The organism is Actinoplanes lobatus (assembly GCF_014205215.1).
Taxonomy (GTDB): domain Bacteria; phylum Actinomycetota; class Actinomycetes; order Mycobacteriales; family Micromonosporaceae; genus Actinoplanes; species Actinoplanes lobatus.
Window position 1 is genome coordinate 2907918 of sequence record NZ_JACHNC010000001.1, and the last position, 115343, is coordinate 3023260.

The following is a 115343-nucleotide window of genomic DNA, read 5'->3' on the forward strand; positions in this document are numbered from 1 at the left end:
GCGTGGGCCGAACCCACCCGCGGTTCCGGCCGCGATCAGCACAGTTGATCGCTGCCCTGGCCACTGAGGTAGGCGTCGGACACCCATCCGTAGACGGTGCCGTAGCGGACGTAGCTCCAGGTGTCCGTGTCGTAGTAGCCGATGACGCGGTCACCGGCGGTCCAGCAGTGCAGCGCCACCGAGGCCCCGTTCGGGATCGCGCCGGTCATCGCCTTGGCGCAGGCGGTGTGCGGTCCGGTGCGGATGTTCAGGCCGGTGGAGGTGCCGACCACGGTGTCGGAGCCGTCGTCGAGATTCGAGTGGCTGTGCGAGCAGCTCGCGGACGCGGGCGCGGGGGTGAGCCCGACGATCGCGGCGACGGGCAGAAGAGCGGTCACGACGGCGGCGGCGAAGCCTCGCGAGACACGGAACGTGTGGGGACGCACGATCATCCTCCCAGGGGGCCGAGGCCGATCTTCGATTGAAGATCACCTGTTTCTCGGCACGCTATTCACCGTCACTCTCGATCCACTGTCGAATCACTCTCGGCGAGGGGTGGGCGGGTTTTCGTGCGCGACCACTTACGCACGTCGCCCGGTGGGGCTCGCGTTCTGGACGCGCAGCGGCCAGCGAGACGCGCCGGGTCCTCGGCGGGAGCAGCGGTCTGTACCACCCACCCCGATGCGACAGCCTGATTTTGATCTTCAGGTGGGGATGCGGTAGCCGCGCTTGACGACGGTCTGGACCACGCCGGGGAGGGCGAGGCCGGCGCGGAGGCGGGCGACGGCCATCTCGACCGCGTGTTCGTCGGCGCCGCGGGGGAGGGCCTGGAGGAGGGCGGCGCGGGACAGGACGCGGCCGGGGGAGCCGGCCAGGGCGCGCAGCACCGCCATCGGGGCGGGGGCCAGGGGGCGCAGCTCGCCGTCGACGATGGCGGCGTGGCCGCGCAGGGTGAGGGAGTGGCCGGAGACCTGGAGCGTGACGGCGCGTTTGGGCAGCTCGTCGACGATGGTGCGGACCAGCGAGTTCAGGCGGGCGCGGCCGGGAACGGCCACCGGGATGCCGTGCCGGCGCAGCGGGGCCGAGGTGACCGGGCCCACGCAGGCGGCCAGGACGTCGTCGCGGAGAGCGTCCAGGAGGGCGTCGGCGCCGGTGCCGGCGGCGCGCAGCACGGCCTGGACGGCGGCGGCCGAGGTGAACGTCACGGCGTCGACCAGACGGGCGATGATCAGATCGACCAGGCGGTGCAGCGGCGCCGGGTCGGTGGGCGGCGCCCAGCGGTAGACCGGCAGCTCGATGACGTGGGCGCCGGCCGACACCAGGGCCTCGGTGTACTCCGGCTGGCTCTCGCCGTGCAGCTGCATGGCCACCGTCCGGCCGTCGATGCCGCGCGCGGTCAGATGCTCGACGACCTCCTCGTAGCCCTCGCCGTCCGGTGACCAGTCGTCGCGCAGGCCGGCGGACCGGACCGCGGCCTTGGCCTTCGGGCCGCGGGCGACCAGGTAGGCGCCGGACAACACGGCGTGCAGCGGCTCGGCCAGACCCCAGCCCTCGGCGGCCTCCAGCCAGCCGCGCATGCCGATACCGGTGTTGACCAGCACGATGTCGGGTGGACTGTCCAGACAGGCACGGGTGGCGGCGCGCAGCTCGGCGTCGTCGGAGATGGGGACGATGCGCAGCGCGGGAGCCACCACGACGCGGGCGCCACGCGCCTCCAGCAGGGTGGACAACTCGTCCTTACGGCGGTCCGCGGTCACGCCGACGGTGTAGCCGGACAGCGACGCGGCCGGCTCCGCCAGTGCGGCAGCCGTCAGCACCGCCCGCCGGGCGCCCGGGGTGCGGTCGATCATCCGATCCCCGGGCCGAGAAGTCGCGGCGTGGCCGAACGGTCCACCGAAGGGCACGCTCGAAGCCCGCCGTCCTCAGCGTCGACCCGCTCCCATGCCACGCTTGCGGTCCTCGCCGTACCTCCGTCCGGGGCACGCCGCGACTCCTCCTCGCCGAACCGGGCAACCGGTCCGGTGAACACCGTCAGGTCCGTCCTCAACCCTGACGGTGGTCTCACCATGGTGCGCCCGCGAGCGCGGCTTCGGCCACTGCCGGGCCGCGTCGTCGTGAGGTCCGCACCGTTGGCCATGACCGAAGCGTGCCGGGGGCGAATTTCGGCAGAGCGTCCCGTTTGTTTCAGGCCTGCTAAGTCGGTGGCGGTGGGATACGCCACCCGCCTCGGGCGTGTCCGGAGCGCGGAGTATGCTTGCTCTGCTTGGGGTTCCACAGGGCTGAGTGTCTGCAACTAGGATGCTCGCCGGTTCGCTGGTGCCCTGAACACCGCCTGTTTTGACCGCTCGCCGCGTAGCCGGGTATTGTTGCCTGCTGTTGTGCGACTGTTGCGAGTGGTCCCTGTGCGGGGTCGCTTGACGCATCTGTTCGATGCGACCAGTGCGCGCCCCCAGACCGACGACGAGACAAGGTAATTCTGTGCGTACGTACAGCCCGAAGCCGGGTGAGATCGAGCGTCAGTGGCACATTATCGACGCTTCTGACGTCGTTCTGGGCCGCCTGGCTACCCACACGGCCAACCTCCTGCGCGGTAAGCACAAGCCGACGTTCGCCCCGCATGTCGACACCGGCGACTTCGTGGTGATCATCAACGCCGGCAAGGTTGCGCTTACCGGTAACAAGCGTCAGACCAAGGTCGCCTACCGGCACTCCGGCTACCCCGGTGGTCTGAAGCAGGTCGGCTACGAAGAGCTCCTGACCAAGCGTCCGGAGAAGGCGATCGAGCTGGCCGTCAAGGGCATGCTCCCGCACAACAAGCTCGCGCGGCAGATCATCAAGAAGCTGAAGGTCTACCCGGGCGCCGAGCACCCGCACGCCGCTCAGCAGCCCCAGCCGTTCGAAATCAAGCAGATCGCGCAGTGAGCGCGGGAGAAGGCAGCAGCATGTCCGACATCATCGAGCCCGAGGTCGTCGAGACCGTCGAGGAGCCCGCTGAGACGGTCGTCGTCGTTGAGACGGCCGCGCCGGCCCCGGTCCGCGCCCCGCGCCCCGGTGACCGTCCGGTTCAGACCGTCGGCCGCCGCAAGGAGGCCATCGTCCGGGTGCGTCTCGTGCCCGGCACCGGCAAGATCACCTGCAACGGCCGTGACCTGGAAAACTACTTCCCCAGCAAGGTGAACCAGCAGCTCATCCGTGAGCCGCTCGTCACCGCCGAGCGCGCCGAGCAGTTCGACGTGATCGCCAACCTGCGTGGCGGCGGCATCACCGGCCAGGCCGGTGCTCTGCGTCTCGCCATCGCGCGGGCCCTGATCACCGTCGAGCCCGACGACCGCCCGGCCCTGAAGAAGGCCGGCTTCCTGACCCGTGACGCCCGGGTCAAGGAGAGCAAGAAGTACGGTCTCAAGAAGGCCCGTAAGGCCCCGCAGTACTCGAAGCGCTGATTTTTTCACGCCTCGTCTGAATCGACGGCCGAGTTCGTCCCCCATTCGGGGGACGAACTCGGCCGTCGATGTTTCTCACCCTCCCCCCTCCTCAACTAGCCGTTCCGGTACTCCTGGTCAGCCGATCGCTGATGCAGGCTTGAGGCCACGTTTACCGGCGAAAGGAAGCCGCCATGGGGCGACTCTTCGGCACTGACGGCGTTCGCGGTCTCGCGAACGGCGATCTGCTCACCCCCGAACTGGCACTCGCGGTCGCGGTCGCGGCCGCCCGGGTGCTGGTCGAGACGGACAGCAGCCACCAGCCGCTCGCCATCGTGGGCCGTGACCCCCGGGCCAGCGGCGAGATGCTGGAAGCCGCTGTCGTCGCGGGGCTGACGAGTGCCGGGGCCAACGTGGTGCGGGTCGGCGTGCTGCCCACCCCGGCGGTCGCGTACCTCGTCGGGCAGACCAACGCCGACCTCGGTGTGATGCTGTCCGCCTCGCACAACCCCATGCCGGACAACGGCATCAAGCTGTTCGCGGCCGGTGGCACCAAGCTCCCCGACCAGCTCGAAGAGGCCATCGAGAAGGCGATCGAGGACGGGCACGGGCTGATCGGCCGTCCCACCGGCGCCGGCATCGGCCGGGTCCACGACCTGCTGGACGGGGCCGAGCACTACATCAAGCACCTGGTCGACTCGATCCCGCACCGGCTGGACGGCGTCAAGGTCGTGGTGGACTGCGCGAACGGGGCGGCCAGCGAGGCCGGGCCGGTGGCGTACCGGGAGGCGGGGGCCGAGGTCATCGCCATCCACGCCGAGCCGGACGGGCTCAACATCAACGAGGAGTGCGGCTCCACCCACCTCGACAAGGTCATCGAGGCGGTGCTGCGCGAGGGCGCCGACCTCGGCCTGGCACACGACGGCGACGCCGACCGCTGCCTGGCCGTCACCGCCACCGGTGAGGTCGTCGACGGGGACCAGATCATGGCCATCCTGGCGCTGGCCATGCGCGACAACGGCACCCTCACCGACGACACCCTGGTCGCCACCGTGATGAGCAACCTGGGTCTGCGGATCGCCATGAAGCAGGCCGGCATCAAGCTGCTGGAGACCAAGGTCGGCGACCGGTACGTGCTGGAGGAGCTGCAGAACGGCGACCTGGCCCTCGGCGGCGAACAGTCCGGCCACATCGTGATGCCGGCCTTCGCCACCACCGGCGACGGCGTGCTCACCGGCCTGCACCTGATGGCGCAGATCGCCGGCTCGGGCAAGTCGCTGGCCGACCTGGCGGCGGTCGTGCACAAGCTGCCCCAGGTGCTGATCAACGTGCGCGTCGGGGACCGGGACGCGGGCGCCTCCGCACCGACCGTGCAGGCGGCGGTGGCCCTCGCCGAGAACGAGCTGGGCGAGACCGGCCGGGTGCTGCTGCGCCCGTCCGGCACCGAGCTCCTGGTCCGGGTCATGGTGGAGGCCGCCACCGAGGAGACCGCCCGGACGGTCGCCGAGCGGATCGCCGACGAGGTACGGGCGGCCAGCCCGGAGGCCTAGCCCTTGAGCCTGCGAACCGCCTCGTCGATCACCTCGGGGCGTTTGCAGAAGGCGAAACGGATGAGGTGCCGGCCCGCTTCCCGATGGTCGTAGAAGACCTGGGTCGGCACCGCAACCACCCCGCTGCGGCCGGGTAGGGCACGGCAGAACTCGATGCCGTCCTCCCCGCCCAGCGGGCGGATGTCGGCGGTCACGAAATAGGTGCCCTCGGACGGCAGCACGGCCAGGCCCGCATCGGACAGCCCGGCGACCAGACGGTCCCGCCGGTCCCGCAGGCCGGCCGTGAAATCGGTGAAGTAGGAGTCCGGGAGGTTCAGCGCCACAGCCACCGCCGGTTGCAGCGGCGCCCCGTTGACGAACGTCAGGAACTGCTTGACGCGCAGCATCGCGGAGACCAGGCGGGCCGGGCCGGTGGCCCAGCCGACCTTCCACCCGGTGCAGGAGAAGGTCTTGCCGGCCGAGGAGATCCGCAGGGTCCGCTCGAGCATGCCGGGCAGGGTGGCGAGCGGGACGTGCGGCGCCGCGGCGTCCGGGAAGACGAGATGCTCGTAGACCTCGTCGGTGACCGCGAACACGTCGTGCTCCCGGCACAGGCCGGCGACCAGCTCCAGCTCGGCCGGGGTGAACACCTTGCCGGTCGGGTTGTGCGGCGAGTTCAGCAGCACCAGGCGGGTCCGGGGACCGAACGCCCCGCGCAGTTCATCGGGGTCGAACTCATACCGCCCCTCCGGGCCGGGACGCAGCGTGACCGGGCGGCGGACCGCGCCGGCCAGGGTGATCGAGGCGGCGTACGAGTCGTAGTACGGCTCGAAGCACACCACCTCGTCGCCCGGCTCGCAGAGCGCCAGGATCGCCGCCGCGATCGCCTCGGTGGCGCCCGCCGTGACGGCGACCTCGCCGTCCGGATCCCGGGTCAGGCCCCAGAACCGCTGCTCGTGGGCGGCGATGGCGGACCGCAGCACCGGGATGCCGGCGAGCGGAGGGTACTGATTGGCGCCGCCGGCCAGGGCCTCGGCGGCCGCGGCCAGCATCTCCGCGGGGCCGTCGGTGTCCGGGAAGCCCTGGCCCAGGTTGACCGCGCCGGTACGGGCGGCCAGCGCCGACATCTCGGTGAAGATCGTCGTGCCGAACGGGCGCATCCGTGCGACCAGCGGGTCGGACGTCAATTGATCACCAGCTTGTAGCAGCTCGCGGTGGCCAGGCCGCCCTGTGCGCTCTGCTTCACGATCTCCTCACCGTCCACGGTGGCCCGGCAGCCGATGTCCCCGGTGCCGGTGTTGGTGCGCACGGCGACCACGGAGATCAGCGAGGTGCCCTTCATGGTGGTGGAGATCGTCCACGGCAGCTTGGCGTTCGCCACCCGCTTCGGGGCCTGGCCGAGCTGGTCGACGTAGAGGATCTCGGCCGGGCCGTCGCCGGTCACCTCGTAGGTGACCTTGATCTCCCGGCCCTCGCCGATGCCCGGCAGCTCGGTCGGGAGGTCGGTGGGCAGGCCGGGCAGCTCCGGGAATTCGGTCGGCAGGCCGGGGAAGTCCGGGGTGTCCTCGGGCAGGGTGGGCAGCGTCGGGTCGATGATCGGCGCGGCCAGTTCCTCGGCCTTGTCGGCGGCGCGCTGCACCAGGATCACCGCGGTGGTCACCACGCCGCCGCAGAGAAGCAGGGTGACGGCCAGGATGAGAGCGATCAGCGGGGCGCTGCTGCGCCGCGGCCCGGGCGGGCCGGGCGCCGGGTAACCGGCCGGTGGGTAGCCATCCGGCGGGTAACCACCCGGCGGGTAACCACCCGGCGGGTAACCGGCCGGCGGGTAACCACCCGGTGGGTAGTCGCCCGGTGGGTAGCCGCCGCTCGTCGGCGCCTGCGGAGGGTAGGCGCCGGTCGGGTCCGGGTAGGTGCTCGCCGGGTCCGGGTAGGCGCCGTAGTCCGGTGGCCGACCGGGTGGGGCGTAGTTGACCGGCGGGAACTCCGACGTCGGCGGATAGTCCTCCGGTTGCGCCGGTTGTGGGGGTTGAGCATGCCCGGGCGTGAACTGAGGCGGTCGGGGCGGTTGTCGGGGTTCGCTCGGATCGCTCATCTTTCCTCCCGGTCAGGGCACCGCTCCCGACGGTACGCCAGGACCGCACGTCCAGATCACTCACCCGTAAGGACACCGATTCCCACCCTAGAGTTCCGATCAAGTGCCATGCTCATAACTGCGGGTACCGAGCATGACGTTTGAGCGAAAGTCGGCTAGGCTGCCTCCCCATGTGTGGGATCGTGGGTTACGTAGGCAATCGACCGGCGCTGAGCATCGTCATCGACGGGCTCCGGCGCCTTGAGTACCGCGGGTACGACTCGGCCGGTGTGGCCATCATCGACAGCGAACTGGTCAAGACCGAGAAGAAGGCGGGCAAGCTCGCCAACCTGGAGAAGGCGCTCGCCGAGCGCTCCGGCGACGGCATCGAGGCCGGCACCACCGGTATCGGCCACACCCGCTGGGCCACCCACGGCGGCCCGACCGACCGCAACGCCCACCCCCACATGTCCGCCGACGGCCGGGTCGCCGTCATCCACAACGGCATCATCGAGAACTTCGCCCGTCTGCGCGCCGAGCTCGAGGCGACCGGTGTGGAGTTCCTCAGTGACACCGACACCGAGTGCGCGGCCCACCTGCTCGCCGCCGAGATGCGCGCGCTGCGCGAGGCCGGTGGCGTGGACGGGCCGGCCCTGCTCGCCGAGGGCATGCGCCTCGTCGTCCGCCGTCTGGAGGGCGCCTTCACGCTGCTCGCCGTCGACGTCGACGTGCCGGACGCGGTGGTCGCCGCCCGGCGCAACTCGCCGCTCGTGGTCGGCCGCGGCAACGGGGAGAACTTCCTGGCCAGCGACGTGTCGGCCTTCATCGAACACACCCGTGAGGCGATCGAGCTGGGCCAGGACCAGGTCGTCCTGATCACCCCGGCGGGCATCGAGATCACCGACTTCGACGGGGCGCCGGCCATCGGCAAGGAGTTCCACATCGACTGGGACGCCTCCGCCGCCGAGAAGGGCGGTTACGACTACTTCATGCTCAAGGAGATCGCCGAGCAGCCGCAGGCGATCGCCGACACCCTGCTCGGGCGGCTCTCCGAGCGCGGCGAGATCATCCTGGACGAGGTGCGCCTCACCGACCAGGACCTGCGTGACGTGGACAAGGTCTTCATCGTCGCCTGCGGCACCTCCTTCCACGCCGGCATGATCGCCAAGTACGCCATCGAGCACTGGGTCCGCATCCCCTGCGAGGTGGAGCTGGCCAGCGAGTTCCGTTACCGGGACCCGATCCTGGACCGGTCCACCCTGGTGATCGTGATCAGCCAGTCCGGCGAGACGATGGACACCCTCATGGCGCTGCGGCACGCCAAGGAGCAGAAGGCCCGCGTCCTGGCGATCTGCAACACCAACGGCTCGACCATCCCGCGGGAGTCGGACGCCGTCCTCTACACCCACGGCGGCCCGGAGATCGCGGTCGCCTCCACCAAGGCCTTCCTCACCCAGCTCGCCGCCTGTTACCTGATCGGGCTGCACCTGGCCCAGATCCGCGGAGTCATGTACGCCGACGAGGTCGCCGCGGTCGTCGAGAAGCTGCGCCAGACGCCGGACGGCATGCGCACCCTGCTCGACCGGATGGAGGAGGTCCGGGAGCTGGCCCGTGACCTGCGGACCGCCTCGACGATCCTGTTCATCGGCCGGCACGTCGGCTTCCCGGTGGCACTGGAGGGCGCGCTCAAGCTCAAGGAGCTCGCCTACATGCACGCCGAGGGCTTCGCCGCCGGTGAGCTCAAGCACGGCCCGATCGCGCTGATCGACGAGGGCACCCCGGTGGTCTGCGTGGTCCCGTCGCCGGCCGGGCGCGGGGTCATCCGCGACAAGGTGGTCTCGAACATCCAGGAGGTGCGGGCCCGCGGCGCCCGGACCATCGTGATCGCCGAGGAGGGCGACGAGGACGTCCGTGCCTTCGCCGACCATCTCATCCCGGTCCCGCACACGCCGACGCTGCTCGCCCCGCTGATGACCACGATCCCGCTGCAGATCCTCGCGTGCGAGATCGCGACGGCCCGGGGCAACGACGTGGACCAGCCGCGGAACCTGGCCAAGTCGGTCACCGTCGAGTAGTCCGCCGCTCACGGTTCCTCTCCGAGTGCTCACGGCCTCTCTCCGAGTGCTCACGGTCTCTCTCCGAGGGTCAGCCGGGCCAGCGCGTCCAGCGCGGGCCGGCCCGGCTCCCAGTAACCGAGGTGACCGGCGTCGGCCTGGCTGGCGAAGACCCGGCCACCGAAACCGGTGTCGACCGGGCTCCGGCCGAACCACAGGTCGTGCGAGCGGTCCGGCAACCCGAGGTCCGGGATCAGCAGCTCGCGCGGGGAGACCGCCGCGTACTGGATCACATCGGTGCGGGATGTCGTGGACCAGATCTGATCGGCGGGCACCCGCAGATCGGCGGCCGAGTCCACGCCGACGCCCGGTGAACCGACGAAGACCAACCGGTCGGCGGCCAGCCCCTCGGTGGCCGCCGCCGTGCCGACCACGAGCGAGCCGTAACTGTGCCCCAGCAGGGTCTGATGCGCGGGCGGGCCGTCGTGGGTGACCCGCAGGCTCTCCTGGAAACGGCGCAGGCCCGCCGAGCCGTCGACGGCCTGCCGTGCTGAGAACGCCTCGTGCAGGAAGTCCGGAGCGTCGTAGCCCAGCCACAGCACGGCGCTCGTGCTCCGGCCGGGGTTCAGCTCACCGGCCCGCACGGCCACCCGCTCGGCCCGGGTCAGCTCGCCGCCGAGCGATGCCAGATCCGACGTCATGCCGGGCACGTGGGTGAGGATGTGCGACGCCCGGTCCGGGTCGCCGAGCGCCACCACCGCGCTGCCGTCGCCGTCCAGACCCAGCGACACCAGGTAGGCGCGCGGGCCGGAGTCGTCCGCCAACCGGGCCCGCAGCCGGTCGAGGCCCTCCCCACGCCGGTCGTCCAGGAGAAGCCGGTTGGCGATGTCCCGGTCGGCGACCGGGATCCCGTCGGCGCCCGCGAACGCGTCCGGATCGGTGACCAGCAACCAGTTCCGCTCGGCCGGGGTCCAGCCGTCCCACCAGCGCCGCGCCTCGGCCGGGGTGGCGGTGCAGGCCGGGAACGACGTGGCCACGGGGGTGGGCGGCACGTCGGCGAACCCGGCCAGCCGGGCCGCGGCGGACGCGTCGGCCTCCGCCGCCACCTCCAGCGCGGTCGCCAGGTCGGCGGCCACCGACCGGACGGCGGCCTGCTCGGTGGGGCGGCCCCGGACCGTACCGGAATCGTCGATCGACAGGCCGGCTCGTCGCGCACCGGCCCGCGCCCGGTCGAGCAGCGCGCGGGCTCGGCCGAGGGCCGCGGCGAACTCGCTGAGCGCCTGATCGGCCCGCCAGCAGAGCACCCGGAACAGCGCCAGCCGGCGGCGCAGGCCGTCGATTCTCGTGACGGCGGCCGCGGTGGCCGTGCCCGACCAGGAGGCCCGGAGCCGGGCCGGGATCCGGCCCAGGTCGGCGCCGAGGACGCCGGCCACTGTCGCCCAGCGGCGCCAGGCGAGCGCGGTGGCCAGCCAACGGGACGGATCGGTGACCCGCAACCGGGCATACGTGATCGCCGGCCCGCTCATCGGGTCTGCCGGAATCGGGTGGCGGCGCGGTCGTCGGACTCCGCATAGGCCTCGGCGGACGCCCGGATCCGCGCCGCCGTGTCACCGACATCCGTGCCGAGCAGGCCGAGCATGCGCCCGGCGGCGTCGGCGGCCAGAGTGGCGGCGCCGGTGGTGGCCCAGCACGGTGACGGGTCGGGATCGGGGACCGGACCGGCGGCGCCGGTCACCCGGGCGGCCAGATCGTCCACCGTAGCGGCGTCGCGGCGCAGGCTCTCGGTGTCGACCTCGAGATCGGGATTCATCGGGCAACCTCCAAGCGGGACAGCGGGAATGCGCCGACGTTAGAGGCCGATGGAGATCACCGGGGCGGCCTGTGGACAAGCTGTCCACAGGGCTTTCCGTCGTGCCGGGGTCCTGGTAGAGGCCTGGGATGTCACCCGCGGCACCGCTAGGGTGACCGTTGTGATCGTGTCTGTCGGCATCGACGTCGTCCTGGTGGACCGCTTCGCCCGTGCGCTGGAGCGGACCCCGCTTCTCGGACACCGGCTCTTCACCGAGCCCGAGCGGCTGACCTCCTCCGGGAACCCGCGGTCCCCCGAGTCGCTGGCCGCCCGGTTCGCGGCCAAGGAGGCCGTCGCCAAGGCGCTCGGGGCGCCGGCCGGCCTGCGCTGGCACGACTGCGAGATCGTCACCGATCCGGACGGGCGGCCGTGGTTGACCGTCTCCGGTACGGTCGCCGCCGCGGCGACCGAGCGGGGCATCGCCCGATGGCACCTGTCGCTGTCACACGACGGCGGCATCGCGTCCGCGATGGTGGTGGCCGAAGCCGGAGCTTGATCAGGAGGACACATGCGGCAGGCATGGCGGGTGACCGATGTGCGGGCGGCCGAGAAGACGCTGATGGCGACGCTGCCCGAGGGCACGTTGATGCAGCGGGCGGCGGCCGGGCTGGCCCGGCGGTGCGCCCTCCTGCTGGAGGAGACCGGCGGGGTCTACGGCGCCCGGGTGCTGCTGCTGGTCGGCAGCGGCGACAACGGCGGGGACGCTCTCTACGCCGGCGCCGTCCTGGCCCGGCGCGGCGCCCAGGTCCGTGCGCTGCTGCTCACCCCGGAGCGGGTGCATCTGGCCGGGCTGACCGCGCTGCGCCAGGCCGGTGGGTTCACCACCCGTGACCTGCCCACCCGTGCCGACCTGATCCTGGACGGCATCGTCGGGATCGGGTCGAGAGGCGGTCTGCGTTCCCAGGCCGCGGCGATCGCGCGCGGCCTCGGAGCGCTTCGCGGGCGTACGGGCGACCGCGCGCTCGTGGTGGCGGTGGACGTGCCGAGCGGGGTGGCCGTGGACACCGGCGACGTGCCCGGCGAAGCGGTGACCGCCGACGTCACGGTCACCTTCGGGTGCCTCAAACCGGCCCACGTGCTCGGCCCGGCCGCGATCCGCTGCGGTCACGTGGATCTCGTGGACATCGGCCTCGGCCCGGTTCTGCAGGCCGACCCGGCGGTCCGGGTGCCGGAGGCCGCCGACATCGCCGCCTGGTGGCCCGGCTCCGGCCCGGCCTCGGACAAGTACACCCGTGGCGTGGTGGGCCTGGCGACCGGCTCGGTCAAGTACCCGGGCGCGGCTCTGCTCTCCACGGCGGGCGCCCTGGCCGGCCCGACCGGGATGGTGCGGTACGCGGGCTCCGCCTACTACGACGTGGTCCGCGCACACCCGACGGTGGTCGCCTCCCGCAAGGTGGCCGACGCGGGCCGGGTGCAGGCGTGGGTCTGCGGCTCGGGGCTGGGCACCGGCGACGAGGCGCGTACCGAACTGCGCAGTGTGCTGGCCACCCCGCTGCCGGTGCTGCTCGACGCGGACGCGATCACCCTGTTGGTCGGGGGCGAGCACGCCGAGGACCTGCGCCGGGACGCCCCGCTGGTGATCACCCCGCACGACGGCGAGTTCAAGCGGCTGGCCGGGGAGGCGCCCGGCGCGGACCGGGCCGGGGCGGCCGCCCGGCTGGCCGCGTGGACCAATGCCGTGGTGCTGCTCAAGGGCGACCGGACGATCGTCGCCACCCCGGCGGGGGAGATCTGGGCGAATCCCACCGGCAGCCCGGCGCTGGCCACCGCCGGCACCGGGGACGTGCTGGCGGGGCTGCTCGGTTCGCTGCTGGCGGCCGGTCTGCCGGCGGTCCGGGCCGCGGTCATGGCGGCCTACGTGCACGGCCTCGCCGGGCGCCGGGCCGCCGAGGACGGACCCGTCACGGCCTCGGACGTGGCGTCCGCCCTGCGGCCGGTTCTCGTCGATCTCCTGGGCTGACCGCAGGAAACTGTCATACGCCTCAGTAGGGTGGATGACATGTGGCAGGCCGAAGTCCGCGTCGATCTGGACGCGATCCGGGACAATGTCGCGTCGCTGTGCGCGCGCACCTCCGCCGAGGTGCTGGTGGCGGTCAAGGCGGACGGCTACGGGCACGGCATGGTGCCGGCCGCCCGGGCCGCGCTCGCCGGCGGCGCCACCTGGCTCGGTGTCGCCACCCTCGACGAGGCGCTGACGTTGCGCCGGGCGGGCGTCGAGACGCCCGTCCTGGCCTGGCTGCTCACCCCCGGGCTCGACCTGCACGAGGGGGTCGGGGCCGGGGTCGACCTGAGCGCCGCGACCACGGCCATGCTCGGCGAGCTGGTGGCCGCCGCCCGCCGGGCCGGCCGCCCGGCCCGGGTGCACCTCAAACTCGACACCGGCCTGGCCCGGGGCGGCGCGGTTCCCGCCGAGTGGGCGGCGCTGTTCGAGGCGGCCGCCAAGGCACAGGCCGGTGGCGACATCGAGGCGGTCGGGGTGTGGAGCCACCTCGCCTGTGCCGACGAGCCCGGCCACGAGTCGGTCGACCGGCAGCTCGCCGCCTTCCGCGACGGCCTGGCCCTGGCCGAGACCTTCGGGATCAGCCCCCGCTACCGGCACATCGCCAACTCGGCCGGCACGCTGACCCGGCCGGACGCGCACTTCGACCTGGTCCGGGTCGGGATCGCGGCGTACGGTCTGTCGCCCGTCGCCGGGAAGACGTACGGTCTGCGTCCCGCCATGACGGCCCGTGCCCGGGTGATGCTGACCAAGCGGGTGCCGGCCGGTCAGGGCGTGTCGTACGGGCTGACCTACACGACGTCCCGGGAGACCACCCTGGCCGTGGTCCCGCTGGGCTACGGCGACGGGGTGCCCCGCCACGCGTCCAGCTCCGGCCCGGTCCGGGTGGGCGGCGTCACAGCACGGATCGCCGGGCGGGTCTGCATGGATCAGGTGGTGGTGGACGTGGGCGATGAGCCGGTGGCCGCCGGTGACGTGGCGGTCCTGTTCGGGCCGGGCGACGACGGCGAGCCGACGGCCGACGACTGGGCCGCCGCGACCGGCACGATCAACTACGAGATCGTCACCCGGTTCGGCAGCAGCCGGATCCCACGGCACTACGACGGGGAGGTCGCTCCGTGAAGCGGTCGAAGGTCGCCAAACGGGCGGGCATATTCGGGGCCGCGGTCGGTGTGGCCGCGGCCGGTCTGGCCACGGCCTTCGCTGTGGAGCGGGCGCTGGTGCGGCGGTCGGTCAACGCGCCCGGCGACCCCTATGTCGACGAGCCGTTCGGTGACCAGCCGCACGACCGGTCACTGACGGTCACCGCGGCCGACGGCACCGACCTGCACGTGGAGATCATCGAGCCGGCGGGCGCGAGGACCGAGCCGACGATCGTCTTCGTCCACGGGTTCGCGCTGGACATGGGCACCTTCTACTTCCAGCGCAAGGAGCTGGCCGTGCGCGGCACGCACCGGCTGGTCTTCTACGACCAGCCCGGCCACGGCCGGTCCAGCAAACTCAAATCGGGGACGTACGATCTGGCCGCCCTGGGGCGCTCGCTGGCCGCGGTGCTGGAGGCGACCGTGCCCGAGGGGCAGATCATCCTGGTCGGCCACTCGATGGGCGGGATGACCATCATGGCGTTCGCCGAGCAGTTCCCGGCCTGGTTCGGCAACCGGGTCACCGGCGTGGTGCTGATCTCCACCTCGGCCGGCCTGTTCGACAAGGCCAAGCTCGGCATCACCAACGTGGTGGCCCGGGTCAGCGCCCCGTTCTTCCCGCTGTGGGACAAGGCGGCCCAGCTCGGCGGCGGCACCATCGACCGGGCCAGGGTGGCCTCCTCCGACCTGGCCTGGCTGCTCACCCGGCGGTACGGGTTCGGTGAGACCAGGCCCAGCCCGTCGCTGGTCACCTTCGTCGAGAGCATGAATTCGAAGACGTCGGTGGAGACGCTCACCAAATACCTGCAGACTCTCTACACGCACAACCGGATCCCGGCGCTGTCCGCGTTGCGCGGCGTCCCGGTGCTGGTCGTGGTGGGGGACCGGGACTATCTGACCCCGGTCACCCACTCCGAGGAGATCATCGAGAACCTGCCCGAGGCCGAGCTGCTCACCATCGAGAACAGCGGCCATGTGGTGATGCTGGAGAAGGCCGACCAGGTCAACGCCGCGCTGATCCCGTTCCTGGAGAAACTCACGTGAAGCTGAAGACGGTCGACGACACCCGTGCGTTCGGGCGGCGGCTGGCCGGCCTGCTGCGGCCCGGTGACCTGGTGCTGCTTACCGGCCCGCTGGGCGCCGGTAAGACGGCCCTGGCCCAGGGGATCGGCGCCGGCCTGGGCGTGGAGGGGCCGATCACCTCGCCGACGTTCGTGATCGCGCGGGTGCATCGTGGCCCGGTGCCGCTGGTGCACGCCGACGCGTACCGGCTGGGCGACCGGCCGGACCCGCGCGCCGAGATCGACGACCTCGACCTGGACGCCTCGGCCGACGACGCGGTGACCGTCGTCGAGTGGGGCGTCGGCCTGGTGGAACAGCTCAACGACGAATACCTGCAGGTCCGTCTGGACCGGATGGACGACGACACCCGCATTGTCGAGTTGTCGCCGCACGGCGGCGACTGGGCACACCGACTGGAGAGCATGTGAACCTGACCGAGCTGCTGCCCGCCGAGTGGCGTGCCGAGCTGACCCCCCACCTCGACGACGCCGCGACCACCGCTCTGGGGCAGTGGGTGGCGGAGGAGTATGCGACGCAGACCGTCTACCCACCGGTGGAGGACCTGTTCGCGGCGTACCGGCTGTGTCCCCCGGAGCAGACCCGGGTGCTGATCCTGGGCCAGGATCCCTACCACGGGCCCGGGCAGGCGCACGGTCTCAGCTTCAGCGTGCGTGACGGGGTCCGCCGGCCGCCGTCGCTGAGCAACATCTTCAAGGAGCTCAACGAGGACCTCAACGTGCCCAAGCCGGCGGGCGGCGACCTGACCGGGTGGGCCCGGCAGGGTGTGCTGCTGCTCAACGCGGTTCTGACGGTCCGGGCGGGCAAGGCCGGATCGCACGGCAACAAGGGCTGGGAGGCGTTCACCGACGCCACCATCAAGGCCCTCGACGAGCGTGACGAGCGGATCATCTTCATGCTCTGGGGCAGCTATGCGAAGAAGAAGGCGGCGCTGGTCACCAACCCGGTGCACGCGATCCTGGAAGCCGGCCACCCGAGCCCGCTGAACCGGGTCGGGTTCCTCGGCAGCCGTCCGTTCAGCGCGGCCAACAAGGCGCTGGCCGACGGCGGACGGCCGGTCATCGACTGGGACCCGCGGGCCACCGTCTAGGGTCACCCTGTGCTGGTACTGGCTCTGGACACCGCAACCCCCGCCTCGACGGCCGCGCTCGTCGAGGTGACCGTGGACGGTCTGACCGGGGTGGCGGAGCGGCGCACCGTCGATCCGCGCGCCCACGGGGAGCGGCTCGCCCCGGAGATCGCCGCCGTGCTCGCCGACGCCGGGCTCCGGCCGCGGGATGTCACCGCGATCGTGGCCGGTGTCGGGCCGGGGCCCTTCACCGGGCTGCGCGTCGGGCTGGCCACGGCGGCGAGCATGGGGCAGGCGCTGGGCATCCCGACGTACGCGGTGTGCTCGCTGGACGCCCTGGGGCGCTCGGCCGGACCCGGCCGGGTGCTGATCGCCACCGACGCCCGGCGCCGCGAGGTGTATTTCGCGACGTACGCGGACGGTGAGCGGGTGACCGGGCCGGAGGTGGCCAAGCCGGCCGACGTGGCCGCCCTGGTGCACGGCGCCACCGGTGGCTCGCTGCCGGCCGGGGTGCTGGTCGGCGCCGAGGAGGCGGGCGGCGGCACGTCGATGGCCGGGCTGGTCGACCGGGCGGCCGGTGAGGGCGCCCTGAAGTACGGGGACGTGTTCGGCGTGCCGGTCGAGGAGCACCTGCTCTACCCGCCGGGGGCGGCGCTGGTCGCGCTCGCGGCCGAGCGGATCCGGGCGGGCGCGCCGGGCGAGGCGCTGACGCCGCTCTACCTGCGCCGGCCGGACGCGGTGGAGCCGAGCGCCCGCAAGGCGGTGCTCACCTGATGAGCGCCGACCTTCCGGTGGCCGGCCAGGTGAAGACGGGCGCGGACCATGTGATCGAGCGCTTCCGCTGGTGGCACATCGACGAGGTGATGCCGATCGAGGAGGACCTCTTCGGCCCGGAGAAGTGGTCTCCCGCCATGTTCTGGAACGAGCTGGCCACCCGCCAGTTCTACCTGGTCGCCACGGAGGCGGACGGTGCGGTGGCCGGCTATGCCGGACTGTCCGTCGTGGACGAGCACGAGTCCTGGGTGCAGAACATCGCGGTCCGCCGGGACGCGCAACGGCGGGGCATCGGCCGCGGGTTGCTGGAGGCGCTGCTCGCCGAGGCGGCCCGGCGCGGGGCCCGCAAGACGCTGCTCGAGGTGGCCGTGGACAACGCGGCCGCGCAGCGGCTCTACGCCGAGTACGACTTCGAGCCCGTCGGGATCCGGCGCGGCTACTACCAACCCAGCAACACGGACGCCCTGGTGATGATGCGCGATGCGTGACGAACCCCTGGTCCTCGGGATCGAGACCTCCTGCGACGAGACGGGTGTCGGCATCGTGCGCGGGCACACCCTGCTCGCCGACGCGCTGGCCTCCAGCGTGGACCAGCATGCCCGCTTCGGTGGGGTGGTGCCGGAGGTGGCCAGCCGGGCGCACCTGGAGGCGCTGGTCCCGACCATGCAGCGGGCCCTCGACGAGGCCGGGGTGACCCTCGCCGACATCGACGCGATCGCCGTCACCAGCGGCCCCGGCCTGGCCGGCGCGCTGCTGGTCGGGGTGGCCGCGGCGAAGGGGTACGCGCTCGCCGCCGAGAAGCCGATCTACGGCGTGAACCACCTGGCCGCGCACGTGGCGGTGGACACCCTGGAGCACGGCCCGCTGCCCGAGCCGGCGGTGGCGATGCTGGTGTCCGGCGGCCACTCCTCGCTGCTGCTGGTCGACGACCTGACCGCGGGCGTGACGCCGCTCGGGGCGACCATCGACGACGCGGCGGGGGAGGCCTTCGACAAGGTGGCCCGGCTGCTGGGCCTGGGCTTCCCGGGCGGGCCGATCATCGACCGGGCGGCCCGCGAGGGCGATCCGGCGTCGATCGCGTTCCCGCGGGGGCTGACCGCCGCGAAGGATCTGGCGGCGCACCGGTTCGACTTCTCCTTCTCCGGGCTCAAGACGGCCGTGGCACGCTGGGTGGAGAGCCGGGAGCGGGCCGGTGAGCCGGTGCCGGTGGCGGACGTCTCGGCGAGCTTCCAGGAGGCGGTCTGTGACGTGCTCACCGCCAAGGCGATCGACGCCTGCCGGGCCAACGGGGTGGGCACCCTGGTCATCGGCGGTGGGGTGGCGGCCAATTCGCGACTGCGCGTGCTCGCTGAGGAACGCGCCGCGAAGCACGGGATCGCGGTCCGCGTACCCCGTCCGGGTTTGTGCACCGACAACGGCGCGATGGTCGCGGCACTCGGCTCGCATCTGGTGATGGCCGGCGTCGCCCCGAGCCGCCTGGACCTGCCCGCGGATTCCGCGATGAGTTTGACCGCGGTGAGTGTGCCGGGGTAGGAAGCGTTCATGATCGCGCGGATGTGGGAGGTGCGGGCCTCGCGTAGTGGCTTCGACGAGCTGCTGGCCTGGGTCTGCGACACGGCGGTGCCTGCTCTGGAGGTACTGCCACAACATGTGTCGAGTGACGTCTATTCGTCCACCGATCATCGCATCGTCGTCATCACCAAATGGCGCAATACCCCGGAGAGCCTGCTGACGCCGCCGGAGAAGCTGGTGGCGCGCGCTCCGCACGTCTGGGATTTCACTCCCGTCGATCGCTGACCCTCGCCGTCGGCGCGTCGCGGCCCTTACCGTCGGGTCCTGATGCGAAGACTGCCCGTCACCGATCCCGGCACACCCGACTCCCGGTCCGCCACTCGATATCTGTTCTGGCTGGTCCGGCGCTCCCGGCTGACGGTCGCGGCGGCGGCCCTGCTGGCGATCGCCTGGATGGGCTGTCAGGCTCTGGTGCCCGCCCTGGTGGGCCGGGCCGTCGACGCCGCCGTGACGCGCGACGCCGCGGCCCTGCTGGCCTGGGCGCTGCTGCTGCTCGGCGTCGGCGTGGTGCAGGCGCTGACCGGTATCACCCGGCACCGGTTCGCGGTGGCCAACTGGCTGGCCGCAGCCTTCCGGACCGTGCAGGTGGTGGTCCGGCAGGCGAACCGGCTCGGCTCCACCCTGCCGCGACGGCTGGACGCGGGCGAGGTGGTCGCGATCGGCACCTCGGACATCACCCACATCGGCGGCGCCGTCGACATCACCTCACGCGGCGCCGGTTCGCTGCTGGCCGTGGTCACGATCACCGTGGTGCTGCTGCGCACGTCGGTGCCGCTGGGCCTGATCGTGCTGGTCGGGGTGCCGCTGCTGATGATCGTGGTGGGCCTGCTGATCCGGCCGCTGCACCGGCGGCAGAAGGCGTACCGGGAGAGCCAGGGCCGTCTGACCGGCCGGGCCGCGGACCTGGTCGGCGGGCTGCGGGTGCTGCGCGGCGTGGGCGGGGAGTCGGCCGTGGCGGCGCGCTACCGCGCCGAGTCACAGGCGCTGCGCGCGGCGGGGGTACGCACGGCGCGCGTCGAATCGCTGCTGGAGGCGGCCCAGGTGCTGCTGCCCGGGGCGTTCCTGGTGCTGGTCACCTGGCTGGGCGCCCGGTTCGCGGCGGACGGGCGGATCACCGTGGGGCAGTTGGTGTCGTTCTACGCGTACGCCGCCTTCCTGGTCGCCCCGCTGCGTCAGCTCACCGACGTGCTGGACAAGATGACCCGGGGCCACGTGTCGAGCCGCCGGGTGGTGGCCGTGCTCCAGGTGGTGGGCGACCTGCCGGATCCACCGGAGCCGGTCCCGCTGCCCCCGGGTGAGCTGGCCGATTCCGGGTCGGGGGTGCGGATCCCGCGGGGCCGGCTGACCGCGATCGTGGCGTCCACGCCGGCCGACGCGGCCCGGATCGCCGACCGGCTCGGCCGGTACACCGACGGCGCCACGATGGACGGTGTGCCGCTGTCGGCCGTGGCCCTGGCCGAGGTGCGGGACCGGATCCTGGTCGTCGACAACGACGCCCGCCTCTTCTCCGGCCGGCTCGGTTCCGATCTGGACCCGGACGGTCGCGGTGGCGTCGCCCAGGCGCTCGCGGCCGCCGCCGCCACCGACATCGTCGACGCGCTGCCGAACGCCCTGGACACCGTGATCGCCGACCGCGGCCGCTCCTTCTCCGGCGGCCAGCAGCAGCGGCTGCGCCTGGCCCGCGCGCTGATCGCCGACCCCGAGGTGCTGATCCTGGTGGAGCCGACGAACGCCGTCGACGCGCACACCGAGGCCCGCATCGCCGAGCGGCTGCGCGCCGCCCGCAGCGGCCGGACCACCGTGGTGTGCACGTCCAGCCCGCTGGTGCTGAGCCGCACCGATCACGTCTGCTACGTCGAGGACGGCCGGCTGGTGGCCGCCGGCCGGCACCGGGACCTGCTCCGCGGTGAACCCGGCTACGCCCGGATGGTGCTGCGCGAGGAGAAGCAGTGACCCGCCTGCTCCCGGTGGCGAGCGCCGTGCAGGCCCGCCGGTACGCCCGCGACCTGATCCGCCGTTACCCGGCCATGTTCCGTGCCACGGTCGGCCTGCACGCGGCCGCCGCCCTGGCCGGGCTGGCCGGCCCGCGACTGCTCGGCGACATGGTGCAGGGCATCCACGACGGCGTGCCGCTGGACCGGCTGGACCGCCTGGCCCTGATGATCGGCGGATTCGTGCTGGTCCAGTCGGTGCTGATCCGGTTCGCCCATCTGGCCTCGGCCCGGCTGGGGGAGCGGGTGCTGGCCCGGCTGCGGGAGGAGTTCGTGACCCGGGTGCTGGGCCTGCCGCTGTCCACGGTGGAGGCGGCCGGCCCCGGTGATCTGCTGACCCGCACCACCCGGGATGTCGACGCACTGTCCAAATGCGTCCGTTTCGCGGTGCCGGAGACCCTGATCGCGCTGATCACCCTGATCCTCGTGGTGGCGGCGCTGTTGCTGGTCAGCCCGGTGTTCGCGGTGCCGCTGCTGATCGGGGTGCCGATCATGACGGTGGGCACCCGGTGGTACCTGCGGCACGCCCCGCGCGGCTATCTCCGGCAGAACGCCGCCTACTCGGACGTGACCGAAGGGCTCACCGAGACGGTCGAGGGTGCCCGGACGGTCGAGGCCATGCGACGGCAGCGGCAGCGGGCCGGGCGCACCGACGCGGACCTGCGGCGGTCGTGGCGGGCCGAGCGGTACACGCTGCGTCTGCGGACCGTGTGGTGGCCGGTCATCGAGATCAGCTACGTGCTGCCGATGGTGCTCACCCTGCTCGCCGGAGGCCTGCTCTACCTGCACGATGCGGTGACCCTGGGTGAGCTGACCGCCGCGGTGGTCTACGTGCAGCAACTGGTCGATCCGCTGGACCGGCTGGTCGGCTGGCTGGACGAGCTGGAGGTGGGCGGGGCCGCCCTGGCCCGGTTGCTGGGCGTGACCGCCGGGCCGCAGCCGCAGCCGGCCGGGACCGCCGCACCGGACGGGACCCGGGTCGAGTTGTGCGGCGTCCGGTTCGGCTACGAGCCGGGCCGGGAGGTGCTGCACGGCGTCGACCTGGTCCTGGAACCGGGCGAGCGGCTCGCCGTCGTCGGCGTCTCCGGCGCCGGCAAGTCCACCCTGGGCCGCCTGCTCGCCGGCGTGTACCAGCCCACCTCGGGCACCATCACGGTGGGCGGGATGCCGCTGGCCGCACTGCCGCCGGACCGGCTGCGTGCCGAGGTCGCGCTGGTCACCCAGGAGCACCATGTCTTCGTGGGCACGCTCCGCGACAACGTCGCGATGGTGCGTCCCGGCGTCCAGGAGGGCGAGGTACGGGCAGCGCTCACCGCCGTACAGGCCCTGCACTGGGCGGACGCGCTGCCGGACGGGCTGGACACGGTCGTCGGCGCCGGCGGGCATCCGCTCTCCCCGGCCCAGGCGCAGCAGGTGGCGCTGGCCCGGCTGGTGATCGCCGACCCGCACACCCTGGTGCTCGACGAGGCCACCGCGATGCTGGATCCGCGGGCCGCCCGGGATCTGGAGCGCTCGCTGGCCGCGGTGGTCAGCGGGCGGACCGTGGTGGCCATCGCGCACCGGCTCTTCTCGGCGCACGACGCGGACCGGGTCGCCGTCGTGGAGGACGGGCGGATCACCGAGCTGGGGCCGCACGACGAGCTGGTGGCGGCGGGCGGGGCCTACGCGGCGCTGTGGCGGTCCTGGCAGGGCGGCACCGAGCCGGCCGAGATCTCCGAGCACGCGTAGTCCGTACCCCGGAAAGGAAAAGGGCGCGCCCCGGAGAGCGCGCCCTTCACACCGAAGCTTGACCCGGTCAGAAGCCCGGACCGTGCTGGTGGCCGTGCCCGTGACCGTGGCTGTGGCCGTGCCCGCCACCGGCGGCCGGAGCCGCCTCGGCCGGCTTCTCCACCACGAGGCTCTCGGTGGTCAGCAGGAGACCGGCGATCGAGACGGCGTTGGAGACCGCGTTGCGGGTCACCTTCACCGGGTCGATGATGCCGGCCGCGGCCAGATCGACGTACTCGTCGGTGGCCGCGTTGAGGCCGTGGCCCCAGCCCAGCTCGTCGACCTTGCCCACCACGACGTAGCCGTCGTGGCCGGCGTTCTGCGCGATCCAGCGCAGCGGCTCGACCAGCGACTTGCGGACGATGCCGACGCCGAGCGCCTCCTCGCCGCTGAGGCCCAGGTTGCCCTCGAGCTCCTTGGCGACCTGCGCGAGAGCGGCGCCGCCGCCCGGGACGGTGCCCTCCTCGACGGCCGCCTTGGTCGCCGCGATGGCGTCCTCGATGCGGTGCTTGCGCTCCTTCATCTCGACCTCGGTGGCCGCGCCGACCTTGATCACCGCGATGCCGCCGGAGAGCTTGGCCAGCCGCTCCGCGAGCTTCTCACGGTCCCAGTCGGAGTCGGACGCCTCGATCTCCTTGCGGATCTGCGCGACCCGGTCGGCGACGTCGGACGAGTTGCCGCCGCCGTCGACGATCGTGGTGTTCTCCTTGTCGACGACGATCCGCCGGGCGCTGCCCAGCGACTCGATGCCGACCTGGTCGAGTTTGTAGCCCAGCTCGGGGGCGATCAGCTCGCCACCGGTGGCGATCGCCAGGTCCTGGAGGATCGCCTTGCGGCGGTCACCGAAACCGGGCGCCTTCACCGCGGCGACCTTGATGGTCTTGCGCAGCGAGTTGACCACCAGGGTGGACAGGGCCTGGCCCTCGACGTCCTCCGCGACGATCAGCAGCGGCTTGCCGGTCTGGAGAACCTTCTCCAGCAGCGGAAGCAGCTCCTCGATGCTGGAGATCTTCTGGGTGGTGATGAGGATGTGCGCGTCCTCCAGCACCGCCTCCTGCGACTCGGCGTCGGTCACGAAGTTCGGCGAGATGAAGCCCTTGTCGAACTGGAGACCCTCGGTCACCTCGAGCTCGGTCTGCAGCGCCGAGCCCTCCTCGACGGTGATCACACCGTCGCGGCCGACCCGGTCCATCGCGTCGGCGATCAGCTTGCCGATGTTCGCGTCCTGCGCCGAGATGGTGGCGACGTTGGCGATCGCCTTGTGGTCGGCGACCTCGACGGCCTTGGCCAGCAGCGCCTTGGACACGGCCTCGGCGGCCTGGTCCATGCCCCGCTTGAGGCCGATCGGGTTGGCGCCCGCGGTCACGTTGCGCAGGCCCTCGCGGACCAGCGCCTGCGCGAGAACGGTCGCCGTGGTGGTCCCGTCACCGGCGACGTCGTTGGTCTTGGTCGCCACCTCCTTGACGAGCTGCGCGCCGAGGTTCTCGTACGGGTCGGTGAGCTCGATCTCCTTGGCGATGGTCACGCCGTCGTTGGTGATCGTGGGAGCGCCGAACTTCTTGTCCAGGACGACGTTGCGTCCGCGCGGCCCGAGGGTGACCTTGACCGTGTCGGCGAGCGTGTTGACGCCGTGCTCCAGGAGGTGCCGGGCGTCGTCAGAGAAGCTGAGGATCTTCGCCATGTATTGGTCCCTTCACGCACGGGCGCCCTGCCCCGAGAATCGGAACAGGGCGCCTGCACAGACGGTTAGGTCTTACTTCTCGATGACCGCGAGGACGTCGCGGGCGGAGAGCACCAGGTACTCCTCGCCGGCGTACTTGACCTCGGTGCCGCCGTACTTCGAGTAGAGAACAACGTCGCCGACCTTGACGTCGAGCGGGACGCGGTTGCCCTTGTCGTCGATCCGGCCGGGGCCGACGGCGAGGACGGTGCCCTCCTGGGGCTTCTCCTTGGCGGTGTCGGGGATCACGATGCCGGAGGCGGTCGTGGTCTCAGCCTCGTTCGCCTGGACCACGATGCGGTCCTCGAGCGGCTTGATCGCAACCTTGGTCGCGGTAGTCACGGGCATACCCTCCTGGGTACAGGTTTCGCCGGCCTTGAACCAGGCCGGTCAATGCCTCATGCCACCGGGCGGGGCCGTCGTCGCGGGTGCCGGTCCGCCTGGTGCCTAACCGCACGGACGGGCCGGGCGGCTGGCACCCTCATGGTGAGAGTGCTAACCGGAGACTATGCCGGAACTAGCACTCCGTCAACCAGAGTGCCAACCTGTCACGCCAGGGAGAATGCCTTACGTGACACCTGAGTTGTTGCAACTGTTGCGGACCCCGGAGGGGTCGAAAGCCCTGGCCGTGGCGGCCGAGGTGACCGGCGGTGAGCCGCTCGCCGCGGCCTCGGCCATGCGGGCCCGGGGCTTCGGCGCGGAACTCGCCGCGGCCGCCTTGACCCAGGCTAGTTTGCGTGAGCGCGCCGCAGGCAAGTTCGGCGCGGACGCCGCCGCGATGTTCTTCACCCGGGCCGGGCTGGAGCAGGCGACACGCTCGGCCGTCGCGGACCGGCGGGCGGCGCGGCTCGCCGCCGCCGGCGTCGGGACCCTCGCCGATCTGGGGTGCGGGCTGGGCTCCGACGCGCTGGCGGCGGCCCGGCACGGCATCTCCGTGTACGCCGTGGACGCCGACCCGCTGACCGCCGCCCTGGCCGCCGCGAACGCCGAGGCCGCCGGGCTGTCCGGCCGGATCACCGTGGAGTGTGCGGACGCCACCACGGTCGAGGTCGAGCGGTACGACGCGGTCTTCGCCGACCCGGCCCGCCGTCAGGCCGGTCGCGGCCGGGTGTTCGACCCGAAGGCCTACTCGCCGCCGTGGGACTTCATCGCCGGCCTGCCCGTACGGGTGCCCCGCACGGTGCTGAAACTGGCGCCCGGCATCGACCACGGCCTGCTGCCGCCGGGCGCCGAGGGGGAGTGGGTCAGTGTCGGCGGCAACCTGGTCGAGGCGGCCTTCTGGTGCGGCCCGCTGGCGTCCGCGCAGCGCCGGGCCACCCTGATCAACGGCTCCGAGGTGACCGGACTGACCGGCTCGGGCCTGGAACGGGCGCCGGTCGGCCCGGTCGGCGCCTGGATCTACGACCTCGACCCGGCGGTGATCCGCTCGCACCTGGTGGCCGAGTTCGCCGCGAGCGTGGGCGGGTGGCTGGCCGACCCGGAGATCGCCTACGTCTACACCGACGAGCCGGTGGACACGCCGTTCGCCCGCCGCCTCGGGGTGACCGACGTGCTGCCGTTCTCGCTCAAACGGCTGCGGGCGCTGCTGCGCGAGCGTGGCGTCGGGGTGCTGGAGATCCGCAAGCGGGGCTCTGCGCTGGTGCCCGACCAGTTGCGCAAGGATCTCAAGCTGTCCGGTCCGAACACGGCGGGCCTGCTGCTGACCCGGGTGGACGGGGCTCCCACGGCGCTCCTGACAACAACGGCGTAACAGGTCGGAATCGGACGTGCGCGGAGATCGGCCGCGGTAGTACCGTGCCGCGCATGGTCAAGAAAGCGGCCGGCACGCCGGCCACCGCCTTGCTCACCGCGGAGCGGGTGGCGCACACCCTGCATCCGTACGACGTGTCGCCGGACGCCCCGCAGTACGGGGCGCTGGTGGCGCAGGCTCTCGGGGTCGAGCCGCACCGGCTGTTCAAGACTCTGGTGGCCGAGGTGGACGGCCGGCTCGTGGTCGGGGTGGTGCCGGTGACCGGCGATCTCGACCTGAAGGCGCTGGCGTCCGCGGCCGGCGGCAAGCGCGCGATCCTGGCCGACCGGGCCGCCGCCGAGCGCAGCAGTGGGTATGTGCGGGGCGGGATCAGCCCGCTCGGCCAGCGCAAGCTATTGCCCACCGTGATCGATGACTCGGCAACCGGACTGGAGACCATGTACGTCTCGGCCGGCCGCCGTGGGTTGCAGGTGGCGTTGGCGCCCGTCGACCTCATCCGCCTGACTGGTGCGACGGTCGCCCCGATCCGAGCGGCCGGATCCTAGTACCGGCTGTTCTTCGTGGTGTGGTTCGCGGTCGGCGAAAAAACTAACCTAGCGTTACGGCATGCCGATCTCGGGGGACTTCGGGGGGCTGGACGGTTGCCCTGGTGGCACGGGCGTGTTGCCGGATTGTTATCCCTCGTTACGAGATAGACGGCCGTTGCGGCTTGTGTTCTCGGCCACGTTGGGAATACGTTGCCGGGCACAACAAACCGGTTCCTAATCCATCGGCGCTACTCAGAGACACGGTGCTCCCAGGTGCCACGTCTCTGCAAATCCGACACAAGGCCCCGGATTTACCCCCCGAAAGGAAATAAGGGATGCGTAAGGGACTGTTCGCCCTTGCCGCGGTCGGCCTGATGGCCGGCAGCATGGCCGCTTGCGGCACCGACGACGGCGGCGACACCGGCACCGGCACCAGCAGCTCCGCGGGCAAGGTCGGTGTGATCCTGCCCGACACCAAGAGCTCGGCTCGCTGGGCGACCGCCGACCTCAAGTACCTGACCGAGGCGTTCAAGGCGGCCGGTGTCGAGGCCGACATCCAGAACGCCGAGGGTGACAAGACCCGGTTCACCACGATCGCCGACGGCATGATCGCCAGCGGCGTCAAGGTCCTGGTCATCGTCAACCTGGACTCCGGCACCGGCAAGGCCGTCCTGGAGAAGGCGAAGACCGCGGGTATCGCGACCATCGACTACGACCGCCTCACCCTCGGCGGCGGCGCGAACTACTACGTGTCGTTCGACAACACCGAGGTCGGCAAGCTCCAGGGCCAGGGCCTGGTGGACTGCCTCACCGAGAAGAAGGCGGCCAAGCCGGTCGTGGCCTACCTCAACGGTTCGCCGACCGACAACAACGCCACCCTGTTCAAGCAGGGCTACGACTCGGTGATCAAGCCGAAGTTCGACGCCGGCGACTACGTCAAGGGCCCGGACCAGGACGTTCCGGACTGGGACAACGCTCAGGGCGGCACGATCTTCGAGCAGATGCTGACCCAGAACAAGGCGATCGCCGGTGTCCTGGCCGCCAACGACGGCCTCGGCAACGCCGCGATCCAGGTGCTCAAGCGGAACAAGCTGAACGGCAAGGTCCCGGTGACCGGCCAGGACGCCACCGTTCAGGGTCTGCAGAACATCCTCGCCGGCGACCAGTGCATGACGGTCTACAAGGCGATCAAGAAGGAGGCCGACGCGGCCGCCGAGCTGGCGATCGCCCTGGCCAAGCAGGAGACCCCGAGCACCGCCACCAAGACGGTCGTCGACCCGGAGACCAAGGCGGAGGTCAAGTCCGTCCTGCTCGCCCCGCAGTCGATCACCGCTGCCAACGTGAAGGACGTCGTCGCTGACGGCTTCGTCACGAAGGAAGAGCTCTGCACCGCCGACTTCGCCGAGGCCTGCACCAAGGCCGGCATCTGAGTCTCGGCTGACCACCGAAAGCCGGACACCAACGGCTGAAGGCCGGCGCCGCCCGTGCTCGCGCGGGCGGCGCCGGAGTCGGTTCTACAGAACCTTCCCGTAGTCGGCCCCGCCACGACGAAGTGGCGCAGCCCACGACGAACCCGGTCACCGAACGAAGGAGAACCATCAGTGGCCGCGACACCCCTCCTGGAGCTGCGCGGGATCGACAAGAGCTTCGGTCCCGTCCAAGTCCTCCACGACGTCGGTCTGAGCGTCTACCCGGGCGAGGTAACCGCCCTGGTCGGCGACAACGGCGCCGGAAAGTCCACGCTGGTCAAGTGCGTCAGCGGCATCTACAGCATCGACGCGGGCACGGTCACCTTCGACGGCCGGGAGGTGTCGGTCCACAGCCCCCGGGACGCCGCCGCCCTCGGCATCGAGGTCGTCTACCAGGACCTCGCGCTCTGCGACAACCTGGACATCGTCCAGAACATGTTCCTCGGCCGGGAGAAGAGGCGCGGCATCGTCCTCGACGAGGCGACCATGGAGGAGATGGCCGGCGAGACGCTGCGCAGCCTCTCCGTCCGGACCGTGAAGTCGCTGCGCCAGCTCGTCTCCAGCCTCTCCGGCGGCCAGCGGCAGACCGTGGCGATCGCCAAGGCGGTGCTCTGGAACAGCCGGGTCGTCATCCTCGACGAGCCGACCGCCGCCCTCGGTGTGGCGCAGACCGCCCAGGTTCTCGAGCTGGTCCGCCGGCTCGCCGACAACGGCCTCGGTGTGGTGCTGATCTCGCACAACATGAACGACGTCTTCGCGGTCTCCGACCGGATCGCCGCTCTCTACCTGGGCCGGATGGCCGCCCAGGTGAAGGCCGCCGATGTGACCCACTCCCAGGTCGTCGAGCTGATCACCGGCGGCCGCAGCGGCAACCTCGGCCTGCCCCCGGAGCGGCCCTCCGACTTCATCGACATCACGCCGGGAGAGGTCAAGAAGTGACCACCACGACTGAGACGGCCGGTGGCATCCAGGTCGTCAAGCCCACCGTCGCGAGCCACATCCGGGACTACTTCGCCCGGGTCCGTGGCGGCGACCTCGGCACCCTCCCGGCCGTCCTCGGCCTGCTGGTCCTGGTGCTGATCTTCGGCCTGTCCCGGGCCGAGACGTTCCTCAGCGCGCTCAACTTCGCGAACCTGTTCAACCAGAGCGCCCAGATCGTCTTCATCGCCATGGGCCTGGTCTTCGTGCTCCTGCTCGGCGAGATCGACCTCTCCGCCGGTTTCGCCAGCGGCGTCTGCGGCGCGGTCATGGCGATCCTGCTGACCACCCACGGCCTGCCCTGGTACGTGGCGATCCCGGCGGCCATGGTCACCGGCATCGTCATCGGCCTGGTGCTCGGTGTGCTGGTCGCGAAGCTCGGCATCCCGTCCTTCGTGGTCACGCTGGCCGCCTTCCTCGGCTTCCAGGGCGTCCTGCTGACCCTGCTCGAGGGCGGCAAGAACATCTCGATCACCGACGAGTTCGTCAAGTCGCTGAACAACGGCACCCTCTCGGTACGCGACAGCTGGCTCTTCGCGATCATCGGCGTGCTCGGCTTCGCCGCGGCGCAGCTGATCCGCTGGCGGGGCCGGGTCTCCCGCAACCTGGTCGCCGAGCCGCTCGGCATCGTGGTGGCCCGGATCGCCGGGGTCGCGGTGCTGGCCTTCTCCGCCACCTACGTGCTCACCCTGGAGCGGGCGGTCAACAAGGCGATCACCTCGCTCAAGGGCACGCCGATCGTCGTACCGCTCATCGTGGTCTTCCTGGTGATCTGGACCTTCGTCCTGGCCCGCACCACCTACGGCCGGCACGTCTACGCGGTCGGCGGCAACACCGAGGCGGCCCGCCGGGCCGGCATCCCGGTCGACCGCATCCGCATCTCGGTCTTCGTGATCTGCTCGTTCATGGCATCGATCGGCGGAATCCTGGTCGTCAGCCGGCAGAGTTCCGTCGACCCGAACACCGGTGGCAGTAACATCCTGCTCTACTCGGTCGGTGCGGCGGTCATCGGCGGCACCAGTCTCTTCGGCGGCAAGGGCAAGGTCATCTATGCGGTCATCGGTGGTGCCGTGATCATCGTCATCGAGAACGGCATGACCCTGCTCGGCCTCAACTCCGGCGTGAAGTTCATCTTCACCGGCCTCGTGCTGCTGGCGGCGGCGAGCGTCGACGCCCTGGCCCGGCGCAGAGCATCCGCAACGGGCAGTTGATGATGCGGGATCCCGTGCGGGGGACGGGACGCTGATGCGGGCCGGGCCCAGCCAGGAAGACGTACGCCGGCACAACCTCGGGACGCTGCTGCGTTACGTGCACATGCACGGCGCCACGTCCCGGGCGGAACTCACCACCCGGCTCGGCCTCAACCGCAGCACCATCGGAGCCCTCACCGCCGAGCTGATCGGCGCGGGCCTGGTCAGCGAGGCGGCGCCCCGCGAGACCGGCCGGGCCGGGCGACCCTCACTGGTCGTCCGGCCCGAGTCGGGACGGGTGTACGCCTACGCGCTCAGCATCGAGGTCGACCGCCTGCGCGCCGCCCGGATCGGGCTCGGCGGCCGGATCCTCGAGCAGTACGAGGCCGAGCGCCCACCCGGGATGACCGCCCCCGAGGCGGTCCGCCCGCTCTCCCACTTCGTGGCCACCATGCGCTCCGGGGCTCCCGACGACGGCCGCTGCGTGGGCACCGGCCTCGCGGTCGCCGGCATGGTCCGCCGCGAGGACGGCATGGTCCGCCTCGCCCCCACCATCGGCTGGGTGGAGGAGCCGGTCGGCGCGACCGTCCGCTCCGAGCTCGGCGAGTTCGGCAGGCTGACGGTCGGCAACCACGCCGACGTGTGCGCGCTCGCCGAGCACGCGCGCGGGGCCGCGGTCGGTTCGGACAACGTCATCTATCTGTACGGGGACGTCGGCGTCGGCGCCGGGATCGTGGCCGGTGGACGCCGGGTCACCGGGCACGGCGGGTACGGCGGCGAAGTCGGTCACATGGTCGTCAACCCGTACGGGCGGCCGTGCAGCTGCGGCTCCCGCGGCTGCTGGGAGACCGAGATCGGCGAGCACGCCCTGCTCCGCCTCGCCGGGCGCGACGACCGGAGCGGCCGGGACGCGGTCCTCGCCGTGGTGGACGCCGCGATGCGCGGGGACAGCCAGGCCCAGCACGCGCTGCGGCAGGTCGGCGACTGGGTCGGGTTCGGCGTCGGCAACCTGGTCAACATCTTCAACCCCGAGGTGGTCATCTTCGGGGGCACGCTGCGGGACGTCTACCTGGGCGCCGCGGCCCAGATCCGCAGCCGGCTCAACGCGGTGGGACTGCCCGCCTGCCGGGAGCACGTCCGGTTGCGCACCCCGGAACTGGGCACCGACGCGGCCCTGATCGGGGCGGCCGAACTGGCCTTCGACCACCTGCTCGACGACCCTCTCGTGTCCTGAGTAGCCGATCACCCGGAGTCCGCCGGTGATCGCGGGAGATCTATGCTGCCCGCCATGCTCCCGCGTCAATCGAATCTGGACCCGGCGGCCGCGTACCCGAAGATCACCGCCCTGCGGGCCGCGCTGGACGCCGGGGACTGGCCGGCCTGCCGGGAGCTGCTCGACGCCGCCGAACAGGCGGAACGCACCTACCTGACAGCGGCCGTCGCCGACGTGGACGGCCTGGAGGACTTCCTGCGCGGCGTGCTGCGCGGCGACCCGGGCGACGGTACGGCCGGCGCGCTGCTGGGCCAGTATCTGATCGAGGCGGCCTGGCGGATCCGGACCAGGGCCCGGGCCGAGCACGTGAGCCGGGAGCGGTTCGTGGCGTTCCGGGCCGGGCTCGCCGAGGCCGAGCGGGTGCTCGTCGACGCCGCCGCCCGTAGCCCGCGGGATCCGGCGATCTGGACCGCCCGGCTGGTCACCGCCCGCGGTCTGCGGCTCGGTCTGTCCGAGATCCGCCGACGTTACGGCCGGCTCGCCGAGATCGATCCGCACCACCTGCCCGGCCAGCAGCAGATGCTGCAGAGTCTTTGCGCCAAGTGGTACGGGGACGCCGCGCTGACGTACGAGTTCGCGAAGGAGGCGGCCGCCGCCGCGCCCGCCGGAGCACCGAGCCCGGTCCTGCTGGCGGAGGCCTACATCGAGCACTCCGAGGTGGTCACCGACGTCGACCGGGTGCGGGCCGAGTTGCGTGAGGCCGCCATGCGCTCGGTGTGGCACCCGGACTTCCGGCGCACCCACGGTTGGGTCCGGACGATGAGCACGTTCGCGATGGCCTTCGTCCTCCTCGACGATCATCCGGCCGCGGCCTCCCTCTTCGACGCGCTGGGCGGGCTGGGCTCCCGGTGGCCATGGGAGTACCTCGGCGATCCGGCCGCGACGATCGAGAAGTTCCGGGCACGGGCGGGAGGTAACACGTGATCAAGCGGTTGGAGGTCGACGGAGTTCCGGCGGTCCTGGCCCCGACGAGTGGGCCGATCCACGCCGGCCTGGTCTTCCGGGTCGGCACGGCCGACGAGCCACTGGCCCGGCGCGGCCTCACCCGGCTCGTCGAGCACCTCGTCACCGACGGGCTGGGCACCGACGGGCGGCAGCTCGGGGCCACCGGCACCGAACATACCTACTTCCACATGCAGGGGCCGGCGGCCGACGTCGCCGAGTTCCTCACCGGCGTGTGCGCGGCGCTGCGGAACCCGTCGACGGCCCGGCTCGCCACGGTTCGGCAGCTGGTCCAGGGCGCGCCGCCGGACCGTGACCCGCTGCCGATGTGGCGGCACGGCGCCCGCGGCTTCGGCGTGGTCAGCTATCCCGAGTGGGCCCTTCCCGGGATCACCTCCGACGACGTCCAGGAGTGGATCGCCCGCTACTTCACCCGGGAGAACGCCGCACTCTGGGTGGCCGGGGAGGAGATCCCGGAGGGACTGGTCCTGGACCTGCCGTCCGGTGAGCGGCGGCCCGCGCCGACCGTCACCACCGAGCTGCCGGTCACCCCGGCCTTCTTCGCCCGCGACGGCGGGACCGTCGCCTGGGACACCGTGGTCCGCCGGGAGGCCCGGGCCGCGGTCTTCGCCACCGTGCTGGAACGCCGGATGATGAGCGACCTGCGCCGCCGCGACGGCATCTCCTACCAGCCCCACACCGAGTACGTCCCGCGCGCCGACGGCACCGCCCGGATCATCGCGGTCGCCGACGCGCTGCCGGAGAAGCAGGAGGCGGCGCTCGGCGGGCTGATCGACGTGCTCGCCGCGATGCGGGCCGGGCAGATCGACCCGGACGAGGTGGCGACCGTGGTCAAGCTGACCTGCGAAGGGCTGCGCGACTCCGAGCAGCGCGGGGCCCGGCTGCCCGGGCAGGCGTTCAACCTGCTCTCCGGGCGTGAGGTGCAGACCCTGGAGGAGGCGCTGGCCGAGGTGCGGGCGGTCACCGTCGCGGACGTGACCGAGGTGGCGGCCGCCGCGTACGACGCCGGCCTGCTGATGACCCCACCCGGGAGCAGCGCCGACTGGGCCGGGTACACCGCCGCCCCCGAGATGTCGGAGGCCGCGCTCCCCGGCCGTGTGCACCGCGGGCGCAAGGACCGCGGGCTGCGCCTGATCAGCGGGGACGAGGGGATCAGCGTGACCGGGTACGGCCAGATCGCGTCGGTCCGCTGGGACGAGTGCGCGCTGCTGCTCGCCTGGCCGGACGGCGGGCGGCGGATGATCGGCCCGGACGCGGTGACGGCCCGGATCGAGCCGACCCTCTACCGGGGCGCCGACCGGGTGGTACGGGAGATCGACGCCCGGATCCCGGCCCGCCTGCGGATCGACATGCCACCCCGGGACCGGGCCGCGATCCCGCAGCCGGAGGCCCCGCAGCACGAGCCACGGCCGCCCAACGGGGTCGAGCGGATGGTGATCCGGGCGATCCGCCGGGTCCGGGGACGCTGAACGGGCCCGGCGCGAGGCAGGATGGTCATGTGAGGGCATCGGTACGCGCCGGACTGGCCGGGATCGCGGCGGCCGCCGCCGCGCTCGGCGTCGCCGAGCTGGTCGCGGCCGCGACCGGGTCACGGTCCGCGCCGCTGGTCGCGGTCGGCGGCGTGGTGGTCGACCACGTTCCGGCGCCGGTCAAGGACTTCGGCATCGCGGTCTTCGGGACACACGACAAGACGGCACTGCTCATCGGTACGGGTCTGCTGCTCGCCGGGTACGCCTACGGTGTCGGAGTGCTGGGCCGGCGGCGGTGGGCGCTCGCGGTCGGCGGGATCGCGCTGTTCGGGGCGGTGGGCGCGGCGGCGGCGCTGACCCGCCCCGGGGCCGGACCTGGCGCGGTGCTCCCGGCCCTGGCCGGCGCGGCCGTGGTGGTCCTGGTCCTGCACCACCTGCTGCGCCTGTCCCGGGCCGTCGAGCCGGCCGCGGTGGGTGCGACCGAGCCGGTGAGTGGGCAGCCCCGCCCGGCGGCGGGCGACGGCCCGGACCACGACGGCGCCGGCGCCGGCACGGCGGGACACGTCGTTGCGGCCGGGGACACGCGAACCCCGTACGAGATCGAAAGAAGCCGCCGCCGATTCGTCCGTGATCTGGGGATCGTGGGTGTGATCGCGGCGGCCGGAGGCGTCGGCGGGCGGCTGCTCACCTCGAGGCGCGCGGTGAGCGCGGCCCGGCAGTCGATCGCGCTCCCGGCGCCGGTGGAGCCCGCCCCGGCTCCGCCCGCGGGAGTGCAGGCGCCCGGCGCGGCGCCCTGGGTCACGCCGAACCGGACCTTCTACCGGATCGACACCGCCCTGGTCACCCCGCAGGTCGACCCGGCCACCTGGGAGTTGCGGATTCACGGGATGGTGCGCAATCCGATCACCGTCACCTACGCCGACCTGCTGCGCCGTCCGATGATCGAGCGCTACCTGACGATCGCCTGCGTGTCGAACGAGGTGGGTGGCGACCTGATCGGCAACGCGCTCTGGCTCGGCACCCCGATCAAGGCCTTGCTGGACGAGGCGGACCCGCTGCCCGAGGCCGATCAGGTGGTGCAGCGGTCGGTGGACGGCTGGACCTGCGGCACACCGACCGCGGTGCTGCGGGACGGGCGGGACGCGCTGCTGGCGATCGGGATGAACGGCGAGGCGCTGCCGGTCGGGCACGGCTTCCCGGTCCGGATGATCGTTCCCGGACTGTACGGCTACGTGTCCGCCTGCAAGTGGATCACCGAGATCGAACTGACCAGGTTCGCCGACTTCGACGCCTACTGGGTTCCCCGGGGCTGGTCGGCGCAGGCGCCGGTGAAGACGCAGTCGCGAATCGACACCCCGCGTGACGGCGCCTCGCGTTCGGCCGGCCCGGTCACGGTGGGCGGCGTCGCATGGGCGACACATCGCGGCATCGCGAAGGTCGAGGTGCAGGTCGACGACGGGGAGTGGCGGACCGCCACGCTGGCCGGGGCGCCCTCCGCGGACACCTGGCGGCAGTGGAGCCTCACCTGGGACGCCTCCGCCGGACGGCACACCTTACGGGTACGCGCGACCGATCTCGATGGGGTGACTCAGACATCGGAGGAGGCCCCTCCGGCACCCGATGGGGCGACCGGCTGGCACCAGGTGACAGTCGAGATCGGGTAGTTGAAAGCCGCACTTTCGGTCCGACTCGGGAAAGCAAGTCGCTCATACGGTGGCTTGCATGTCCACCAATGCGGTTGAAGAACCGCTGAACCACTCGACACGGTCCTCCGCGGAGGACCGTGCCGGAAGCCGTGTGGTGATGCCGCGCTCCGGGCGGCGTCAGGCCGCCGGTGCCTGCCGTTGCGCGGGTACCGCCGTTTTGTGGGGCCGTCCGAGGCGCGCTTCGAGCCGGGTCAGGTCGACCCGTCCGTGACGATCGGCAAGGTCCTCCCAGCCGACCGCGAGCAGCCGCAGCCGCTCCGATTCGCTGAAACCTCCCCAGACACCGTACGGCTCGCGAACGGCGAGGGCGTGCGCGGCGCACTCCGCCCGGACCGGGCACGGGCCGCACATCGTCTTGGCCTCTGCCTCGCGACGACTGCGGGACGACCCGCGCTCGCCGTCGGGGTGGAAGAACTGTGCGCTGTCCCGGCCCCGGCAGAGCCCGAGTCTCTGCCAATCCCACAGATCGGCGATGGGCCCGGGCAGTCTGCGAACGTTCGACATCAACACCCTCCTCCCGCGCGGCACCGCGGAGCGTTCGTCGTGAGGGGCCTGACTCAGGCCTTTCGCGGGTGTACCCCGGCTATCGCCGGCTCACACGCAACATGTCGATGTCTTCGCGAGCGGTATGGCAAAGGGGTGGCAAGTCATACCTTTCTTTCCCGTTTTTTCCATCTAAAGCGCGTAATGCTGCGGCCCTCGCGTGATCTCCTCTGAGAGAGAAGGAGGATCACTGTGCGTACCGTCCTCGTGTGCGTCCGAACCCCGCTGGCGGCCCAGACCGTCGCGTCCACCGCGGCCCGGCTCGGCATGACCGGCGTCGTCCGGACCGCGGTCAGCGAGACCGAGGCCATGATCCGACTGGCGGAACGGCCCGCCGAAGTGGTCCTGGCCGACACTGCCGTGACCCGGCCCGACAGCGTCGGTTTCACCCGGCGTGTACTTGCCCGCGCCCCCCAGGCACAAGTGGTGCTCTTCGGTGCCGAAGACCCGCGGGTGGCGGCGGCGGCCGTCGCCGCCGGAGCCCGGGGCGTCATCCGCGGCGTCGAGCACGACCTGGTCAGCGTCGTCGCGAAAGCGCTGCTCCTGCTCCTGCTACCGGTACGCCCGCAGGGCATGCCGATCAACGGTTCGAACGCGCAGCCGGCCACGGTGGCCGGCGGCGTCCGCAACACCAACTCGCCCGGCGCGCGGGGGCAGTATCAGCAGGGGCCCGGCGGCATCGGCGTGCACAACGCGGCGGCGGTGCCGGCCATGCTGGGCCCCAATGCGCCGATGGTTCCGTCACAGCGTGGCGACGCCCCGATCGATCCGGCTACCGGCCGGCCGATGGTGGCGTGGCCCGGCAACGAGGCGGGTGTCGGGATGACCGACGCGCAGCCCGCCGGTCGGCGGCTCACGCTCACCGAGCGTGAGTTGCAGGTGCTACGGGGGATGGCGGACGGGAAGAGCAACGCCGAGATCGGCCGGGAACTCTTCGTCTCGGAGGACACCGTCAAAACGCACGCCAGGCGGCTGTTCCGCAAGCTCGGCGCCCGGGACCGAGCACACGCGGTCGCGGCAGGCTTCCGAGCCGGCTTGGTCGCTTAGCTAGCTGGCTCCGCTTCGCTTCGCGGCAAAACGCCTTGTAACCGGTGACGAGGCAGGTGATTTCCCGCCGCCAGCAAACCCCGCTGGCGTCGGCAAATCACTTGCCTCGTCACCGGCGGCATTTTGCGGGTCGTTCCGTGGCTACGACCTCGCGGAAACTAGGGGGTATCGGGTAACGCTCGGGGCCTAACTCTCGTCGTCCGTGCCTTCTGTCAGGGTGTCGTGGACGCCGTCGGCGTATCCACGCGCATACTCCCAGGTGACGTAGTGGTCGGGGTCCGGATCGTAGGCGGGCTCGTGCACCCGCGGACGGCCGCTGCTCAGCAGATGACGCAGATTGCCGCGCAGCAGGTCCCAGTCGAAGTAGTGCGGCTCGTGGCAGTCCTCGCACTCGATCACCAGCCCGCGGATGCCCGTCGGACTGAGCAGCGCCTGGTAGATCTCCAGGTCGGAGAGGTCCTCCAGGACATCCTGCCGCTCGTCCTCGGTCAGCGGTTCGGACTCGGCGTCCTCGCTGAGGTCGTCGAGACCGGCGGCCGGGTCGGTCGGGTCGCCGTTGAACGGGTCGATCGGCTCATCTTGCACCCTCATACCGTACTCACCTCCCGCGTGTGTGTGCTGGCCCGCACGTTCTGTCCGCCGCCAGGGTGCCCCGCCCAGGATGGGTAGGATGATGAACTCCGCCTCTTCTCTAGGGATGATTTGTGGAAACTGACAGCGCTCGTACCGTTCCTCTCGGTCTGACCTTCGACGACGTGCTGCTGCAGCCCGGCGAATCGGACGTCGTGCCAAGCCGGGTCAACACCGTTACGCGCCTGACCAGAAACGTCGAGCTGTCGATCCCGCTGCTCTCCGCGGGCATGGACACCGTCACCGAGGCGCGGATGGCGATCGCCATGGCCCGTCAGGGCGGCATCGGCGTGCTGCACCGCAATCTCTCCGTGGAGGACCAGGCCGCCCAGGTCGACCTGGTGAAGCGCTCCGAGTCCGGCATGATCACCCACCCGATCACCTGCGGGCCGGACGACACGCTCCGCCAGGTGGACGCGCTCTGCGGCCGCTACCGGATCTCCGGCGCCCCGGTGGTCGACGCCGAGGGCGTGCTCGTCGGCATAGTGACCAACCGGGACATGCGGTTCGTCAGCGACTTCGACGCCAAGGTGCGCGACGTGATGACGAAGGCGCCGCTGATCACCGCCCCGGTCGGGGTGAGCAAGGACGAGGCGCTGGCCCTGCTGGCCCGCCACAAGGTGGAGAAGCTGCCGCTGGTCGACGAGGGCGGTCACCTGCGCGGGCTGATCACCGTGAAGGACTTCACCAAGAGCGAGCAGTACCCGAACGCCGCCAAGGACCCGCAGGGCCGGCTCCGGGTGGCTGCCGCCGTCGGCGTGGGCGACGACTCGTACAAGCGGGCCCGTGCCCTGATCGACGCCGGCGTGGACGTGGTCATCGTCGACACCGCGCACGGTCACCAGCGTGCTGTGCTGGAGATGGTCGCCCGGCTGAAGAAGGACACCACGATCGACATCGTGGGTGGCAACGTCGCGACGTACGCGGGCGCCAAGGCGCTGGTCGAGGCGGGCGCCGACGCCGTGAAGGTCGGTGTCGGGCCGGGCGCGATCTGCACCACCCGGATCGTCGCGGGCGTGGGCGTGCCGCAGATAACGGCGATCATGGAGGCCTCCCGGGCCTGCCGTCCGGCCGGCGTCCCGGTCATCGGCGACGGCGGTATCCAGTACAGCGGCGACATCGCCAAGGCGATCGTGGCCGGCGCCAGCACCGTGATGCTGGGCAGCCTGCTGGCCGGCTCGGAGGAGAGCCCCGGCGAGCTGATCTTCGTGAACGGCAAGCAGTTCAAGTCGTACCGGGGGATGGGCTCGCTCGGCGCCATGCAGTCCCGCGGTCAGGCCAAGTCGTACTCGAAGGACCGTTACTTCCAGCAGGATGTGAACGAGGACAAGCTGGTTCCCGAGGGCGTCGAGGGTCAGGTGCCCTATCGTGGTCCTCTGTCCAGGGTGGCGCACCAGCTCATCGGCGGGCTGCGCGCGGCCATGGGCTACGTGGGCGCGGAGACCATCCCCGACCTGCAGGAGCGGGGACAGCTCATCCGGATCACGGCGGCCGGGCTCAAGGAGAGCCACCCGCACGACATCCAGATGACGGTCGAAGCTCCCAACTACCACTCCCGCTAGAGCCCTCCAACCACCCCGCCCGCCACCCGTAACAAGGAAATGAAGGCATCCGAGCCATGCGTGACGTAGTGGAGATCGGCCTGGGCAAGACCGCGCAGCGCGGCTACCACCTGGACGACATCGCCATCGTTCCGAGCCGTCGCACCCGCGACGTGGACGACGTGTCGACCGAGTGGAAGCTCGATGCGTACCCCTTCAAGATCCCCTGCGTCGCGCACCCGTCGGACGCCACCCAGAGCCCGGACTCGGTGATCGCCCTGGGCCGCCTCGGCGGCCTGGGCGTGCTCAACGCCGAGGGCCTGTGGACCCGCTACGAGGACCCCTCCAAGATCCTCGAAGAGCTGGCCTCGCTGGACGAGGACGCCGACGCCACCAAGCGGCTCCAGGAGGTCTACTCCGAGCCGATCAAGCCGGAGCTGATCGGCGCCCGGGTCCGGCAGATCCGCGAGGGCGGCGTCACCGTGGCCGTCCGGGTGTCGCCGCAGCACACCCTGGCGCTCGCCCCGGTGATACTGGACGCGGGCGTGGACCTGCTGGTCATCCAGGGCACCCTGGTCTCGGCCGAGCACGTCTCCACCACCGACGAGCCGCTGAACCTCAAGGAGTTCATCGCCGACCTGGACCTGCCGGTCATCGTCGGCGGCTGCACCGACTACAAGACGGCCCTGCACCTGATGCGGACCGGCGCGGCCGGTGTCATCGTCGGTGTCGGCGCCGACGAGTGGTCCACGACGGACACCGTGCTCGGCATCCGGGTGCCGATGGCCACCGCGATCGCCGACGCCGCGGCCGCCCGCCGCGACTACCTGGACGAGACCGGTGGGCGGTACGTGCACCTCATCGCCGACGGCGGCCTCGCCACCTCCGGCGACATCGCCAAGGCGATCGGCTGCGGCGCCGACGCGGTCATGCTGGGCGAGCCGCTGTCTCTCGCCGAGGGCGCCCCGGCCGGCGGCGCCTGGTGGCACTCGGCCGCCAGCCACCCTGCCCTGCCGCGCGGTGGGTTCTGCATCGCCGGCGAGCCCGACGGCACCCTCGAAGAGGTCCTGTACGGCCCGGCCAACCGCCCGGACGGCCAGCTCAACCTCTTCGGCGGCCTGCGGCGCGCGATGGCGAAGTGCGGCTACCGCGACGTCAAGGAGTTCCAGAAGGTGGCCCTGGTCCTCGACCGGGCCTGATTGCTCCGCTTCGCTCCGCGGCAAAACGCTGGGCCTGATGGCTCCGCTTCGCTCCGCGGCAAAACGCTGGGCCTGATGGCTCCGCTTCGCTCCGCGGCAAAACGCCTTGTAACCGGTGTCGAGGCAGGTGATTTCCCGCCGCCAGCAAAACCCGCTGGCGTCGGCAAATCACTTGCCTCGACACCGGCGGCGTTTTGCGGGTATGTCTAGTGCACCGCAGTAGGGGTGGGTGACCGTTCTCCCGTACGAAATCTAGGGCTTCGGGGGTTTGGTCTTGCCGTTGAGCCAGGCCTCGAAGAAGGCGTCCAGGTCCTTGCCGGAGGCGGTCTCGGCGGCCTCGATGAACTGCTCGGTGGTGACGTTGCCGTCGCGGTGGTCGGCGGGCCAGGACTTGAGCAGTTTGAAGAAGGCCTCGTCGCCGATCGTCTTGCGCAGCGCGTGGACGGTCATGCCGCCGCGCTCGTAGACGGCGTCGCCGAAGATACGGCGCGGGCCGGGGTCGCCGGGGGTCTCGGTCCAGTCGAAGGAGCGGTAGGCCTCGTCGAAGATCTCCTGCGCGGTCTGTCCGCCCGTGTGCTCCGACCACAGCGCCTCGGCATAGGTGGCGAAGCCCTCGTTGAGCCAGATGTCCTGCCAGCGGCTGAGCGCCACGCTGTCGCCGAACCACTGGTGGGCCAGCTCGTGCGCGATCACGCCGGTGTTCTGGCCGGAGGCGAAGAAGGTGTTGCCGTAGACCGGGCGGGCCTGCGTTTCCAGGGCGTAGCGGATCTCGTCCTCGTCGACCACCACGCCACCGTTGGCCCGGAACGGGTACGGCCCGAACTGTGTCTCCAGGAAGTCGGTGATCTCGCCGGTCCGGGCCAGCGACTTGGCGGCCGGGCCGTCGGCGGGCAGCGACTCGGGAATCGCCGTGATCATGGGTCGTCCGGCGTGCGTGCCGGTGGTGATCCGGTACTGCCCGATCACGACGGTGGCGAGATAGCTGGCCATCGGCGACTCCTCGGACCAGCGCCAGGTGGTCCAGCCGTCCACAGTGTCCTTGTTGCCGGCCAGTCCGTTGCTGAGCACCTCGACACCGTCCGGCACGGTCATCGCCAGTTTGAAGGTCGCCTTGTCGGACGGGTGGTCGTTGACCGGGAACCAGGTGCTCGCCGACTCCGGCTGACCCAGGGCGATCGCGCCGTCCTTGCCCACGCGCAGCCAGCCGCCCGCGCCGAGGATCTCGTTCTCCAGCTGCTTCGGCACGCCGCCGTAGCTGACCACGGTGGTGAAGGCGCGGCCCTTCGGGATGCCGGCGGCCGGGGTGACCACCAGCTCGTTGCCCGCGGCGGCCACGGTGGCCGGGGTGCCGTCCACCAGGACGGTGGTGGCTTTCAGGTGTGCCAGGTCCAGATTGAACCGGGACAGGTCCTGCGTGGCGGTGGCCGTGATGGTGGCCGTGCCGTCCAGCTTGCCGGCCGCCGGGTCGTAGCGCAGCGCCAGGTCGTAGCCGCCGACGTCGTAGCCCCCGTTGCCGTAGGTCGGGAAGTACGGATCGCCGGCGCCGACCGCGCCCGGCCCGAAGCTGACGGCCGGGGACGCCGACCGGGCCGCCTCCGGCTCGCGCTCGCCGCCGGTGCACCCGGACAGCAGCAACAGGAGGATCAGCCCGCCGGCCCGTCGTTTCATGGCCTGAAGGTTACGACCATTACCTGTCGACCAGTTTGGGGTGTGCCTTCAGATAGGCGACGTGGTTGCCCTTGGCGAGTGCCGTCAGGAAGCCCCGGCCCTCGGCTTTGAGCTGCTCACCCAGGTATCCGCTGCCGCTGCCGACGCCGCCGCCGGGAAGCGACACGGTGGTGATGTCCTGAGCGGTGAGGTTCCGGAGGGCGTACGCGTACTCGAACGGCGTACGGCCACCCACGTAGACCAGCGCCTCGCCGAGCGCGTTGATCAGCCCGCCCAGTTTCGCCGGATCCTCCATGCCCTGCGTCATCGCCTTGGTGAGGATCGCCTCGACGAGCTGCCGGTGGTGCCGCTGGCGGTCGTAGTCCCCGTTGGGCAGCCCGTAGCGCTGCCGGGCGTAGTCGAGTGCCTGCCAGCCGACCAGGTGCCGGTTGCCGGGCAGGTAGGTGGCCTGCGGCCCGCTGTAGTCGCTGCCGGATTGCTTCCGCATCGTGCCGTCCGGCCGGCGGTGCCGGGATTTCACCTTCTGGTCGACCACCAGGTCGATGCCGCCGAGTTTGTCGACCAGCTTGTCGAGGCCGCGGAAATTGAGGATCGCGCCGCCCTGGAAGGTCTTGATCCCGGTGTACGCGCTGAGACTCTTGGTGAGCAGTTCGTAACCCTGCTCCACGCTTTTCTTCTTCGAGCCCGGGATGCGCGAACCGCGGCTCATCGCTTCGGTGATCTTGTATTTGCCGCCCCGGAAACCGGATTTCTTGTACGCCGGCATCTGGACCCGGAGATCACGTGGCAGGGAATACAGGTAGGCCGACTGGAGGTCTGCCTCCACGTGCAGCAGCATGATCGTGTCGGCGTGCGGCTCGTAGCCGGGGATGCTCAGCCGGGTGTCGACGCCGATCAGCACCAGGTCGAGCGGCCCCTTGATGTCGGCGCCGGGGGACGGCGACGGCGGCGCCGACGGGGTGCTCACCGTGGGCACGGCGCTCGCGGAGGGGGCGGCGGACGGCGCCGCGGCCGGCTCGGCGGGGCCCCGGCTGACCGCGATGGCGACGCCCACTCCGGCGACCAGCGCGAGTCCGGTGCCGGCCACGATCGACCAGGTGATCTTGCTGTTCCGCATAGCGCGAACAGTAAATGAGATCACGGCGGTGCTCAATGCCACGTGGGTATTGCCAAATTTAAGATCACCGGTAGGCTTGCGCGGCCGATTCGTCGATCGACGAATCGACTCATGGGGAGGCCGTCCGAGTATGAAATCCACTCACCGGCGCGTCGTCGTCGGTCTGGCTGCCGCTGCCCTTCTCGCGGGCGCCAGCTTTGCTCCCACCGCCAACGCCTCGGTCACCGGTTCCAGTCGTGAACTCCCGGTCCGCCTGGTCGTGGGCCTGCGCGCCGGTGTCGACACCGACGTCGACCTGCCCAGCCTGAGCCGCCTCGGCCTGGCTGGCGCCGACGCCAAGGGCTCGATGGCCCGCAGCCTGCTCGGCGAGATCCGGGCCAAGTCCATCGAGGTGCCGAAGGCTCAGGCCGTCGCCGTCACGGCCGCGCTCAAGCTCGACCCCAACGTCTCGTACGTCCAGGTCGACGCGCTGGCCCAGAAGTTGGACGTGACGCCGAACGACCCGTACTTCACCGCCGGCCGGCAGCCCGAGCTGGGGCAGCTGCGGGTGCCCACCGCGTGGGACACCACCACCGGCGAGGAGGTGACGGTCGCGGTCCTGGACACCGGTGTGACCGCCACCGGCGACCTGGCCGGCAAGGTGCTGTCCGGCTACGACTTCTACAACCGGGACAGCAACGCGTCCGACGACGAGGGACACGGCACGATCGTCTCCTCGCTGATCGCCGGCACGCCCAACAACGGGGCGGGCATCGCGGGCGTCTGCGCCAAGTGCAAGATCCTGCCGGTCAAGGTGCTCAGCAGCCAGGGCAGCGGCAGTTACGCGCAGATCGCGCAGGGCATCATCTACGCGGTCAAGCGGGGCGCGAAGATCATCAACATGTCGCTCGGCGGCAGCCAGTCGACGGCCGTCCTCCAGGACGCCGTGGCCTGGGCCAACGGGCAGGGCGTCCTGGTCGTCGCGGCGGCCGGCAACGACGGCCGCAACATCAAGAGCTACCCCGCGGCGTACGCGGACGTGCTCGCGGTCGGCGCCACCGACACCCGGACCGGCGGCACCGCCCGGGCCGAGTTCTCCAGCTACGGCAGCAGCTGGGTGGACGTCTCGGCGCCCGGCATCACCGCGGGCATGCAGCGCAACGGCACGTACTGCTGGGACGACCGCAGCTCGTGCTGGCTGACCATCCGGGACAGCTCCGGCAACCTGATCTACGACGACTACGAGATCCAGGGCACCTCGTTCTCCTCGCCGCTGGTCGCCGGGGTGGCCGCCCTGGTCAAGTCGAAGAACCCGAACTACAGCGGGTGGGGCCTGCAGCGGGCGATCACCAGCTCGGCCCGGCCGAACGGCAGCTGGAACTACTACGGTCTGGTGGACGCGGCCGCCGCGCTGACCAAGGGCACCGACACCAAGCCGCCGACCGGCACCGGCACCAGCCCGGCGCAGAACGCCAAGGTCCACGGCGATGTGGCGATCACCCCGCTCGGCCTGAAGGACGACTGGTCCGGCATCCGGTCCGTCGACCTCTTCGTCGACGGCAAGTTCCACAGCTGGGACTACACCGCCCCGTTCGCCCCGGTACTGAAGACGGCCGGCCGCAACGGCGCGGTCAAGGTGCAGCTGCGGGTGCACGACAAGGCCGGCAACAGCACCTGGCTGCCGGCCCGGACGCTCGTCGCGGACAACGTGCTCCCGGCCGTGTCGGTCACCAAGGCCCCGGCGAACAAGGCCAAGGTCAAGGGCACCGTCAAGGTGTACGTGAAGGCCGCCGACAAGTCCGGGATCAGCAAGGTCCAGCTGCTGGTCAACGGCAAGGTGGTGGCGACCGACACGACGGCCGGCTACGTGCTGTCGTTCAAGGTCGCGAGCCAGAAGAAGACGATGAAGGTCCGGGTCCGGGCGTACGACAAGGCCGGCAACGTGCGGTACACCACGATTCGCACCTACTACCGAGCCTGACGAGGCCGGGGTGCTCAGCCGGTGAGTAAACTCGCCGGGTGAGTACCCCGCGTCCCGTTCTCGTCGTCGACTTCGGCGCCCAGTACGCTCAGTTGATCGCCCGCCGGGTCCGCGAGGCCCGTGTCTACTCCGAGATCGTCCCGCACTCGATGCCGGTGGCCGAGATGCTGGCGAAGAACCCCGCCGCGATCATCCTGTCCGGCGGCCCGTCCAGCGTCTACGAGCCCGGTGCTCCCACGCTCGACGCCGGCCTGTTCGATCATGATGTGCCGGTCTTCGGCATCTGCTACGGCTTCCAGGCGATGGCCCAGGCCCTCGGCGGCACGGTCGCGCACACCGGCTCCCGGGAGTACGGGCGGACCCTCCTGGAGTCGAGCGGCGGCACCCTCCTCCGCGACCTCCCCGCCGACCTGCCGGTCTGGATGAGCCACGGTGACAGCGTCGCGGTCGCCCCGTCCGGCTTCGCGGTCACCGCCTCCACCCCGGGCGCTCCCGTCGCCGCCTTCGAGGACCTGACCTCGAGGCGCGCCGGTGTCCAGTTCCACCCCGAGGTGGCGCACACCGAGCAGGGCCAGGAGATGCTCAAGCGCTTCCTGTACGACATCGCCGGCATTTCGCCTACCTGGACGCCGGACAACATCATCGAGGAGCAGGTCGCCCGGATCCGCTCGATCGTCGGCGACAAGCAGGTCATCTGCGGGCTCTCCGGCGGTGTCGACTCGGCGGTCGCCGCGGCGCTGGTCCAGCGCGCGATCGGGGACCAGCTCACCTGCGTCTTCGTCGACCATGGGCTGCTGCGGGCGGGTGAGGCGGCGCAGGTCGAGAAGGACTACGTCGCAGCGACCAATGTCCGACTTGTCGTGAAGAATGTCGAAGAACAGTTCCTTTCACACCTGAAGGGCGTGGAGGACCCGGAGCAAAAGCGCAAGATCATCGGACGCGAATTCATTCGTACGTTCGAGGCCGCGGCCCGTGAGCTCGACGCCGAGCGGCACATCGAGTTCCTGGTCCAGGGCACGCTCTACCCGGACGTGGTGGAGTCCGGCGGTGGCACCGGCACCGCCAACATCAAGTCGCACCACAACGTCGGCGGACTTCCGGACGACCTCCAGTTCGCGCTGATCGAGCCACTGCGCACCCTGTTCAAGGACGAGGTGCGGGCCATCGGCAAGGAGCTCGGCCTGCCCGACGAGATCGTCCAGCGGCACCCGTTCCCCGGCCCCGGCCTGGCGATCCGGATCATCGGCGCGATCGACCGGGAGCGTCTCGACATCCTGCGGGCGGCCGACCTGATCGCCCGCGAGGAACTGGCCGCCTCCGGGCTGGACCGGGAGGTCTGGCAGTTCCCGGTGGTGCTGCTCGCCGACGTGCGCAGCGTGGGTGTGCAGGGCGACGGGCGGACGTACGGGCACCCCGTGGTGCTGCGGCCGGTCTCCTCGGAGGACGCCATGACCGCCGACTGGTCCCGCCTGCCGTACGACCTGATCGCCAAGATCTCGAACCGGATCACCAACGAGGTTCGCGAGGTCAACCGGGTGGTGCTGGACGTGACGAGCAAGCCCCCGGGCACCATTGAGTGGGAGTGACGGACAGTAGTGGATCAATCGCCCAGGGCGGCGTAAGCCGCCCTGAGCTGCGATTACACACCGCTATCCCACTGTCAGGAAGTTGACAAAAGTTCTTGAGAGGTCACATATTCCGGGCAGAATGCCGCCCGTGACCCCCGCACTGGAACCGCTCCGCAGGATCGCCGCCTACGCCGTCGCCCGCGACGGCGAGGGCCGCGTCCTTCTGGTCCGGGCCTCGTCCAAATCCGGCACCCCCGGAGTGTGGTCGTTGCCCGGCGGCGCCGTCGACCACGGCGAAGATCCCAACCACACCGTCGTCCGCGAGACCGCGGCGGAGACCGGCCTGTCCGTCGCCGTCACCGGGCTCCACGACGTGCTCGCCGACATGCGCTCGATGCCGCACCGAGGCGTCACCATCCACACCGACCGGCTGGTCTACACGGTCTCGGTCCGTGGGGGCAACCTGATCGACCGGGTCGGCCACCCCACCGACCTGGCCCGGTGGCACACCCTGGACGAGGCGGAGAAGCTCAAGCTACGGCCCTTCACCGCGGCCGCCCTCGGGCTCTCCACCGACTCCGGTGACCTGCGGCCCGAGGAGGCGCCGGTCTTCCCGTCCTTCTACGCGTACGAGGGGCCGGACGGGCTGCACCGGGCGCAGCGGTTCGCGGCCTACGCGATCGCCACCGACCCGTACGAGAACCTGCTGCTCACCCGGATCTCCGAGGGCTACCCGGGAGCCGGCTGCTGGCACCTGCCCGGCGGCGGCACCGACTACGGCGAACAGCCCGGCACCGCCCTGATCCGCGAACTCGTCGAGGAGACCGGTCAGGAGGGCCGCCTCGTCTCGCTGCTCGGCGTGGCCAGCCACCGCGACGCCGCCTCCCTCGGCCCGGAGGGCTACCCGATCGACTGGCATGGTGTCCGCGCCTTCTACCGGGTCGTCGTCGACCAGCCGACCGAGGTGACCATCCACGACGTCGGCGGCTCCACCTGCGAGGCGCGCTGGATGCCGCTCAAGGAGGTCGCCGAACTGGCCCACGACCAGCTCACCGAGGTGACCGCCGATGCCTTGCGGGCGGCGCGGCTAATCTAGGCGCGGTGAAGCTCAGGAGAAGGGCCGCGGCGTACGCGGTGTGCCGGAACGCGGACGGGCGGGTGCTGCTCACCCGCGGCTCGGAGGAGTCCGCCTTCCCCGGCGTCTGGTCCCTGCCCGGCGGCGGCATCGACCACGGCGAGCACCCGGACGACACGGTGGTCCGGGAGTTCGGCGAGGAGACCGGCCTGCGGGTGCGGGTCACCGGGCTGCGCGCCGTGCTCGCCGACCTGGCCCGGCTTCCCGACGACTCGGTCGAGCACACCGACCGGATCGTCTACGACGTCGAGGTGACCGGCGGCGACCTGACCCCCGAGGCGGCCGGCACCACCGACGCCGCCGAGTGGCTCACCCCGGCCGAGGTGGCGGCGCGCCCGCTGCTGCCCTTCACGGCCGGCATCCTCGGCGTGAGTTTCGAGGCCGCCGAGGTCGAGGTGCCCGCCGGCGAGCCCGAGCGCACCGGCCGGGTGCAGCGCTTCGGAGCGTACGCCCTGGCCAGCGACCCGGCCGGGCGGATCCTGCTGACCCGGATCGCGGACGGCTACCCCGGCGCCGGGCTGTGGCACCTGGCCGGCGGCGGCACCGACTTCGGCGAGACCCCGGAGCGCGCGGTCGCCCGGGAACTGTACGAGGAGACCTCCCAGCGGGGCCGGATCGCCGGTCTGGTGGACGTCTCGCACCGGTACGATCCGGCCGCGCTCGGCCCCGAGGGGGTGCCGCTCGACTGGCACGTGATCCGTGTCGTCTACCGGGTCACCGTCGACCGGCCGACCGCCGCCGAGGTCACCGAAGCGGCCGGCGGATCCACCGCCGCCGCGGCCTGGTTCAGGCTCGACGAGCTCGACGGACTGCCGCTCACCGAGCTGACCCGGGATGCACTGGGGCGCACGGGCTAAAATCGTCACACGGAAGGTCGATGAGTTGTCCGTCGCTCCACGCGAGGGATCCAACGGGCAGCTCTCGTCGTTGCACTCCAGGATCGTTCGCCCTCTCGCCAATGCCGTCCGGCTGTGCGATGGTGTAACCCGCAATTTCGCCGGGCTCGCGACAACCCGGCGGGACAACCGAACTCCATGGAGGAAGCACGTGCCGAGTACCCCTTGGCGCCGGCGTCGTACGACGGATAGTCCCCGTCCCGCCGGGCGTCGTTGGGCTGGCCGGCTGCGCCGCGGCGGGACTCTCGCGCGGCAAGCCCTGTTGGTTCGGGTGGGCCGCCGTTCCGCCGAGACCGGTCGGGCCGCCACCGCGACCCGGGCCGAGGTGCTGCACATCGGTTCCGATTCGGTGCGGACCATCACCATTCCCGCACCGGGGGTTCCTGTGGAGTTGTCCGTTGCCGGGGCCGACCCGGCACCGGCTTCCATCCCCTTGCTGCCGGGCGAGCGCACCATGTCCCGCCGTGCGAGCTTCGCGCTCGTGAACGCCTGCACCCTGTCCAGCCTCGGCCTCGGCCTGCTGGCGATCTTCCTGGCCATGGACGGCAAGGTGCAGATCGCCGCCGCCTGCCTGGTGGCGTGCGTGGTGTTCGACGGTCTGGACGGCGCTCTCGCCCGCAAGCTCGGCGTCGCCAGCCCGTTCGGCGCGCAGATGGACTCGCTGGCCGACATGTGCTCGTTCGGCCTGGCCGCGCCGGTCGTGGTCTACGCGTCGCTCGCCGACGAGGTGCCGCAGGCCGCCGCCGCGATCGCGACCGCCCTGGTGGCCGGTTGCGCCGCGATCCGGCTGGCCCGGTTCAACGTCTCGCCGAAGGACGGCCGCTTCTTCTGCGGCGTGCCCACCACGATGGCCGCCGCGGTCCTCGCGCTCACCGTGCTGATCGGCCTGCCGCTGCCCGGCATGGTGCAGCTGACCGGCGTGACGCTGCTGGCCTTCGCGATGGTCTCCAGCTTCCCGTACGCGAAGCTCGCCCGCCTGCTGAAGCTGCCGCCGTGGCTGTGGCTGCTCCCGATCGTCGGCGCCCTGCTCCAGCCGCGCATGACGTTCGTCCTGATCGTCGCCACCTACCTGGTCAGTGGCCCGATCCTCTGGATGCGCGCCAAGCGCGTCTGACCGACCGACAGAAAGGGCCGCCTCCCGTCCGGGAGGCGGCCCTTTCTTCGTGTTCGGCTGGTTCTCAGGCGTTGGTGAAGCGGGCGATCACGGTGGCGCCGCCGACGACCCGCTCGCCGACGGAGACCAGGGCCTCCGCGCGGTCGGCGGGAAGGTAGACGTCGGTGCGGGAGCCGAAACGGATGAGGCCGTAGCGCTCACCCTTGGCCAGCAGCGTGCCGACCGGTGCGCGCTGCACGATGCGGCGGGCGATCAGGCCGGTCCGCTGCGCCACCACGACGGTGCCCTGGTCGGTGTCGAGGACCGTGTAGGCGGCCACGTTGTGCTCGGCCGCCGCGGTCGCGGCGTTGGCGTAGCCGCCCTCCTCGACGAAGTAGTCGGCCACCCGGCCGGCCACCGGCGCACGGTTGACGTGCACGTCGAAGACCGACAGGAACACCGCGATCCGGAGGAACTCGCCCGGGCCGAAGCGCTCGTCGCGCAGCCGCTCGACCGAGAGCACCTTGCCGTCCGCGGAGGAGATGATCGCCGACGGGTCGGTCGGGACGTCCCGCTCGGGATCGCGGAAGAAGGCCGCCACCGGGGCCGCGGCGAGCGCCGGCAGCAGCCAGAGCTTCGACTTCGGCCGGGCGCGACGGGCCAGCACGGCCAGGCCGAGCGCGATGCCGGCCGCGGCGACGCCGTTGGAGTCGATGTGCATCGTCCGGGTCAGCGGGACGCTCGACGTCCGGTACGCCGGGGCCAGGCCGGCCGCCGTCGACACCTCGGCCGGGCTGAACCGGAGCTTGTGCACCCGCAGCGGCGGCTGGTTGCGGACCACCAGGTCGGAGCCGACGCCGAAGAGCGCGCCCTGGCGGAAGAGCTCCGCCGCGGCGCCGGCGGTGCGGCCCGGGCCGGCCGGCACGGCGACCGAGAGGACGGCCCCGTCGGACAGGTACTTGCCGAGTTGGTCGATCAGGGCGCGGGTCTCGTCGGCGGTGCCGGTCAGCGGCTCACCGACGATCACCACGTCGGCCGGCTGGGCCTCGGCGAGGGATTCGACGATCTTCACCCGATCGGCGACCCAGCTGCCGAGACCGGAGATGTGGCCGCGGAGCAGATCACTGCTGCTGTCGCGGCCGGGGACCAGGGTGAGGGTGTCGCCGGGCAGCAGCGCCTCGACAGCGGCGGCCACCACGGCCGAGGCGTGGTCGGCGCCGACCAGCAGCGCGGACGTGGCCGCGTTCTGCCGGGCGAACTCGGCGGTCAGGGCGCGGGCGGCCCGGGCACCCACGCCGGGAACGGGAGTGACGGACACGGTCGGAAACGCGGTCATTCAGCGAGCATATTGCCCCGCCCACCGGTCGCTGACCGATGGGCGGGGCGGAGGGCTCAACCGGCCGGGTGCTCGCGCTCGAACTTCCGGGCCGGATCGTCGAGCAGTTCGCGGACGATCGAGGCGTGCATCTCCGGCGGCAGATCGCCGGGAACCTCGACCGTGGCCGGCGCGGCAGTCGCGGCCACCGGCTCGGGCTGCGGCTCGCGGCGGCCGGAGCGGATCGCGCCGAGCAGGCCGACCACCCCGAAGAAGATCAGTCCGCCGGCCACGATCCAGCCCATCGGGGGCAGGTTGACCGTGAGCACCTGGGACACGGCCCACCAGAAGGCGACCGCCAGGAAGATCAGGCCGAAGGTCAGGGACACCCCGTCCATCCGGTGCGGTCTCATGCCGCCACCTCCGCTTCGCTCCGGTGTCGCCATGAGGGATGAGCTGTGCCTGATGATTCGCTCGCAAGCTCGCTCATCGAATGACCTCCAGGTTTCCGGCCTCGACGCGGACGTCGAGTTGCAGGGTGCCACCGCCGGCGCCGTCCGCGCCCAGGTCGTCGGCCTGGCGGGTGCTGCTGTCGTTGTACTCCTCGCCGAACAGGACCACCCGTCCGCCGTCGACGCCCGCGGTCACCGAGGCGTCCACGGTCGGCGGGAGCAGGATCCGGAGCTGGCCGAGCTTCATGCTGGCGGTGACCGCCTGGGTCTGCCCGGTGAAGTCGACCGAGCGCAGGTCCAGGGTCACGTTGCCGACGTCGAACGAGTACTCGTCGGCGACCGCGGCGAGGCTCGTCGGGCGGTAGACGCTGGGCGTCCAGTCACGGCCGAACCGCTCCAGCCCGCTGGACGCGGCGAGCGCGAAGGTGAGCACCAGGGCCAGCGCGATCAGGCCCCGGGCCCGGCCGAACCAGGCGCCGACGATCAGACCGAGCGCGGTGGTCGTCAGGGCCGCCGCGAAGTAGGCGGAGATGGCCACGTCGACGCCGCTCATGTCGATCGCGGCGATCAGGCCGGTCACCATGACGACCGCGAAGAACGTCAGCCGGCCCAGGATCGAGCGTTCCCGCGGCGGCTTCGGCGGCATCGGCGGGCGCGGTGGCATCGGCGGCACCGGCGGGGGAGCGGTGGGCGGGCCGGCGAACGGGCCGTGCGGCGCGAACGGCGGACGGAACCCGGTGGTGGGGCCCGCCTTGCTCACCGGTTCGCCGGCCGGCTCGGCCGCGGGCGGCGCCACGAACGCCATCGTCGGTTCCTCCGTGGCCGGCGGCGGGGCGTCCGGTGGTGGTGGCGCGGCGGCCTGGAACGGAGTCGCACCACCCCTTTTGATCAGCAGGAACGCGCCCAGGACCACGGCCGCCGCGAGCAGGCTGGCCCGTGCGCCGGAGTTGACGATGAAGGCGAAGGTCAGCAGAGCGGCGCCGCCGAGCAGCACCACCGACAGCGGCGCCATCCCGGAACGGCCCTTGCCCAGCAGCGACTCGACCGGGGAGGAGGTGTCACCCTCGGACGGGATGATCAGCCAGCCGATCAGGTAGAGCAGCACACCGGTGCCGCTGAGCACGCCGAGCACGCCGAGCAGCACCCGCCACAGGACCGGGTCGGTGTTGGTGGCCCGGGCCAGAGCGCCGCAGACGCCGGCCACGTAGCGGCCGTTGCGGGGGCGGACGAGCTGCTGGCGGGACCAGGCCGCGGAGGCCGCGGCGACCCACGGCGGCACGTTGGAGCCGGGCGGGAAGCCCTCGGGCTGGTCGGAAGGTGCCTGGTCACCCTTGGGACCGGCACCGGGCGCTTCATCGTTCATGTCTCGATCCTGGTCCGCCGCCCGCCCGAGCCGCCTCCGGAGACGACCCTGAGGCCACCCTGAGATATCCGGCCCGGATGCCGGGGAACTTCCCCGTGGCCCGCGCGTACGTCACGTGTGACGATCGGAGGGTGACTATCCCCGCCCCGCCGCAACCCCGCCGGCTGTACCGGCCGCGTGACCAGCGCATCGTCGCTGGGGTCGCGGCCGGGCTGTCCCGTCATCTCGGCGTGCCGGTGCTGGCCGTCCGGATCGCGCTCGTCGTGCTGCTCGGGTTCAACGCCCTCGGCCTGCTGCTCTACGCCGCCTACTGGGCGGTGCTGCCGCAGGAGGCGCGCGGCGAGGAGAAGCCGGTCCGCCGCGATCTGTCGGCCCTGCTGCCGTTCGCCGCCATCGGTCTCGGCGTGGTCCTGTTGCAGGCCCAGCTCTTCGGCGACTCGGTGAGCACCACGGCCGGCTGGATGATCGCGGTGATCGCGGTCGGCGCCGGGGTGATCTGGCACCAGTCCGACCCGAGCCGCCGCGACGCGTACACCGACAATCCGGCCTCGGCGCCGTGGTTCGCGGCCATCGTCTCGGAGAACGACCGGCGGTCCTTCCTCTTCCGCTTCATCGGCGGCGGGATCCTGGTCGCGGTCGGCATCATCGGCGTGGTGGCGGTGTACGCCCCGTCCGGCTCCCTGTCCGCGGTGTTCAACGGCGTGATCTTCGCCTTCGTCGGCCTGCTCGGCGTCGGTGTGGTGGTGGCGCCCCTGGTCTGGCGCACCTTCGGGCAGTTGCGCGCCGAGCGGGAGGGCCGGATCCGGGAGCAGGAGCGGGCCGAGCTGGCCGCGATGATCCACGACCAGGTGCTGCACACGCTGGCCCTGATCCAGCGCAACTCCACCGACATCAAGGAGGTGCAGCGCCTCGCCCGAGGGCAGGAGCGCAGCCTCCGCAACTGGCTCTACCGGCCCACCGCGTCGCCGACCGAGCGGTTCGCCGCCGCGCTGGAGCAGGCCGCGGCCGAGGTCGAGGACACCTACGCGATCACCGTGGAGACCGTCGTGGTGGGCGACACCCAGTGCGACGAACGGGTGGCGGCGCTTGTCGCGGCGGCCCGGGAGGCGCTGGTGAACGCGGCCCGGCATGCCGGGGTGCAGACGGTTTCGCTCTATGCCGAGGTGGAGGAGGATGAGCTGAGCGTCTTCGTCCGCGATCGGGGCGCCGGTTTCGACATGGGTGGTGTGGCGAAGACCCGGCACGGCGTCCGTGGTTCGATCATCGGGCGGATGCGGCGGCATGGTGGCCGGGCGGAGATCCGCAGCGAACCCGGAGACGGTACTGAGGTGCGGCTCATGCTTCCCATCACGAGGGAGAGCGTGACCGCCGGTAAGGAGTCAGTGCGATGACCGAGCCCGTGATCGAGCCGGAGGCCCGTCGGCTCAATGTCTTCCTGGTCGACGACCATGCGATGTTCCGCGCCGGGGTGCGGGCCGAGCTGGGCGTGCACGTCGACGTGGTGGGCGAGGCCAGCACGGTGAGCGAGGCGGTCAGCCGGATCTCCGCGGTGCAGCCGGACGTGGTGCTGCTGGACGTGCACATGCCGGACGGCGGCGGCCGGGCGGTTCTGGAGGCGGTCCGGCGGGCCCATCCGCAGGTCCGGTTCCTGGCGCTGTCGGTGTCGGATGCCGCGGAGGACGTGATCGGCCTGATCCGGGCCGGCGCCCGGGGCTATGTGACCAAGACGATCTCGCCGGACGAGCTGGCCGCCGCGGTGCGCCGGGTGGCCGACGGCGACGCGGTCTTCAGCCCGCGGCTGGCCGGCTTCGTGCTGGACGCCTTCGCCTCCCGTCCGGACGTGCCGGTCGCCGACCCGGAGCTGGACCAGTTGACCAACCGCGAGCGGGAGGTGCTGCGGCTGCTCGCCCGGGGGTACGCGTACAAGGAGATCGCCAAGGAGCTGTACATCTCGATCAAGACGGTCGAGACCCACGTCTCCAACGTGTTGCGCAAATTGCAGATGAGCAACCGTTACGAATTGTCACGATGGGCGGCCGATCGGCGCCTCGTCTGATCCCCTCCGGGGCAGCCAGACAAGGAAGCTTCCTGTAAGCTGCGCTGCACGCCGGACCGAGATCCGGTACGTATGCCCAGCTCAGGCTGGCCGAATAGGCATAAACCGTCACTGATGAGCCTATTTGCGGACGTAGACGGCGAATATCGGCTTGATAACGGCCCTCCGGGTTTTCGTGTCTCTGTGTCACAGTGGCTCCTACTCACACAACCCCCCGTGAGCGCCCCTGAAGGAGACACTCCCATGCCTGGGAAACGCCCGTGGAAGATGGTGGCCGGTGCGGCCGCCATCTCCCTGTTGGTCGCCGGATGTGGAGGTGGCGACTCGGACGACGCGAGCGCCAACTCGAACACCATCGTGATCGGCATCTCCGAGCCCGAGCACCTGCTTCCGACGAACGCCACCGACGACAGTGGCTCACAGGTGCTGTCCTCGCTGTTCTACCCGCTGGTCGACTTCAACAGCCAGCAGGAGCCGGTCGAGGTCGCCGCGGAGAGCATCACGCCGGACAAGGCCAACCGGGTGTGGACCATCAAGCTCAAGCCGGGCTTCACGTTCCACAACGGCGAGCCGGTCACCGCGCAGAACTACATCGACGCGTGGAACTACGGCGCCTACGGGCCGAACGCCCAGACCGGCGGCTACTTCTTCGAGCGCATCGACGGCTATGCCGAGTTGAACCCGCTGGACCCGGACAAGGACGGTCCGCAGAAGGCCCCCACGCCGAAGACCAACAAGCTCTCCGGCCTGGAGAAGGTCAACGACCTGACCTTCACCGTCAAGCTGTCCGCGCCGTTCTCCAGCTTCGAGTCGGTGCTCGGCTACTCGGTCTTCAACCCGCTGCCCAAGGCCGCCTTCTCCGCGGAGGGTGTGATCGCCGACGGCTTCGAGGACCAGATCATCGGTAACGGGCCCTTCAAGCTCAAGGGCAAGTGGGAGCACGACAACGAGATCGTCGTGGAGAAGGTCAGCGACTTCAAGGGCCAGGTCCCGAAGATCGACGGCGTCACCTGGAAGATCTACCAGGACGACCAGACCCAGTACGCGGACCTGGTCTCCGGCAACGTCGACGTGCAGATGAACATCCCGATCGAGGCGCTCTCCAAGGCGTCCGCCGACCTGGGCACCCGCTTCCAGATGAGCGAGAACTCCGGGTTCGACTTCATCGGCTTCCCGACGTACGAGCCGGAGTTCTCCAAGCCCGAGGTCCGCAAGGCGATCTCGATGGCGATCAACCGGGAGGAGATCTCCGACCAGATCTTCCTCGGCTCCCGCATCCCGGCGAAGTCCTTCGTCTCCCCGGTGGTCCGCGGTTACCGCGAGGGCATCTGCGGCGAGGCCTGCGAGTACAGCCCGGCGAAGGCCCGGAAGCTGTACGAGGAGAATGGCGGCCCCGAGGAAATCAAGATCACCTACAACGTCGACGGTGGTCACAAGGCCTGGGTGGATGCCACCTGCAACCAGATCAAGGCCTCGCTGGGTGTGAACTGCACCGGTTCGCCGGAGCCCAAGTTCTCGGTCCTCCAGCAGAAGGCGCGGGCCCACGAGCGGATCGGCCTGATCCGTCTCGGCTGGATCATGGACTACCCGCTGATGGAGAACTACCTCGGCCCGCTCTACAGCACCAACGGCTCGTCGAACCACTACGGCTGGTCGAACAGCCAGTTCGACCAGCTGCTGAAGCAGGGTGCGCAGGCGGCGACGCCGCAGGCCGCGATCAAGAAGTGGCAGCAGGCGGAGGACATCCTCGTCCAGGAGATGCCGGTCATCCCGCTGCGCTTCTCGCAGAACGTCTACGGCTATTCGGAGAAGGTTCAGAACGTCGAGATGAACCTCTTCAAGCGGGTCGACCTCTACGAGATCGAAACGATCGCCTGATCTGACCACACGGCTCTGGTGGCGTCACGGAAGACATGCGACCGTGACGCCACCGCTGTGTTGCCCCACTTCATCGTCGTCGCCGTGCTCACGAGGCCGGCGCTGTGCCGCGGAAGAGGCCAAGAACCGTAATGTTCCGCTACATCGTGCGGCGCTTACTACAGATGATCCTGACGTTCTTCGGGGCCACCTTCGTAGTCTTCGCGCTGATGTTCGCCAACCAGGACGACCCCATCCAGGCGCTGGCGGGCGAGAAACCGGTGAGCGACAGCCTGCGCGCTGCGCTCACCGAGCGGTACCACCTGGACGAAGGTTTCCTGACCCAGTACTGGTACTACATGAAAGGCCTGCTCACCGGCGATCTCGGTAAGTCGCTGACCGGTCGCGACATCTCCGAGATGCTGGTCGACGCGTGGCCGGTCACCATCCGGCTGGCGATCCTGGCCATCCTCATCGCCGCCGCGATCGCCGTCACCACCGGTGTCTACGCCGGCATCCGGCGGGGCGGCCTCTTCGACAACGGCACCCTGCTGATGACCCTGCTCCTGCTGGCCATGCCGATCGTGGTGCTCGCGCCGCTGGCCCAGCTGGTGTTCGCGATGGAGTTGCGGTGGTTCCCGGCCACCACGACCAAGGACGCGACACTGTACGAGCTCCTGCTGCCCGCCATCGTGCTGGCCACCACGGTCATCGCCACCCAGCTGCGGGTCACCCGGACATCGGTGGTGGAGAACCTGCGGGCCGACTACGTGCGCACCGCCCGGGCCAAGGGCCTGGCCCCGCGCCGGGTCACCTGGGTGCACGTGCTGCGCAACTCGCTGATCCCGGTGATCACCCTGATCGGTGTCGACCTCGGCGTGCTGATGTCCGGCGCGATCGTCACCGAGGAGGTCTTCAACATCCCGGGTGTCGGGTTCAACCTGGCCCGGGGCATCCGTACCGAGGACGGCCCCCTCGTGGTCGGCTTCGTCAGCGTACTGGTGATCATCTTCTTGATCGTGAACCTCGCCGTCGACCTGCTCTACGCCGCCCTCGACCCGAGGATCCGTTATGAGTGACCCCAACCTGATCACCGTGGCCGAGGCGCCGGACGTCTCCGGAAGGTCACGGAGCCTGGCCGGCGACGCCTGGGCGGACCTGCGGCGCAACAAGATCTTCTGGATCTCCGCGGTGCTGGTCGTGGTGATCCTGCTGATGGCGTTCCTGCCGTCCCTGTTCACCTCGGCCGACCCCGGCGCCTGCGCGCTGTCGAACAAGCACAAGGGACCGACCGGCAGCGCCATCTTCGGGTACGACTTCCAGGGCTGCGACGTCTTCGCCCGGACCATCTACGGCACCCGCGCCTCGATCGAGGTCGGCGTCCTCTCCACCCTGATGGCCGGCGTGCTCGGCCTGATCTTCGGGCTGTCCGCCGGCTACTTCGGAGGAACCACCGACGCGGTGCTGTCCCGGCTCACCGACATCATGCTGGGCGTGCCGTTCCTGCTCGGCGCGGTGGTCTTCTCCGGCCGGCTGTCCGGCAGCGAGGACGACGGCGTCTGGGCCGTGACACTCACCCTGGGCGTGCTCACCTGGACGGCGGCGGCCCGGGTCATGCGGTCCTCGGTGATCGCTGTGAAGAGCCAGGACTACGTGGCGGCCGGCCGGATGCTCGGCGCGAGCCCGGGCCGGCTGATGTTCCGGCACATCCTGCCCAACTCGATGGCGTCGTTCATCGTGGTGCTGACCATCCTGCTGGGCACCAACATCGCGGCCGAGGCGACGCTCTCCTACCTGGGTGTGGGCCTCAAGGGCGACGCCGTCAGCTGGGGCCTGCAGATCGCCGAGGCGCAGGACTACGCCCGTATCGCGGCCCACCCGCTGATCTGGCCGTCGGTCTTCCTCGCCGCCACCGTGCTGGCCTTCATCATGCTGGGCGACGCCATCCGCGACGCCTTCGACCCGAAGTTGCGGTGACAGTCATGAGCGAGCTTGCGAGCGAATCATTCAGCTCAGTTATCAAGTCATGCCGGCGCCGGAGCGAAGCGGAGGTGACGGCATGACCGACATCAAGGCGACCATGGACGCCCTGCCCGGAGTCGATCACCGGGCGCCCCTGCTCCAGATCGACGACCTGCACGTCGAGTTCCGGACCCGGGACGGCGTGGCCAAGGCGGTGAACGGGGCGAGTTTCTGGCTGTCTCCCGGCGAGACCCTGGCGATCCTGGGCGAGTCCGGCTGCGGCAAGTCGGTGACCGCTCAGGCGATCATGGGCATCCTGGAGAGCCCGCCCGGGCACATCACCGCCGGCGAGATCCGCTACCGCGGCGTCGACCTGCTGAAACTGCCCGAGGTGCAGCGTCGCAAGGTCCGCGCCAACCGGATCGCGATGATCTTCCAGGACGCGCTGTCCGCGCTGAACCCGGTCTACACGGTCGGCTTCCAGTTGGCTGAGCTGTTCCGGGTGCACCGGGGCATGTCCCGGTCGGACGCCAAGAACCGGGCCGTCGACCTGCTCGACCAGGTCAAGATCCCGGGCGCGCGGAGCCGGGTGAACGACTACCCGCACCAGTTCTCCGGCGGTATGCGGCAGCGCGTCATGATCGCCATGGCGCTGGCGCTCGACCCGGAGGTGCTGATCGCCGACGAGCCCACCACGGCGCTCGACGTGACGGTCCAGGCACAGATCATGGGCCTGCTCGCGGAGCTCCAGCGGCAGCGCAACATGGGCCTCATCCTGATCACGCACGACATGGGCGTGGTGGCCGACGTCGCCGACCGGATTTCCGTGATGTACGCGGGCCGGGTCGTCGAGGAGGCGCCGGTCCACGACATCTACGCCCGTCCCGGCCACCCGTACACCCGGGCGCTGCTCGAGTCGATCCCGCGGTTGGACCTGAAGGGGCATCAGCTCAACGTGATCCGCGGCCTGCCGCCGGCGCTCACCGACATCCCGCGCGGCTGCGCCTTCAACCCCCGATGCCGGTACGCCAAGGACCCCTGCCGTCAGGATCCGGCGCCCCCGGCGTACGCCATCGCGCCGCACCGTACCGCGCGCTGCCACTTCTTCCGGGAGGTCCTCGGTGAGTGACGTCGTCCTCGAGACCAAGGGACTGGTCAAGCACTTCCCGATCAGCCAGGGCATCGTGTTCCAGAGCAAGGTGGGCGCGGTCCGCGCGGTCGACGGCGTCGACCTGCAACTGCGCCGGGGCGAGACGCTCGGTGTGGTGGGCGAGTCCGGCTGCGGCAAGTCCACTCTGGCCAAACTGCTGGTCGGACTGGAGAAGCCGACCTCGGGCTCGATCATGGTGCGCGGTCAGGACATGACCCGGCTCTCCGGTTCGACCCTGCGCCGGGCCCGCCGCAACATCCAGATGGTGTTGCAGGACCCGTACACCTCGCTCAATCCGCGGATGACGGTCGGCGACATCATCGGCGAGCCGTTCGAGATCCACCCCGAGGTGGTGCCGAAGGGCAAGCGGCAGCGGGCCGTGCAGGACCTGCTCGACACGGTCGGTCTCAACCCCGACCACGTCAACCGGTACCCGCACCAGTTCTCCGGTGGCCAGCGGCAGCGGATCGGCATCGCCCGGGCGCTCGCCCTGAAACCGGAGATCATCGTCTGCGACGAGCCGGTGTCGGCGCTCGACGTGTCCATCCAGGCCCAGGTGATCAACCTGCTGGACCGGCTCCAGGACGACTTCGGGTTGTCGTACATCTTCATCGCCCACGACCTGTCGGTGGTTCGGCACATCTCCGACCGGGTCGCCGTCATGTACCTCGGCAAGATCGTCGAGCAGGGGCATGACGTGGCGATCTACGACCAGCCGACTCACCCGTACACCCAGGCTCTGCTCTCGGCCGTGCCGGTCCCGGACCCGCGCCTGCGCGGAAGGCGCGACCAGATCGTGCTGGAGGGTGACGTGCCGTCGCCGGCCGATCCGCCGTCCGGCTGCCGTTTCCGGACCCGCTGCTGGAAGGCGCGGGACGTCTGCGGCGAGCAGGAGCCGTTGTTGCAGATCCGGGAGCGGTCACCGCACCCCAGCGCGTGCCATTTCGCGGAGATCCGGTACGCGGCGAGTCGCTGAGTCGTACGGCAGCGGGCCGGGAGATCACTGATCTCCCGGCCCGCTGCCGTTTGCTCTAGATCATTTGGACATATGTGTCCACCAAAAATCACACTTCCGTGACTAAAAGTACCAGTTTATCTCCCATGACTTTTATGTCCGATATGGGAGAGTTTGGGCACAACGAACCGAACTCATCGGAAGTGAGGAAAACGGTATGAACAAGGTGCTCCGGACTCTGACGATGGCCGGTCTCGGCCTGGTGGCCGGGCTCGCTGCCAGCGCGCCGGCGCTGGCGGTCGACGGTGGCGACAAGGCGCCGGCCAAGCCCTCGACCAGCAAGGTCCAGAAGCACTACCCGTACTTCGGCGACGAGGTGGTCGGCTACTTCCGCACGCTGCGTGGCTGCGAGCGGGCCGGCTGGATCGGCGAGGTCCGCGGCTACTGGGACGACTACGACTGTGACCTGGTGCGCGTCGGCTACCGCTTCGGCGGCGCCTGGGCGCTCGAGGTCGACCGTAACGACTGGAACTGGGGCCGGCCCGGTTTCCGCGACTACTACCGCGGCTACCAGAGCCGTTACGGCGCCGACGGTTTCCTCGGTTACGGTCCGCGCTTCGGCGGCTGGGTCAACGGCCCGATCGGGAACAGCCCGTTCGGTGTCGGCGGGGTTTACTGACCGCGGGTAGTCCACAGATTCCAACCGCAGCCGGACCGATCTCGGTCCGGCTGCGGTATTTTCCGGGTCAGAGGGGCCCGCGGCCGGAGCGCAGCAGCAGCAGCGCGACCTGCGTGCCGTCCGGGCCCAGCGCGTTGCGGAAGTGCTCGATGATCTCCCGCTCCCGGGCCAGCACCAGGCGGGTGCCGCCGCTGGCCATCCGGGTCTTGCCGACCTCCTGGGAGAGGCCGGCACGCTCCAGCCAGAGATCGATGATCGTCTGATCGATCTCGTTGATGCGTTCGCGCATGGCGCGGATCTTCGCGGCGGCCGCCTCTTCGCCCGCGCCGGTCGTCTGGTCCATCACGTCGGCGGTCATGTGCTGCTCCTCGGGTGCTGGGGTCCCGGTGGGCCCGGCCCGGACAGCATCAAGCCCCGGGCTGGGAAACCCGGGGCTTGATGTAGGTCTGGGGTTCAGGAGCGACCTACGGCTGCCGGGCCTCCGGTGCCGTAGTAAAAAAATCGCGCCTGCTGGATCACGACCCGAGTATGCCCCCGCCCCGGACGGTCCCGCAAGGAAACCGCCCGAGTGTTGGGACGAAAGTTTGCGCAGATCAGGGGGCCGTCGATATGCGGTTGGCGGGACCCGGCGCGATCGGGCCGGTGGCGAGATGGGCCACCAGCGCGTCCACGTCGAAGCCCGGCGCGGTGATCCGTCCGGTGCCCAGGGTCAGGTTGCTGAACCCGTCCCCGCCGTTGGCCAGGAAGTCGTTCGTGGTGACCAGGTAGTTCGCGGCCGGATCGATCGGCGTCCCGTTCAGCGTCAGGGCGCTCACCTTCGAGCCGGGGGCGGCCGACGCGCTCCAGGTGTACGTGAGCCCGTCCGACACCTGCAGGATCCGCTGCGTGGTCTGCCCGCCGAAGCCGACGAACTGCTGCTCCAGCACGTTCTTCAGCTGCGCCCCGGTGAGGGTCTGGGTGACCACCAGGTTGTTGAACGGCTGGACGGTGAACGCCTCGCCGTACGTGACCTGGCCGTACGTCTCCCCGCCGCTGGACTGGTCGGCGTCCAGGTCGGCCCGGACACCACCCGGGTTCATCAGGGCGATCTGCGCTCCCACCGACCGGGTGTACGCCAGCTGCGCGTCCGCGATCACGTCACCGAGCGGGCTCTCCCCGGCCGGGCCGGCGGTCCGGACGATGTCCGCGCTGATGCTGCCGACCAGCCGGTTAGCGATCGGCGCGACCGCGGTGCGGTACTTGTCGGCCACCTTCTTGGCGGCCGCGTCCACGGTGTCCGGGTTCTTCGCGTAGGCCCCGGCGGCGTCGCGCACCCAGCCGCCCTTGCCGTCCGGCACCCCGTTCTCCACGATCACGTTCTTCGCGGTGATCTCGCTGAACCGCCCGGTCCGCCGGTCCAGGGTGTAGTCGATGTCGGTGATCAGCTGCCCGTTGCTGCCGGCGCTGGTGACGACCGTGTCGGCGCCCTTGCTGTTCGGCAGCTTGCAGGAGTAGAAGCGGTGCGTGTGACCGGAGATCACGACACTGATCTCCGGGTTCAGCCCGGCCACGATCGGCACCAGCGGCCCGCTGAAACCGTTGCAGTCGGAGACCCCGGGCGTCGGCGTGGCCGTGGCCTGCGAGCCGCCCTCGTGCAGCAGCAGCACCTGAGCCTTCACCCCGAAGAGCTTCAGTACGTTGCTCCACTTGTTGGCGGTCTCGATCTCGTCGGTGAACCGCACACCCGTGATGCCGGCCGGGTTCACGATGCCCGGCGTGCCCTCCAGGGTCATGCCGATGAAACCGACCGGTACGCCGTCCACGTGCCGGATCTCGATGGGCGGAAGGATCGGCAGCCCGGTCTTCTTGTCGACGGTGTTGGCGGCCAGATAGGTGAACCGCGCGCCGCGGTACGGATCGGAGTCCTGGCAGCCGTCCACCGGGTGGCAGCCGCCCCGCTGGATGCGGATGAGCTCGGCCACGCCCTCGTCGAACTCGTGGTTGCCGACCGAGCTGACCTGCAACCCGACCTCGTTCATCAGCTCGATCGTCGGCTCGTCGTGGAACGCCGCGCTGACCAGCGGGGTCCCCCCGATCAGGTCGCCGGCCCCGGCGGTGATCGTCGGCCGGCCCTCCGCCTTCGCCTCGGCGCGCAACCGCTTCAGGAAGGTGGCGAGGTACTCGACGCCGCCGGCCGGGGTGCTGGTGCCACTGGCGTTGACCACCGCGCCACTGCCGGTGGGCGGGTCGATGGCGCCGTGGAAGTCGTTGTAGCTGAGGAACTGCCCCTTGACCGTGGGGCCCTTGGGCGGACCGTACGCCGCGGACACCGGCGTGAACTCGGCCGGCGGCGCGGCCGCCGCGGTTCCGGCGCCCGGGATCGCCACCAGCGCGCCGGCCACGGCCAGGGCGGCCACCGGAACGGCGAGGTGTCGCCGCTGTGGAAGAGGCATGGGAACGGTCCCCCGATCGGTGAGAATTCGATGCCGATCTGGACAGCCTGGTGGATCAGTCGATTCGCCGCTACCACTTCGCGGTGAAAGATTGATTGCCGATCATTGATGTCCGCCCCGCTCGGCGCCGGAAACCTGTCGGTGGGTCGGCATAGACTGGCTCCCGCGATGCGACCTTCCTCCGAAACCCCTGACCTGTTCTCGGCGACGGCCCCCGAGCCCCCGCGTCCGGCGCCCCGCCGGTTCGACGCCGAGTCCCTGCTCACCGGGCTGAACGGGCCCCAGCGAGACGCCGTGATCCACTCCGGCGCGCCGCTGCTCATCGTGGCCGGCGCCGGGTCGGGCAAGACCCGGGTGCTGACCCATCGGATCGCCTATCTGCTGGGCGAGCGCGGGGTGCACCCGGGCGAGATCATGGCGATCACCTTCACCAACAAGGCCGCCGGGGAGATGAAGGAACGGGTCGCCCATCTGGTCGGGCCGCGCGCCCGGATGATGTGGGTGTCGACCTTCCACTCCGCCTGCGTGCGCATCCTGCGTGCCGAGCACGAGCACGCCGGGCTGAAGAGCACCTTCTCGATCTACGACGCCGACGACTCGCGCCGCCTCATGCAGCTGGTCGCCCGCGAGCTCGACCTGGATCCCAAGCGATACACCGCTCGTGGCCTGGCCGCCCAGGTGTCGAACCTGAAGAACGAGCTGGTCCAGCCGGACGAGTTCAAGGCGAAGGCGAAGGGGCCCAACGAGCGGGCCGTCGCCGAGGCGTACGAGCTGTATCAGCGGCGGCTGCGCGAGGCGCACGCGCTGGACTTCGACGACATCATCATGACCACGGTGCACCTGTTCCAGTCGCACCCGCTGGTCGCCGAGGCGTACCGTCGCCGGTTCCGGCACGTCATGGTCGACGAGTACCAGGACACCAACCACGCTCAATACATGCTGATCCGCGAGCTGGTCGGCATCGAGGACCCGAGCGAGCTCTGCGTGGTCGGCGACGCCGACCAGTCGATCTACGCGTTCCGTGGCGCCACGATCCGCAACATCCTGGAGTTCGAGCGCGACTACCCGGCCGCCCGGACCATCCTGCTGGAGCAGAACTACCGGTCCACCCAGACCATCCTGACCGCGGCCAACGCGGTGATCGACCGCAACACTTCGCGCAAACCGAAACGGCTCTGGAGCGACCAGGGGCAGGGCGAGCAGATCGTCGGCTACGTTGCCGACACCGAGCACGCCGAGGCCGACTGGGTGGCCCGGGAGATCGACCGGCTCTGCGACAACCACGAGGTGCGCCCCGGCGACGTGGCCGTCTTCTACCGGACCAACGCGCAGTCCCGCGTCTTCGAGGAGGTGTTCATCCGCGTCGGCCTGCCGTACAAGGTGGTCGGTGGGGTGCGCTTCTACGAGCGCAAGGAGGTGCGGGACGCGCTCGGCTACCTCCGGGCGATCGTCAACGACGACGACACGGTCAGCATCCGCCGGGTGCTGAACACCCCGAAACGGGGCATCGGCGACCGGGCCGAGGCCTGCGTCGAGGCGCTGTCGTCACGGGACCGGGTGTCGTTCGGCCAGGCACTGCGCCGGGCCAAGGACGCGCCGGGCATCTCCACCCGCGCGGTCAACAGCATCACCGACTTCGTGGGGCTGCTCGACGACCTGCGGGTGCTGGCCACCACCGCCCCGCCGGAGGAGGTGCTGGAGGCCGTCCTGCAACGCTCCGGCCTGCTCGGCGAGCTGGAGGAGAGCCTCGACCCGCAGGACCAGGGCCGGGTGGAGAACCTCCAGGAGCTGGTGAGCGTCGCCCGGGAGTACACCGAACGCGTCGAGTCGCTGGCCGGTGAGGGGGAGGAGCAGGTCGCCACGCTGGCCGGGTTCCTGGAGCAGGTGGCCCTGGTGGCCGACGCCGACCAGATCCCCAGCGACGACCCGGAGCACCAGGGTGTGGTCACGCTGATGACCCTGCACACCGCGAAGGGGCTGGAGTTCCCGGTGGTCTTCCTGACCGGCCTGGAGGACGGCGTCTTCCCGCACATGCGGGCGCTCGGCGACAACACCGAGCTGGAGGAGGAGCGCCGCCTGGCCTATGTCGGGATCACCCGCGCCCGGCAGCGGCTCTACCTGTCCCGGGCGGTCACCCGGTCGGCGTGGGGCCAGCCGCAGTACAACCCGCCCTCCCGGTTCACCGACGAGCTGCCGACCGAGCTGGTTCGCTGGGAGCGCACCGGCGGGTCGTACACCTCCTGGTCCGGGACGGGCGGCGGAGTGGGTGGCCGCGGCGGGGGAGACCGCCAGCGCGGCGGAGGCTTCGCCGGGGGGACTCCCAAGGCGCAGCGGATCGCCGAACGCCTCGGTATCGACGGCAGCAAGCTCGCCACCGCGAGCGACCTGAAACCGGCGCCGAAGGTGGATCCCGGTGACCGGGTCAACCACCAGCGGTACGGCCTGGGCCGGGTGCTGGCGGTGGAGGGTCACGGCCCCGGCGCCCGGGCTCAGATCGACTTCGGCGACCAGGTGATGTGGCTGGTCCTGCGGCACGCCCCGATCGAGAAGCTCTAGGACTCCGGTTCGGAGCAGCCGGGGATCTCCACCCCGTGCCCGCGCATCCACGCGGTCGGCTCCAGCGGGTTCTGGAAATGCCCCTCATGCACCTCGAAGTGCAGGTGAGGGCCGGTCGAGTGCCCGGTCGAGCCCTCGTCGCCGATGTGCTCGCCGGCCTTGACCACCTGGCCCACCTCGACGCCGATCGCCGACAGGTGGCCGTAGTGGGTGAGGTAACCGTTGCCGTGGTCGATCAGGATCGCGTTGCCGTACCCGCCGTTGGGCCCGGCCGAGACGACGGTGCCGGCGCCCGCGGCCACCACCGGGCTGCCGTTCGCCGCGGCCAGGTCGACCCCGGCGTGCAGACGGCCCCAGCGCTGCCCGAAGCAGGAGGTCACCGTCGCCGACGGGAGGGGGTGGACCCACCGCAGCTTCGGCAGCGGGCGGGCCTTGAGCCGGACCGGGGCGCCGACCGGGCCCGCGGCGCCCGAGGCCGGGCCGAGCCGGGGGGCCTGGTCGCCGGAGGGTGCGACGACCGGCAGCGTGGCCGTGGCGTGCGCGGGGTGCGCGGCCGGGGGCGGATCGGAGACGGCGAGGGTGGACGCCGAGGCGGCGGACATGCCGGCGGCACCGATCCCGGTGGCCAGGGTCGCGCCCAGCGCGGTCATGGTGAGAGCCGTACGGCCGCGGGAGGCGAACATCGCGGGGAGCACGGGCGCGCGGTGGCGGCGGAGGTTCTCCTGCCGATGTCGTCCGGTCCGGCCCGATGACGAATGCTGCCCCACGCGGATGACCCCTCCCGACTGCCGTGACGTTCGCTGTCACGTACCTGTCGGGTCGGGGCGCGGGGCACTGAAGGGGATCGGCGGAGTTCTCCGAAGCCGCAACCGGGTGGGTTGCGAAGAGATCAGGAGGCGGCGGCCGCGGCCAGGCCGGCGTAGATCGACTCCATCTGGAGCTTGATGTCGACGCCCCGGTCCGCGAGGAAGGTGATCGGGTCGGTCGGCGTGCCCTTGACGTGCACCTCGAGGTGCAGGTGGGTGCCGTACGAATACCCGGTGTTGCCCACCTCGCCGATGACCTGACCGGCCTTGACCTGCTCGCCCTTCTCGACCACCACGCGGCGGGAGTGGGCGTAGATGATCTCGGTGCCGTCGTCCTGCCGGATCGTGACCGAGTAGCCGTAGCCGCCGCTGTAGCCGGCCGCGGTCACCGTGCCCCCGTGCACCGCCTTGTACGGCGTGCCCTCCGGGGCGGCCAGGTCGATGCCGGCGTGCAGCTTGCCGAACCGGACACCGTACGCGGAGGTGAACTCGTACTCGTCGAGCGGCAGCAGGTAGATGTCCTTGGCGGCCTGTTCGGCGCTGAGCTCGGCGCCGGCGGCCTCGCGGTTCTCCCCGCGGGACGCGGCGCCGTCCGAACGGCTCTCCAGGGCGTCGGCCGCGACCTGCTGCGTCTTGAGGCTCTGGAGGACGTCCGGGCTGACCGCCTTGGCGTCCGGGAGGTTGGAGGCCGCACCGAGGGCCACGACTCCCGCGCCGACGAAGGCTGAGGTGACGACGACGGCGTAGCGGCTGCGCGGAGGGGTCGGCACGCGGCGCCGGCCGCGATAGCGATCGGGCTCAGACGACAAGCGCTGGCGCACGAAGGATCCTCCGTCAGTGGCATTGCGGCGGCGCGGCAAGTTCAAACCCCGGGAAAATTGGGTTGAACAGTGGTCCGGCCGGGCTGTCGTTGTGGGGGGAACCTGTGTGACAGCCGTCGCCACGGTAACGAAACGGCAGCCGGGTCACAAGTCGCAGCGCCAATTTCGTGACAGTTAACGGTCGGTATTGATCATCTATTGTCCGAATTGATGAGCTTTCTGGTCGCGCGTTGAGTCAACCCTTCGTAATTGCTTGGAAGACGGAAAGTAATGTGACCCACTCAACTATTCCGCCGGTCCCCTGGTCGGGTCCAGCAGCTACCCCGGTCAAGCGTCCCGGGTTACCGTTCGTTCAGGTGACCACGGAGGAAGTCCGCGCTGCGGCCGGACGCCGGGGTCGGAGAGCCCGGAGGGGTCAGCATGCAAGCACGGATCAGGGTCGTCGTGGCGAAGCCCGGGCTGGACGGGCACGACCGCGGAGCCAAGGTGATCGCGCGGGCGCTGCGCGACGCCGGTATGGAAGTGATCTACACGGGGCTGCATCAGACGCCCGAGCAGATCGTGGAGACCGCGATTCAGGAGGACGCCGACGGCATCGGCCTGTCCGTCCTCTCCGGCGCGCACATGACTCTGTTCCGCAGGGTGCTGGAACTGTTGGCGGAGCGTGACGCCGCCGACATCGTGGTATTCGGTGGCGGCATCATTCCCGAGGATGACATCGCGGAATTGCAATCACTCGGGGTAGCCGGTCTATTCACTCCGGGTGCGTCACTCGAATCCATCGTCGAATGGGTTCGCGCCAATGTGGCGGCGCCGGTCGCCTGAATAGGCCGTTGACGGGCCGGGCGCAAAGGGAGAGGCCGGACGCACCCCTCACACGTCCGGCCCCTCTATGCGCGATGCCCCGCCGCCACCCCTCGACCGACAGGGCATCGGCCGCTTTCCGTGCGGGCGCCGTGGCGCTCCGACACCTGACTCAACGACCCCCTCCCGGGCGGGTTACGCGCGCTCGCGTGACTTTTTCGGCGCCGGCTCCGGCACGGTCGCTCAAGCAAAGGATGCGGACCGCGAGATTCGCCACCACATCGGCCGCCGTCGGATGGTGAGTTCTCCGTGTACACACTGTGCGCGGTGGCCACATCGGCCCCGGCCTGCTCTTTCGCCACTCCGGTGTGTGGTCTTGCACACCGTGCACCCGCGCGCTAACAGAGACCGATCAGGTCGCTAGTCTGCGGATGAAGGCCGTTTCGCAGATGCGGATGGGCCGGACGATCCTCACGCTGGCGGCGCGCTGCGCTGCGCCGCGCACACAGGTCGGGACGCAACGGTGCGGCTTGCCGGCGCTTGGCGTCGCGAGCGAAAGGAGACACGTGGACCTGTTCGAGTATCAGGGGCGCGACCTGTTCGAACGGCACGGGCTGCCCGTGCTGGGCGGCGGCGTCGCCGAGACCCCGCAGGAGGCCCGGGCGATCGCCGAGCGGCTGGGCGGCAAGGTCGTCGTCAAGGCGCAGGTCAAGGTCGGTGGCCGCGGTAAGGCCGGTGGCGTCAAGCTGGCCGACGGGCCGGACGAGGCCGAGGCCCGTGCGACCGACATCCTGGGCATGGACATCAAGGGCCACACGGTCCACAAGGTGATGCTGGCCGAGACGGCCGACATCAAGGAGGAGTACTACTTCTCCTACCTGCTGGACCGGGCCAACCGGACGTTCCTCTGCATCGCCAGCGTCGCCGGCGGTATGGAGATCGAGACGGTCGCCGAGGAGGACCCGGACCGGGTCGCCAAGATCGCGATCGACGCGAGCAAGGGCGTGGACGAGGCGAAGGCGCGCGAGATCGTGACCGCCGCCAAGTTCCCGGCCGAGGTCGCCGACCAGGTCGTCGACATCGCGGTGAAGCTGTGGGCGGCGTTCGTCGCCGAGGACGCCACGCTGGTCGAGGTCAACCCGCTCGCCAAGGTGGGCGACGGCCGGGTGCTGGCGCTGGACGCCAAGGTCACGCTGGACGAGAACGCCGGCTTCCGGCACCCCGACCACGAGGCCCTGGAGGACAAGTCCGCGGTCGACCCGCTGGAGCAGGCCGCCAAGGCGAAGAACCTCAACTACGTCAAGCTCGACGGTGAGGTCGGCATCATCGGTAACGGCGCCGGCCTGGTCATGTCGACCCTGGACGTGGTGGCGTACGCGGGTGAGAGCCACGGTGGCGTCAAGCCGGCCAACTTCCTCGACATCGGCGGTGGCGCGAGCGCCCAGGTGATGGCCAACGGCCTGGAGATCGTCCTCGGCGACCCGGCCGTGAAGTCCGTCTTCGTGAACGTCTTCGGCGGCATCACCGCCTGCGACGCGGTGGCCAACGGCATCGTCCAGGCCCTCGCCCTGCTTGCCGAGCGCGGCGAGACCGTCACCAAGCCGCTGGTCGTCCGCCTCGACGGCAACAACGCCGAGGCCGGCCGCGCCATCCTGGACGGCGCCAACAACCCGCTGGTCGAGCGGGTCGACACGATGGACGGAGCGGCCCAGCGTGCCGCCGAGCTCGCGGCTGCGGGGAAGTGAACTAATGGCGATCTGGCTCACCAAGGACTCCAAGGTCATCGTCCAGGGCATCACCGGTGGTGAGGGCTCCAAGCACACCAAGCGGATGCTCGCCGCGGGCACCCAGGTGGTCGGTGGCGTCAACCCGCGCAAGGCCGGCACCAAGGTGGACTTCGACGGCACCGAGCTGCCCGTCTTCGCCACCGTGGCGGAGGCCATCGCCGCGACCGGCGCCGACGTATCGGTCATCTTCGTACCGCCGGCGTTCACCAAGGCCGCGGTCGTCGAGGCGATCGACGCCGAGATCCCGCTCGCCGTGGTGATCACCGAGGGCGTGCCGGTGCAGGACTCGGCGGCGTTCTGGGCGTACAACGTGGCCAAGGGCGAGAAGACCCGGATCATCGGCCCGAACTGCCCCGGCATCGCGTCGCCCGGCGCCTCCAACGCCGGCATCATCCCGGCCGACATCACCCCGCAGGGCCGGATCGGCCTGGTCAGCAAGAGCGGCACGCTGACCTACCAGCTGATGTACGAGCTTCGCGAGTTCGGCTTCTCCACGGCGGTCGGCATCGGCGGTGACCCGATCATCGGCACCACCCACATCGACGCGCTGCGGGCCTTCCAGGACGACCCGGACACCGACGCGATCGTCATGATCGGTGAGATCGGTGGCGACGCCGAGGAGCGGGCCGCCGAGTTCATCAAGGCCAACGTCACCAAGCCGGTGGTCGGCTACATCGCCGGCTTCACCGCGCCGCCCGGGAAGACGATGGGCCACGCCGGCGCCATCATCTCCGGTTCGGCCGGCACCGCCGACGCCAAGAAGGTCGCGCTCGAGGCGGCCGGCGTCAAGGTCGGCAAGACGCCGTCCGAGACCGCCCAGCTCATGCGCGACATCTTGCGCTGAGCAAGCCTGTGCACATGGCGCGCCGCCGATCGGGAAGCGACCCGATCGGCGGCGCGCCGCCGTATCTGTATCGCCGCTCTGGCATCGGCATGGAAAAGTAGGCGCGATGTCCAGCACACCCGACCGGCCCGGCGGCTCGGAGGACCCGTTCGCGGTCGCCGAGGCGCTCCAGTCCGTGGTGCGGGACACCGCCGCGGTCGAGCGGACCACCGAGGCGATCGATGACGGCCGGCGCGACACCGTGGTGCTCGACGAGGAGATGCTCGGGCGCCGGGAGACGGTCCGGGTGCCCACCCAGCGCCGGCCCACCCCCGGGCGGCGTGCCCCGCTGCCGGTGGCGGCCCTCTTCGCCACGCTGTGGGCGGCCCTGTTGACCTACCTGCCGGTGGCCGCCGTGATCGGTCTGGCCCGCACCCTGGAGGGCTCCGGCGGGCTGGCCGGCGCCGCGCACGCCGGGCTGGCCGGGTGGATGCTCGGGCACGGCGTGCCGATCGGGACCTCGATCGGGCCGCTCGCGCTCGCCCCGCTGGCGCTCACCGGCTTCGTGCTCTGGCGGCTCAACCGGGCCGGGCTGCACGTGACCCGGGCGATCGGGGCCAGGCGAACCGGTTCGAGTCCCCGGGCGATCCTCGTCGCGGTGGCGGTCGGCTGCGCGTACGCCTTGGTCGGAGCCCTTGCCGCGATCCTGGTCGACGGTCGCGGCACGGAGGTCTCCATCGGTGGGGCCGCGTCGCGTTTCCTCGCCCTCGGCGTCCTCGGATCGCTGGTCGGGGCGCTGCGCGGCACCGACGCGATCTCGGTCCTGGCCCGCCGGGCTCCACCCGCGATCCGGCACGGTCTGCGGTCCGGTGTGGTCGCGGCGTTCCTGATCCTCGCCGCCGGAGCGGTCGCCGGCGGGCTCGCGGTCGCGCTCGGCGGAGCCCAGGCGGCGGACATCATCGCCGGCTACCAGACCGGCGTGGCCGGCCAGGCCGGCATCACCCTGATCAGCATCGGGTACGCGGTGAACGTCTCGATCTGGGCGGCCGCCTACCTGCTCGGCCCCGGCTTCGCGCTGGGCACCGGCACCATCGTCCGGCTCACCGAGGTGGCGGTCGGGCCGCCACCGATGCTGCCGCTGGTCGCCGGGCTCCCGGAAGGCCCGGTCGGGGCGATCGGCACCCTGCTGCTGGCCTGCCCGGTGATCGCCGGGACGGTGGCCGGCTGGGCGCTCACCCAGCGGCTGCGGTTCGGCCGGGACAGTGCGTGGCGGGCCGCCCGGCGGGCCGGCAAGGGCTCCGCCGCCGTCGTCGAGCCACGCTGGTCGCTGCTGGTGATGTCGGGCCTGTTCGCCGGCCCGGTCGCCGGGGTCGCCCTGGGCGTGCTGGCCTGGCTCTCCGGCGGCGCGGTCGGCTCCGGGCGGCTGTCCCGGATCGGGCCGGACCCGGTCCAGACCGGCGTCGTCGCGGCCCTCGTGGTGGCCGTCTCGGTCACCCTCGGGGCCATCGCCACCAGGGCGTTCTTCCGCCGTTCCTGACCTAGAAGTTCTCGAAGTCCTGCGGGTTGAAGTCCTTCAGGACCAGTCCCAGGATCAAAAACACCACGGTCAGGGCCAGTGCGGCGGCACCGCAGGCGATGCCCGCGATGGCCTGCCCGCGGTTGGTGGCCCGGCCCTGATCGGCCTTCTGTTTGCCGAGGACGCCCAGGACGATCGCCGCGAGGGCGAGCGGCACCCCGAGGTAGAAGCAACAGACCGTGGGGATCGAGACGATGCCCAGGATCATGGCGATCAGACCCTGGTTGTTGTCGGCAGCGGACGGCGGCATGCCGCCCGGTCCGTAATAGGGCGGGGGAGTGCTCATGCTTCGGTCCTCCGGATCCGGCGTGCGACCAATGATCGGTACGGATGCCCAAGTCGCCGCAGCTTAACGCAGGAGTGACCGATCCCGCCCAGGAAACGCCCCGTTGTCGGGGACGGCTCCGCGCGACGATAGGGTGCACAGGTGACTGACCCCGCGCCCGCCCGCCTGGTCGTCCTCATCTCCGGATCGGGCAGCAACCTGCAGGCTCTCCTCGAAGCGACAGCCGACCCGGCGTACGGCGCCACCGTCGTCGCGGTCGGCGCCGACCGGGACGGGATCGCCGGTCTGGACCACGCCGAGGCCGCCGGAATTCCCACCTTCGTGGACTCGGTGAAGGCCTACGCGAGCCGGGACGACTGGGATGCCGCGCTGACCGGGCACGTCGCCGACCACCGCCCGGATCTGGTGATCTCGGCCGGCTTCCTGAAGCTCGTCGGCAAACAGTTCCTGGACGCGTTCGGCGACCGGTACATCAACACCCACAACGCGCTGCTGCCGGCCTTCCCCGGCATCCACGGTCCGCGGGACGCGCTGGCGTACGGGGTGAAGGTGGCCGGCGCGACGCTCTTCTTCGTGGACGCCGGTGTCGACACCGGGCCGATCATCGCCCAGACCGTGGTCCCCGTGCTCGACGACGACACGGAGGACACCCTCACCGAGCGCATCAAGGTGGCCGAGCGGGCCCAACTGGTCGACTTCGTCGGCCGCCTGGTCCGCGAGGGCTGGACCATCCAGGACAGAAAGGTACGGATCCCGTGACCTCCATTGAGGGTCGTCGTCCGATCAAGCGGGCGCTGCTGAGCGTCTGGTACAAGGACGGCATCGTCGAGCTGGCGCAGGCGCTGCACGCCGCCGGGGTAGAGATCGTCTCGACCGGTTCGACCGCGTCGACCGTGGAGGCGGCCGGTGTGCCGGTCACCCGGGTCGAGCAGCTGACCGGCTTCCCGGAGATCCTCAGCGACCGGGTCAAGACGCTGCACCCGCGTGTCCACGGTGGGCTGCTCGCCGACATGCGGCTGGAGAGCCACGTGAGCGAGCTGGCCGAGCACGGCATCGAGCCGTTCGACCTGCTGATCAGCAACCTCTACCCGTTCACCGAGACGGTCGCCTCGGGTGCGGGCGAGGAGGAGTGCATCGCGAAGATCGACATCGGTGGGCCGGCCATGGTCCGGGCCGCGGCCAAGAACCACGCCTCCGTCGCGGTCGTCACGGCCGTTTCCGCGTACCCCCTGGTGTTGGAGGCGGTGAAGAACGGCGGCTTCACGCTGACGCAGCGCAAGCTGCTCGCGGCTCGCGCCTTCGCGGACATCGCGGAGTACGACGTGGCCGTCGCCAACTGGTGTGCCGGTCAGCTGGCGCCGTCGGAGTGGCCGGAGTTCACCGGGCTCGCGCTGAAGCGGGAGAACACGCTGCGCTACGGGGAGAACCCGCACCAGCGGGCCGCGCTCTACCTCGACCCGGAGGCGCCCGCCGGGCTGGCCCAGGCCGAGCTGCTGCACGGCGGCGAGATGTCGTTCAACAATTACGTCGACGCGGATGCCGCCTGGCGCAGCGCCAACGACTTCACCGAGCCGTGTGTCGCGATCATCAAGCACGCCAATCCGTGCGGCATCGCGATCGGCGCGGACGTGGCCGAGGCGCACCGTAAGGCGCACGCCTGCGACCCGCTGTCCGCCTACGGTGGCGTGATCGCGGTCAACCAGGAGGTGACCGTGGAGCTGGCCAAGCAGCTCGACGGCATCCTCACCGAGGCGATCGTGGCGCCCTCCTACGCCCCCGAGGCGCTGGAGGTCTTCCGGGCGAAGAAGAAGCTGCGAGTGCTCGCCGCTCCCGCGTGGAAGCCGGCGGCCGCCGAGATCAAGCAGGTCAGCGGCGGTGTGCTGGTGCAGACCGCGGACCGGATCGACGCGTCCGGCGACGACCCGGCGAACTGGACGCTGGCGACCGGGCCGGCGCTCACCGGTGCGGATCTCGCCGACCTGGTGTTCGCCTGGCGGGCGGTGCGCGGTGTGAAGAGCAACGCCATCCTGCTGGCCAAGGACGGCGCTACCGTCGGCGTCGGGATGGGCCAGGTCAACCGGGTCGACTCGGCTCACCTCGCGGCGAACCGGGCCGGCGCCGAGCGGGCCAAGGGCAGCGTGGCGGCGTCCGACGCGTTCTTCCCGTTCCCGGACGGTCTCGAGGTGCTGATCGAGGCGGGAATCAAGGCGGTGGTCCAGCCCGGTGGCTCGATCCGTGACAACCTGGTGATCGAGGCCGCCGAGAAGGCCGGCCTGACTGTCTACCTGACCGGGACGCGGCACTTCTACCACTGATCACATTGCTGGCAGGGTCGGCTGAGGTGGCTTATCTCCCGTTCAGCCGACCGGCTGGTAATCGTCCGTTAACCGGCTGATACGGTCGCGAAAATTCGCCCGGACACTGGGAGAGCAGAGCTATGGGCAAGAAGGTAACCGTCGTAGGCGCCGGTTTCTACGGGTCCACGACCGCGCAGCGTCTCGCCGAGTACGACATCTTCGAGACGGTGGTTCTCACCGACATCATCGACGGAAAGCCGGCGGGTATCGCGCTCGACATCAACCAGTCCCGGTCGATCGAGGGCTTCGAGACCAAGGTCGTCGGCGTCAGCACCGGCCCGAGCGGCGAGGGCTACGAGGCCATCGCGGGCTCCGACGTGGTGGTCGTGACCGCTGGTCTGCCGCGTAAGCCGGGCATGAGCCGGATGGACCTGCTCGAGGTCAACGCGAAGATCGTTCGGCAGGTCGCCGAGAACATCAAGAAGTACGCGCCGAACGCGGTCGTCATCGTGGTGTCCAACCCGGTCGACGAGATGACCGCGCTGGCCCAGCTCGCCACCGAGTTCCCCCGGAACCAGGTCTTCGGCCAGGCCGGTGTGCTCGACACCGCCCGGTTCACCAACTTCATCGCCGAGGAGCTGAACGTTCCGGTGTCCAGCGTCAAGGCGCTGACCCTGGGCTCGCACGGCGACACCATGGTGCCGGTTCCGTCGCGCTGCACCGTCGACGGCAAGCCGCTGTCCGACCTGCTGCCGGCCGACAAGATCGAGGAGCTGGTCGTCCGTACCCGTAACGGTGGCGCCGAGGTGGTCGCGCTGCTGAAGACGGGCTCGGCGTACTACGCCCCGTCGGCCGCCGCGGCCCGCATGGCCAAGGCCGTCGCCGAGGACTCCGGCGTGGTCATGCCGGTCTGTGCCTGGGTCGACGGTGAGTACGGCATCTCCGGCGTCTACCTGGGCGTCGAGGCCGAGCTGGGCGCGCAGGGCATCAAGAAGGTCGTCGAGGACAAGCTCACCGAGAGCGAGCTGGCCGGCCTGAAGGAGGCCGCCGAGGCGGTCCGCGCCAAGCAGGCGGACGTCGCGCACCTCTAGGATTTCGCTGACGTTGGCCGGGGCGGTGCGCCCCGGCCTTCGTCGTTTCCACGCCGGTGAGCACCATCACCGATCTGCTCGGTGAGCGGCGGTGGCGCGGATCGGCGTACCGATTCGTCCCGGCCTGGGATGGTAGAGGGGACCGCCGGAACGGGGCCGCCCGGCGATCTACGGGGAGCGGGCAGTACGCTCGTACTGCTAAGCGTGTGTTTCGGGAGAGGAGCGCCGGCCGATGGCGAAAATCAAGGTCAAGAACCCGGTCGTTGAGATCGACGGCGACGAGATGACCCGGATCATCTGGAAGCAGATTCGTGAGCAGCTGATCCTGCCGTACCTCGATGTGAACCTCGAGTACTACGACCTGTCGATCCAGTACCGGGACGAGACCGACGACCAGGTGACGATCGACTCGGCCAACGCCATCAAGCGGCACGGCGTGGGCGTCAAGTGCGCCACCATCACGCCGGACGAGGCGCGGGTCGACGAGTTCGGCCTCAAGAAGATGTGGCGGTCGCCGAACGGCACGATCCGCAACATCCTCGGCGGCGTCGTCTTCCGCGAGCCGATCATCATGAAGAACGTACCCCGGCTGGTACCGAGCTGGACCAAGCCGATCATCATCGGCCGTCACGCCCACGGCGACCAGTACAAGGCGACCGACTTCGTCGCGCCGAAGGCCGGCAAGTTCACCGTCACCTTCACGCCGGAGGACGGCTCCGAGCCGCTGGAGTTCCACGTCGCGGACTTCCCGGCCGGTGGCGTGGGCATGGCGATGTACAACTTCGACGAGTCGATCCGCGACTTCGCGCGGGCCTCGTTCCGGTACGGCCTGGCCCGTAACTACCCGGTCTACCTCTCCACCAAGAACACGATCCTGAAGGCCTACGACGGGCGTTTCAAGGACCTGTTCGCGGAGATCTTCGAGACCGAGTTCGCGGACCAGTTCAAGGAGGCCGGTCTCACCTACGAGCACCGGCTGATCGACGACATGGTCGCCGCCGCCCTGAAGTGGGAGGGTGGCTACGTCTGGGCCTGCAAGAACTACGACGGCGACGTGCAGTCCGACACGGTGGCCCAGGGCTTCGGCTCGCTCGGTCTGATGACCAGCGTGCTGATGACCCCGGACGGCCAGACCGTCGAGGCCGAGGCCGCCCACGGCACCGTCACCCGGCACTACCGGCAGTGGCAGAAGGGCGAGAAGACCTCGACCAACCCGATCGCCTCGATCTTCGCCTGGACCGGCGGCCTCAAGCACCGTGGCAAGCTGGACGGCACCCCCGAGGTGACCGAGTTCGCCGAGAAGCTCGAGCGGGTCTGCATCGAGACCGTCGAGGGTGGTCAGATGACCAAGGACCTCGCGCTGCTGATCGGCCGCGACGCCCCGTGGCTGTCCACCGACGAGTTCATGAACGCTCTGGACGAGAACCTGGCGCGCAAGCTCGCCGCCTGAATTCAGCGGTAACACCTCGAAGGTCCCGCCGGCCACCGTGCCGGCGGGACCTTCGTCCTTTGAGAACGGGCCTTCACGCCGCGTACATCGATCCCCGCCGCGCCAAGGATGAAAGAGGCGGGGATGGATCCCCGCTGACCCGAGTCGAGGGGAAGAGGATCGTGAGCGAGCTGGAGGCGACGATCGACCTGCTGGTGCGTCACGCGGAGAAGGCTCTCGCCGACTACGCGGACTTCACCCAGGAGCAGGTCGACCACATCGTCGGCAAGGCCTCCGTGGCCGCGCTGGACAAGCATGGCGAGCTGGCCAGGTCGGCGGTCGAGGAGACCGGGCGGGGTGTGTTCGAGGACAAGGCCGTCAAGAACATCTTCGCCTGTGAGCACGTCACGAACAGCATGGCCGGCATGCGTACGGTCGGCATCATCCACCGCGACGACATCAACGGCATCACCGAGATCGCCGACCCGGTGGGTGTGGTCTGCGCCGTGACGCCGGTGACCAACCCCACCTCCACCACCATCTTCAAGGCCCTGCTCGCGCTGAAGACCCGCAACCCGATCGTCTTCGCCTTCCACCCGAACGCCCAGCGGTGCAGTGCCGAGGCGGCGCGGGTGGTCCGGGACGCGGCGGTCGCGGCCGGCGCCCCGGAGCACTGTGTCCAGTGGGTCGAGCAGCCCTCCATCCAGGCCACCTCGGCTCTGATGAACCACCCGGGCGTCGCCACGATCCTGGCCACCGGCGGCAACGCGATGGTCCGGGCCGCCTACTCGACCGGCAAGCCGGCCCTCGGCGTCGGCGCCGGCAACGTCCCGGCGTACGTCCACGCGTCCGCCGACGTGGTCCGCGCCGTCCACGACATCGTGCTGTCGAAGACCTTCGACAACGGCATGATCTGCGCCTCCGAGCAGGCCGTCGTCCTGGACGACTCGGTCGCCGGGCAGGCGCTCGCGGAGTTCCGGCGGCTGCACGCCCACCTGGCGACCGAGGACGAGACGCGGCTGCTGCGGGACTTCATCTTCCCGGACGGGCGGAAACTGAACGCCGACGTGGTGGGCCGGTCCGCGGCCTGGATCGCCGAGCAGGCCGGATTCACCATCCCGGCCGACACCTCGGTGCTGCTCGCCGAGATCGGCGAGGTCGGTGCGGCCGAGCCGCTGAGCCGGGAGAAGCTCTGCCCGGTGCTGGCCGTGCTCAAGGCCTCAGGCGAGGAGCAGGGCATCCGGTACGCCGAGCAGATGGTCGAGTTCCACGGGCTCGGGCACAGCGCGGTCGTGCACGCCAGGGACGCCGGCCTGTCGGAGCGGTTCGGCAAGCGGATGAAGGCGGTCCGGATCATCTGGAACGCGCCCGCCTCGCAGGGCGGCATCGGTGACATCTACAACGGCTTCCGCCCCTCGCTCACCCTGGGCTGCGGCAGCTACGGGCACACCTCGGTCTCCGACAACGTGTCCGCCCTCAACCTGCTCAACATCAAGCGCATCGGCCGTAGGACGAACAACATGCAGTGGTTCAAGGTGCCGGCCAAGATGTACTTCGAGCCGCACGCCATCCGGTACTTCCAGGACATGCCCGAGGTCTCCCGGGTCACCATCGTCACCGACCACACCATGACCAGGCTCGGGTACGTCGACCGGATCAGCAACGTGCTGCGCCGGCGCCCGGAGCCGGTGACCATCCAGGTGATCGACAGCGTCGAGCCGGAGCCCAGCATCGAGACGGTGCAGACCGGCGCGGCCCTGATGCGCTCCTTCCGGCCGGACACGATCATCGCGCTCGGCGGCGGCTCGCCGATGGACGCCGCGAAGGTGATGTGGCTGCTCTACGAGCACCCGGACGTCGACTTCGCGGACATGAAGGAGAAGTTCTTCGACGTCCGTAAGCGGGCCTTCAAGTTCCCGACCCTGGGCAGTCTGGCCAAGCTGGTCTGCGTGCCGACCACCTCCGGCACCGGCGCCGAGGTCACCCCGTTCGCGGTGATCACCGACACCGCGACCGGGCAGAAGTACCCGCTGGCCGACTACGCGCTCACCCCGAGCGTGGCGATCATCGACCCGCACCTGACCAAGGACCTGCCGCCGGTGGTCACCGCGGACAGCGGCTTCGACGCGCTGACCCACGCCACCGAGGCGTACGTCTCGGTCTACGCCAGCGACTTCACCGACGGCCTCGCCCTGCACGCCATCAAGCTGATCTTCGGCAACCTGGAGCGGGCAGTCTCCGCCGGCCCCGAGGACCCGGTCGCGCGGGAGAAGATGCACAATGCCGGGACGATCGCCGGCATGTCGTTCGGCAACGCGTTCCTCGGCATCGTGCACGCCATGGCGCACACCCTGGGCGCCACCTTCCACGTGGCGCACGGCCGGACCAACGCGATCCTGCTGCCGCACGTGATCCGGCACAACGGCACCGTGCCGTCGAAGCTGAACAGCTGGCCGAAGTACGAGCGGTACATCGCCCCCGAGCGCTTCCAGGACATCGCCCGGCACCTGGGCCTGCCCGCCGACACCCCGGAGCAGGGCGTCGAGTCCTACGCCCAGGCCGTCGAGAGGCTGCGCGCGGCCGTCGGCATCCCGTCGTCCTTCCAGGGCGCGGGCGTGGACGAGAAGGAGTTCCTGGACGCGCTGCCGCAGCAGGCCATGAACGCCTACCTGGACCAGTGCGCGCCGGCCAACCCGCGGATGCCGATGCTGGCCGACCTCGAGCGGATCATGAAGGAGGCCTACTACGGGCAGTAACCGGTAGCCCGCGTGGCTCGTTGACCGGTGGGGAGGCCTTGTCCCGGGCCTCCCCACCGAATCTTTTTCAACGTGGCGGGGGCGAAAGCGCCCGACGCCGGCCTACGGCCGTGAACTTCCGCCCGATGCCAGGTTGAAAAAGGTTCGGCGTCTGTCAGATGTCGCGCAGCCGCTGTGCCGCGGCCTCCGGGACGATGTCGTTGACGAACGCGCCCATCGCCGACTCCGACCCGGCCAGGAACTTCAGCTTGTCCGCGGCCCGCCGGATGCTGAACAGCTCCAGGTGCAGATAGCCCAGCTCGCGGCCCTCGCCGGTGACCGCCTGGTGCCAGGCCGAGATGTACGGCATCGGCTTGCCGAACAGCCCGTCGAAGCGGCGCAGCAGGTCCAGGTAGAGCGGGCCGAACGCGTCCCGTTCCGCATCGGTCAGCGCCGGCAGATCGGGGACCTGCCGGTGCGGCGCCAGGTGCACCTCGAACGGCCAGCGGGCGGCGGCCGGCACGTACGCCGTCCAGTGTTCGTTGGACGCCACCACGCGCACCTTCGCCTCCTGCTCGGCGGCGAGGACGTCGGCGTACAGATTGCGCCCGGTCTTCTCGAAGTGCCGTTTCGCGGCCCGCAGGTAGGCCGCGGTCTTCGGGGTCACCGTCGGGTAGGCGTAGATCTGGCCGTGCGGGTGGTGCAGGGTCACGCCGATCTCGACGCCCCGGTTCTCGAACGGGAACACCTGTGCCACCTCGGGCAGCGCGGACAGCTCGGCCGTCCGGTCGGCGAGAGCATCGATCACGGTACGGACGCGCGCGGGCGGAAGTGAGCCGAAGGCGCTGTCGTGGTCGCTGGTGAAGCAGACCACCTCGCACCGGCCGTGGCCCGGCCGGACCGGGACCATGTCGGTCACCTGGGTCAGCTCGTCCGGCACGATCCGGTCGGAGAACGACGGGAACTGGTTCTCGAAGACCACCACGTCGTAGCTGGGCGCCGGGATCTCGCTGGCGAACCGCTCGGTGGTCGGGCACAGCGGGCAGGCGTCCGACGGCGGCAGGAAGGTCCGGGTGTTGCGGTGCGCGGCGATCGCGATCCACTCATCGGTCAGCGGGTCGTAGCGCAGCTGAGAGGCCGGCGGGGGCGGCGGCAGCTGACGGGTGTCCGGGTACCCGGACCGGCCGCTGCCGGGGTCCTCGTCGAAGTAGATCAGCTCACGGCCGTCGGAGAGCTGGACGGCCGATCGGGTCGGAGTCATTGGGGATTCACCACCACGAGTTCAGGGACTGTTTCCGTGAGGAGGTCACGGGCGCCGGCTTCCAGGCCGTCGTCGGTGATCAACACGTTGGCGCGGGCCAACGGCACGATCGAGGAGATGCCGACGGTGCCCCACTTGGTGTGGTCGGCGAGCACCACCAGGCGCTCGGCGGCCTCGACCAGGGCCCGGTTGACGTCGGCTTCCATGAGGTTGGGGGTGGTGTATCCGGCGCGCTCGCTCATCCCGTGCACACCGAGGAACAGCATGTCCAGGTGCAGGGTGCCGATGGCGGCCACCGCCACCGGGCCGACCAGCGCGTCAGACGGGGTCCGGGTGCCGCCGGTGAGCACGACCGTCTGATCCGGGCGGCCGGCGCGGTAGAACACGTCGGCGACCGGGATCGAGTTGGTCACCACGGTCAGGCTCGGCACGTCGACGAGGCGCTGGGCGAGCTCCGCCGTGGTGGTGCCGGCGGACAGGGCGATGGCGTCGCCGGGGGAGACCATGGCGGCCGCCCGCATGGCGATCGCCGTCTTCTCCCCGCGCTGGCGCACCGACTTGGCGGCGAAGCCCGGCTCGTGCGCCGAACCGGGACTGACGGTAGTCGCTCCACCATGTACCTTCGCCAGCAAACCGCGGTCGGCGAGGGCCTCCAGGTCACGACGGATCGTCATGTCGGAGACGCCGTACTCGGCGGCGAGCTCGGTGACCCGGACGCCGCCGGTGGCGCGGACCCGGTCGAGGATCGCGGCCTGTCTCTGCTGAGCCAACATCAGTTGGACCGCACTAATTCGAACACACTCGAACAGTACCCCGTGATCGGGTCGGTTCGAAAGGGTGAGTTCAGATACCCCGGCCGCGTTTGTGCAGGGCCGACAGCACGTTCTCCACCTTCACCGCTCCGGTCATGGCGGCCAGCGCGATAGCGGTCCGCGGTTCGCGCCAGTTCGCGCGAACCGCCTCCTTGCTGTAGCGCCAGGCCGCGCCCCGGTTACCGGACGCCGCCGACCAGCAGGCCAGCTGTCCGTACACCCGGGCCGCCCCCGGACCGCAGCCGCTGATCTCCGGGTGCCGCCGCATCATCCAGCGCAGCGACGAGATCTTGGTGGCGTACTCGTACGCGTACTGCGAGGTCCGCCCCCAGAGCACCCGGACCAACGGCTCGTCCAAATGAACGATCGGACTCCGGCGGGCCGCCCTTAGCAAAAGGTCCCAATCCTCGTTCTGGCTGCCCGGCGCGTCCTCGGCGACCAGCCCGATCGCGTCCTCGTCCAGCGCCTCCCGGCGGAGCAGGAACGACGACGAGTGCAGCATCGCCATCCGGGACCGGGCCAGGTCCTGCACGGTCACCCGGCTCCGGCCGGCCAGTCGCGGGTTGCGGCGGCCCTCGTACTCGACCTCGATCGCACACGTGGCGAACTCGGCCGACGGCTCCGCGAGCAGCGCCGCCACCTGACGGCGCAGCTTGTCCGGCAGCCACTGGTCGTCGTCGTCGCAGAACGCCATCAGCTCGGTGTCCAGCGCCATCAGCCCGGTGTTGCGGGCGCCGGCCAGGCCGGCGGTCCGCCAGTTCGTCAGGACCAGCACCGGTACGCCGTCGGTGGACGCCAGCAGGTAGTCCGGCTCGGTCTGGTCGTACACCACCACGACCTTGAGGTCGCCCGGGTAGCGCTGCTCGCGAACCGCGGCGATCGCGCGGCGGACCAGCTCGGGGCGGTTCCGGGTGGGGATCACGACCCCGACCGACGGCCAGTTCATCATGCCTCCGAAGCGATGTTCAGCGGGTAGCCGTACGCCCGCAGCAGCGGCCCGCAGACCGCGCCCACCAGGCGGCGCTGGGCGCTGGGCAGGGCGCGGACCCAGGCGTCGTCGCGGCGCAGCGCCAGCCGGCCGACGGTGAAGCGCATCGGATTGCCCGCCGCGCTGTGCCCGACCCGCAGATCGGCGTGCTCCGTCCGGAGGAAGTCCAGGTGCTCGGGGTGCAGGGGGAGGCCCGCGAAGTCGGCCAGGCGGATCAGGCCGGCCCGCGGGTCGGCGAGGAACTCCTCGTAGCGGATCCGGTACACCGGCACACCCCGGCGGGCCAGCAGGCCGAACGCGGCGTTGTGCGCGTTCCACAGCACCGCCGAGCGGCCCGGGGAGTAGCGGGTCATCTGGTCGGCGCCGTCGGTCTCCGGCCGGCTCACCGTCTTGGTCCAGGAGTACGCCACCCCGCGCGCGTCCCGCACCACGTGCACCACCCGCAGGTCCAGGTCGTCCGCCCAGCGCAGCACGTGGGCCAGTGCCGAGTGCTTGGAGGAGTCGATCACCATCCGGGCCCCGGACACCTCGGCCGCCGCGGCGTAGACCCGGGCGTAGTAGGAGGCGTACTCGCGGACCTCGTCGGTGGCGGCGGTGGCCGAGGCGAGGCGCGGGATGTGCCGGGTCCGCTCGACCGCGTCGCGGAGCCTGTGGATCCGGTCGACGTCGACGTTCGCCCAGCCGTTGAAGGCCAGGTCGCCGACGCGCCGCCAGAACGCGCAGCCGGAGAACCGGGCGCCGCAGCCGCACCGCTCGTCGTCCCGGATGTCGCGTTGCCAGAGGTGAACGACCTCGCCGAGAGCGCACATCCCGGGTAGTTCGCCGAGCAGGCGTTCGACAAGTGTGGTTCCGCTACGTCCGAATCCGCCCAGAAAAAGCACTTGTGCCACTTTGGCTCGCCTTCGCTCGTTTCGCTCAGGTAACGAGTGAAACAGGCAGAAGGAGGCGTTAGGTGACTATCGAGGCTTTCGACCGTGTACACCTAGATGGCACCGGTATCGACCGCATTACCGAGGACGAGGTCGTGGCCGTTGTCCGGGACGCGCTCGCCCACGGTCGCGGTGGCCGCATCGTCACCCCGAACATCGACATCCTTCGCCGCGCCGCCGCCGACCCGGCCGTCCGCCGCCACCTCGACGACGCCGACCTCATCGTCGCCGACGGCATGCCACTGATCTGGGCGAGCCGCCTCGGTGGCGCCCCACTCCCCGAGCGGGTGGCCGGCAGCAGCCTGATCTGGTCCCTCTCCGAAGGGCTCGGCCGCGACAACCGGTCCATCTTCGTGGTCGGCGGAACCCCGGCCCCCTCCGGAGGAGGCGCGGCCCGGGCGGCCGCCGCGCTCACCGCCGCCTGCCCCGGTCTGCGGATCGCCGGCACGATCAGCCCCGACTACGGCTTCGAGCTCGACGAGAGCGCCTACGCCGACTTCTGCGCGAAGGTGATCCGCGCCGAACCGGATCTGGTCTTCGTCGGCCTCGGCTTCCCCAAGCAGGAGGACGTCATCGAGCGCCTCCGCGGTGACCTGCCCCGAACCTGGTTCGTCGGCTGCGGCGCCGCGGTCAACTTCGTCGCCGGCGACGTCGGGCGCGCCCCGCTCTGGATGCAGCGCAGCGGCCTGGAGTGGGTCCACCGCCTCGGCGCCGAACCGCGCCGCCTGGCCGGCCGTTATCTCCGGCGCGACGCCCCCTACGCCCTCCGCCTCCTGGCCTGGGCCCCGCGCTGGGCCGGCCGGCGCTGATCGTCAGGGGAGATCGGCCTGGCCCCGCGCTGGGCCGGCCGGCGCTGATCGTCAGGGGTGGACGTTGCCGCCCTCGCCGCCTGGGGAGTCCCGCCGGGAGCGGGGCGCTCGCCGGCGGCGGGTGCTGCCCGGGACGCCGCGGAAGGCGGCGCAACGGCGGCCGGCCCGGGTGAGGGGCACGCCCAGCGTCGGCTGTGGGAAGCCCACCGCGTCGTAGCCGCTCTGCCAGGGGAAACGGTCGCCCGGGTCGGGCCAGGCGAGCTGTAGCAACCGCACCCGGTCGTCGCCGTAGCGCATCAGGGCGGCGCCGGGGAACAGCTCGGCCCGGATCTCGCCGCCCACCACCCGCACCTCCTGGCCGGTGATCAGACCGCGGATGCGGTGACCGTGGCGCAGCTGGAGACCCTCGTCGCGGACCCGCCCGGCCACCTCGTTGAGAAGCTGGTGGCCGACCTCCGGGGGCACTCCGGCGATGGTCAGCTCGGGAAGGCCGTAGCCGGTGAGGCCCACCGTGTATGCGAAGGGGACCGTCTCGGCCGGATCCTCGTCACCCGGCAGGACGTGCACGACGGCCCACCCGAACCGCTCGATGATCTCGCTCTGCTCCTCGAAGAAGTCGTCGAGGTACGACATCGGTGACACCCCCGTGGCTCGGCCCGAACTGGCTGAGCTCACTATGGAACACACGTACGACACTTTTTCGGGCTGGCAAACCGTACGTCCGTACGGTTAAGATCGGATCATGGGTTTTCGCATCGATGACCTGCACCATGTGCAGCTGCTGATCCCACCGGGTGGCGAGGGTGTGGCCCGCGCCTTCTACAGCGGAGTCCTCGGCATGGCCGAGGTCGTGAAGCCGCCGGTGCTGGCCGCGCGCGGCGGCTGCTGGTTCCGGGCGGGCGGCTGGGAGGCGCACCTCAGCGTGGTCCCGGACTTCGTGCCGGCGCTCAAGTCGCACCCCGGTGTGCTGATCGACGGCCTGGACGCGCTGGCCGAGCGGCTGGCGGCCGCCGGGCACCCGGTCGAGTGGGATCCCCACTTCCCGGGTCACCGGCGGCTCTACTCGGCCGACGGGCACGGCAACCGGCTGGAGTTCCTCGAGCGGATCAGGGATTGAAGTACGGGTCCTGGACCAGCCGCAGGAACGCCTTGAAGGCCCGCTCGTCCCCGGCCAGCTGGAACTGCTGGTTGGGCCCGTTCCCGTCGGGATCGGACTCGAAGTAGGCGACGGCCTTGATCTGCTTGTTCACCTTGAAGGTGCGCTCGGCGTCCTTGAGCCAGTCGGCCCGGCCCTCCGACCCCCATGCCTTGGCCACGCCGAACTCGCCGATCACGATCGGTTTCGGGCGCTGGGCGGCCCAGTCCAGGAAGGGCCCCATCAGCGTGCCGATCGGCTGGAACTCGAAACCGGCGTAGACGTCGACACAGGTCCAGTCGACCTGGTCGTCGCCGGGGTAGAAGGCCGGCGCGTCGCCCCGGATGAAGCCCTCGGCGGTCGGGCACCACACCCAGGAGACGTTGTCGGCCTTCTCCTCACGGAAGATCTTCCGGACGTACCGCCAGGCCGCGATGTAGTCCTCGCCGGACCACATGGTGGCCCGCAGGTTGGGCCGGTCCATCTCCCAGCGCATCCGCAGCATCACCGGGTCCTTGATCTTCCGGATCGCCCGGGCCTGCTCGCGGATCAGGTCGTCGTGCTCCCCGGACAGGATGGACCGGTTGTCCCCGGTGGCCCAGCTGATCATCAGCTTGGCGCCGTCGGCGAGGAACGCCGCGTCCGAGGGGGTGCCCATCATCTGCTCGAACCGGCGGTACGTGTTGATGAAGTGCAGCTTCCGGCCCAGCGACTGCTCCAGCGCGCCCACCGCGGCGAGCCGGCCCACCTGGGTCATCTCGTCCGGCTTGATCCACGCCCCGAGGTAGGCGCCGCGGCGGGGAGCCTCGAAGGGCCCGGCCTGGAACGGGCCCCGGTTGGTGGCGACCGCCCGCGGCGGGCTGCTCAGGTCGGGTGAGGGCGTCGGGACGGGCTCCTCCCGGTCGCCCGAGAAGCAGCCGCCGAGCAGCAGGAGCGCGAGGACGGTGACGATCAGCCGGCTACGCATGGAGCCGCCGGGCGGTGTAGAGGACGTTCACGGCGTAGGCGTCGCTGCCCGGCATCCGTCGTGCCGCCGCGTCGGCGAGCCGGGCCACCCGGTGGTCGTGCAGCGACGGCGTGAGCATCGAGAAGCCGCGCCGCTCGACGATCTCGAAACCGTGCCGGGCCAGCAGCCGCCCGACCTCGTCGTGGGAGAGCTCGGCGAACCAGCGTTCCCCGCTGTGCCGCCGGGCCCGCAGGTGCCGGACCGATCCGGCGTTGCCGTGGTTCTCCACCACGAGCAGCCCGGATCCGCGGTGCGGCAGCACCTTGGCGGCGAAGGCCAGGGCCCGGTCCCGGACCCCCTCGTCGACGTTGAGCAGCAGCCGGAAGATCGTGACGATCGCCGGGAAGCCGGCCGCCACCGGCTGCGGCACCGGGCCGTCCTGGGGAACCAGGTGCCAGTAGGCCCGCGACCCCACCTCGGCGGCCTTCGACATCATCCCGCCCGACGTGTCGTACCCGTGCGCCTCCCGGACCAGGCCGTGCAGCGCCCGGACCGCCCGCCCGGTGCCGCAGGCGAAGTCGTGCTGGACCGGTGGATGCTCGGGGAACTCGCGGCGCACCAGGGCCCGCAGGTAGTCCCGTTGGCGGTCGTTGATCCGCGACGCGTAGCTGTCCGGGGCGTACGTCACGGTCTCGTACTTCTCGACCGCCTCGGTGTCCTGGAACACCCCTGTGTAATCGCTGGTCAACTCTTCCTCCTGAATGCGCCGAGCATCAACGGTCCGCGTAGCAGCCACGCCCCCACGGCGTACGCCGGGACGGCGATCACGATGGCCGCCGGGAAAAACTGGATGAATCCGAAACAGAGGAGGGCCAGGAGCGCCGCCGTGAGCGTCCCCCGGCCGAACGGGTGCAGGCCGGTGCTCCGGTAGACCTGGGCCAGCGGGAGCAGGTTGTTCACCACCATCGCCCCGGCCAGCCCGGCCGCTGCCCCGAGCGCCCCCCAGTGCGGGATCAGCCACACGTCCAGGCCGATCGTCACGGTCAGCGCGATCAGCACATTGCTGAGGTTCAGCGAGGTGCGACCGGCCATCGCCAGGACCATGTCGACCATCCCGCAGCCGGTCGCCACCAGCATCGCGACGGCCAGCACCCGCACCACCGGGACGCCGGAGGAGTACCCGTCACCGAACACCCGCAGATACCAGGGCGCGAGCGCTGTCACCAGCAGGCTGATCGGCCAGGTCACCAGGACCAGCCAGCCGGTCGCGATCTGGTAGAGCCGTTTCGTGGCGGCCAGGTCGCCGGTGCTCAGCGTCTCGGCCAGACGCGGCTGCACCGACTGCGACAGACCCTGGTTCGCGAACTGGATCAGCACCACGAACCGGCCGGCCACCGCGTAGACGGCCGCCGGCACCAGCCCGCCCAGCGCCGCCACCAGCAGCACGTCCACCCGCTGCAACGCGAGCTGGGCGACCGCGGCCACCGCCCGCGGGGCGGTGAAGACCCAGAACTCCCGGCGCACGCGGCGGCGCTCACCCTGATCGGTGCTCACCCTCGTCCGGCCCGAGGTGTACGCGCGACGCGCGGCCACCGCGGCCAGGATCGCCACCGGTAGATACGGCGCCGCCCAGGCCAGCGCGAAGACCGGCAGCGAGGCCGTGACCCAGAGTGCCGCCACCCCCGCCGCGCCGACCGCGAGCAGTTGCAGCCCGCTGCGCAGCAACCGGTCCAGCAGCACGGTCGGCCGCATGCTCCGGTAGCCGCGGGTCACGGTGAGCAGCACGTCGGTGAGCGCCTGGAGCGGGACGAAGACGGCCAGCACCCGGAGCCCGGCGGTGTGCCCGGCGACCACCTCCGGTGCCTCGCCCGCGGTGAGGTCCGCGATCGCCGGTGCGGCCAGCCACATCGCCACGCCCAGCAGCAGCGAGAACCCGGCCACCGGCGGGATGCCGGCGCGCAGGCAGGCGCCCAGCAGATGCTCCCGGCCGGTGCTGCGCAGCCGGGCCGGCCAGTACACCAGCCCGGTCTGGGTGCCGAGCTTGGCCAGCCCGCCGACCAGCACGAACGCGGCCGTGGCGGCGAAGAACGCACCGGCCTGCTCGGCGCCGAGCGCCCTGGCCACGATCCAGGTGACCACCACACCGGTGCCGCCGGCCAGCGCCGAGCCGGCCATGTTGGCCAGCCCGCCGCGGGCCACGCCCCGGGTGGCCCCCGGATCCGCCTGAGTGGTCGTTGCCGTCATCGGCGGCGCCAGACCGGGGTGTGCCCCAGCCAGCCGGCCAGCGCCTCGTCGTGCGACTGGTAGTAGGCGTACAGGTCGCGGCGCAGCCCGGGATCCATGTCGGCCTGCCGGGGGCGGGCGTTGTGCTGCTCGAAGACCGGCCGCTCCAGTCCGGCGGGCAGCCCGAGGAAGGCGCAGACCTCGTCGTACACCGGCTCCGGGTCGCTGAAGAAGCGCTCGCTCTCCACCACGTGGATCCGCTCCCGGCCCACATGCTGGGCCACCACGCTCAGGTAGCGGGCGTACTCGCCACGGGACCGGTACGCGTGATGCTGGTGGGCGAAGCTGTAGTAGGTCGGGTCGAGGGCGAGCCGTTCCTCCTGGCGGTGCAGCCGGGCCGGCTCCAGGGCCAGGGCCGCGCCGAAGTCCCGCTCCGACTCGTAGGCCCGGGCCACCTCGTGGTGGTGCTGCGAGTAGGCGCGTTCCACCGGGTCCCGGACCAGCACCACCAGCCGGGCGTAGGGCAGGTCACGGGCGATCCGGGCGGCCGCCTGCGGGTGGTACATGTAGTAGGGGCTGGACTCGAAGGTCTGCGCGCGTACCCCGTGCCGTTCGGCGATCCGCTCGGCGCTGCGCAGCGTCGGGAAGTGGCCGCGGTACCACTCCGGCCCGCGCTGGTAGGACGTGTCGAAGTAGTGCACGCCCTTGTGCAGCACCGCCTTCAGTACGACCGGGTGCGCGGCCAGCGCGCGGTACAGCGACGTGGTGCCGCAGCGCTGCCCGCCGCAGATCAGGAACGAGGGCAGCATCCGGCTCTCCGCGGTGAGCCGTCCGAACGACCGGGAGCCGAGGTGCACGACCCGTTTCACCGGTGCGGGCAGATTGCGTACGTGCATGGTTCTACAGCTCCTCCACGCGCCGGATCAGCACCGGCAGCAGCCAGGTCCCGAGCACGCCCAGCCGGGCGCCCGCCTCGGCCTGTTTGTCGGTCAGGTAACGGACGGCCAGGTCGACCAGGTAGAGCAGGGCGGTGATCTCGCGGGCCACCGGCGCCACTCCGAACGGGGCCAGCAACTCGTCGGCCCGGTGCACGGTCGCCTCGACCGCGGCCCGGGCGTCGCCGGTGGACTGGATACGTTTCTGCAGCTCGTGGTGGATGGCGTCGAAGCCGAGCGGCACCCCGGTGGCGAACCGCTCCCAGTCCCACACGAGCAGGGCGTCGGCCAGGTTCGCCATGTTCCAGGGGGCCCAGTCGCCGTGCCAGGCGCCGTACCGCATCGTCGTCTCACCGCTGTGCGAGCCCAGCACGTCCACGGCGGCGGCCAGTCCCGACCCCTCCGGCCGGTCGGCGACCGTCGCGAGCCGCGCCTGGAGGTCCTGCCAGTACCCGCTGCCGGTGAGCGGCCCGGTTGTGTAGCCGCGGCAGCCGGCGACGTCGATCATGGCCGCGGTGAGCCGCCGCCGGCTGAGCGGCGCCCGCGGCAGCCAGACCGGCAGCGCCGACTGGACCAGCACCTGCATGTTCCGCCACTGCCCGGCGTGCATCACCCGGGGCACGGTCAGCTTGGTCAGGCCGCTGCCGCCGAGCGTGGTGAGCGCCGCCGTCTCCGCCTTGACCAGCCGCCGGGTCAGCGGGCCGGTGCCCAGCTTGCCGAAGGCGAAGGTGTCGCCGTCCGGGCCGAGCAGTTGCAGCACCGGCTTGCGGTTGGCCCGTGCCGGGCCGATGTGGATGCTGATCGCGAGATCCCGGCGCAGTGCCTCGCTCAGGTAGCCGTCGATGCCGGCCGACAGCGGGCCGGTCACCCGGATCCGATCCCGGAACACCAGGCCGGTGGCCCGCGCGTGCACCGCGGCGACCACGGCGCCCCGCTTGAGCCGGGCCATCCGGCTCTGCGGCTCGGCGTAGCGGCGCACGGCGGCCGCCGCGATCGCCGGCGAGTGCGTCGGGACCAGCAGCCGGGGCCGGTGCGCGTTCGGAACCACCAGGTACTCGGTGACCAGGGGCCCCGGGGTGCCGTCGGTCCGGCAGGGCTCGGGGTAGAGCAGGTGGAGAACCTCGGTCAGGTACTGGGTCCGCAACGCCGCGTCCCCGGCGCTCAACGCGGCAGGAGCCGTCTTGACCGGGCTCATGCCGCCGCCCCCACGGTGCTGAATGTTTCGTTCGCAAGCTCGCTCAATCGGTGTTCCCCTCGATCCAGTTGCGCCAGAGCAGCGCATATGCCAGAACCATGAAGGCCAGAGGGGTGACCAGCGAGTTGTACCAGAGCATCGCGGAGAACGAGGAGACGAGCGCGGCGCTGCCGGCGATCCCGATCGGGGTGCGGTCCCGGCGGAACCGCCACAGCCCGTACCCGAAGAAGCCGAGATATCCCACCGTGCCGGCCGCGCCGTGCGCGTAGAGCAGCTGCCAGAGCTGGCCGTTGCCACCCACCGTGAAGTTGCCGCACCGCTCGCAGCCGGCGCTCTCGCCGACCGCGATCGAGTTGCGCCCGCCGAGGGTGTTGCGGGTGCCGCCGTACCCGATCACCGGCGACCCGGTGAAACCGTCCAGGGCCTTGTCGACGAGGAACGACCGGACCCCGTTGGACTTGCCGTTGTCCAGCCGCGCCTGCACCGTCGTGCCCAGCGGGGTGGCGGTCAGCGCCACCGTCAGCGCGACACCCAGCAGCGGCAGCAGCGCCAGGATCCAGAGCCGGCCGGCCATCACGTGACGTACCGCCACGTAGACCAGCAGCAGCCCGACACCGATCCACAGGCCACGGTTGAGCGACGCCACCGCGGGCACCACCGAGACCGCCAGGCAGAGCACGGCCAGCGCCCTGCGGCCGGTACGGTGACTGGCCCACGCGGCCACCACGAGCCACGGCACCAGCAGGCAGAAGTTGTTGCCCCAGGTGTTCGTGTAGCCCCAGGGTGCGGCCGGGCGCGGCTTCTCGCCACCGACCAGGTCCATGATCTGTGCGGCGTACGGGTGCACCAGCGACCGTACGAAACCCTTGTTGCGAACCCCGTGCGGCAGCAGCCACTCCACCGGCGAGGTGAACTCGAAGTTCCCGGCCACCATGCCGAGCAGCCCGCCCAACACGGTCAGCACGAACATCCCGCCCAGCAGGCGGACCAGCCGGCGGCGGGACAGTTCGGCGTCGGTCAGATTGCCGGCGTACACCAGAAGGACCGTGAGGGACCCGTACATCGAAAGCTTGTAGACGACGGCGACCAACCGCTCGCTCGCGCGTTCCGGAACCGTGCCGGGCGGGTCCGTGCCCAGCGCGGCGATGCTGATCACCACCGCGGCCAGGAAGATCACCCACCAGACGAAGCCGGGTGGCAGCCGCACCGGGCGGCCCGCCGAGCGCCGGCGCAGCAGCAGGAACAGCATCGGCGCGGCCATCATCGGGAAGATCAGCACGCCCAGGCCGAGCGCCCACCACAGCGGATAGAGCAGCAGGATGCCGGCCACCGGCCAGGACGGCAGCGAGCGGCTCTTGGCGGAGATCCCGGGCGCGGTCCCGGCGTGCGCTACCGCCGCGACCGCGGTCACTTGTCGTCGCCGTCCGCGGCGCCCGCGCTGGAGAGGTCGATGATCGCGGTGGCGTCCGGGTTCTCGATGCCACCCGGGCGCTGCCGGCCGGCGAAGGACAGCTGCTGGGTCGGGCCCTCCAACGGCGTGTCCACGGCGTCCGGCACCGGCAGGGAGACGGCCGGCTCGGCCTGCTCGCTCGGGCGCGTCACGGTGAGCCGCGGCAGCACGACGGCGCCGAGCAGCCGGGTGCCCACCCGCTGGAGCTGGTCGGTGGCGTCGAGCAGGGCCGGGCGCTGGGACCGGTGCAGCTCCACCGCCAGGATCGCCGCGTCGGCCAGGCTCGCCAGGCTCTGCGCGTCGGCGCTGCTGCTGGTCGACGGGGCCTCGATGACCACGTACCCGCTCTGTTTGCGCAGCGCCTGGAGGGTGTCCCGGAGCCGTTGCGACTGCATCAGGCCGGCCGCGGTGGCCGTGCCACCCGTGGTGATCACCCGCAGCGACGGGATCCGCGGGGTCCGTTGCAGGGCGCGGGGCAGGCCGACCCGCCCGGCGAGCAGGTCGGAGAGGCCGGGCATGGCCGACACCCCGAACATCCGCGCCAGCGGCGCGGCATCGATCACGCTGTCCGGCAGGTGCGCGCCGATCAGAACGACTTCACTTCCGGTACGCGCGAGCGCCGCCGCCAGGTTCGCGGCGACCAGGGTGCTGGCCGAACCCCGGCTGGTCCCGGTCACCACGATGATCTGGTCGCGTTCGCCCAGGCTGGCCAGCACCTCGTTGCGCAGCCGGTTGAAGACCCGCCCGCCCGGCCCGTACGGCTGGAGGACGTCGTCGAAGTGCGGCGTGCTGCGCTCGTCCAGCGCGGCCAGCACCGGCACCCGGCCCCGGTCCCGTACGTCGTTCGGGGTGACCAACCGCCGGTCGAACCGCTCCCGCAGGTACGCCAGGGACAGTCCGAGCAGCAGCCCGAGCATGCCGCCGGTACCCACGTTGAGCAGCGTGTTCGGGCTGCTGGGGGTGTCCGGCAGGCGGGAGTCGCTGATGATGCTGCCGCCGCCGACCATGGTGGTGGTCAGCTCGTTGAGCCGCCCGGTCAGCGAGTTCAGCTGGTTCTGCGAGTTGTTCCGCAGGCTCTGCAGGTTGCCGGCGATCGGGCTGTCCTTCGGCGCGATCGCCAGTTTCGCGTTGATCCCGGCCAGCACCGTGGTGAGCTGCCGCACCTTGAGGTTGAGCGACTTGATCTGCCGGTCCAGCTGGGCCCGGGCGCTCTCCTCCCGGTTGCGCAGGTACGCCTCGGCGAACGCGTGCGACCCGGCCTGCGCCTTCCGCGGATCGTCCGACCGGAAGGTGATCACCAGCACCGTGGTGTTCGCGGGCACCTGCACCGACACCGACTTGGCCAGCTCGACCGGCGACTCGTCGCTGCGCAGCAGGGTGGCCGCCTTGACCGCGACCGCACCGGAGCCGACCAGCTGCGCCTCGGTGTCCAGGTTGACCGCGCCCTTGGTCCGGCCGCCTTGCGCGTTGGTGTCCTGCCCGACCGGCTCCACCAGTACCGAGGCCGACGACTCGTAGACCTTCGGCATGGCCTGCGTCAGGACCGCGCCGCCGCCCAGGCCGGCACCCGTGGCCACCAGGGCGATCCACCAGTGGCGGCGGAGGGCACCCAGGTAGTGCGACAGATCGGACGAGGGGCGAGACGGTTCCATCAGTCTTCGGCGGCCCTTCCGGGAGAGGAGTGTGCGTGTCAGCTTTGGGCGTTTCGCCCCAGAGTGACAACGCCACACTCCCGCCGCGAGTGATGGCTACGAGAGTTTCGGCTCCACCCAACCGCTCTCGACCAGGTAACCGAGGACCATCTCGACCGCCTCCGGAACGGTCATCGTGGTGGTGTCCACGGTCAACTCGGCGTCGGCCGGCTCCTCGTACGGGTCGTCGATCCCGGTCATCCCGCGCAGTTGACCGGCGCGGGCCCGCGCGTACAGGCCCTTGCGGTCCCGGCTCTCGCACACCTCCAGCGGCGTGGCCACGTGCACCAGGATGAACCCGGCACCGGCCTCCACCGCCATCTGCCGGGCCGCCGCCCGGGCCGCCTCGTAGGGTGCGATCGGGCAGGCCACCGCCATGCCCCGGTGCCGGCCCACCTCGGCGGCGACCCAGCCGATCCGGCGGACGTTGCGGTCCCGGTCGGCCTTGCTGAAGCCCAGCCCGGCGGTCAGCTCACGGCGGACCACGTCACCGTCGAGCAGCGTCACGGTACGGTCGCCGGTCTCCCGGAGCGCGTCGGCCAGGTTCCGGGCGATTGTCGACTTGCCGGAACCGGACAGGCCGGTGAAGAAGACCACCAGACCGCGCTGCCGGCGCGGCGGCCGCACCCGGGACAGCTCCTTGGCGACGGCCGGCGGGGTGTGCCACTCGGGCAGCGGGAAACCACGGTCCAGCAGGTCGTCGATCTCGGCCGGGGACATCGCCAGGCGACGGTTGCGTGGCGGGATGTCGTCGCGCCAGCGCCACTGGCCGTCCCGGTTGTCGTAGGCCAGCTCACGCGGCAGCAGCACCCGCAGGCCCGCGCCGGACAGCGAGTCACCGGTGGACAGGACGTGCGTCACGCCGTACGCCCGGGCCACCCGCGCGCGCAGCAGCGCGTCGCGCATCTCGTCGCCGCGGGTGAGCAGCGGAACCGCCACCACGGTGGCCGGGGGCATCCGGTCGCGGGCCGCGAAGATCGAGCGGACCAGCGCCTCCGGCGGCAGGCCGTCCGGGCCGGGCCCGCTCACCGGGATGAGGATCAGCAGGTGGGCCGCGAGGGTACGGGCGGCGTGCGCGATCTGGGCGAGCTGCGGCCGGTGCAGCGGCCGGTCGGCGATCACCCCGAGCACCCGGCCCGGTGGGAGCAGCGCCCGGACCTCCTCCGGCAGGCGCCGCAGACGCTGGAACGGGCCGTGGCCGCCGTCACCCATCCGGCGTACCGGGCCACCGATGCCGAACCGGTTCTCCCCGGTCCGCCACATGTCGGTCACCTCGATGGCGGCGACCGGGGCGCCTTCGGGGTCGGTCAGCACCAGGGTCCGCCGGGCCGGGTCGGCCGGGTCCAGCGCGGACGCCACCTCGCCGGGGATCTCGCAGGTCACCGGCACCGGCCAGGACACGCCGTCGGCCAGCCGGCCGCGGCGGGCCAGCGAGGCCAGGTCGGCGCGGCCGAGGAAACCGGTCAGCGGCGCGTAGGCGCCGGAGAGCAGCAGCTCGAGGTCCGCCAGCTCGTAGGGGCGCGGGGTGAAGGAGGGAGCGTCCCGGAGCACGTCCTCGGGCAGTACCGAACCATTCACTTCGAATCCCCCTGCAGGTATTTGGGGGACAGTTTCGCAGCCTCGATCCAACCGGTCGAGTCGGGATCTCGGTCTTCCCTCAGTCGGTACGAAAGCCACATAAAGCAATCTCAGTACAAAACAGCTTGTTACTGGACAAACATGCTTGATCATCTGATACTCGCACTTTGTGAGACAGACCCGATCCCGACTACTGCACCTCGCCGCCCTGACCACGGTCTTCGCGATGTCCGTGACCGCGACGCTCTCCTGGGCGTGGACGGGCGGCACCGACCGGCTCGGCATCCCGCCGTACCGGCCCCCGGTCTTCGTGGACCCGGCTGTCACCGCGCCGCGCACGACCCTGCCGGATCCGCCCGCGCCGCCGGCCCGCCTCGTACCGGAGCCCGTGCCGGGGCCGGACACCGCCCGGCGGCAGCCCGCGATCGTGCCGGCCGGGCACCGTTCCGAGTCGGTGCGGGAGTGCCGCACCGGGAACAGGCTGGTGCCGACCTGCGGGATCCTGTGGGGCGTGGCTCCGGGGGCACACACCGAGGCACAGGGCCTGTGGGCGCTCGACGAGTTCGAGCGCAAGACCGGGCGGCATCAGGCGATCTTCCACGGGTACCACAAGGGCACCCGTCAGCTGTTCCCGACCGAGCAGGAGATCCGGATCGCCCGCGAGCCGGGGGGCAAACGGATCCTGCTGCTCAACTGGAAGCCGGAGACCACCACCTGGGCACGGATCGCGCGCGGCGACCGGCGTACCGACGACTTCCTGGACCGCCTCGCCGTACACCTGCGGGAGAACTTCCGGGAGCGGTTCTTCTTCGCGATCCACCACGAGGCCGAGGACCAGGTACGCGAGCGGGCCGGCTCCGGCTACACGGCCCGTGACTACGCGGCGATGTTCCGGCACGTGGTGAAGCGGCTGCGGGCCAAGGGCGCCACCAACGTGGTGACCGTTCTGGTGCACATGGCCTACGTCCCGCACACCACCAAGAGCTGGTTCCAGCACATGTACCCGGGCGACGACGTGGTCGACTGGATCGGCTTCGACACCTACTCCTACAGCGACCCCGGCTACGGCCACGGCGACTTCGCCGAGCTGCTCAACCGCCGTTCGGCGAGCAAACCCGGCTGGCCCGGCTTCTACAACTGGGTCCGCGGGCGCCACCCGGACAAGCCGCTGATGGTGGCCGAATGGGGCGTCTGGTTCTCCGAGCGCAACCCGGGCCACATGGCCGAGTTCTATCGCGAGGTGGGACAGCAGATCGGCCGCTTCCCCGGCATCAAGGCGATGGTGCACTTCGAGACCCCGGCCAACCACAAGGGCCAGGACTCGTCGGTGGACAGCACCCCGGCCGCGCTGCGCGAGTACCGTCGTCTCGGCAGGCTCCCGGTGTTCCAGGTGTCGGTAAACTGAGAACCGGCTGAGAGACCCTGAGAAGGGCTCAGGGGTTATCCCGATCCATCGAGGTGCGCCGCCTTCATAGGCTGACCCCGTGACCATCATCGTTACGGACGGGCTGACCAAGACGTACGGCGGCGGGGTGACCGCCCTCGCGGACCTCACCGTCGCGGTCGATGCCGGCGTCATCGGGCTCGTCGGCGCCAACGGCGCCGGCAAGAGCACCTTCATCAAAATCATGTTGGGACTGGTGCCGCCGAGCGGCGGCACCGTCCGGGTCTTCGACCTCGACCCCGTCACGCAGACCGATCAGGTCCGCGCCCGTGTCGGTTACATGCCGGAGAACGACTGCCTGCCGCCCGACGTGTCGGCCGCCGAGTTCGTCACCCACCTCGGCCGGATGAGCGGGCTGCCGAAGACCGCCGCCCGGGAGCGCGCCTCCGAGGCGCTGCGGCACGTCGGCCTGTACGAGGAGCGTTACCGGCAGATCGGCGGGTACTCCACCGGCATGAAGCAGCGGGTCAAGCTGGCCCAGGCGCTCGTGCACGACCCCGACCTGCTGCTGCTCGACGAACCCACCAACGGCCTCGACCCGGCCGGCCGCGACGCCATGCTCGCCCTGGTCCAGCGCATCGGCACCGAGTTCGGGATCTCCGTGGTGGTCTGCTCCCACCTGCTCGGCGAGGTCGAGCGGATCTGCGACTCGCTCATCGCCATCGAGGGCGGCCGCCTGCTGCGCGCCGACCGGATCTCGTCGATGACCGCGGCCTCGGACGTGCTCGCGGTCGAGGTCGCCGACGGTATCGACGAGCTCGCCGCCGCGCTCGCCGGGATGGGCATGGAGGTCAGCCGGGAGGGCCGGACGCTCCTCGTGCCGATGGACTCGGAGACCGCGTACGACCGGATCCTGCGGGCCGTCACCGACCTCGACCTCAACCTGCACCGCCTCGACCAGCGCCGGCACCGTGTCGCCGAGCTCTTCACCACGAAGGAGACCGCCGATGTCTGAGGCCGGCGTCATCCATGACATCGGATACCAGCGGTACGACGGACCCCGTCTGGGCCGCTTCGCCATGCAGCAGGCGCTCTACGTGCACGGGCTGCGCGCGGCGTACGGGCTGGGCCGCTCCGCCAAGGCGAAGATCTTCCCCTGGCTGGTCTTCGGCATCATGCTGCTGGTCGCGGTGATCGTGGCCGCGGTCCGCTCCACCATCGGCGAGGTGATCTTCACCTACACCCAGTTCGCCGACCAGATGAGCTTCCTGATCATCTTCTTCGTGGCGATCGTGGCGCCGCAGCTGGTCTCCCGCGATCTGCGGTCCGGCACCCTGCCGCTCTACTTCAGCCGGCCGCTGCGCGCCGCCGACTACGTGGCCGCGAAGTACGCCGCCCTGGTCAGCGCCATCTGGCTGCTGCTCGGCGTACCGCAGTTCATCATGTTCCTCGGCGCCGCCTTCACCACCAAGACCGGCTTCAAGGGTGTGTGGAACGAGATCCTCGACCTGGTGCCGGGCTGGGGCTACAGCCTGCTCTGGGCGGTGATGTTCGCCGGCATCGGCCTGCTGATCGCCTCCTTCACCGGCAAGCAGGCGTTCGCGGCCGGCGGTATCGTCGCGGTCTTCCTGATGACCGCCCCGATCGTCGGCGTCCTCGCCTCCCTGCCCTCCACCACCGCCAACAGCCTGGCCGGACTGGCCAGCCCGATGACCCTCATCGCCGGCATCAACCAGTGGATCAGCGGCGCCGAGGGCACCGGACTCGACCTGGGCCGGTTCGGCCCGGTCTACGCCATCGAGGCGGTCTGCCTGATCGCCTCCTGCCTCCTGCTCCTGCTGGCCCGCTACCGGAAGGTGGCCTCGCTGTGACCGCCCAGACCCTCCCGGCCGAGACGCCCGCCGCCACCATCGGCGTGGTCGACCTGGTCAACGTCTCCCGCTGGTACGGCAACGTGGTGGCGGTCAACGACATCACCATGTCGCTCAACCCCGGCGTCACCGGCCTGCTCGGGCCCAACGGCGCCGGCAAGACCACCGTGCTGCACATGATGGCCGGCTTCCTCGCCCCCTCCCGGGGCATGGTGACCATCGACGGCAAGCCCACCTGGCGCAACCCGGCCGTCTACCGCGACCTGGGCCTGGTCACCGAGCGCGAGGCGGTGCACGGCTTCCTGACCGCCCGCCAGTTCGTGACCGCCTGCGCCCGGATGCAGAAACTCAAGGACCCGGAGGGCGCCGCCCAGCGGGCCCTGGAACTGGTCGAGATGACCGGCGCCGCCGAACGCCGCATCGAGACGTTCTCCAAGGGCATGCGCCAGCGCACCCGGGTCGCCGCCGCGCTGGTCCACGAGCCCCGCGTGCTGCTGCTGGACGAGCCGTTCAACGGCATGGACCCGCGCCAGCGGATGCACATGATGGAGCTGCTGCACTCGCTCGGCGACCGCGGCCACACCATCCTGTTCAGCTCGCACATCCTGGAGGAGGTCGAGCAGGTCGCCGGCCTGGTCCAGGTCATCGTGGCGGGCCGGCTCGCCGCCTCCGGCGACTACCGCAAGATCCGCCGGCTGATGACCAACCGGCCGCACGTCTTCGCCGTGCGCAGCTCCGACGACCGCCGGCTGGCCGTCGCGCTGATGGCCGAGAAGTCGGTCGCCGGCATCGAGATCGAGGCCACCGGCCTGACCGTTCGCGCCTCCGACTACGGCAGCTTCACCCGCGTGCTGCCCCGCATCGCACTCGACCAGGGGATCCGCCTGCACCAGCTGGTGCCGTCCGACGAGTCCCTGGAGAGCGTCTTCTCCTACCTGCTGGAGGGCTGATGTCCACGGTCGCTTTCATCACCGCGCGCGGCCTGTTCGGCCGCCGCCGGGCGCTGCTGCTCCTGCCGCTGCCGATCCTGCTGGTCGGTCTGGCACTGCTCTGCCGGATGTACGACGTGTCGCCCGACATGTGGGGCCAGGCGGTGATCGTCGCCCTGGGTCTCGCCGTGGTGCTGCCGGTCGTCGCCTTGATCGTCGGCACCGGAGTCCTCGGCTCCGAGGTCGACGACGGCACGATCGTGCACATCCTCACCAAGCCGCTGGCCCGCCGCGACATCATCCTCGCGAAGTACGCCGTGGCCGCCTCGGTCACCACGGTGGTCTCGGCCGTACCCCTGTTCCTCACCGGCGTCCTGGCCGGCTCGGCGAAACTCGGCGGCGCCCTGGCCGTCGCCGCGACCGTCGGCGCCTTCGCCTACTCCGCCCTGTTCCTGCTGTTCAGCCTGGTCAGCCGCCGTCCGGTGCTGGTCGGCCTGGTCTACATCCTGGTCTGGGAGGGCCTGCTCGGAAACTTCGTGAGCGGCACCAAGAACCTGGCCATCGGCCAGTACGTCATCGCCATCACCGACAAGATCGCCCCGAACGGCATGATGGAGACCCCGGTCAGCCTCACCACGGCCATCGTGATGAGCGCGATCTTCACCGTCGCCGGCACCGCCTTCGCCATCAACCGCCTCGGCTCCTTCAGCCTGGCCGGCGAGACCAGCTGACCGGTACGGCACTGCCCGGCCCGCGATGCCCCCACGGCATCGCGGGCCGTTCTCGTCGTACCGGCCCGCTACCGTGCGAGCCGTGACCGGAATCGACTGGTCGGACATCCGGCCCCGCCTCGCGGCCCTGGCCGCCCGTCCCGGCGCCTCGCATGGGTGGGAGCTGGAGCCCTCACTGACCGCCGGTGAGCTGGCCGAGCTGGAGACCCAGATCGGTGTCGAACTGCCCGCGGGTTACCGGACCTTCCTGCTGGAGGCCGGCCGCGGCGGCGCCGGCCCGTCGTTCGGACTCTTCCCGGCCCGCCGGGTGGACGGCCGCTGGACCTGGGCGGACTCGCCGACCAGCGTCCACACCCTGATTCGCCCGTTCGCCCATATTCGCGGATTCACACCCCACGACTACCTGCGCGAGCGGTCGGCGATCAGCGGGACCGAAGACCTGTGGGGCGAGATCCCGGAGGAGATCCCGGAGGACGCCGCCCACTCGGACGGGCTGCTGTATCTGTGCCATCACGGCTGCGCCCTGTGGGCGGCCCTGGTGGTGAGTGGCCCGTCTCGCGGCGAGATGTGGACCGACTACTGCGCGGACGGCGAGGGCTTCCAGCCCGAACAGAACCCGGACGGCACCCGCATGACCTTCACCGACTGGTACCGCACCTGGCTCACCGGCGCAGAACGCGACGCAGCCGCCGCGAGAGGTGACCGGTGAGGCCGGTTCGGCGCGGTGATCCCGGTGTGTCGAGGCTGGAGAAAGTGCCTGTCAAGCGATGGCGGCGATGTTGCCGTCGTCGAAGTAGATGGCCTGGTGGAGACGTCCGCCGAGCGCGGCTGCGTAACGCGCCAGCACGTCCTGGCCCGAGATTTTTCCCTGTTCGATCTGGGACACCCGGCCCTTGGTCACGCCCATCCGCTCTGCGACCTGTTGCTGCGTCAGTCCTCGGGCTCGGCGTACCTCGGCTAGCCGATGACCGATGACGGTCGCGAGCATCTCGTGTTTGCCGTCGGCGACGACCTCCTCGCCGCCCGCGCGTTCGACGTGCTCGTCCCGGATGTCGGCCCATCGGGCATAGTTACTCATCTCGGTCTCCTTCCTCGTCGGCGCGGTCCTTGAGGTATTTCTCGTAGCGCTGCTCTGCCAGGGGAATGGCTTCGTGGTACCAGTCGTTCCAGCGGCCGGACTTGTCTCCCGCCACCAGCAGGATGCTTGATCGCCATGGATCGAAGGCGAACAGGATCCGCACTGTGCCGGGACGCAATTCTTTCAGATTGGCTATCGAGGAACCGTGAATCGTGTCCACGACCGGACGGCCGAGCCCGGGGCCGTGTTCGGCGAGAAGATCGAGTGCCTGAGTAACCCGTCTGTGGGTGGCATCGTCGAGTCCTTCGATCCAGTTGCGTACCTCGTCGACGAGATAGATGTCCCACTCCGTCGTGGCCATACGCGAAAGTATAGCTATCGGTAAACCTTGGGTAATCGCTCGATCGAAGGACGACGAGCCCGCCCCTGATGGGGCGGGCTCGTCGTTCTTGAGTGGATGATCAGCCGGTGTTGCGCATGCCGGCGGCGATGCCGTTGACCGTGGTGAGCAGGGCGCGTTCCAGGGCCGTCGAGTCGGACGGGCCGCGGCGGGCGCCCGGGGCGGTCGGCATCTGGCGGCCCGTGTCGCCCAGGTCGCGGTACTGGCGGAGCAGGGCGACCTGGAGGTGGTGCAGCGGCTCCAGGTACGTGTCGCGGACGCTCAGGGTGCGGGAGAGCTCCGGCTGGGAGGAGAGGAGCTCGGTGCCGCCGGTGATCGCCAGGACCTCCTGGACGGTCAGGGCGTACTCCTGCTCGATCTTCGTGAAGATCGGGCGCAGCTCCTCGGGGACCAGGGTCTCCACGTAGCGGCGGGCGATCGACAGGTCGGTCTTGGCCAGCATCATCTCGACGTTCGACAGGAACGTACGGAAGAACTGCCAGTGCTCGTGCATGGCGTCGAGTTCGGCGCCGAGGCCGGCGGCGCGGACCGCGGCCAGGCCGGTGCCGACACCGAACCAGCCGGGGACGATCTGCCGGGTCTGGGTCCAGCCGAACACCCACGGGATGGCCCGCAAGCCGCTCAGGCCGGCGTCCGCGTTGGGGCGCTTGGCCGGGCGGGAGCCGATGTTCAGCGCGCCGAGCAGCTCGGTCGGGGTGGCGGCCCAGAAGTAGGCGGCCAGGTCCGGGTCCTCGACGAGCGAGCGGTACCGGATGAACGCCGCGTCCGAGGCGGTGTCCATGACCGAGTCCCACACGACGAGGCGCTCCGGGTCGACCGAGAGCGTGGTGTGCAGCAGGGTGGCCTGGAGCACGGCCGCGACGGTCAGCTCCAGGTTCTCCCGGGCCAGCGCCGGGATCATGTACTTGTCGGAGATGACCTCGCCCTGCTCGGTCACCTTGATCGCGCCGTCCAGGGTGCCGTACGGCTGGGCCAGGATCGCCTCGTGGGTGGGGCCGCCACCCCGGCCGACGGTGCCACCGCGGCCGTGGAAGAGGCGCAGCCGCACACCGTGCCGGGCCGCCACGTCACGCAGCGACCGCTGCGCCTTGTGGATCCGCCACTGGCTGGTGGTGATACCGGCCTCCTTGTTGGAGTCCGAGTACCCGAGCATGACCTCCTGGATGTCGCCGCGGGCGCGGACGATCTCCCGGTACGCCGCGGTGGAGAGCATCTCGTCCAGCAGGTCACCGCCGGCGTCCAGTTCGGCCGGGGTCTCCAGGAGCGGCACGATGCCGACCTGGGCCCGCCCGGTGTGGATGTCGACGAGACCGGCCTCGCGGGCCAGCAGGGCAGCGGCCAGCACGTCGTCGACGCCGAGGGTCATCGAGATGATGTACGACTCGACGACCTCGTCACCGAACCGCGCCTGCGATTCCCGGATCGTGTGGAACACGTCGAAGGTCTTGCGCGCCGAGTCGGTGAGCGGGGTGTCGGCGCTGGAGAGCGGCCGCCGCCCGGTCAGCTCGGTGGCGAGCAGCTTGGTGCGCTGGGCCCGGTCCAGAGCGGCGTAGTCGTCGACCTCGCCGACCTGGGCGTACATCTGCTGGAGCACCTCGTGGTGCTTCTCGGCGTGCTCGCGGACGTCGAGGACAGCCAGATTCAGGCCGAACGCGGACGCCTTGCGGATCGCGGTGGCGACCACGCCGACGGCCGGCAGTTGCCCGGAGTTGCGGGCCAGCGAGGCACGCATCAGCTCCAGGTCGGAGATCAACTCGGCGCTGCCCAGGTAGTCGCGGCCGGCCACGTGCGGGGTGCCGTTGATCAGGCGGGCGCGGGTGTTGGCCAGCTTCGCCTTGATCGCCCGGACCTTGAGACGGTACGGCTCCTCGGCGTTGACCCGGCGGAAACGCTGTGCCACCTCGGGCAGGTTGTCCAGGTCCTGGGCCAGGCTGGCGGACAGGTCGAGGGAGACGCCGCGCAGCCGCCGGGAGACGGACAGCTCGTCGATCAGCTTGTCCATCGCCTTCTCGGTGGCCTGGATGCCGTGCTCGTGCTGGATGAGCAGCACGTCCCGGGTGACCGCCGGCGTGACGAACGGGTTGCCGTCCCGGTCGCCGCCGATCCACGAGCCGAAGGTGAGCGGCCGCGAGGTGGGCGCGGTCTCCACACCGAGGCGGCGCAGCGTGTCGGCCAGGTCGTCGAGCACCTGCGGGGCGGCGTCCGCGTACAGGTCCTTGAGGTAGTAGACGGCGTTGCGCGCCTCGTCGGTCGGGTCCGGCCGGTCCAGGCGCAGTTCGTCGGTCTGCCAGAGCAGGTCGATCAGCTCGGCGAAACGCTTGGTGGAGGTGGTGGTGTCGGTGTCGCCGAACAGCGCGGCGGCGGCCGACTCGGCGTCCAGCGAGTCGGCGACCTGGCGCAGCTTCGACAGGATCGACCGGCGGGACGCCTCGGTGGGGTGGGCCGTGAAGACCGGGCGGATGGCGAGGCGGCGGGCCGCGGCGGCGATCTCGTCGGCCGGGACGCCCTTCTCGGCGATCCGCTTGGCGGCCTGGTCCAGCCAGCCGCCGTTCTGCGCGCGGCGGCGGCGCAGGTCCCGCGAGCGGTGCACCTGCTCGGTGACGTTCGCCAGGTGGAAGTAGGTGGAGAAGGCCCGGGCCAGCTTCGTGCCGGTGGTGATGTCCATGGCCGAGAGTCGGTCGGCGGCGGCGCGGGCGTCCTGCCGCACCAGGGCGCGGATCTCCTCGACCAGATCCAGCAGGGGCCGCCCTTCCTGGCGGGCCAGCGTCTGGCCGAGCAGCGTGCCGATCCGGCGGATGTCGGCACGCAGCGCGGCGTCGGATCCCTCTAAGTCGAGTTGGGCAGGCTGCTCTGTCATCGGGGCGCTCCTTCGCTCGGATGGCTCCAGGACGGCGCTGTCCCGACTTCGCCGATGTTATCGGCGTACCCCGGTCCGGGGGTGAATTGAGTCAAGAGTCTCATGACCCGGTGCGGGATCGTGCGCAGGTGGGTACCACTGACCTGCGGGCGAGACCCCGGTGACGCGGGTCGGACTAAGCTGAGGGACGCACCCCCGCCCGCGCTTTCCGGACCGGGGTCGTTCGTCGTGCCCTCAGGGGGTCTTCTTTCATGCAACTCTCCGGTCTGATTCCCGCCGCCATGCGCGACCGCGGTCTGGCCCGCGCGCGTGACCTGGCGGCCAAGGGCTTCGTCGACTCCGACTCACTGGACCTGACCGCGCCGGTCTCGCTCCGGCCGTTCGTGGTGGCAGCAGTGGCGGGCGCGGCCGACGTCGGCGGCGCGCAGCGGCCGGTCCTCGCGGTGACCGCCACCTCGCGCGAGGCCGACGACCTGGCCGACGCCCTGGGCTGCCTGATCGACCCGGCCCTGATCGCCGTCTACCCGTCCTGGGAGACGCTGCCGCACGAGCGCCTGTCGCCGCGCTCCGACACGGTCGGCCGCCGGCTCGCCGTGCTGCGGCGGCTCGCCCACCCCGGCGACGCGCCGCTGCGGGTCGTCGTGGCCCCGGTCCGGTCGGTGCTCCAGCCACAGCTCAAGGGCCTCGGCGACCTCGAGCCGGTGGAGCTGACCGGCGGCGGCGCGGCGGAGCTGGAGGAGGTCGCGCGGCGGCTGTCCGGCATGGCGTACGCGCGGGTCGACCTGGTCACCAAGCGCGGCGAGTTCGCGGTCCGTGGCGGCATCCTGGACGTCTTCCCGCCCACCGACGAGCACCCGTCCCGGGTCGAGTTCTGGGGCGACGAGGTGGAGGAGATCCGCACCTTCGCGGTCGCCGACCAGCGCACCATCGACCAGGTGCCGCGACTGTGGGCGCCGCCCTGCCGGGAGCTGCTGCTGACCCCGGCCGTGCGGGAGCGCGCCCGGGAGCTGTCCGGTCAGCATCCGGAGCTGGCCGAGATCCTCGACAAACTGGCCGAGGGCATCCCGGTCGAGGGCATGGAGTCGCTGGCGCCGGCGCTGCTGCGTGGCACCGACAACATGGAGCTGCTGATCGACTGCATGCCGGCCGGCACGCACGTGCTGCTGTGCGACCCCGAGCGGATCCGCACCCGGGCGCACGACCTCACCCGTACCTCTGATGAATTTCTCGAAGCGTCCTGGGCGGCGGCCGCCGTCGGCGGCCAGGCACCGATCGACGTCGGCGCCGTCGCTTTCAAGAGCCTCGCGGACGTACGCGCGCACGCGGCCGTTCTCAAGCAGCCGTGGTGGACCGTCTCGCCGTTCGGCCTGGCGGCCCCGTCCACCGGGGAAGAGCCGCTTCCCTGGGAGGACGCCACCCCGGTCGAGGTGAGCCCGGATCTCGGTGACGCCGTCGCGCTGGCCGCCCAGCCGGTCCCGCTCTACCACGGCGACACCGCCCGGCTCGCCTCCGACCTGTCCGGCTGGGCCGCTCGGGGCTGGGCCATCGCGCTGGTCTTCGAGGGCAAGGGCACCGCTCAGCGGGCCGCCGAGCTGCTGCGCGACGCCGGTCTCGGCGTCACCCCGGTCGACTCGATCGACGCGCCCATCGCCGACGGGCAGCTGCTGATCACCTGCGGCGGCCTGAACCACGGCTTCGTCGACGAGGCGTCCCGGCTCGCGGTGATCACCGGCAACGACATCTCCGGCGGCCGCGGCGCGTCCACCAAGGACATGCGCAAGATGCCGGCCCGGCGGCGCAACACCATCGACCCGCTGGAGCTCAAGACCGGCGACTTCGTGGTGCACGAGCAGCACGGCATCGGCCGCTACATCGAGCTGGTGCAGCGGACCGTCAACGGCGCCGACCGGGAGTACCTGGTCATCGAGTACGCGGCGTCCAAGCGCGGCCAGCCCGGCGACCGTCTCTACGTGCCCACCGACCAGCTCGACCAGCTCTCCCGATACGTCGGCGGGGAGCAGCCCAGCCTGCACAAGATGGGCGGCACCGACTGGCAGAAGAGCAAGGCCCGGGCCAAGAAGGCGGTCAAGGAGATCGCCGCCCAGCTCATCCAGCTGTACGCGGCACGCCAGGCCTCGCAGGGCCACGCCTTCGGGCCGGACACCCCGTGGCAGCGCGAGCTGGAGGACGCGTTCCCGTACACCGAGACGCCCGACCAGATGGCCGCCATCGTCGAGGTCAAGCAGGACATGGAGTTGCAGGTCCCGATGGACCGGCTGATCTGCGGCGACGTCGGTTACGGCAAGACCGAGATCGCGGTACGGGCGGCGTTCAAGGCGGTGCAGGACGGCAAGCAGGTGGCCGTGCTCGTGCCGACGACCCTGCTCGCCCAGCAGCACTACAACACGTTCACCGAGCGGATGAGCCAGTTCCCGGTGAAGATCAAGCAGCTGTCCCGCTTCCAGACGCCGAAAGAGGCCGCGCTGACCCTGGAGGAGGCCGCCGACGGCACCGCCGACATCATCATCGGCACCCACCGGCTGATCGCCAAGTCCACCCGGTTCAAGAACCTCGGCCTGATCATCGTGGACGAGGAGCAGCGTTTCGGCGTCGAGCACAAGGAGCAGCTCAAGGCCCTGCGCGCGTCGGTGGACGTACTCACCATGTCGGCCACCCCGATCCCGCGGACCCTGGAGATGGCGATCACCGGCATCCGGGAGATGTCCACCATCGCCACCCCGCCGGAGGAACGCCACCCGGTCCTCACCTACGTCGGCGCCTACGACGAGAAGCAGGTCGCCGCCGCCGTCCATCGTGAGCTGCTCCGCGACGGCCAGGTCTTCTACCTGCACAACCGGGTCGAGTCGATCGACCGGGCGGCCCGCAAGCTGCGCGAGCTGGTGCCCGAGGCCCGAGTCGCGGTGGCGCACGGCCAGATGAGCGAGGAACAGCTCGAGAAGGTCATGGTCGGGTTCTGGGAGAAGGAGTTCGACGTCCTGGTCTGCACCACGATCGTCGAGTCCGGCATCGACATCCCGAACGCCAACACCCTCATCCTGGAACGCGCCGACCTGCTCGGCCTGGCCCAGCTGCACCAGATCCGCGGCCGGGTCGGCCGGGGCCGGGAACGGGCGTACGCCTACTTCCTCTACCCCCGGGAGAAGCCGCTCACCGAGCACGCCCACGAGCGGCTGGCCACCATCGCCCAGCACACCGAGCTCGGCGCCGGCATGTACGTGGCGATGAAGGACCTGGAGATCCGCGGCGCCGGCAACCTGCTCGGCGGTGAGCAGTCCGGCCACATCGAGGGCGTCGGCTTCGACCTGTACGTGCGGATGGTCGGCGAGGCGGTCGCCCAGTTCAAGGGCGAGCGCCCGGAGGAGGAGCCGGAGGTCAAGATCGACCTGCCGGTGGACGCGCACCTGCCCACCGAGTACATCTCGGTCGAGCGCCTGCGCCTGGAGATGTACCGCAAGCTGGCCGAGTCCCGCGACGAGCCGCGGCTCACCGAGGTCGTCGCCGAGATGACCGACCGGTACGGCGAACCGCCGGCCCCGGTCGCCAACCTGATCGCGGTCGCCCGGTTCCGGCTGCTGGCCCGGGCGTACGGGCTCACCGACGTGTCCATGCAGGGCAAGCACATCCGCTTCTCCCCGCTGGCCCTGCCGGACTCGAAGCAGCTGCGGCTCAAGCGCTACCACCCGGACGCCGTCTACAAGACCGGCGCCGACCAGGTCAGCGTTCCCCGGCCCAGCACCCGCCGGGTCGGTGGCGAGCCGCTGCGCGACCAGGCCCTGCTGGAGTGGTGCGCCCAGTTGCTCAAGGACGTGCTCGGCGACGTCCCGGCCGCCGCGCCGGTTGCGGGGAATCGATGAAGTCGATACGGGGCGGGGCGATGAAGATCACAATCGGCGTGAGAGAGTGTTGACCATGCTGCGTGCCCGCCGACTCGCCTCCACCGTTGTCGCCGCGTCCCTCGCCGTGGGCGGCCTGTCCGCCTGCGACTCGGAATCGAGCGTGGCCGCCTATCTCGGCGACGCCGGCCAGGTGTCCGAGCGGGAGGTCCAGCGGATCTGGGACGAGTCGTACCCCGACTTCGTCGCCCAGGCCCAAGCCGAGGCCCAGGCCGAGGCCCAGGAGGCCAACCAGGCGCAGCGCATGAACGAGGAGGCCCGGCGTAGCGCCGGGCAGGAGGTGGTCCCCTCGCCGGCGGTCGTCCCGTCGCCGGCGCAGGTGTCGATCAGCCGGGCCGACATCGTGGACGAGCTGGTCGCCCGGGAGCTGTACAAGCGGGTCGCCGCCGAGCGCTCGATCACGCTGCCCGCCCAGGTGCCGTACGCGGAGGAGGCCGCCCAGCGCAAGCTGCCCGCCGACTCGGAGTACACCAAGCTCTACATCGACAACCTGTACCTGCAGAGCCTCCTGATCCAGTCGTTCCTGTCGGAGACCCCGCCGACCGACGCGGACATGCTCGAGGTCTACAACAGCCTGAGCGCCAACGGCGGCGTCGAGCCCGGTCAGGACTTCACCACCTGGCTGTCCCTCCAGTCCGACCAGAACCGGCAGGTGGTGGCCGCCTCCGCGAAGGTCCGTGAGCAGGTCGAGGCCGCCGCCGACGAGCTGAACGTCCGGGTCAACCCGCGCTACCAGCCGCTCGACGTGAGCGTGCTGGAGATCCAGGGCGAGAGCGACCCGCTTCAGCTTCTCGGCACCGACCTGGGCATCGAGCAGCAGCCCGTACCGGTGGCCGACGTCCCTTGAGCGCCCGGATCATCCTGCTGGTCACCTCACCCCGGCTACCGGCCGGGCTGCTGACCGCGGAGGCGTGGGACGCCGTCCGGGCGTACCCCGTCTTCGCCGCCGCGGACAGTGACCAGGCCACGGCCCTGCGGGTCACCGGTGTGCCGGTCACGATCCTGGAGACCGACGCACAGGGCCTGCTCGACGCGATCGCCGGGCAGCCGGCCGCCGTCTGGCTCGCCGGGCCGCACGGCGACCAGGACTTCGCCCGGCAGCTCGGGCTGCGCCTGGCCCGCGAGCCGGGCCTCGCCGAACTGGAGCTGATGTACGGCTCGTGGGATCCGCCCGGAGCCCGGCTGCTGGACGCCGTCGCCGTGATGGACCGGCTGGCCTCACCCGGCGGTGACCCGTGGAAACGGGCGCAGACCCACCGGACGCTCGCCCCCTACCTGCTGGAGGAGGCGTACGAGGCGTACGACGCGATCGTCGGCGACGACCCGGACGCGGCCCGCGAGGAACTCGGCGACGTGCTGCTCCAGGTGGTGCTGCACGCCCGGCTCGCCGAGGATCGCGACGAGAGCGACCGGTGGAGCATCGACGACGTGGCCGCCGGCCTGGTGGAGAAGATGATCCGGCGCAATCCGCACGTCTTCGCCGGGGAGCGGGTCGAGGACATCGAGGAGATCACCGCCAACTGGGAGCGGATCAAGCGCGAGGAGAAGACGCGCGACTCCGTGCTGGACGGGATCGTCATGAGCCAGCCGTCCCTCGCCCTGGCCGCGAAGATCATGCACCGGGCCGAACGGGCCGGCCTCGAGGTGCCGTTGCCGGCCGGTGAGGACCTCGGTGTCCTGCTGCTGCGGGTGGTCGCCGAGGCCCGGGCCGCGGGTCTGGACGCCGAGGCCGAACTGCGGGCCGCCACGCTGACTTTCGCAGAGGCGGTGCGTGCGGCGGAAAATGCCGGCCCCTCCGAGTAGGTTTCACGGCATGCCGGAGTTCGTACCACTCGCCGAGCGGATCGTCGACGCCCTGCTGGAGAGCGACCCCGCCACCGCCTCCTACGCGGGCGACCACCGCTTCGACGACCGCCTGCCCGACCACTCCGGCGCCGGTGTGTCCGGCCGGGTCGCCATGCTGCGTGACGCCGGTGACGCGCTCAGCGGCGTCGACCCCGACGGCCTCGATCCGGAGGACCAGGTCGACCACGCGATCCTGACCGCCCGGGTGGAGCGGGCGCTGTTCGAACTCGCCGAGATCCGCGAGCACGAGTGGAACCCGTTGGACCACAATCCCGGCCCGCTGCTGCACGGGCTGATCGCCCGCCCGTTCGCGCCGCTCGGCGAGCGCCTGACCAGCCTGGCCGGCCGGCTCGGCGCGATTCCCGACGCCCTGGCCACGGCTCGTGCCGTGCTGCGTGACGTGCCCCGCGTCCACGCCGAGACCGCGGTCGGCCAGTTCGCCGGCACGGCCGGGCTGATCCGCGCCGAGATCCCCACCCTGCTGGCCAGGGAGCCGGGCCTGCGCTCGACCGTGGAGCCGGTGGCCCAGGCCGCGCTGGCCGCGCTCGGCGAGTTCGACGGCTGGCTGCGTGCCCGGCTGGAGAGCGGTAATCCCGGCCGCGACCCACGGCTCGGCCGGCACCTGTGGGAGGCCCGGCTCTGGCACACCCTCGACACCGAGCTGTCCGCCGCCGAGGTGCTCTCCCGCGCCCGGGAGAATCTGGACCGCGTCGGCGAGGCGCTGCGGGAGGCCGCCGCCGAGCTGGCCGGTGGCCCGGCCACCGACGAGACGGTCCGGCGGGCGCTCGGCTCGATCGCCGAGCGGCACCCGGACAACACCACCATCGTCGGGCTGGCCAAGGTGACGATGGGGGAGGCGACCGAGTTCGTCCGGGCGCACGACATCGTGTCCCTGGTGGACGACCCGTGCGTCATCGAGGAGATGCCGGAGTTCGCCCGGGGCGTCGCGGTGGCCTACTGCGACCCGCCCGGTCCACTGGAGACGGCCGACGTCCCCACCTTCTACTGCATCGCCCCGGCCCCGGCCGACTGGCCCGCTGAGCGGATCGCCAGCTTCTACCGGGAGTACAACGACGAGATGCTGCGCAACCTCACCGTCCATGAGGCGATGCCCGGCCACTTCCTGCAGATCGCCCACTCGCGGCGGTTCCGGGCGGCCACCCGGGTGCGCTCGCTCGGCTGGTCCGGCCCGTTCGTCGAGGGCTGGGCGGTCTATGCGGAGGAGCTGATGACCGGCCTCGGCTTCGGTGGCCTGCCGGTCCGGTTGCAGCAGCTCAAGATGCAGTTGCGGATGAGCCTCAACGCGATCATCGACCAGCTCACGCACTGCGAGGGGCTGCCCGAGTCCGAGGCCATGGAGCTGATGACCGGGCGCGGCTTCCAGGAGGAGGGCGAGGCGGCCGGCAAGTGGCGGCGGGCGCTGCTCACCTCGACGCAGCTGTCCACCTACTTCGTCGGCTACACCGAGGTCGCGGCGATCGCGGCGGCCCGGCCGTTCGGCGCCACCCCGAAGGCGTGGCACGACGCCATGCTGGCGCACGGCTCCCCACCGCCCCGCCACCTGCGCGCACTGCTCGGTGTCTGACCTTTCGACGGTCGGTTTCCGGGGCGGTCAGTCGGCGCGGCGGTCGACGAACCGGGCGCCCGGCGGCATGGCGAAGTCGTGGTCGCCGGCTCGCGCCTGGTAATCGGTCAGCACCATCTCGACCGGGGTGCCGGCGACCGTTCCGGTGAAACCGGCGATGGCGCCCTCGACCGTCACGCAGACGTCGAAGTCCGGTGCCGGCACGTGATCGACGCCACCCAGACGCAGACAGGAGGCGGTCCGCTCGGCGATCGTGGTCTCCCGCGTCTGGACCGCCAGATCCGGGTCGATCGCCGCCGCGTTCAACAGCGCGAGAACCGTGTCCGGGGTGACCAGACCGGCCGTGGCAGGCAGTTCGTCGGGGGCGCCGTGCGGGTCGGTGGCGGTGCAGACGGTCTGCGTGCCGGCAATTGCACAGTTGGTGAGGGCGTCCGGCGTCCGGATCAGATTGCCGGACGGAAAGGCATAGGCGATTCGGGCGGGCCGCTGTGAGCGGGTGATCCGGGCGGTCTCACCGCCGGCCAGCCGGTAGGTGGCGGTCCAGCTCTGGCCGCCCGCGCCGGCCAGCCGGTCGGCGACCTCGCTGACCAGGTCGGTCCCGGCGGCGCCGGCGGCGCCGGCCGGTTCGATCCCGGTGCAGCCGGAGGTGCCGAGGAGGCCGATGACGAGCAGGGAGCCGGCGAGCGCGGAGCCGGCGCGGATGCGGCGCGGGGTGGCGGGCACGTGACCACCCTTACGTACCGTGCCACCCCGCGCAATCGAGTATCCCGTGGCGGCCGTCGATGAATCGAGGGCCAATGGACGGACAATTAACGGGCCGGAAGACCTCATTTAAGAACCGGCATTTCCCGTCCGATATCCCGTAATCATCGGAGGTTGGCGGCCTCGGCCATCATCTCGGCCATCATCTCGTCCGCCATCGCCTCGGCGGCCGCGGCCTCGCGGCGGGCCATGGTCTGGAGCCGGAAGACGTACCGGCGAATGATCTTGGCCTGGTGCTCGTTCCGGTCGAAGATCGCCACCATCTCGACCATGACCGGACCGCGTACCGGGACCTGCTGCCGCAGCGAACTCACCCGCAGGGCGGTGGCCGGGAACTCGACCACCTCGCTGCCCAACTGCACGCGGAGCAGCATCTGGTCGCCCGGCCGCAGGTCGACGTCGCTGAAGTGGGCCCGCACCGACTGCTCGCTGATGTCGTGCACCCGGCCGGTGACCTGCGGTTTGTCGGCGCGTACCAGCAGGATGGCCTCGCCTCCGCCGCCGCGTACGTACAGCCGCTGCTGTTCGATCTCCGGTTCGCCGGGCAGGGTGACGTCGATCCGGTTCTCGTCGACCCTCACCACGGTCCCGTGCTGGGCGTACCGGCCACGGGAGCCCGCCGGCCAGCGGATGGTCACCGGGGAGCCGCTCGTCAGCGGGACGTCGGCGCGGGCGAGCGACAGGGTCACGGTGGCGTCGGTGACCCGGACCACACGGACCTGCGGGAGGGTGCGGCCCCCGAGGTCCATCTCGACGTGTGACCCGTCGGCGGGAAACAGGCTACTGGTCATAGTGCCCACCGATTCGGCAGGTCCGGCCCGGGTTTGAGGCATAACGGGCGACGAGTTGACCGGCCCCGCGAACAAGACATTGCTCGACTCGATACGCTCTCCGGTGTGGTCGGCCCGCAGGGTCGCGGACCGAAACTCTGTATTCGTACAAACGTTAGGGAGCGACACGACCAATGGCCACCATTGAAGCAATCGTCGCCCGCGAGATCCTCGATTCCCGGGGCAACCCCACCGTCGAGGTCGAGGTCGGCCTGGACGACGGCTCGGTCGGCCGC

102 protein-coding genes (1 of these 102 only partly in view) are annotated in these 115343 nt (G+C 70.9%); 64 read left to right on the plus strand and 38 right to left on the minus strand.

The window, feature by feature from the left end; all coding sequences use genetic code 11:
• Positions 1 to 35 precede the first annotated feature (35 nt).
• Positions 36 to 431 (minus strand): hypothetical protein, encoded by a 396-nt coding sequence (locus BJ964_RS13495; protein WP_188120983.1) that lies wholly within the window; start codon positions 429 to 431, stop codon positions 36 to 38.
• A 252-nt stretch (positions 432 to 683) separates the two neighbouring features.
• On the minus strand, positions 684 to 1829 hold the full coding sequence (locus BJ964_RS13500) for a uroporphyrinogen-III synthase (RefSeq protein ID WP_188120984.1): 1146 nt from the start codon (positions 1827 to 1829) through the stop codon (positions 684 to 686).
• Between the two features lie 628 nt (positions 1830 to 2457).
• Here BJ964_RS13500 and rplM point away from each other — a divergent pair.
• The 3 genes from rplM to glmM all read left to right on the plus strand — a co-directional run bounded on the left by rplM (position 2458) and on the right by glmM (position 4948).
• Positions 2458 to 2901, plus strand: coding sequence for a 50S ribosomal protein L13 (gene rplM / locus BJ964_RS13505; protein WP_014440773.1), 444 nt, complete (start codon positions 2458 to 2460; stop codon positions 2899 to 2901).
• Positions 2902 to 2921: 20 nt separating this feature from the next.
• The gene (gene rpsI, locus BJ964_RS13510; RefSeq protein WP_183222868.1) at positions 2922 to 3419 is read left to right on the plus strand and encodes a 30S ribosomal protein S9; all 498 of its coding nucleotides are present in this window, start codon (positions 2922 to 2924) and stop codon (positions 3417 to 3419) included.
• 173 nt (positions 3420 to 3592) lie between these two features.
• The gene (glmM, locus tag BJ964_RS13515) at positions 3593 to 4948 is read left to right on the plus strand and encodes a phosphoglucosamine mutase (RefSeq protein ID WP_188120985.1); all 1356 of its coding nucleotides are present in this window, start codon (positions 3593 to 3595) and stop codon (positions 4946 to 4948) included.
• Here the strand turns inward: glmM and BJ964_RS13520 are convergent.
• Together BJ964_RS13520 and BJ964_RS13525 are read right to left on the minus strand one after the other, a co-directional pair.
• Positions 4945 to 6114 (minus strand): pyridoxal phosphate-dependent aminotransferase, encoded by a 1170-nt coding sequence (locus BJ964_RS13520; protein WP_188120986.1) that lies wholly within the window; start codon positions 6112 to 6114, stop codon positions 4945 to 4947. The genes glmM and BJ964_RS13520 overlap by 4 nt on opposite strands.
• A complete protein-coding gene (locus tag BJ964_RS13525) occupies positions 6111 to 7019 on the minus strand; it encodes an MmpS family transport accessory protein (RefSeq protein WP_188120987.1) in 909 nt (302 codons plus the stop codon). Before BJ964_RS13525 ends, BJ964_RS13520 begins: the two co-directional genes overlap by 4 nt.
• Before the next feature lie 170 nt (positions 7020 to 7189).
• Between BJ964_RS13525 and glmS the strand changes: the two genes are divergently transcribed.
• A complete protein-coding gene (gene glmS, locus BJ964_RS13530) occupies positions 7190 to 9073 on the plus strand; it encodes a glutamine--fructose-6-phosphate transaminase (isomerizing) (protein WP_188120988.1) in 1884 nt (627 codons plus the stop codon).
• 50 nt (positions 9074 to 9123) lie between these two features.
• Here the strand turns inward: glmS and BJ964_RS13535 are convergent, their stop codons facing one another.
• Together BJ964_RS13535 and BJ964_RS13540 are read right to left on the minus strand one after the other, a co-directional pair.
• Complete coding sequence (locus BJ964_RS13535) at positions 9124 to 10578, minus strand: alpha/beta hydrolase (RefSeq protein WP_188120989.1); 1455 nt, start codon at positions 10576 to 10578, stop codon at positions 9124 to 9126.
• Positions 10575 to 10862, minus strand: coding sequence for a type VII secretion target (locus BJ964_RS13540; protein ID WP_188120990.1), 288 nt, complete (start codon positions 10860 to 10862; stop codon positions 10575 to 10577). Before BJ964_RS13540 ends, BJ964_RS13535 begins: the two co-directional genes overlap by 4 nt.
• Before the next feature lie 160 nt (positions 10863 to 11022).
• On the opposite strand from BJ964_RS13540, the gene BJ964_RS13545 reads away from it, so the two are divergent.
• The 12 genes from BJ964_RS13545 to BJ964_RS13600 are packed head-to-tail and all read left to right on the plus strand — an operon-like array spanning position 11023 to position 22256.
• Complete coding sequence (locus tag BJ964_RS13545) at positions 11023 to 11397, plus strand: holo-ACP synthase (RefSeq protein ID WP_188120991.1); 375 nt, start codon at positions 11023 to 11025, stop codon at positions 11395 to 11397.
• A gap of 12 nt (positions 11398 to 11409) precedes the next feature.
• Complete coding sequence (locus BJ964_RS13550; RefSeq protein ID WP_188120992.1) at positions 11410 to 12861, plus strand: NAD(P)H-hydrate dehydratase; 1452 nt, start codon at positions 11410 to 11412, stop codon at positions 12859 to 12861.
• Positions 12862 to 12900: 39 nt separating this feature from the next.
• Positions 12901 to 14022, plus strand: a complete 1122-nt coding sequence (alr, locus tag BJ964_RS13555; RefSeq protein WP_188120993.1) for an alanine racemase — start codon at positions 12901 to 12903, stop codon at positions 14020 to 14022.
• Positions 14019 to 15086 carry an alpha/beta fold hydrolase gene (locus BJ964_RS13560; RefSeq protein WP_188120994.1) on the plus strand — a complete coding sequence of 356 codons (1068 nt, stop codon included), beginning with the start codon at positions 14019 to 14021 and terminating at the stop codon, positions 15084 to 15086. The genes alr and BJ964_RS13560 overlap by 4 nt, the downstream gene beginning before the upstream one ends.
• The gene (gene tsaE / locus BJ964_RS13565) at positions 15083 to 15532 is read left to right on the plus strand and encodes a tRNA (adenosine(37)-N6)-threonylcarbamoyltransferase complex ATPase subunit type 1 TsaE (protein WP_188120995.1); all 450 of its coding nucleotides are present in this window, start codon (positions 15083 to 15085) and stop codon (positions 15530 to 15532) included. The genes BJ964_RS13560 and tsaE overlap by 4 nt, the downstream gene beginning before the upstream one ends.
• Positions 15529 to 16212 carry a uracil-DNA glycosylase gene (gene ung / locus BJ964_RS13570; RefSeq protein ID WP_188120996.1) on the plus strand — a complete coding sequence of 228 codons (684 nt, stop codon included), beginning with the start codon at positions 15529 to 15531 and terminating at the stop codon, positions 16210 to 16212. Before tsaE ends, ung begins: the two co-directional genes overlap by 4 nt.
• A gap of 9 nt (positions 16213 to 16221) precedes the next feature.
• A complete protein-coding gene (gene tsaB, locus BJ964_RS13575; RefSeq protein ID WP_188120997.1) occupies positions 16222 to 16965 on the plus strand; it encodes a tRNA (adenosine(37)-N6)-threonylcarbamoyltransferase complex dimerization subunit type 1 TsaB in 744 nt (247 codons plus the stop codon).
• A complete protein-coding gene (gene rimI, locus BJ964_RS13580; protein WP_188120998.1) occupies positions 16965 to 17453 on the plus strand; it encodes a ribosomal protein S18-alanine N-acetyltransferase in 489 nt (162 codons plus the stop codon). Before tsaB ends, rimI begins: the two co-directional genes overlap by 1 nt.
• On the plus strand, positions 17446 to 18498 hold the full coding sequence (tsaD, locus tag BJ964_RS13585; protein WP_188120999.1) for a tRNA (adenosine(37)-N6)-threonylcarbamoyltransferase complex transferase subunit TsaD: 1053 nt from the start codon (positions 17446 to 17448) through the stop codon (positions 18496 to 18498). Before rimI ends, tsaD begins: the two co-directional genes overlap by 8 nt.
• Positions 18499 to 18507: 9 nt before the next feature.
• On the plus strand, positions 18508 to 18762 hold the full coding sequence (locus tag BJ964_RS13590; protein ID WP_183222884.1) for a hypothetical protein: 255 nt from the start codon (positions 18508 to 18510) through the stop codon (positions 18760 to 18762).
• 42 nt (positions 18763 to 18804) lie between these two features.
• The gene (locus BJ964_RS13595; protein ID WP_188121000.1) at positions 18805 to 20490 is read left to right on the plus strand and encodes an ABC transporter transmembrane domain-containing protein; all 1686 of its coding nucleotides are present in this window, start codon (positions 18805 to 18807) and stop codon (positions 20488 to 20490) included.
• Positions 20487 to 22256, plus strand: a complete 1770-nt coding sequence (locus BJ964_RS13600) for an ABC transporter ATP-binding protein (RefSeq protein ID WP_188121001.1) — start codon at positions 20487 to 20489, stop codon at positions 22254 to 22256. Before BJ964_RS13595 ends, BJ964_RS13600 begins: the two co-directional genes overlap by 4 nt.
• 67 nt (positions 22257 to 22323) lie before the next feature.
• Here BJ964_RS13600 and groL read toward each other — a convergent pair whose 3' ends face one another.
• Together groL and groES are read right to left on the minus strand one after the other, a co-directional pair.
• Positions 22324 to 23976 carry a chaperonin GroEL gene (gene groL, locus BJ964_RS13605; protein ID WP_188121002.1) on the minus strand — a complete coding sequence of 551 codons (1653 nt, stop codon included), beginning with the start codon at positions 23974 to 23976 and terminating at the stop codon, positions 22324 to 22326.
• Between the two features lie 72 nt (positions 23977 to 24048).
• A complete protein-coding gene (gene groES / locus BJ964_RS13610; RefSeq protein WP_014440794.1) occupies positions 24049 to 24363 on the minus strand; it encodes a co-chaperone GroES in 315 nt (104 codons plus the stop codon).
• A 214-nt stretch (positions 24364 to 24577) separates the two neighbouring features.
• Here groES and BJ964_RS13615 point away from each other — a divergent pair, with 214 nt between their 5' ends.
• From BJ964_RS13615 to BJ964_RS13655, 9 genes are all read left to right on the plus strand, one after another.
• Positions 24578 to 25765 (plus strand): class I SAM-dependent methyltransferase, encoded by a 1188-nt coding sequence (locus tag BJ964_RS13615; protein ID WP_188121003.1) that lies wholly within the window; start codon positions 24578 to 24580, stop codon positions 25763 to 25765.
• Between the two features lie 53 nt (positions 25766 to 25818).
• Positions 25819 to 26310 (plus strand): Cys-tRNA(Pro) deacylase, encoded by a 492-nt coding sequence (gene ybaK / locus BJ964_RS13620; RefSeq protein ID WP_188121004.1) that lies wholly within the window; start codon positions 25819 to 25821, stop codon positions 26308 to 26310.
• Between the two features lie 317 nt (positions 26311 to 26627).
• On the plus strand, positions 26628 to 27722 hold the full coding sequence (locus BJ964_RS13625; RefSeq protein ID WP_188121005.1) for a sugar ABC transporter substrate-binding protein: 1095 nt from the start codon (positions 26628 to 26630) through the stop codon (positions 27720 to 27722).
• A 171-nt stretch (positions 27723 to 27893) separates the two neighbouring features.
• Positions 27894 to 28700, plus strand: coding sequence for an ATP-binding cassette domain-containing protein (locus BJ964_RS13630; RefSeq protein ID WP_188121006.1), 807 nt, complete (start codon positions 27894 to 27896; stop codon positions 28698 to 28700).
• A complete protein-coding gene (locus BJ964_RS13635; protein WP_188121007.1) occupies positions 28697 to 29950 on the plus strand; it encodes a sugar ABC transporter permease in 1254 nt (417 codons plus the stop codon). Before BJ964_RS13630 ends, BJ964_RS13635 begins: the two co-directional genes overlap by 4 nt.
• A gap of 34 nt (positions 29951 to 29984) precedes the next feature.
• Positions 29985 to 31163, plus strand: coding sequence for an ROK family protein (locus BJ964_RS13640; protein WP_188121008.1), 1179 nt, complete (start codon positions 29985 to 29987; stop codon positions 31161 to 31163).
• Between the two features lie 54 nt (positions 31164 to 31217).
• Entirely contained in the window at positions 31218 to 32126 is a 909-nt protein-coding gene (locus BJ964_RS13645; RefSeq protein ID WP_229806629.1) for a DUF4034 domain-containing protein, read from the plus strand.
• On the plus strand, positions 32123 to 33634 hold the full coding sequence (locus tag BJ964_RS13650; protein ID WP_188121010.1) for a M16 family metallopeptidase: 1512 nt from the start codon (positions 32123 to 32125) through the stop codon (positions 33632 to 33634). Before BJ964_RS13645 ends, BJ964_RS13650 begins: the two co-directional genes overlap by 4 nt.
• A gap of 29 nt (positions 33635 to 33663) precedes the next feature.
• A complete protein-coding gene (locus BJ964_RS13655) occupies positions 33664 to 35298 on the plus strand; it encodes a molybdopterin-dependent oxidoreductase (RefSeq protein ID WP_229806630.1) in 1635 nt (544 codons plus the stop codon).
• A 159-nt stretch (positions 35299 to 35457) separates the two neighbouring features.
• Here the strand turns inward: BJ964_RS13655 and BJ964_RS13660 are convergent, their stop codons facing one another.
• Positions 35458 to 35844, minus strand: coding sequence for a WhiB family transcriptional regulator (locus tag BJ964_RS13660; protein WP_188121011.1), 387 nt, complete (start codon positions 35842 to 35844; stop codon positions 35458 to 35460).
• Between the two features lie 231 nt (positions 35845 to 36075).
• On the opposite strand from BJ964_RS13660, the gene BJ964_RS13665 reads away from it, so the two are divergent.
• Positions 36076 to 36930, plus strand: coding sequence for a response regulator transcription factor (locus BJ964_RS13665; protein WP_188121012.1), 855 nt, complete (start codon positions 36076 to 36078; stop codon positions 36928 to 36930).
• Between the two features lie 186 nt (positions 36931 to 37116).
• Here BJ964_RS13665 and BJ964_RS13670 read toward each other — a convergent pair whose 3' ends face one another.
• A complete protein-coding gene (locus BJ964_RS13670; RefSeq protein ID WP_188126933.1) occupies positions 37117 to 37515 on the minus strand; it encodes a DUF5319 domain-containing protein in 399 nt (132 codons plus the stop codon).
• Between the two features lie 119 nt (positions 37516 to 37634).
• Here BJ964_RS13670 and guaB point away from each other — a divergent pair, with 119 nt between their 5' ends.
• Both guaB and BJ964_RS13680 read left to right on the plus strand, forming a co-directional pair.
• On the plus strand, positions 37635 to 39122 hold the full coding sequence (gene guaB / locus BJ964_RS13675) for an IMP dehydrogenase (protein ID WP_188121013.1): 1488 nt from the start codon (positions 37635 to 37637) through the stop codon (positions 39120 to 39122).
• A 56-nt stretch (positions 39123 to 39178) separates the two neighbouring features.
• On the plus strand, positions 39179 to 40300 hold the full coding sequence (locus tag BJ964_RS13680; protein ID WP_188121014.1) for a GuaB3 family IMP dehydrogenase-related protein: 1122 nt from the start codon (positions 39179 to 39181) through the stop codon (positions 40298 to 40300).
• Positions 40301 to 40552: 252 nt separating this feature from the next.
• On the opposite strand, the gene BJ964_RS13685 is transcribed toward BJ964_RS13680, so the two are convergent.
• A complete protein-coding gene (locus BJ964_RS13685; protein ID WP_188121015.1) occupies positions 40553 to 41968 on the minus strand; it encodes a M1 family metallopeptidase in 1416 nt (471 codons plus the stop codon).
• A 19-nt stretch (positions 41969 to 41987) separates the two neighbouring features.
• On the minus strand, positions 41988 to 43085 hold the full coding sequence (locus BJ964_RS13690; RefSeq protein WP_188121016.1) for an LCP family protein: 1098 nt from the start codon (positions 43083 to 43085) through the stop codon (positions 41988 to 41990).
• Positions 43086 to 43215: 130 nt separating this feature from the next.
• Here BJ964_RS13690 and BJ964_RS13695 point away from each other — a divergent pair, with 130 nt between their 5' ends.
• The 5 genes from BJ964_RS13695 (at position 43216) to BJ964_RS13715 (ending at position 49758) form a co-directional block, all read left to right on the plus strand.
• A complete protein-coding gene (locus BJ964_RS13695) occupies positions 43216 to 45045 on the plus strand; it encodes a S8 family serine peptidase (protein WP_188121017.1) in 1830 nt (609 codons plus the stop codon).
• A gap of 38 nt (positions 45046 to 45083) precedes the next feature.
• Complete coding sequence (guaA, locus tag BJ964_RS13700) at positions 45084 to 46631, plus strand: glutamine-hydrolyzing GMP synthase (RefSeq protein WP_188121018.1); 1548 nt, start codon at positions 45084 to 45086, stop codon at positions 46629 to 46631.
• Positions 46632 to 46761: 130 nt separating this feature from the next.
• On the plus strand, positions 46762 to 47709 hold the full coding sequence (locus tag BJ964_RS13705; RefSeq protein ID WP_188121019.1) for an NUDIX hydrolase: 948 nt from the start codon (positions 46762 to 46764) through the stop codon (positions 47707 to 47709).
• A 5-nt stretch (positions 47710 to 47714) separates the two neighbouring features.
• The gene (locus BJ964_RS13710; protein WP_188121020.1) at positions 47715 to 48605 is read left to right on the plus strand and encodes an NUDIX hydrolase; all 891 of its coding nucleotides are present in this window, start codon (positions 47715 to 47717) and stop codon (positions 48603 to 48605) included.
• A 190-nt stretch (positions 48606 to 48795) separates the two neighbouring features.
• The gene (locus BJ964_RS13715; protein WP_407650805.1) at positions 48796 to 49758 is read left to right on the plus strand and encodes a CDP-alcohol phosphatidyltransferase family protein; all 963 of its coding nucleotides are present in this window, start codon (positions 48796 to 48798) and stop codon (positions 49756 to 49758) included.
• A 64-nt stretch (positions 49759 to 49822) separates the two neighbouring features.
• Here the strand turns inward: BJ964_RS13715 and BJ964_RS13720 are convergent, their stop codons facing one another.
• The 3 genes from BJ964_RS13720 to BJ964_RS13730 form a co-directional block, all read right to left on the minus strand.
• Positions 49823 to 51073 (minus strand): phosphatidylserine decarboxylase, encoded by a 1251-nt coding sequence (locus BJ964_RS13720; protein WP_188121021.1) that lies wholly within the window; start codon positions 51071 to 51073, stop codon positions 49823 to 49825.
• Between the two features lie 56 nt (positions 51074 to 51129).
• Entirely contained in the window at positions 51130 to 51465 is a 336-nt protein-coding gene (locus BJ964_RS13725) for a hypothetical protein (RefSeq protein ID WP_188121022.1), read from the minus strand.
• Positions 51466 to 51538: 73 nt separating this feature from the next.
• Positions 51539 to 52867, minus strand: coding sequence for a PspC domain-containing protein (locus BJ964_RS13730; RefSeq protein WP_188121023.1), 1329 nt, complete (start codon positions 52865 to 52867; stop codon positions 51539 to 51541).
• A gap of 77 nt (positions 52868 to 52944) precedes the next feature.
• On the opposite strand from BJ964_RS13730, the gene BJ964_RS13735 reads away from it, so the two are divergent.
• The 8 genes from BJ964_RS13735 to BJ964_RS13770 all read left to right on the plus strand — a co-directional run bounded on the left by BJ964_RS13735 (position 52945) and on the right by BJ964_RS13770 (position 61526).
• Entirely contained in the window at positions 52945 to 54258 is a 1314-nt protein-coding gene (locus BJ964_RS13735; protein WP_188121024.1) for a PspC domain-containing protein, read from the plus strand.
• On the plus strand, positions 54255 to 54923 hold the full coding sequence (locus tag BJ964_RS13740) for a response regulator (RefSeq protein WP_188121025.1): 669 nt from the start codon (positions 54255 to 54257) through the stop codon (positions 54921 to 54923). The genes BJ964_RS13735 and BJ964_RS13740 overlap by 4 nt, the downstream gene beginning before the upstream one ends.
• Before the next feature lie 243 nt (positions 54924 to 55166).
• Positions 55167 to 56801: a peptide ABC transporter substrate-binding protein gene (locus BJ964_RS13745; RefSeq protein ID WP_188121026.1), complete on the plus strand. Its 1635-nt coding sequence runs from the start codon at positions 55167 to 55169 to the stop codon at positions 56799 to 56801.
• A gap of 131 nt (positions 56802 to 56932) precedes the next feature.
• A complete protein-coding gene (locus BJ964_RS13750; protein ID WP_188121027.1) occupies positions 56933 to 57859 on the plus strand; it encodes an ABC transporter permease in 927 nt (308 codons plus the stop codon).
• Positions 57852 to 58757 carry an ABC transporter permease gene (locus BJ964_RS13755; protein WP_188121028.1) on the plus strand — a complete coding sequence of 302 codons (906 nt, stop codon included), beginning with the start codon at positions 57852 to 57854 and terminating at the stop codon, positions 58755 to 58757. The genes BJ964_RS13750 and BJ964_RS13755 overlap by 8 nt, the downstream gene beginning before the upstream one ends.
• An 82-nt stretch (positions 58758 to 58839) precedes the next feature.
• Positions 58840 to 59871, plus strand: a complete 1032-nt coding sequence (locus BJ964_RS13760; RefSeq protein ID WP_188121029.1) for an ABC transporter ATP-binding protein — start codon at positions 58840 to 58842, stop codon at positions 59869 to 59871.
• The gene (locus BJ964_RS13765; RefSeq protein WP_188121030.1) at positions 59864 to 60868 is read left to right on the plus strand and encodes an ABC transporter ATP-binding protein; all 1005 of its coding nucleotides are present in this window, start codon (positions 59864 to 59866) and stop codon (positions 60866 to 60868) included. Before BJ964_RS13760 ends, BJ964_RS13765 begins: the two co-directional genes overlap by 8 nt.
• A gap of 196 nt (positions 60869 to 61064) precedes the next feature.
• Positions 61065 to 61526, plus strand: coding sequence for a hypothetical protein (locus tag BJ964_RS13770; protein ID WP_188121031.1), 462 nt, complete (start codon positions 61065 to 61067; stop codon positions 61524 to 61526).
• Between the two features lie 67 nt (positions 61527 to 61593).
• On the opposite strand, the gene BJ964_RS13775 is transcribed toward BJ964_RS13770, so the two are convergent.
• Positions 61594 to 61884 carry a chorismate mutase gene (locus tag BJ964_RS13775; protein ID WP_188121032.1) on the minus strand — a complete coding sequence of 97 codons (291 nt, stop codon included), beginning with the start codon at positions 61882 to 61884 and terminating at the stop codon, positions 61594 to 61596.
• 235 nt (positions 61885 to 62119) lie between these two features.
• A complete protein-coding gene (locus BJ964_RS13780) occupies positions 62120 to 63958 on the minus strand; it encodes a bifunctional metallophosphatase/5'-nucleotidase (protein WP_188121033.1) in 1839 nt (612 codons plus the stop codon).
• A 168-nt stretch (positions 63959 to 64126) separates the two neighbouring features.
• Here BJ964_RS13780 and pcrA point away from each other — a divergent pair, with 168 nt between their 5' ends.
• A complete protein-coding gene (gene pcrA / locus BJ964_RS13785) occupies positions 64127 to 66514 on the plus strand; it encodes a DNA helicase PcrA (protein ID WP_188121034.1) in 2388 nt (795 codons plus the stop codon).
• Here pcrA and BJ964_RS13790 read toward each other — a convergent pair.
• Positions 66511 to 67209 carry a M23 family metallopeptidase gene (locus BJ964_RS13790; protein WP_229806632.1) on the minus strand — a complete coding sequence of 233 codons (699 nt, stop codon included), beginning with the start codon at positions 67207 to 67209 and terminating at the stop codon, positions 66511 to 66513. The two genes, pcrA and BJ964_RS13790, sit on opposite strands and share 4 nt — an antisense overlap.
• A gap of 194 nt (positions 67210 to 67403) precedes the next feature.
• Complete coding sequence (locus tag BJ964_RS13795) at positions 67404 to 68141, minus strand: M23 family metallopeptidase (protein WP_188121035.1); 738 nt, start codon at positions 68139 to 68141, stop codon at positions 67404 to 67406.
• A 420-nt stretch (positions 68142 to 68561) separates the two neighbouring features.
• Here BJ964_RS13795 and BJ964_RS13800 point away from each other — a divergent pair, with 420 nt between their 5' ends.
• The 4 genes from BJ964_RS13800 (at position 68562) to BJ964_RS13815 (ending at position 73092) form a co-directional block, all read left to right on the plus strand.
• Positions 68562 to 68966 carry a cobalamin B12-binding domain-containing protein gene (locus tag BJ964_RS13800; protein WP_183222921.1) on the plus strand — a complete coding sequence of 135 codons (405 nt, stop codon included), beginning with the start codon at positions 68562 to 68564 and terminating at the stop codon, positions 68964 to 68966.
• 545 nt (positions 68967 to 69511) lie between these two features.
• Positions 69512 to 70690 carry an ADP-forming succinate--CoA ligase subunit beta gene (gene sucC / locus BJ964_RS13805; protein WP_188121036.1) on the plus strand — a complete coding sequence of 393 codons (1179 nt, stop codon included), beginning with the start codon at positions 69512 to 69514 and terminating at the stop codon, positions 70688 to 70690.
• A gap of 4 nt (positions 70691 to 70694) precedes the next feature.
• Positions 70695 to 71576: a succinate--CoA ligase subunit alpha gene (gene sucD / locus BJ964_RS13810; protein WP_188121037.1), complete on the plus strand. Its 882-nt coding sequence runs from the start codon at positions 70695 to 70697 to the stop codon at positions 71574 to 71576.
• A gap of 106 nt (positions 71577 to 71682) precedes the next feature.
• Complete coding sequence (locus tag BJ964_RS13815; RefSeq protein WP_188121038.1) at positions 71683 to 73092, plus strand: cell division protein PerM; 1410 nt, start codon at positions 71683 to 71685, stop codon at positions 73090 to 73092.
• A gap of 1 nt (position 73093) precedes the next feature.
• Here the strand turns inward: BJ964_RS13815 and BJ964_RS13820 are convergent, their stop codons facing one another.
• Positions 73094 to 73417, minus strand: coding sequence for a DUF4190 domain-containing protein (locus BJ964_RS13820; protein ID WP_188121039.1), 324 nt, complete (start codon positions 73415 to 73417; stop codon positions 73094 to 73096).
• Between the two features lie 141 nt (positions 73418 to 73558).
• On the opposite strand from BJ964_RS13820, the gene purN reads away from it, so the two are divergent.
• The 5 genes from purN to adhE all read left to right on the plus strand — a co-directional run bounded on the left by purN (position 73559) and on the right by adhE (position 80990).
• Complete coding sequence (gene purN / locus BJ964_RS13825; RefSeq protein WP_188121040.1) at positions 73559 to 74176, plus strand: phosphoribosylglycinamide formyltransferase; 618 nt, start codon at positions 73559 to 73561, stop codon at positions 74174 to 74176.
• Complete coding sequence (gene purH, locus BJ964_RS13830; protein WP_188121041.1) at positions 74173 to 75732, plus strand: bifunctional phosphoribosylaminoimidazolecarboxamide formyltransferase/IMP cyclohydrolase; 1560 nt, start codon at positions 74173 to 74175, stop codon at positions 75730 to 75732. The genes purN and purH overlap by 4 nt, the downstream gene beginning before the upstream one ends.
• 122 nt (positions 75733 to 75854) lie before the next feature.
• Entirely contained in the window at positions 75855 to 76805 is a 951-nt protein-coding gene (gene mdh, locus BJ964_RS13835; RefSeq protein ID WP_188121042.1) for a malate dehydrogenase, read from the plus strand.
• A 232-nt stretch (positions 76806 to 77037) separates the two neighbouring features.
• Positions 77038 to 78255: an NADP-dependent isocitrate dehydrogenase gene (locus BJ964_RS13840; RefSeq protein WP_188121043.1), complete on the plus strand. Its 1218-nt coding sequence runs from the start codon at positions 77038 to 77040 to the stop codon at positions 78253 to 78255.
• Positions 78256 to 78416: 161 nt separating this feature from the next.
• Positions 78417 to 80990, plus strand: coding sequence for a bifunctional acetaldehyde-CoA/alcohol dehydrogenase (gene adhE, locus BJ964_RS13845; protein ID WP_229806633.1), 2574 nt, complete (start codon positions 78417 to 78419; stop codon positions 80988 to 80990).
• A 154-nt stretch (positions 80991 to 81144) separates the two neighbouring features.
• On the opposite strand, the gene galT is transcribed toward adhE, so the two are convergent.
• The 4 genes from galT to BJ964_RS13865 all read right to left on the minus strand — a co-directional run bounded on the left by galT (position 81145) and on the right by BJ964_RS13865 (position 84920).
• A complete protein-coding gene (galT, locus tag BJ964_RS13850; protein WP_188121044.1) occupies positions 81145 to 82230 on the minus strand; it encodes a galactose-1-phosphate uridylyltransferase in 1086 nt (361 codons plus the stop codon).
• On the minus strand, positions 82227 to 83003 hold the full coding sequence (locus BJ964_RS13855; protein ID WP_188121045.1) for a DeoR/GlpR family DNA-binding transcription regulator: 777 nt from the start codon (positions 83001 to 83003) through the stop codon (positions 82227 to 82229). The genes galT and BJ964_RS13855 overlap by 4 nt, the downstream gene beginning before the upstream one ends.
• Positions 83004 to 83073: 70 nt before the next feature.
• Positions 83074 to 83988, minus strand: coding sequence for a glycosyltransferase family 2 protein (locus tag BJ964_RS13860; RefSeq protein ID WP_188126937.1), 915 nt, complete (start codon positions 83986 to 83988; stop codon positions 83074 to 83076).
• Positions 83988 to 84920 (minus strand): sulfotransferase, encoded by a 933-nt coding sequence (locus BJ964_RS13865; RefSeq protein WP_188121046.1) that lies wholly within the window; start codon positions 84918 to 84920, stop codon positions 83988 to 83990. The genes BJ964_RS13860 and BJ964_RS13865 overlap by 1 nt, the downstream gene beginning before the upstream one ends.
• A gap of 62 nt (positions 84921 to 84982) precedes the next feature.
• On the opposite strand from BJ964_RS13865, the gene BJ964_RS13870 reads away from it, so the two are divergent.
• Positions 84983 to 85768, plus strand: coding sequence for a WecB/TagA/CpsF family glycosyltransferase (locus BJ964_RS13870; protein ID WP_188121047.1), 786 nt, complete (start codon positions 84983 to 84985; stop codon positions 85766 to 85768).
• Between the two features lie 51 nt (positions 85769 to 85819).
• Here the strand turns inward: BJ964_RS13870 and BJ964_RS13875 are convergent, their stop codons facing one another.
• Positions 85820 to 86401: a DUF4262 domain-containing protein gene (locus tag BJ964_RS13875; RefSeq protein ID WP_188121048.1), complete on the minus strand. Its 582-nt coding sequence runs from the start codon at positions 86399 to 86401 to the stop codon at positions 85820 to 85822.
• 109 nt (positions 86402 to 86510) lie between these two features.
• On the opposite strand from BJ964_RS13875, the gene BJ964_RS13880 reads away from it, so the two are divergent.
• Complete coding sequence (locus BJ964_RS13880; protein WP_188121049.1) at positions 86511 to 86885, plus strand: VOC family protein; 375 nt, start codon at positions 86511 to 86513, stop codon at positions 86883 to 86885.
• Here BJ964_RS13880 and BJ964_RS13885 read toward each other — a convergent pair.
• The 8 genes from BJ964_RS13885 to cysC all read right to left on the minus strand — a co-directional run bounded on the left by BJ964_RS13885 (position 86875) and on the right by cysC (position 96921).
• Positions 86875 to 87870, minus strand: a complete 996-nt coding sequence (locus tag BJ964_RS13885; RefSeq protein ID WP_188121050.1) for a glycosyl hydrolase — start codon at positions 87868 to 87870, stop codon at positions 86875 to 86877. The two genes, BJ964_RS13880 and BJ964_RS13885, sit on opposite strands and share 11 nt — an antisense overlap.
• Positions 87863 to 88597 carry a class I SAM-dependent methyltransferase gene (locus BJ964_RS13890; protein WP_188121051.1) on the minus strand — a complete coding sequence of 245 codons (735 nt, stop codon included), beginning with the start codon at positions 88595 to 88597 and terminating at the stop codon, positions 87863 to 87865. Before BJ964_RS13890 ends, BJ964_RS13885 begins: the two co-directional genes overlap by 8 nt.
• Positions 88594 to 90093 carry an MATE family efflux transporter gene (locus BJ964_RS13895; RefSeq protein WP_229806635.1) on the minus strand — a complete coding sequence of 500 codons (1500 nt, stop codon included), beginning with the start codon at positions 90091 to 90093 and terminating at the stop codon, positions 88594 to 88596. Before BJ964_RS13895 ends, BJ964_RS13890 begins: the two co-directional genes overlap by 4 nt.
• Entirely contained in the window at positions 90090 to 90968 is an 879-nt protein-coding gene (locus BJ964_RS13900; RefSeq protein ID WP_188121052.1) for a sulfotransferase family protein, read from the minus strand. The genes BJ964_RS13895 and BJ964_RS13900 overlap by 4 nt, the downstream gene beginning before the upstream one ends.
• Positions 90969 to 90972: 4 nt before the next feature.
• The gene (locus tag BJ964_RS13905) at positions 90973 to 92202 is read right to left on the minus strand and encodes a hypothetical protein (RefSeq protein WP_188121053.1); all 1230 of its coding nucleotides are present in this window, start codon (positions 92200 to 92202) and stop codon (positions 90973 to 90975) included.
• Between the two features lie 43 nt (positions 92203 to 92245).
• The gene (locus BJ964_RS13910) at positions 92246 to 93613 is read right to left on the minus strand and encodes a hypothetical protein (RefSeq protein ID WP_188121054.1); all 1368 of its coding nucleotides are present in this window, start codon (positions 93611 to 93613) and stop codon (positions 92246 to 92248) included.
• On the minus strand, positions 93610 to 95304 hold the full coding sequence (locus BJ964_RS13915; protein WP_188121055.1) for a Wzz/FepE/Etk N-terminal domain-containing protein: 1695 nt from the start codon (positions 95302 to 95304) through the stop codon (positions 93610 to 93612). The genes BJ964_RS13910 and BJ964_RS13915 overlap by 4 nt, the downstream gene beginning before the upstream one ends.
• Before the next feature lie 96 nt (positions 95305 to 95400).
• Positions 95401 to 96921 carry an adenylyl-sulfate kinase gene (cysC, locus tag BJ964_RS13920; RefSeq protein WP_188121056.1) on the minus strand — a complete coding sequence of 507 codons (1521 nt, stop codon included), beginning with the start codon at positions 96919 to 96921 and terminating at the stop codon, positions 95401 to 95403.
• Between the two features lie 169 nt (positions 96922 to 97090).
• On the opposite strand from cysC, the gene BJ964_RS13925 reads away from it, so the two are divergent.
• From BJ964_RS13925 to BJ964_RS13950, 6 genes are all read left to right on the plus strand, one after another.
• Positions 97091 to 98326 (plus strand): glycoside hydrolase family 26 protein, encoded by a 1236-nt coding sequence (locus BJ964_RS13925; protein ID WP_229806636.1) that lies wholly within the window; start codon positions 97091 to 97093, stop codon positions 98324 to 98326.
• A gap of 79 nt (positions 98327 to 98405) precedes the next feature.
• Positions 98406 to 99320, plus strand: a complete 915-nt coding sequence (locus tag BJ964_RS13930) for an ABC transporter ATP-binding protein (RefSeq protein WP_188121057.1) — start codon at positions 98406 to 98408, stop codon at positions 99318 to 99320.
• Positions 99313 to 100176 (plus strand): ABC transporter permease, encoded by an 864-nt coding sequence (locus BJ964_RS13935; RefSeq protein WP_188121058.1) that lies wholly within the window; start codon positions 99313 to 99315, stop codon positions 100174 to 100176. The genes BJ964_RS13930 and BJ964_RS13935 overlap by 8 nt, the downstream gene beginning before the upstream one ends.
• Positions 100173 to 101126, plus strand: coding sequence for an ABC transporter ATP-binding protein (locus BJ964_RS13940; protein ID WP_188121059.1), 954 nt, complete (start codon positions 100173 to 100175; stop codon positions 101124 to 101126). Before BJ964_RS13935 ends, BJ964_RS13940 begins: the two co-directional genes overlap by 4 nt.
• Positions 101126 to 101836 (plus strand): ABC transporter permease, encoded by a 711-nt coding sequence (locus BJ964_RS13945; RefSeq protein WP_188121060.1) that lies wholly within the window; start codon positions 101126 to 101128, stop codon positions 101834 to 101836. Before BJ964_RS13940 ends, BJ964_RS13945 begins: the two co-directional genes overlap by 1 nt.
• 82 nt (positions 101837 to 101918) lie before the next feature.
• Complete coding sequence (locus BJ964_RS13950) at positions 101919 to 102545, plus strand: SMI1/KNR4 family protein (RefSeq protein WP_188121061.1); 627 nt, start codon at positions 101919 to 101921, stop codon at positions 102543 to 102545.
• Between the two features lie 51 nt (positions 102546 to 102596).
• On the opposite strand, the gene BJ964_RS13955 is transcribed toward BJ964_RS13950, so the two are convergent.
• The 3 genes from BJ964_RS13955 to ppc all read right to left on the minus strand — a co-directional run bounded on the left by BJ964_RS13955 (position 102597) and on the right by ppc (position 106171).
• Positions 102597 to 102914: a helix-turn-helix domain-containing protein gene (locus tag BJ964_RS13955; protein ID WP_188121062.1), complete on the minus strand. Its 318-nt coding sequence runs from the start codon at positions 102912 to 102914 to the stop codon at positions 102597 to 102599.
• On the minus strand, positions 102907 to 103275 hold the full coding sequence (locus BJ964_RS13960; protein ID WP_188121063.1) for a type II toxin-antitoxin system RelE/ParE family toxin: 369 nt from the start codon (positions 103273 to 103275) through the stop codon (positions 102907 to 102909). Before BJ964_RS13960 ends, BJ964_RS13955 begins: the two co-directional genes overlap by 8 nt.
• Positions 103276 to 103375: 100 nt before the next feature.
• Positions 103376 to 106171, minus strand: a complete 2796-nt coding sequence (gene ppc, locus BJ964_RS13965; protein ID WP_188121064.1) for a phosphoenolpyruvate carboxylase — start codon at positions 106169 to 106171, stop codon at positions 103376 to 103378.
• 251 nt (positions 106172 to 106422) lie between these two features.
• Between ppc and mfd the strand changes: the two genes are divergently transcribed.
• From mfd to BJ964_RS13985, 4 genes are read left to right on the plus strand one after another with little or no spacing between them, the layout of a single operon-like run.
• Entirely contained in the window at positions 106423 to 110046 is a 3624-nt protein-coding gene (mfd, locus tag BJ964_RS13970) for a transcription-repair coupling factor (protein WP_188121065.1), read from the plus strand.
• Positions 110047 to 110101: 55 nt separating this feature from the next.
• The gene (locus BJ964_RS13975) at positions 110102 to 110932 is read left to right on the plus strand and encodes a hypothetical protein (protein WP_188121066.1); all 831 of its coding nucleotides are present in this window, start codon (positions 110102 to 110104) and stop codon (positions 110930 to 110932) included.
• The gene (locus BJ964_RS13980; RefSeq protein ID WP_188121067.1) at positions 110929 to 111888 is read left to right on the plus strand and encodes a MazG family protein; all 960 of its coding nucleotides are present in this window, start codon (positions 110929 to 110931) and stop codon (positions 111886 to 111888) included. The genes BJ964_RS13975 and BJ964_RS13980 overlap by 4 nt, the downstream gene beginning before the upstream one ends.
• A gap of 10 nt (positions 111889 to 111898) precedes the next feature.
• Complete coding sequence (locus BJ964_RS13985) at positions 111899 to 113515, plus strand: DUF885 domain-containing protein (RefSeq protein ID WP_188121068.1); 1617 nt, start codon at positions 111899 to 111901, stop codon at positions 113513 to 113515.
• Positions 113516 to 113542: 27 nt separating this feature from the next.
• On the opposite strand, the gene BJ964_RS13990 is transcribed toward BJ964_RS13985, so the two are convergent.
• Both BJ964_RS13990 and BJ964_RS13995 read right to left on the minus strand, forming a co-directional pair.
• A complete protein-coding gene (locus tag BJ964_RS13990; RefSeq protein WP_188121069.1) occupies positions 113543 to 114238 on the minus strand; it encodes a hypothetical protein in 696 nt (231 codons plus the stop codon).
• A gap of 143 nt (positions 114239 to 114381) precedes the next feature.
• Positions 114382 to 115068 carry a hypothetical protein gene (locus BJ964_RS13995; RefSeq protein ID WP_188121070.1) on the minus strand — a complete coding sequence of 229 codons (687 nt, stop codon included), beginning with the start codon at positions 115066 to 115068 and terminating at the stop codon, positions 114382 to 114384.
• A 173-nt stretch (positions 115069 to 115241) separates the two neighbouring features.
• Between BJ964_RS13995 and eno the strand changes: the two genes are divergently transcribed.
• Positions 115242 to 115343, plus strand: partial view of a phosphopyruvate hydratase gene (eno, locus tag BJ964_RS14000; protein ID WP_188121071.1) — the beginning only. 1182 nt of this gene lie beyond the right edge of the window; only the first 102 of its 1284 coding nucleotides appear in the window; it begins with the start codon at positions 115242 to 115244; the stop codon falls past the right edge of the window.

What these genes read in the sequence shown, in the direction of transcription:
- BJ964_RS13875 (WP_188121048.1), bottom strand. Translation starts at nt 86,401, where the DNA reads ATGTCGTACCTCGACGACTTCTTCGAGGAGCAGAGCGAGATCATCGAG.
- BJ964_RS13640 (WP_188121008.1), top strand. Translation starts at nt 29,985, where the DNA reads ATGCGGGCCGGGCCCAGCCAGGAAGACGTACGCCGGCACAACCTCGGG.
- BJ964_RS13820 (WP_188121039.1), bottom strand. Translation starts at nt 73,417, where the DNA reads ATGAGCACTCCCCCGCCCTATTACGGACCGGGCGGCATGCCGCCGTCC.
- BJ964_RS13915 (WP_188121055.1), bottom strand. Translation starts at nt 95,304, where the DNA reads ATGGAACCGTCTCGCCCCTCGTCCGATCTGTCGCACTACCTGGGTGCC.
- BJ964_RS13525 (WP_188120987.1), bottom strand. Translation starts at nt 7,019, where the DNA reads ATGAGCGATCCGAGCGAACCCCGACAACCGCCCCGACCGCCTCAGTTC.
- alr (WP_188120993.1), top strand. Translation starts at nt 12,901, where the DNA reads ATGTGGCAGGCCGAAGTCCGCGTCGATCTGGACGCGATCCGGGACAAT.
- BJ964_RS13730 (WP_188121023.1), bottom strand. Translation starts at nt 52,867, where the DNA reads ATGAACGATGAAGCGCCCGGTGCCGGTCCCAAGGGTGACCAGGCACCT.
- BJ964_RS13595 (WP_188121000.1), top strand. Translation starts at nt 18,805, where the DNA reads ATGCGAAGACTGCCCGTCACCGATCCCGGCACACCCGACTCCCGGTCC.
- glmM (WP_188120985.1), top strand. Translation starts at nt 3,593, where the DNA reads ATGGGGCGACTCTTCGGCACTGACGGCGTTCGCGGTCTCGCGAACGGC.
- BJ964_RS13855 (WP_188121045.1), bottom strand. Translation starts at nt 83,003, where the DNA reads ATGTTGGCTCAGCAGAGACAGGCCGCGATCCTCGACCGGGTCCGCGCC.
- mdh (WP_188121042.1), top strand. Translation starts at nt 75,855, where the DNA reads ATGGGCAAGAAGGTAACCGTCGTAGGCGCCGGTTTCTACGGGTCCACG.
- galT (WP_188121044.1), bottom strand. Translation starts at nt 82,230, where the DNA reads ATGACTCCGACCCGATCGGCCGTCCAGCTCTCCGACGGCCGTGAGCTG.
- BJ964_RS13745 (WP_188121026.1), top strand. Translation starts at nt 55,167, where the DNA reads ATGCCTGGGAAACGCCCGTGGAAGATGGTGGCCGGTGCGGCCGCCATC.
- BJ964_RS13895 (WP_229806635.1), bottom strand. Translation starts at nt 90,093, where the DNA reads ATGACGGCAACGACCACTCAGGCGGATCCGGGGGCCACCCGGGGCGTG.
- BJ964_RS13625 (WP_188121005.1), top strand. Translation starts at nt 26,628, where the DNA reads ATGCGTAAGGGACTGTTCGCCCTTGCCGCGGTCGGCCTGATGGCCGGC.
- groES (WP_014440794.1), bottom strand. Translation starts at nt 24,363, where the DNA reads ATGCCCGTGACTACCGCGACCAAGGTTGCGATCAAGCCGCTCGAGGAC.
- BJ964_RS13645 (WP_229806629.1), top strand. Translation starts at nt 31,218, where the DNA reads ATGCTCCCGCGTCAATCGAATCTGGACCCGGCGGCCGCGTACCCGAAG.
- pcrA (WP_188121034.1), top strand. Translation starts at nt 64,127, where the DNA reads ATGCGACCTTCCTCCGAAACCCCTGACCTGTTCTCGGCGACGGCCCCC.
- BJ964_RS13725 (WP_188121022.1), bottom strand. Translation starts at nt 51,465, where the DNA reads ATGAGACCGCACCGGATGGACGGGGTGTCCCTGACCTTCGGCCTGATC.
- BJ964_RS13975 (WP_188121066.1), top strand. Translation starts at nt 110,102, where the DNA reads ATGCTGCGTGCCCGCCGACTCGCCTCCACCGTTGTCGCCGCGTCCCTC.
- BJ964_RS13900 (WP_188121052.1), bottom strand. Translation starts at nt 90,968, where the DNA reads ATGCACGTACGCAATCTGCCCGCACCGGTGAAACGGGTCGTGCACCTC.
- BJ964_RS13760 (WP_188121029.1), top strand. Translation starts at nt 58,840, where the DNA reads ATGACCGACATCAAGGCGACCATGGACGCCCTGCCCGGAGTCGATCAC.
- BJ964_RS13695 (WP_188121017.1), top strand. Translation starts at nt 43,216, where the DNA reads ATGAAATCCACTCACCGGCGCGTCGTCGTCGGTCTGGCTGCCGCTGCC.
- BJ964_RS13985 (WP_188121068.1), top strand. Translation starts at nt 111,899, where the DNA reads ATGCCGGAGTTCGTACCACTCGCCGAGCGGATCGTCGACGCCCTGCTG.
- BJ964_RS13775 (WP_188121032.1), bottom strand. Translation starts at nt 61,884, where the DNA reads ATGACCGCCGACGTGATGGACCAGACGACCGGCGCGGGCGAAGAGGCG.
- BJ964_RS13995 (WP_188121070.1), bottom strand. Translation starts at nt 115,068, where the DNA reads ATGACCAGTAGCCTGTTTCCCGCCGACGGGTCACACGTCGAGATGGAC.
- groL (WP_188121002.1), bottom strand. Translation starts at nt 23,976, where the DNA reads ATGGCGAAGATCCTCAGCTTCTCTGACGACGCCCGGCACCTCCTGGAG.
- BJ964_RS13840 (WP_188121043.1), top strand. Translation starts at nt 77,038, where the DNA reads ATGGCGAAAATCAAGGTCAAGAACCCGGTCGTTGAGATCGACGGCGAC.
- mfd (WP_188121065.1), top strand. Translation starts at nt 106,423, where the DNA reads ATGCAACTCTCCGGTCTGATTCCCGCCGCCATGCGCGACCGCGGTCTG.
- BJ964_RS13885 (WP_188121050.1), bottom strand. Translation starts at nt 87,870, where the DNA reads ATGCGTAGCCGGCTGATCGTCACCGTCCTCGCGCTCCTGCTGCTCGGC.
- BJ964_RS13550 (WP_188120992.1), top strand. Translation starts at nt 11,410, where the DNA reads ATGCGGCAGGCATGGCGGGTGACCGATGTGCGGGCGGCCGAGAAGACG.
- rpsI (WP_183222868.1), top strand. Translation starts at nt 2,922, where the DNA reads ATGTCCGACATCATCGAGCCCGAGGTCGTCGAGACCGTCGAGGAGCCC.
- BJ964_RS13935 (WP_188121058.1), top strand. Translation starts at nt 99,313, where the DNA reads ATGTCTGAGGCCGGCGTCATCCATGACATCGGATACCAGCGGTACGAC.
- BJ964_RS13780 (WP_188121033.1), bottom strand. Translation starts at nt 63,958, where the DNA reads ATGCCTCTTCCACAGCGGCGACACCTCGCCGTTCCGGTGGCCGCCCTG.
- BJ964_RS13800 (WP_183222921.1), top strand. Translation starts at nt 68,562, where the DNA reads ATGCAAGCACGGATCAGGGTCGTCGTGGCGAAGCCCGGGCTGGACGGG.
- glmS (WP_188120988.1), top strand. Translation starts at nt 7,190, where the DNA reads ATGTGTGGGATCGTGGGTTACGTAGGCAATCGACCGGCGCTGAGCATC.
- rimI (WP_188120998.1), top strand. Translation starts at nt 16,965, where the DNA reads ATGAGCGCCGACCTTCCGGTGGCCGGCCAGGTGAAGACGGGCGCGGAC.
- BJ964_RS13815 (WP_188121038.1), top strand. Translation starts at nt 71,683, where the DNA reads ATGTCCAGCACACCCGACCGGCCCGGCGGCTCGGAGGACCCGTTCGCG.
- BJ964_RS13690 (WP_188121016.1), bottom strand. Translation starts at nt 43,085, where the DNA reads ATGCGGAACAGCAAGATCACCTGGTCGATCGTGGCCGGCACCGGACTC.
- BJ964_RS13660 (WP_188121011.1), bottom strand. Translation starts at nt 35,844, where the DNA reads ATGTCGAACGTTCGCAGACTGCCCGGGCCCATCGCCGATCTGTGGGAT.
- BJ964_RS13720 (WP_188121021.1), bottom strand. Translation starts at nt 51,073, where the DNA reads ATGACCGCGTTTCCGACCGTGTCCGTCACTCCCGTTCCCGGCGTGGGT.
- BJ964_RS13615 (WP_188121003.1), top strand. Translation starts at nt 24,578, where the DNA reads ATGCCTTACGTGACACCTGAGTTGTTGCAACTGTTGCGGACCCCGGAG.
- BJ964_RS13535 (WP_188120989.1), bottom strand. Translation starts at nt 10,578, where the DNA reads ATGAGCGGGCCGGCGATCACGTATGCCCGGTTGCGGGTCACCGATCCG.
- ppc (WP_188121064.1), bottom strand. Translation starts at nt 106,171, where the DNA reads ATGACAGAGCAGCCTGCCCAACTCGACTTAGAGGGATCCGACGCCGCG.
- BJ964_RS13880 (WP_188121049.1), top strand. Translation starts at nt 86,511, where the DNA reads ATGGGTTTTCGCATCGATGACCTGCACCATGTGCAGCTGCTGATCCCA.
- BJ964_RS13500 (WP_188120984.1), bottom strand. Translation starts at nt 1,829, where the DNA reads ATGATCGACCGCACCCCGGGCGCCCGGCGGGCGGTGCTGACGGCTGCC.
- BJ964_RS13740 (WP_188121025.1), top strand. Translation starts at nt 54,255, where the DNA reads ATGACCGAGCCCGTGATCGAGCCGGAGGCCCGTCGGCTCAATGTCTTC.
- BJ964_RS13770 (WP_188121031.1), top strand. Translation starts at nt 61,065, where the DNA reads ATGAACAAGGTGCTCCGGACTCTGACGATGGCCGGTCTCGGCCTGGTG.
- BJ964_RS13590 (WP_183222884.1), top strand. Translation starts at nt 18,508, where the DNA reads ATGATCGCGCGGATGTGGGAGGTGCGGGCCTCGCGTAGTGGCTTCGAC.
- BJ964_RS13685 (WP_188121015.1), bottom strand. Translation starts at nt 41,968, where the DNA reads ATGAAACGACGGGCCGGCGGGCTGATCCTCCTGTTGCTGCTGTCCGGG.
- BJ964_RS13755 (WP_188121028.1), top strand. Translation starts at nt 57,852, where the DNA reads ATGAGTGACCCCAACCTGATCACCGTGGCCGAGGCGCCGGACGTCTCC.
- BJ964_RS13955 (WP_188121062.1), bottom strand. Translation starts at nt 102,914, where the DNA reads ATGAGTAACTATGCCCGATGGGCCGACATCCGGGACGAGCACGTCGAA.
- BJ964_RS13680 (WP_188121014.1), top strand. Translation starts at nt 39,179, where the DNA reads ATGCGTGACGTAGTGGAGATCGGCCTGGGCAAGACCGCGCAGCGCGGC.
- BJ964_RS13860 (WP_188126937.1), bottom strand. Translation starts at nt 83,988, where the DNA reads ATGAACTGGCCGTCGGTCGGGGTCGTGATCCCCACCCGGAACCGCCCC.
- BJ964_RS13945 (WP_188121060.1), top strand. Translation starts at nt 101,126, where the DNA reads ATGTCCACGGTCGCTTTCATCACCGCGCGCGGCCTGTTCGGCCGCCGC.
- BJ964_RS13905 (WP_188121053.1), bottom strand. Translation starts at nt 92,202, where the DNA reads ATGAGCCCGGTCAAGACGGCTCCTGCCGCGTTGAGCGCCGGGGACGCG.
- sucD (WP_188121037.1), top strand. Translation starts at nt 70,695, where the DNA reads ATGGCGATCTGGCTCACCAAGGACTCCAAGGTCATCGTCCAGGGCATC.
- BJ964_RS13960 (WP_188121063.1), bottom strand. Translation starts at nt 103,275, where the DNA reads ATGGCCACGACGGAGTGGGACATCTATCTCGTCGACGAGGTACGCAAC.
- BJ964_RS13495 (WP_188120983.1), bottom strand. Translation starts at nt 431, where the DNA reads ATGATCGTGCGTCCCCACACGTTCCGTGTCTCGCGAGGCTTCGCCGCC.
- BJ964_RS13735 (WP_188121024.1), top strand. Translation starts at nt 52,945, where the DNA reads ATGCCGGGGAACTTCCCCGTGGCCCGCGCGTACGTCACGTGTGACGAT.
- ybaK (WP_188121004.1), top strand. Translation starts at nt 25,819, where the DNA reads ATGGTCAAGAAAGCGGCCGGCACGCCGGCCACCGCCTTGCTCACCGCG.
- BJ964_RS13750 (WP_188121027.1), top strand. Translation starts at nt 56,933, where the DNA reads ATGTTCCGCTACATCGTGCGGCGCTTACTACAGATGATCCTGACGTTC.
- tsaD (WP_188120999.1), top strand. Translation starts at nt 17,446, where the DNA reads ATGCGTGACGAACCCCTGGTCCTCGGGATCGAGACCTCCTGCGACGAG.
- BJ964_RS13540 (WP_188120990.1), bottom strand. Translation starts at nt 10,862, where the DNA reads ATGAATCCCGATCTCGAGGTCGACACCGAGAGCCTGCGCCGCGACGCC.